The sequence below is a fragment of the Streptacidiphilus sp. MAP5-3 genome, from assembly GCF_041262505.1.
In the GTDB taxonomy this organism is placed as follows: Bacteria; Actinomycetota; Actinomycetes; order Streptomycetales; family Streptomycetaceae; genus Streptacidiphilus.
Window position 1 is genome coordinate 1 of sequence record NZ_JBGCCL010000018.1, and the last position, 115,343, is coordinate 115,343.

97 protein-coding genes and 5 pseudogenes (1 of these 102 running past the window's edge) are annotated in these 115,343 nt (G+C 70.3%); 63 read left to right on the top strand and 39 right to left on the bottom strand.

The features are described 5' to 3' along the window. Positions 1-1,222 precede the first annotated feature (1,222 nt). Positions 1,223-3,685: a Helicase associated domain protein gene (locus ABH928_RS24165; protein ID WP_370069920.1), complete on the top strand. Its 2,463-nt coding sequence runs from the start codon at positions 1,223-1,225 to the stop codon at positions 3,683-3,685. Between the two features lie 31 nt (positions 3,686-3,716). Here the strand turns inward: ABH928_RS24165 and ABH928_RS24170 are convergent, their stop codons facing one another. From ABH928_RS24170 to ABH928_RS24180, 3 genes are read right to left on the bottom strand one after another with little or no spacing between them, the layout of a single operon-like run. Continuing rightward, a complete protein-coding gene (locus ABH928_RS24170; RefSeq protein ID WP_370069922.1) occupies positions 3,717-4,313 on the bottom strand; it encodes a DUF6262 family protein in 597 nt (198 codons plus the stop codon). Then, positions 4,310-6,904, bottom strand: coding sequence for a tyrosine-type recombinase/integrase (locus ABH928_RS24175; RefSeq protein ID WP_370069924.1), 2,595 nt, complete (start codon positions 6,902-6,904; stop codon positions 4,310-4,312). The genes ABH928_RS24170 and ABH928_RS24175 overlap by 4 nt, the downstream gene beginning before the upstream one ends. Further along, on the bottom strand, positions 6,901-8,079 hold the full coding sequence (locus tag ABH928_RS24180) for a tyrosine-type recombinase/integrase (protein ID WP_370069926.1): 1,179 nt from the start codon (positions 8,077-8,079) through the stop codon (positions 6,901-6,903). The genes ABH928_RS24175 and ABH928_RS24180 overlap by 4 nt, the downstream gene beginning before the upstream one ends. Positions 8,080-8,365: 286 nt before the next feature. On the opposite strand from ABH928_RS24180, the gene ABH928_RS24185 reads away from it, so the two are divergent. The 3 genes from ABH928_RS24185 (at position 8,366) to ABH928_RS24195 (ending at position 14,034) form a co-directional block, all read left to right on the top strand. After that, the gene (locus ABH928_RS24185; RefSeq protein ID WP_370069928.1) at positions 8,366-10,498 is read left to right on the top strand and encodes a hypothetical protein; all 2,133 of its coding nucleotides are present in this window, start codon (positions 8,366-8,368) and stop codon (positions 10,496-10,498) included. A 271-nt stretch (positions 10,499-10,769) separates the two neighbouring features. Further along, on the top strand, positions 10,770-11,708 hold the full coding sequence (locus ABH928_RS24190; protein WP_370069930.1) for a hypothetical protein: 939 nt from the start codon (positions 10,770-10,772) through the stop codon (positions 11,706-11,708). A 409-nt stretch (positions 11,709-12,117) separates the two neighbouring features. Continuing rightward, the gene (locus ABH928_RS24195; protein WP_370069932.1) at positions 12,118-14,034 is read left to right on the top strand and encodes a Helicase associated domain protein; all 1,917 of its coding nucleotides are present in this window, start codon (positions 12,118-12,120) and stop codon (positions 14,032-14,034) included. 693 nt (positions 14,035-14,727) lie between these two features. Here ABH928_RS24195 and ABH928_RS24200 read toward each other — a convergent pair. Then, positions 14,728-15,393: a DUF4097 family beta strand repeat-containing protein gene (locus ABH928_RS24200; protein WP_370069934.1), complete on the bottom strand. Its 666-nt coding sequence runs from the start codon at positions 15,391-15,393 to the stop codon at positions 14,728-14,730. Between the two features lie 1,293 nt (positions 15,394-16,686). On the opposite strand from ABH928_RS24200, the gene ABH928_RS24205 reads away from it, so the two are divergent. From ABH928_RS24205 to ABH928_RS24220, 4 genes are all read left to right on the top strand, one after another. Then, positions 16,687-17,127 carry a hypothetical protein gene (locus tag ABH928_RS24205; protein ID WP_370069936.1) on the top strand — a complete coding sequence of 147 codons (441 nt, stop codon included), beginning with the start codon at positions 16,687-16,689 and terminating at the stop codon, positions 17,125-17,127. A gap of 1,805 nt (positions 17,128-18,932) precedes the next feature. Further along, complete coding sequence (locus ABH928_RS24210) at positions 18,933-19,322, top strand: hypothetical protein (protein WP_370069938.1); 390 nt, start codon at positions 18,933-18,935, stop codon at positions 19,320-19,322. A gap of 1,416 nt (positions 19,323-20,738) precedes the next feature. Then, positions 20,739-21,368, top strand: a complete 630-nt coding sequence (locus ABH928_RS24215; RefSeq protein ID WP_370069940.1) for a DUF4232 domain-containing protein — start codon at positions 20,739-20,741, stop codon at positions 21,366-21,368. A 389-nt stretch (positions 21,369-21,757) separates the two neighbouring features. Next, a complete protein-coding gene (locus ABH928_RS24220) occupies positions 21,758-22,306 on the top strand; it encodes a GNAT family N-acetyltransferase (protein WP_370069942.1) in 549 nt (182 codons plus the stop codon). 1,206 nt (positions 22,307-23,512) lie between these two features. On the opposite strand, the gene ABH928_RS24225 is transcribed toward ABH928_RS24220, so the two are convergent. Together ABH928_RS24225 and ABH928_RS24230 are read right to left on the bottom strand one after the other, a co-directional pair. Beyond that, a complete protein-coding gene (locus tag ABH928_RS24225) occupies positions 23,513-24,034 on the bottom strand; it encodes a hypothetical protein (RefSeq protein ID WP_370069944.1) in 522 nt (173 codons plus the stop codon). 98 nt (positions 24,035-24,132) lie between these two features. Then, positions 24,133-24,333 carry a hypothetical protein gene (locus ABH928_RS24230; protein ID WP_370069946.1) on the bottom strand — a complete coding sequence of 67 codons (201 nt, stop codon included), beginning with the start codon at positions 24,331-24,333 and terminating at the stop codon, positions 24,133-24,135. Between the two features lie 256 nt (positions 24,334-24,589). On the opposite strand from ABH928_RS24230, the pseudogene ABH928_RS24235 reads away from it, so the two are divergent. The 4 genes and pseudogenes from ABH928_RS24235 to ABH928_RS24250 form a co-directional block, all read left to right on the top strand. Further along, positions 24,590-24,814: pseudogene (locus ABH928_RS24235) on the top strand (transposase); the annotation flags it as partial. Positions 24,815-25,487: 673 nt separating this feature from the next. Further along, positions 25,488-26,474, top strand: a complete 987-nt coding sequence (locus ABH928_RS24240) for an ABC transporter ATP-binding protein (protein WP_370069948.1) — start codon at positions 25,488-25,490, stop codon at positions 26,472-26,474. Continuing rightward, positions 26,471-27,238: an ABC transporter permease gene (locus tag ABH928_RS24245; RefSeq protein ID WP_370069950.1), complete on the top strand. Its 768-nt coding sequence runs from the start codon at positions 26,471-26,473 to the stop codon at positions 27,236-27,238. The genes ABH928_RS24240 and ABH928_RS24245 overlap by 4 nt, the downstream gene beginning before the upstream one ends. 422 nt (positions 27,239-27,660) lie before the next feature. Further along, a pseudogene (locus ABH928_RS24250) lies at positions 27,661-28,746 on the top strand (IS701 family transposase); the annotation flags it as partial. An 813-nt stretch (positions 28,747-29,559) separates the two neighbouring features. Here the strand turns inward: ABH928_RS24250 and ABH928_RS24255 are convergent. The 4 genes from ABH928_RS24255 to ABH928_RS24270 form a co-directional block, all read right to left on the bottom strand. Next, entirely contained in the window at positions 29,560-30,129 is a 570-nt protein-coding gene (locus tag ABH928_RS24255) for a hypothetical protein (protein WP_370069952.1), read from the bottom strand. 375 nt (positions 30,130-30,504) lie between these two features. Further along, complete coding sequence (locus ABH928_RS24260; protein ID WP_370069954.1) at positions 30,505-31,905, bottom strand: helix-turn-helix domain-containing protein; 1,401 nt, start codon at positions 31,903-31,905, stop codon at positions 30,505-30,507. Between the two features lie 24 nt (positions 31,906-31,929). Then, complete coding sequence (locus tag ABH928_RS24265) at positions 31,930-32,466, bottom strand: DUF6879 family protein (protein ID WP_370069956.1); 537 nt, start codon at positions 32,464-32,466, stop codon at positions 31,930-31,932. Positions 32,467-32,472: 6 nt separating this feature from the next. Continuing rightward, on the bottom strand, positions 32,473-32,673 hold the full coding sequence (locus ABH928_RS24270) for a hypothetical protein (protein ID WP_370070137.1): 201 nt from the start codon (positions 32,671-32,673) through the stop codon (positions 32,473-32,475). Positions 32,674-32,813: 140 nt separating this feature from the next. Between ABH928_RS24270 and ABH928_RS24275 the strand changes: the two genes are divergently transcribed. Next, positions 32,814-33,062 (top strand): hypothetical protein, encoded by a 249-nt coding sequence (locus ABH928_RS24275; RefSeq protein WP_370069958.1) that lies wholly within the window; start codon positions 32,814-32,816, stop codon positions 33,060-33,062. Between the two features lie 81 nt (positions 33,063-33,143). Here ABH928_RS24275 and ABH928_RS24280 read toward each other — a convergent pair whose 3' ends face one another. Then, a complete protein-coding gene (locus ABH928_RS24280) occupies positions 33,144-33,800 on the bottom strand; it encodes a hypothetical protein (protein ID WP_370070139.1) in 657 nt (218 codons plus the stop codon). Between the two features lie 335 nt (positions 33,801-34,135). Between ABH928_RS24280 and ABH928_RS24285 the strand changes: the two genes are divergently transcribed. The 3 genes from ABH928_RS24285 (at position 34,136) to ABH928_RS24295 (ending at position 36,311) form a co-directional block, all read left to right on the top strand. Continuing rightward, a complete protein-coding gene (locus ABH928_RS24285) occupies positions 34,136-35,377 on the top strand; it encodes an IS256 family transposase (RefSeq protein ID WP_370069960.1) in 1,242 nt (413 codons plus the stop codon). Between the two features lie 84 nt (positions 35,378-35,461). Further along, the gene (locus ABH928_RS24290) at positions 35,462-35,737 is read left to right on the top strand and encodes an ATP-binding protein (RefSeq protein WP_370069962.1); all 276 of its coding nucleotides are present in this window, start codon (positions 35,462-35,464) and stop codon (positions 35,735-35,737) included. Between the two features lie 61 nt (positions 35,738-35,798). Next, a complete protein-coding gene (locus ABH928_RS24295) occupies positions 35,799-36,311 on the top strand; it encodes a hypothetical protein (protein WP_370069964.1) in 513 nt (170 codons plus the stop codon). 287 nt (positions 36,312-36,598) lie between these two features. Here ABH928_RS24295 and ABH928_RS24300 read toward each other — a convergent pair whose 3' ends face one another. Further along, complete coding sequence (locus ABH928_RS24300) at positions 36,599-37,024, bottom strand: NUDIX hydrolase (protein WP_370069966.1); 426 nt, start codon at positions 37,022-37,024, stop codon at positions 36,599-36,601. A gap of 220 nt (positions 37,025-37,244) precedes the next feature. Between ABH928_RS24300 and ABH928_RS24305 the strand changes: the two genes are divergently transcribed. The 4 genes from ABH928_RS24305 to ABH928_RS24320 all read left to right on the top strand — a co-directional run bounded on the left by ABH928_RS24305 (position 37,245) and on the right by ABH928_RS24320 (position 39,255). Next, on the top strand, positions 37,245-37,919 hold the full coding sequence (locus ABH928_RS24305) for a hypothetical protein (protein ID WP_370069968.1): 675 nt from the start codon (positions 37,245-37,247) through the stop codon (positions 37,917-37,919). Between the two features lie 15 nt (positions 37,920-37,934). After that, on the top strand, positions 37,935-38,396 hold the full coding sequence (locus ABH928_RS24310) for a hypothetical protein (RefSeq protein ID WP_370069970.1): 462 nt from the start codon (positions 37,935-37,937) through the stop codon (positions 38,394-38,396). A gap of 12 nt (positions 38,397-38,408) precedes the next feature. Next, positions 38,409-38,630, top strand: coding sequence for a hypothetical protein (locus ABH928_RS24315; RefSeq protein WP_370069972.1), 222 nt, complete (start codon positions 38,409-38,411; stop codon positions 38,628-38,630). 229 nt (positions 38,631-38,859) lie between these two features. Then, positions 38,860-39,255, top strand: a complete 396-nt coding sequence (locus ABH928_RS24320; RefSeq protein WP_370069974.1) for a VOC family protein — start codon at positions 38,860-38,862, stop codon at positions 39,253-39,255. A gap of 136 nt (positions 39,256-39,391) precedes the next feature. Here ABH928_RS24320 and ABH928_RS24325 read toward each other — a convergent pair. From ABH928_RS24325 to ABH928_RS24335, 3 genes and pseudogenes are all read right to left on the bottom strand, one after another. Then, positions 39,392-39,916, bottom strand: a pseudogene (locus ABH928_RS24325) (NUDIX-like domain-containing protein); the annotation flags it as partial. Then, entirely contained in the window at positions 39,861-40,844 is a 984-nt protein-coding gene (locus tag ABH928_RS24330) for a GNAT family N-acetyltransferase (protein ID WP_370069976.1), read from the bottom strand. The gene ABH928_RS24330 and the pseudogene ABH928_RS24325, both read right to left, overlap by 56 nt. Positions 40,845-40,886: 42 nt before the next feature. Further along, positions 40,887-42,140: an IS256 family transposase gene (locus tag ABH928_RS24335; RefSeq protein ID WP_370069978.1), complete on the bottom strand. Its 1,254-nt coding sequence runs from the start codon at positions 42,138-42,140 to the stop codon at positions 40,887-40,889. 309 nt (positions 42,141-42,449) lie between these two features. Here ABH928_RS24335 and ABH928_RS24340 point away from each other — a divergent pair. After that, positions 42,450-42,864 (top strand): annotated as a pseudogene (locus ABH928_RS24340) (5-methyltetrahydropteroyltriglutamate--homocysteine methyltransferase); the annotation flags it as partial. A gap of 44 nt (positions 42,865-42,908) precedes the next feature. Here ABH928_RS24340 and ABH928_RS24345 read toward each other — a convergent pair. From ABH928_RS24345 to ABH928_RS24355, 3 genes and pseudogenes are all read right to left on the bottom strand, one after another. After that, positions 42,909-43,220 carry a hypothetical protein gene (locus ABH928_RS24345; protein WP_370070149.1) on the bottom strand — a complete coding sequence of 104 codons (312 nt, stop codon included), beginning with the start codon at positions 43,218-43,220 and terminating at the stop codon, positions 42,909-42,911. Then, complete coding sequence (locus ABH928_RS24350) at positions 43,217-43,456, bottom strand: hypothetical protein (RefSeq protein ID WP_370070151.1); 240 nt, start codon at positions 43,454-43,456, stop codon at positions 43,217-43,219. Before ABH928_RS24350 ends, ABH928_RS24345 begins: the two co-directional genes overlap by 4 nt. Before the next feature lie 109 nt (positions 43,457-43,565). Then, positions 43,566-44,486, bottom strand: a pseudogene (locus tag ABH928_RS24355) (hypothetical protein); the annotation flags it as partial. Between the two features lie 905 nt (positions 44,487-45,391). Here ABH928_RS24355 and ABH928_RS24360 point away from each other — a divergent pair. Then, positions 45,392-46,003: a chloramphenicol phosphotransferase gene (locus ABH928_RS24360; protein WP_370069980.1), complete on the top strand. Its 612-nt coding sequence runs from the start codon at positions 45,392-45,394 to the stop codon at positions 46,001-46,003. A 42-nt stretch (positions 46,004-46,045) separates the two neighbouring features. On the opposite strand, the gene ABH928_RS24365 is transcribed toward ABH928_RS24360, so the two are convergent. Beyond that, positions 46,046-46,510: a DciA family protein gene (locus ABH928_RS24365; RefSeq protein WP_370069982.1), complete on the bottom strand. Its 465-nt coding sequence runs from the start codon at positions 46,508-46,510 to the stop codon at positions 46,046-46,048. Positions 46,511-46,661: 151 nt separating this feature from the next. Here ABH928_RS24365 and ABH928_RS24370 point away from each other — a divergent pair, with 151 nt between their 5' ends. Next, a complete protein-coding gene (locus ABH928_RS24370; RefSeq protein ID WP_370069984.1) occupies positions 46,662-47,315 on the top strand; it encodes a hypothetical protein in 654 nt (217 codons plus the stop codon). 105 nt (positions 47,316-47,420) lie between these two features. Here ABH928_RS24370 and ABH928_RS24375 read toward each other — a convergent pair whose 3' ends face one another. Then, the gene (locus ABH928_RS24375) at positions 47,421-47,630 is read right to left on the bottom strand and encodes a hypothetical protein (protein WP_370069986.1); all 210 of its coding nucleotides are present in this window, start codon (positions 47,628-47,630) and stop codon (positions 47,421-47,423) included. A gap of 1,389 nt (positions 47,631-49,019) precedes the next feature. On the opposite strand from ABH928_RS24375, the gene ABH928_RS24380 reads away from it, so the two are divergent. From ABH928_RS24380 to ABH928_RS24395, 4 genes are all read left to right on the top strand, one after another. Further along, positions 49,020-49,541, top strand: coding sequence for a hypothetical protein (locus tag ABH928_RS24380; protein ID WP_370069988.1), 522 nt, complete (start codon positions 49,020-49,022; stop codon positions 49,539-49,541). 275 nt (positions 49,542-49,816) lie between these two features. Further along, positions 49,817-50,788: a hypothetical protein gene (locus ABH928_RS24385; RefSeq protein ID WP_370069990.1), complete on the top strand. Its 972-nt coding sequence runs from the start codon at positions 49,817-49,819 to the stop codon at positions 50,786-50,788. Between the two features lie 820 nt (positions 50,789-51,608). After that, positions 51,609-52,802, top strand: a complete 1,194-nt coding sequence (locus ABH928_RS24390; protein WP_370069992.1) for a hypothetical protein — start codon at positions 51,609-51,611, stop codon at positions 52,800-52,802. Positions 52,803-53,073: 271 nt separating this feature from the next. Beyond that, positions 53,074-54,180, top strand: coding sequence for a DUF6528 family protein (locus tag ABH928_RS24395; protein ID WP_370069994.1), 1,107 nt, complete (start codon positions 53,074-53,076; stop codon positions 54,178-54,180). Between the two features lie 403 nt (positions 54,181-54,583). Here ABH928_RS24395 and ABH928_RS24400 read toward each other — a convergent pair whose 3' ends face one another. The 4 genes from ABH928_RS24400 to ABH928_RS24415 all read right to left on the bottom strand — a co-directional run bounded on the left by ABH928_RS24400 (position 54,584) and on the right by ABH928_RS24415 (position 60,220). Further along, complete coding sequence (locus ABH928_RS24400) at positions 54,584-56,785, bottom strand: exo-alpha-sialidase (protein WP_370069996.1); 2,202 nt, start codon at positions 56,783-56,785, stop codon at positions 54,584-54,586. A 219-nt stretch (positions 56,786-57,004) separates the two neighbouring features. After that, positions 57,005-57,634: a hypothetical protein gene (locus tag ABH928_RS24405; RefSeq protein WP_370069998.1), complete on the bottom strand. Its 630-nt coding sequence runs from the start codon at positions 57,632-57,634 to the stop codon at positions 57,005-57,007. Further along, entirely contained in the window at positions 57,634-59,886 is a 2,253-nt protein-coding gene (locus ABH928_RS24410; RefSeq protein ID WP_370070000.1) for a helix-turn-helix domain-containing protein, read from the bottom strand. Before ABH928_RS24410 ends, ABH928_RS24405 begins: the two co-directional genes overlap by 1 nt. Beyond that, entirely contained in the window at positions 59,879-60,220 is a 342-nt protein-coding gene (locus ABH928_RS24415) for a GntR family transcriptional regulator (protein WP_370070002.1), read from the bottom strand. Before ABH928_RS24415 ends, ABH928_RS24410 begins: the two co-directional genes overlap by 8 nt. A 223-nt stretch (positions 60,221-60,443) precedes the next feature. Here ABH928_RS24415 and ABH928_RS24420 point away from each other — a divergent pair, with 223 nt between their 5' ends. Next, positions 60,444-61,004 (top strand): hypothetical protein, encoded by a 561-nt coding sequence (locus ABH928_RS24420; RefSeq protein WP_370070004.1) that lies wholly within the window; start codon positions 60,444-60,446, stop codon positions 61,002-61,004. Positions 61,005-61,199: 195 nt separating this feature from the next. Here the strand turns inward: ABH928_RS24420 and ABH928_RS24425 are convergent, their stop codons facing one another. Next, entirely contained in the window at positions 61,200-62,537 is a 1,338-nt protein-coding gene (locus ABH928_RS24425) for a PLP-dependent aminotransferase family protein (RefSeq protein ID WP_370070006.1), read from the bottom strand. 89 nt (positions 62,538-62,626) lie between these two features. Here ABH928_RS24425 and ABH928_RS24430 point away from each other — a divergent pair, with 89 nt between their 5' ends. From ABH928_RS24430 to ABH928_RS24445, 4 genes are all read left to right on the top strand, one after another. Beyond that, on the top strand, positions 62,627-63,250 hold the full coding sequence (locus tag ABH928_RS24430) for a DJ-1/PfpI family protein (protein WP_370070008.1): 624 nt from the start codon (positions 62,627-62,629) through the stop codon (positions 63,248-63,250). A gap of 395 nt (positions 63,251-63,645) precedes the next feature. After that, on the top strand, positions 63,646-63,882 hold the full coding sequence (locus tag ABH928_RS24435; RefSeq protein ID WP_370070010.1) for a DUF4287 domain-containing protein: 237 nt from the start codon (positions 63,646-63,648) through the stop codon (positions 63,880-63,882). Between the two features lie 52 nt (positions 63,883-63,934). Further along, positions 63,935-64,270 carry a YciI family protein gene (locus ABH928_RS24440; RefSeq protein WP_370070012.1) on the top strand — a complete coding sequence of 112 codons (336 nt, stop codon included), beginning with the start codon at positions 63,935-63,937 and terminating at the stop codon, positions 64,268-64,270. Between the two features lie 71 nt (positions 64,271-64,341). Continuing rightward, positions 64,342-65,616 (top strand): RNA polymerase sigma factor, encoded by a 1,275-nt coding sequence (locus tag ABH928_RS24445; RefSeq protein WP_370070014.1) that lies wholly within the window; start codon positions 64,342-64,344, stop codon positions 65,614-65,616. A 77-nt stretch (positions 65,617-65,693) separates the two neighbouring features. Here the strand turns inward: ABH928_RS24445 and ABH928_RS24450 are convergent, their stop codons facing one another. Further along, positions 65,694-66,326 carry a maleylpyruvate isomerase N-terminal domain-containing protein gene (locus ABH928_RS24450; RefSeq protein WP_370070016.1) on the bottom strand — a complete coding sequence of 211 codons (633 nt, stop codon included), beginning with the start codon at positions 66,324-66,326 and terminating at the stop codon, positions 65,694-65,696. 1,336 nt (positions 66,327-67,662) lie between these two features. Between ABH928_RS24450 and ABH928_RS24455 the strand changes: the two genes are divergently transcribed. The 8 genes from ABH928_RS24455 (at position 67,663) to ABH928_RS24490 (ending at position 74,380) form a co-directional block, all read left to right on the top strand. Then, entirely contained in the window at positions 67,663-67,839 is a 177-nt protein-coding gene (locus tag ABH928_RS24455) for a LuxR C-terminal-related transcriptional regulator (protein ID WP_370070018.1), read from the top strand. 540 nt (positions 67,840-68,379) lie between these two features. Further along, complete coding sequence (locus tag ABH928_RS24460; protein ID WP_370070020.1) at positions 68,380-69,543, top strand: protein-L-isoaspartate O-methyltransferase; 1,164 nt, start codon at positions 68,380-68,382, stop codon at positions 69,541-69,543. 228 nt (positions 69,544-69,771) lie between these two features. Further along, positions 69,772-70,074 (top strand): urease subunit gamma, encoded by a 303-nt coding sequence (locus ABH928_RS24465; RefSeq protein WP_370070022.1) that lies wholly within the window; start codon positions 69,772-69,774, stop codon positions 70,072-70,074. A gap of 14 nt (positions 70,075-70,088) precedes the next feature. Next, positions 70,089-70,400, top strand: a complete 312-nt coding sequence (locus tag ABH928_RS24470; RefSeq protein WP_370070024.1) for an urease subunit beta — start codon at positions 70,089-70,091, stop codon at positions 70,398-70,400. Beyond that, positions 70,397-72,175 (top strand): urease subunit alpha, encoded by a 1,779-nt coding sequence (locus ABH928_RS24475; protein ID WP_370070026.1) that lies wholly within the window; start codon positions 70,397-70,399, stop codon positions 72,173-72,175. Before ABH928_RS24470 ends, ABH928_RS24475 begins: the two co-directional genes overlap by 4 nt. 13 nt (positions 72,176-72,188) lie before the next feature. Beyond that, positions 72,189-72,866, top strand: coding sequence for an urease accessory protein UreF (locus tag ABH928_RS24480; RefSeq protein WP_370070028.1), 678 nt, complete (start codon positions 72,189-72,191; stop codon positions 72,864-72,866). Positions 72,867-72,944: 78 nt separating this feature from the next. Then, complete coding sequence (gene ureG, locus ABH928_RS24485; protein WP_370070141.1) at positions 72,945-73,631, top strand: urease accessory protein UreG; 687 nt, start codon at positions 72,945-72,947, stop codon at positions 73,629-73,631. Then, a complete protein-coding gene (locus ABH928_RS24490) occupies positions 73,628-74,380 on the top strand; it encodes an urease accessory protein UreD (RefSeq protein WP_370070030.1) in 753 nt (250 codons plus the stop codon). The genes ureG and ABH928_RS24490 overlap by 4 nt, the downstream gene beginning before the upstream one ends. Positions 74,381-74,469: 89 nt before the next feature. Here the strand turns inward: ABH928_RS24490 and ABH928_RS24495 are convergent, their stop codons facing one another. Both ABH928_RS24495 and ABH928_RS24500 read right to left on the bottom strand, forming a co-directional pair. Then, positions 74,470-75,702, bottom strand: a complete 1,233-nt coding sequence (locus ABH928_RS24495) for a MalY/PatB family protein (protein WP_370070032.1) — start codon at positions 75,700-75,702, stop codon at positions 74,470-74,472. 51 nt (positions 75,703-75,753) lie between these two features. Continuing rightward, complete coding sequence (locus tag ABH928_RS24500) at positions 75,754-76,440, bottom strand: alpha/beta fold hydrolase (protein WP_370070034.1); 687 nt, start codon at positions 76,438-76,440, stop codon at positions 75,754-75,756. Positions 76,441-76,663: 223 nt separating this feature from the next. Here ABH928_RS24500 and ABH928_RS24505 point away from each other — a divergent pair, with 223 nt between their 5' ends. From ABH928_RS24505 to ABH928_RS24520, 4 genes are all read left to right on the top strand, one after another. Next, positions 76,664-76,990 carry a PadR family transcriptional regulator gene (locus ABH928_RS24505; protein WP_370070036.1) on the top strand — a complete coding sequence of 109 codons (327 nt, stop codon included), beginning with the start codon at positions 76,664-76,666 and terminating at the stop codon, positions 76,988-76,990. Beyond that, positions 76,987-77,343 (top strand): DUF1048 domain-containing protein, encoded by a 357-nt coding sequence (locus ABH928_RS24510; protein WP_370070038.1) that lies wholly within the window; start codon positions 76,987-76,989, stop codon positions 77,341-77,343. The genes ABH928_RS24505 and ABH928_RS24510 overlap by 4 nt, the downstream gene beginning before the upstream one ends. Before the next feature lies 1 nt (position 77,344). Continuing rightward, on the top strand, positions 77,345-77,671 hold the full coding sequence (locus ABH928_RS24515) for a DUF1048 domain-containing protein (RefSeq protein WP_370070040.1): 327 nt from the start codon (positions 77,345-77,347) through the stop codon (positions 77,669-77,671). A 461-nt stretch (positions 77,672-78,132) separates the two neighbouring features. Next, positions 78,133-79,728: a peptidoglycan-binding protein gene (locus ABH928_RS24520; protein ID WP_370070042.1), complete on the top strand. Its 1,596-nt coding sequence runs from the start codon at positions 78,133-78,135 to the stop codon at positions 79,726-79,728. A 173-nt stretch (positions 79,729-79,901) separates the two neighbouring features. Here the strand turns inward: ABH928_RS24520 and ABH928_RS24525 are convergent, their stop codons facing one another. After that, entirely contained in the window at positions 79,902-80,765 is an 864-nt protein-coding gene (locus tag ABH928_RS24525; protein WP_370070044.1) for a class I SAM-dependent methyltransferase, read from the bottom strand. A 58-nt stretch (positions 80,766-80,823) separates the two neighbouring features. Next, entirely contained in the window at positions 80,824-81,087 is a 264-nt protein-coding gene (locus ABH928_RS24530) for a hypothetical protein (RefSeq protein WP_370070046.1), read from the bottom strand. Between the two features lie 299 nt (positions 81,088-81,386). On the opposite strand from ABH928_RS24530, the gene ABH928_RS24535 reads away from it, so the two are divergent. The 3 genes from ABH928_RS24535 (at position 81,387) to ABH928_RS24545 (ending at position 83,720) form a co-directional block, all read left to right on the top strand. After that, positions 81,387-81,683, top strand: a complete 297-nt coding sequence (locus ABH928_RS24535; protein WP_370070048.1) for a hypothetical protein — start codon at positions 81,387-81,389, stop codon at positions 81,681-81,683. Positions 81,684-82,050: 367 nt separating this feature from the next. Beyond that, entirely contained in the window at positions 82,051-82,881 is an 831-nt protein-coding gene (locus ABH928_RS24540) for a PIG-L family deacetylase (protein ID WP_370070050.1), read from the top strand. Between the two features lie 137 nt (positions 82,882-83,018). Then, positions 83,019-83,720 carry a restriction endonuclease gene (locus ABH928_RS24545; protein ID WP_370070052.1) on the top strand — a complete coding sequence of 234 codons (702 nt, stop codon included), beginning with the start codon at positions 83,019-83,021 and terminating at the stop codon, positions 83,718-83,720. A 32-nt stretch (positions 83,721-83,752) separates the two neighbouring features. Here ABH928_RS24545 and ABH928_RS24550 read toward each other — a convergent pair whose 3' ends face one another. Both ABH928_RS24550 and ABH928_RS24555 read right to left on the bottom strand, forming a co-directional pair. Next, positions 83,753-84,331, bottom strand: coding sequence for a hypothetical protein (locus ABH928_RS24550; protein WP_370070054.1), 579 nt, complete (start codon positions 84,329-84,331; stop codon positions 83,753-83,755). A gap of 23 nt (positions 84,332-84,354) precedes the next feature. Then, positions 84,355-85,107, bottom strand: a complete 753-nt coding sequence (locus ABH928_RS24555) for a hypothetical protein (RefSeq protein WP_370070056.1) — start codon at positions 85,105-85,107, stop codon at positions 84,355-84,357. A gap of 411 nt (positions 85,108-85,518) precedes the next feature. On the opposite strand from ABH928_RS24555, the gene ABH928_RS24560 reads away from it, so the two are divergent. Then, positions 85,519-87,717 carry an MMPL family transporter gene (locus ABH928_RS24560; RefSeq protein WP_370070058.1) on the top strand — a complete coding sequence of 733 codons (2,199 nt, stop codon included), beginning with the start codon at positions 85,519-85,521 and terminating at the stop codon, positions 87,715-87,717. A gap of 89 nt (positions 87,718-87,806) precedes the next feature. Here the strand turns inward: ABH928_RS24560 and ABH928_RS24565 are convergent, their stop codons facing one another. Then, positions 87,807-89,051, bottom strand: a complete 1,245-nt coding sequence (locus ABH928_RS24565) for an NADH:flavin oxidoreductase/NADH oxidase family protein (RefSeq protein WP_370070060.1) — start codon at positions 89,049-89,051, stop codon at positions 87,807-87,809. 98 nt (positions 89,052-89,149) lie between these two features. On the opposite strand from ABH928_RS24565, the gene ABH928_RS24570 reads away from it, so the two are divergent. After that, positions 89,150-89,794, top strand: coding sequence for a TetR/AcrR family transcriptional regulator (locus ABH928_RS24570; RefSeq protein ID WP_370070062.1), 645 nt, complete (start codon positions 89,150-89,152; stop codon positions 89,792-89,794). Positions 89,795-89,821: 27 nt separating this feature from the next. Here the strand turns inward: ABH928_RS24570 and ABH928_RS24575 are convergent, their stop codons facing one another. Further along, the gene (locus ABH928_RS24575) at positions 89,822-90,328 is read right to left on the bottom strand and encodes an SRPBCC family protein (protein ID WP_370070064.1); all 507 of its coding nucleotides are present in this window, start codon (positions 90,326-90,328) and stop codon (positions 89,822-89,824) included. Positions 90,329-90,661: 333 nt separating this feature from the next. On the opposite strand from ABH928_RS24575, the gene ABH928_RS24580 reads away from it, so the two are divergent. The 3 genes from ABH928_RS24580 to ABH928_RS24590 all read left to right on the top strand — a co-directional run bounded on the left by ABH928_RS24580 (position 90,662) and on the right by ABH928_RS24590 (position 94,162). Next, positions 90,662-91,954, top strand: a complete 1,293-nt coding sequence (locus ABH928_RS24580; RefSeq protein ID WP_370070066.1) for a CopD family protein — start codon at positions 90,662-90,664, stop codon at positions 91,952-91,954. A 217-nt stretch (positions 91,955-92,171) separates the two neighbouring features. Further along, the gene (locus tag ABH928_RS24585) at positions 92,172-93,692 is read left to right on the top strand and encodes a serine/threonine-protein kinase (protein ID WP_370070068.1); all 1,521 of its coding nucleotides are present in this window, start codon (positions 92,172-92,174) and stop codon (positions 93,690-93,692) included. Continuing rightward, positions 93,692-94,162 (top strand): PPOX class F420-dependent oxidoreductase, encoded by a 471-nt coding sequence (locus tag ABH928_RS24590; protein WP_370070070.1) that lies wholly within the window; start codon positions 93,692-93,694, stop codon positions 94,160-94,162. The genes ABH928_RS24585 and ABH928_RS24590 overlap by 1 nt, the downstream gene beginning before the upstream one ends. A 42-nt stretch (positions 94,163-94,204) precedes the next feature. Here ABH928_RS24590 and ABH928_RS24595 read toward each other — a convergent pair whose 3' ends face one another. Together ABH928_RS24595 and ABH928_RS24600 are read right to left on the bottom strand one after the other, a co-directional pair. After that, positions 94,205-96,121 (bottom strand): protein kinase, encoded by a 1,917-nt coding sequence (locus tag ABH928_RS24595; protein ID WP_370070072.1) that lies wholly within the window; start codon positions 96,119-96,121, stop codon positions 94,205-94,207. 163 nt (positions 96,122-96,284) lie between these two features. Further along, entirely contained in the window at positions 96,285-97,214 is a 930-nt protein-coding gene (locus tag ABH928_RS24600; protein WP_370070074.1) for an SGNH/GDSL hydrolase family protein, read from the bottom strand. Positions 97,215-97,504: 290 nt separating this feature from the next. Here ABH928_RS24600 and asnB point away from each other — a divergent pair, with 290 nt between their 5' ends. From asnB to ABH928_RS24625, 5 genes are read left to right on the top strand one after another with little or no spacing between them, the layout of a single operon-like run. Beyond that, a complete protein-coding gene (gene asnB, locus ABH928_RS24605; protein ID WP_370070076.1) occupies positions 97,505-99,334 on the top strand; it encodes an asparagine synthase (glutamine-hydrolyzing) in 1,830 nt (609 codons plus the stop codon). Next, positions 99,334-100,407 carry a PrpF domain-containing protein gene (locus ABH928_RS24610; RefSeq protein ID WP_370070078.1) on the top strand — a complete coding sequence of 358 codons (1,074 nt, stop codon included), beginning with the start codon at positions 99,334-99,336 and terminating at the stop codon, positions 100,405-100,407. The genes asnB and ABH928_RS24610 overlap by 1 nt, the downstream gene beginning before the upstream one ends. After that, positions 100,400-101,836, top strand: a complete 1,437-nt coding sequence (locus tag ABH928_RS24615) for a dihydroorotase family protein (RefSeq protein ID WP_370070080.1) — start codon at positions 100,400-100,402, stop codon at positions 101,834-101,836. Before ABH928_RS24610 ends, ABH928_RS24615 begins: the two co-directional genes overlap by 8 nt. Then, positions 101,833-103,131 carry an MFS transporter gene (locus ABH928_RS24620; RefSeq protein ID WP_370070082.1) on the top strand — a complete coding sequence of 433 codons (1,299 nt, stop codon included), beginning with the start codon at positions 101,833-101,835 and terminating at the stop codon, positions 103,129-103,131. Before ABH928_RS24615 ends, ABH928_RS24620 begins: the two co-directional genes overlap by 4 nt. Further along, on the top strand, positions 103,128-104,948 hold the full coding sequence (locus tag ABH928_RS24625; protein WP_370070084.1) for a multicopper oxidase family protein: 1,821 nt from the start codon (positions 103,128-103,130) through the stop codon (positions 104,946-104,948). Before ABH928_RS24620 ends, ABH928_RS24625 begins: the two co-directional genes overlap by 4 nt. A 67-nt stretch (positions 104,949-105,015) precedes the next feature. Here ABH928_RS24625 and ABH928_RS24630 read toward each other — a convergent pair whose 3' ends face one another. The 3 genes from ABH928_RS24630 to ABH928_RS24640 form a co-directional block, all read right to left on the bottom strand. After that, positions 105,016-105,183: a hypothetical protein gene (locus ABH928_RS24630; protein ID WP_370070086.1), complete on the bottom strand. Its 168-nt coding sequence runs from the start codon at positions 105,181-105,183 to the stop codon at positions 105,016-105,018. Positions 105,184-105,372: 189 nt separating this feature from the next. Next, positions 105,373-107,592 carry a sensor histidine kinase gene (locus tag ABH928_RS24635; protein WP_370070088.1) on the bottom strand — a complete coding sequence of 740 codons (2,220 nt, stop codon included), beginning with the start codon at positions 107,590-107,592 and terminating at the stop codon, positions 105,373-105,375. A gap of 103 nt (positions 107,593-107,695) precedes the next feature. Further along, the gene (locus ABH928_RS24640; RefSeq protein WP_370070143.1) at positions 107,696-108,412 is read right to left on the bottom strand and encodes a response regulator; all 717 of its coding nucleotides are present in this window, start codon (positions 108,410-108,412) and stop codon (positions 107,696-107,698) included. Between the two features lie 249 nt (positions 108,413-108,661). Between ABH928_RS24640 and ABH928_RS24645 the strand changes: the two genes are divergently transcribed. The 6 genes from ABH928_RS24645 to ABH928_RS24670 all read left to right on the top strand — a co-directional run. Next, on the top strand, positions 108,662-109,918 hold the full coding sequence (locus ABH928_RS24645) for a beta-ketoacyl synthase (protein WP_370070145.1): 1,257 nt from the start codon (positions 108,662-108,664) through the stop codon (positions 109,916-109,918). Positions 109,919-109,962: 44 nt separating this feature from the next. Further along, the gene (locus ABH928_RS24650) at positions 109,963-110,847 is read left to right on the top strand and encodes an alpha/beta fold hydrolase (protein WP_370070090.1); all 885 of its coding nucleotides are present in this window, start codon (positions 109,963-109,965) and stop codon (positions 110,845-110,847) included. A 31-nt stretch (positions 110,848-110,878) separates the two neighbouring features. Then, complete coding sequence (locus ABH928_RS24655; RefSeq protein ID WP_370070092.1) at positions 110,879-111,118, top strand: acyl carrier protein; 240 nt, start codon at positions 110,879-110,881, stop codon at positions 111,116-111,118. Then, a complete protein-coding gene (locus ABH928_RS24660; RefSeq protein ID WP_370070094.1) occupies positions 111,115-112,386 on the top strand; it encodes a beta-ketoacyl synthase in 1,272 nt (423 codons plus the stop codon). Before ABH928_RS24655 ends, ABH928_RS24660 begins: the two co-directional genes overlap by 4 nt. A 210-nt stretch (positions 112,387-112,596) precedes the next feature. Further along, positions 112,597-113,382: an ABC transporter ATP-binding protein gene (locus ABH928_RS24665; RefSeq protein WP_370070096.1), complete on the top strand. Its 786-nt coding sequence runs from the start codon at positions 112,597-112,599 to the stop codon at positions 113,380-113,382. 73 nt (positions 113,383-113,455) lie between these two features. Further along, positions 113,456-115,343: the 5' portion of an ABC transporter permease gene (locus ABH928_RS24670; RefSeq protein WP_370070098.1), read on the top strand. The gene runs 758 nt beyond the window's last position; only the first 1,888 of its 2,646 coding nucleotides appear in the window; the start codon lies at positions 113,456-113,458; the stop codon falls past the right edge of the window.

Genomic DNA, 115,343 nt, shown 5'->3' on the forward strand with positions numbered 1-115,343 from the left:
CCCGGCTGCGCCGGGTAACCACGGGCCTTCGGCCCGGGTTGCTTGCGCCTTCGGCGCTGCGCGGCGGCTTCGCCGCCGGTACTGCCCCGGCCTTCGGCCGGGGGCCTCGGGCTTCGCCCGTGGCTGGCCCGCACTTCGTGCGGGTAGCCGGCTTCGCCGGCGGATCGGGCTTGGCCCGATGGGTGGGGCGGGGCGCTGCGCGCCCCTGGTGGTGAGTCAGCTCCTGCGCTTCGCTTCGGAGCTGAGGTGGTGTGAAGTGTGGGGGCCTGCGGCCCCTGGTGACGCCCGAGCTGTGCGTGGGCAGGGACTGGCCCGTGCTGCGCTCGGGCAGCGGGCCGGCTGCGCCGGCCGGATTGGGCTGCGCCCGATCGGCGGGGGTGACGGGCGCTGCACGGGTGTGGGTGGTGGTGGGTCAACTCCGCGCTTCGCTGCGGAGTTGAGTGAGTGTCAGGGTGGGGCCTTCGGCCCTTGGTGAGGTGGGGGTGGATGCCGGGCTTCGCCCGGGCTGACTGGGGCGGTGAGTCGGGGCGCTTCGCGCCCTGGGGGGGTTGGGTGATGGGTCGTCATGGGGTGGGGTCACTCGATGGGGTGGTGTGCGGCCCGGCTTCGTCGTTCCACTGCATCAAAGATAGAATCCCGCTAGACTCTGGGATTGTTGGCGGGGTGCCGAAGGATTCTGGAAGCCTCATGGTCGAGCGGTTCCGGTGTCTCGAACCATTCTCTCGGATGGGACTGGAATGGGCGTCATCGAATTTGCACGGGCTCTGATCCAGCGGCGCGCGCGGGGGAAGTCCCCGCAGCAGATCGGGGCGGCCCTGTCCGAGGCGCTCGACTGGGAACGGCAGGCCGGCCGAACCCAGGAGTCGGGCCCGCACGCCGTCCAACAAGCTGCCAAGTGGCAACGGATCGCCGACCTCGTCCGCACCCTGAACTGGCCGGCCTGCGACGTCGCCTGCGATGAACGTGCGCAGGCGGGGATCGCCGAGCGTGAGGCCCGCCTGACGGAGCAGCGGGAACAAGGTGGAGCGGGTTGTGGCGGTCCCCCCGGCGGAGCACGTCCGGGTCAACGGCGAGGGCCTGGTGCACGTGCCTGCGGTGGCTGTTTCTGCCGCGCGGGAGGCGTCATGATGCGAGGCCGTGAAATGTCGGGCTTGAACCCGTAAGGACTTGAAGTGCTTTTCTATCGGGTCGCGTGAATTCCGAGAAATGGGAATGGTCAATCGTGGCGAAGAAATTGCGTCCGCACCAGGAAGAGGCGTGCGACGCGGCAGTACGACTTCTGACGCCTCCGGCGTCGGGTCTGGTGCCGCCGGAGGGGCTGCGGTGCCAGATCCGGGCCGCGACGGGCTCGGGCAAGTCTCTGACGGCCGTTCACGTCGCCGGGCGGCTCCACTCGGAGCGGACGCTGGTGATCGTGCCCTCGCTTCCGCTGCTGGAGCAGACGGCCGGGGTCTGGCAGCGCGAGGGGCACGGCGGGCTGATGGTCGGGCTCTGCTCGCTGGTGGGCAACGAGCAGCCGGCGGGCTTGCGGTGCACCACCGATCCGGCGGAGCTGGTGAAGTGGACGGCCGGGCCGGGGCGGGTGACGGTGTTCGCCACCTACGCCAGCCTGGGCCTGGGCCACCTGGAGAAGGCGCACCAGGAGGGCTTGGAGCCGTTCTCGCTCGCGATCGTGGACGAGGCACACCGGGTCTCTGGTGCGGCTGGGCGGCCGTGGGCGGCGATCCTGGACAACACCAAGGTGCCCTGTGACCGGCGGCTGTTCATGACGGCCACCCCGAGGTTGTGGGCGGTCAAGGAGTCGGATCGGGAGCGGGCGGCGGCGGCCGGGATCGAGTCGGCCGAGCTGATCGCCTCGATGGACGACGAGGCGCTGTTCGGCCCGGTTGCCCACGACTACCCGCTCGGAACCGCGATCTCCGATGGCGTGATCGCCCCGTACCGAATCCTGTGCGTGGACGTGTCAGACCCGGTCCTCCAGGGCCTGGAGCAGCGCGGTGCGAGTGATGTGTCGGTGGAGTACCGGGGAGCCCGGCTGGCGGCCTTGCAGACGGCCCTGCTGACCGCCTGCGCGGAGTGGGACCTGTCGCGAGTGCTGTCCTTCCATCACATGGTGGCCGAGGCGCGGGCGCTGAGTGCCGGCCTGCCGGAGGTGGCGCGGGTGCTGTGGGAGCAGGACTCCGCGCTGCACCCGGACCCCGCGCTGGTCGGCACGAGCTGGCTGGAGGCCGAGCACACCCCGGCCGAACGCCGGGCCGTGCTCGGCACGTTCGCCTCGCTGGTCAGGGAGGACGGGTGGCGGCTGCTGCGGTACATCCTCGCCTCGGTGAAGGTGCTGTCGGAGGGTGTGGACACCTTCGACTGCGACGCCGTCTTCTTCGCCGACGTGCGCGGCTCCATGGTCGACCTGGTCCAGGCCGTCGGGCGGGCCCTGCGCATGCACCCCGGCAGCGGGAAGGTCGCCACGATCGTGGTGCCGGTCCTGCTGGGCGCCGGGGAGAACGGCGACCAGCTGCTGACCTCCCGGGCCTACGACGGCCTGTCCAAGCTCCTGATGGCGCTGCGGGCCCACGACTCGGCCGCCGTGGAGCGCCTAGCCATGCCGCAGTCCGAGACCCGCCCGCCGAGGGAGCCGAAGCACGCCGGAGAGCCCGAGGAGCGCCGCTCCGCCGGCGGCCAGGCGCAGCTGCTCCAGTTCTCCACCCAGCGCGACCCGGCGGTGATCGCCGCGTTCATCCGCACCCGGGTACTGGAGCCCGAGCGGGCGGAGTTCCGGCGCGGCCTGGAGGAGCTGCTCGCCTACCGCGAGGCGTTCGGGGACGTGAAGGTGCCCTACGCCTACCAGGCGCCGTCCGGGCACCGCCTCGGGGTGTGGGTGGCCGACCAGCGCCGCTACAAGGCCGCCGACGTCCTGGACGCCGAGCGCGTCAAGGAGCTGGACGAGCTCGGGATGATCTGGTCGGCGTTCGACACGGCCTTCACCGACAACCTCACCGCGGTCGCCGGGTACGCCGCCGAGCACGGCCACGCCTGCCCGCCCAACGAAGCGGTCTGGGGAGGTCGGCCGGTCGGGACCATCATGAAGAACCTGCGTACGGCGCAGCGGCGCACTGAGGCCCTGGAGCGCCGGGCCGAGGCCGGCGAGACCGGTTTGGACTGGACCGGGGCGCTGCCCGCCGATCGCAAGGCCGCCCTGGATGCGATCGACCCGGCGTGGTGTCCGGCGTGGTCGGTGGAGTGGCAGCGGTGCTTCGCCCTGGCCTGGCGGCACACCCGGGACGGCGGGACGCTCGCCGGCGCCGAGCCGGGCAGCATCATCATCCAGGGCGAGGACCTGGCCGGGTGGGGGCGCGCCCAGCAGGTCGGCTGGGACAAGCTCTCACCGGCGCAGCAGTGGGCGCTGGAGCACGTCCTTGGCATCGAGCCGCTGCCCGCCGAGGAGAAGCCGGCGGGGAAGGTGTCGCACGCGGAGAAGGAGGCTCGGAACCTCGCCGCCGCCGCCCAGTACCGGGCCCGCGAAGGGCACCTGAACGTCCCCCGCACACACAAGGAAGCCCTGGCGCTGGGCGACGGCACCACTCTGCTGATCAGCCTGGGCCTGTTCATCGCGAACAGCCGCAGCAGGCGCGCAGACATCCCCGCCCACCGCGCCACACGCCTCACCCAACTCGGCATCCGCTGGTGAGGGATGAGTGATGGTGGCGGTTGAGTGCTTCTCACAGGCTTGGTCGATGCTGGTTGATTAGGTAGGAGGCAAGTTGTGCCTCCAGGTCGGCAACGCGTCGGTCGAGGAATCGGTTGCTCTCCCGCGCGCTGGCCAGGCGCTCGTGCGCACGTTGCTGGTCCTGTACGAGTTGGTGGACCTGGAGCTTGAGGCTGCCGTTCTCGGCAACGATTCGTTGCAGGGAGCCTTCGGGGAGGTCGTGCTCGAGATCGCGGATCTTGCCCAGGAGTTCGGCGATGCGGGTGCGCTGGATTCGGATCTCGGCCTGAGCTGCGGTCAGGCCGTCTTCCGCGTTCAGGGCGCGCTCTTTCCAGGCGCTCTGGGTGGCGTCGGAGGTGGTGCTGCTCCTGGTTCGTTGCTGGTTACCGGCGGCAGCTGCTGCTTGCTCGATGAGTGCTTTGGCCTGGTGGTTTTGGTAGAGGAAGGTGCGTGAGACCTGCGCGGTACGGGCCAGCGCGGCGACAGTGATCGGGGTGCGGTCGCGTCGCATCGATGCGAGGGCGGTTCTGACTCGTTCCACCAGATCTTCGCTCGCTCGGCGGCGCGCGGCGATGGCCGCGCCGGTCTGGGCGGTGTCGGGCGGCGTCACTCGTGCTCTCCCGCGGTAGACGGTTGCAGTGCGGCGAGGTCGCTGGCGCGGAAGGCGGTGCTCCAGGTGCGGTGGAAGTAGTCCTGCGGGCGGCGCAGGTCCATGTTGAGGGCTTCGTCCAGCAGACCGAGGCCGGCCAGGGCGCTTTCGAGGCCGTCGATGGCGCGGGCGGTGGGTTCGAAGACGGTGTGCAGGTAGTCGGCGGTCGCGTCGTCGGGAGCGTTCTCGGCGATCATGCGCCATTGCTCCGCCTTGCGGCGCCAGTAGAGGAGGTCGGCGCCGGACATCACGAACTTGTCGCAGTTCTCGCAGTCCAGCTTCCACGGGCACGCCCCGCCGTTGACGACGGGCTGGTAGGTGCAGAAGCCGCCGTCGGCGGGGGTACTGCGGCGTGAGAGATCGAGGGCCATCACCATGGCCTCCTCACGGCTGATCGCCTTGTTGCCGCGGGACAGGAGCTCTCCTGGACTGGCGGCCCCGGGGCCGGCGACCCAGACGGTGTTCAGGACGTCTTCGAGGTCGCTGTTGGTGATCTTCACGTAGTGCTCGGCCATCCGCTCGGAGAGGTGGCCGAGGTAGCGGCGGATGTGGGTCAAGGTCGCGCCGGCCCTCAGGAGGTTGGTCGCCAGGGTGTGGCGGGCTTGGTGGGCGACGTAGGCGCCGCCCAGGTCCAGGCCGTTGATCCAGGTCTTGAAGCGCTGGTTGAAGTGGCCGTAGGAGATCGACTGCTGCCCGTTGGGATTGCGGATCCGCGAGGGGAACAGCGCCAGCATGGCGCGCTCCCCGGCCTCGGGGGTGCGGCCGAACCGGCGCTCGAAGAGCGCGAGTGTCTTGGTGCGGCGCGCGTCCAAGCGCTCGTAGACCGTCTCGGGGATGCGGATGCCCTCGTTGTAGTTCCCGACCTTGGTCTGGTCGTGCCACAGCATCGCCAGCCCCTGGTAGCGGCCGATGCAGTCCAGGCGCAGCTCCACCACCTCGCTGCAGCGCCGCCCCGTGTGGGCGATCGTCTCCCAGATGTCGCGCAGCCCGACGCCGCTGAGGTCGACTTCCTCCAGGCGCTGGAGGTTCGCTTCGTCGGACAGTGCCTTGGCGACGTCGTCGGTGAAGGGGTTGCGGGAGCGCTGCTTGAGTCCGGCCCCGCCGAACGGAATGGCCGTCAGGAACCCGGTGTCCAGGCCCAAGCGCTCGCTTTGGCCGCCGGTGATAGCGCTGTAGAGCAGCTTGCGGGCGCCGTTGAAGACGAACTGGCAGCTGAGGTCCGTCACCGTCGGGGACCGGCCGTCGACCAGGACCATCCCCAGCGAGGGTAGGCCGTGCCGGGCGCGGTGGCGTTGGTCGGCGACGAATCGGTCCGCGTGCTCTCGCCGCAGCACCGTCGGGTCGTGGCCTCCGGAGGAGGCGTCCGTCTCCAGGAAGACGCCCAGTTCGACCGCGGCGCGACGTGCCTGTTCGAAGGGGCCTCTGGTGCGCGGGCACTGCGGGGAGCGCAGCCACGCGGTGAGGTGGTCCCACACCAGGTCCCTCAGCCAGCGCTGGGGCACCGCGGTGAGGTCGAAGTGGCTCTGGGCGTTCTTGAAGCGGCGGCCGAAATGATCGGTCTCAAGGAAGCCGGCGTCCTTGGTGTCCGCGGGGCTGTTGTAGACGCAGCGCAGGCCGTTGACGCTCTCCCAGACGATCCGGCGGACTTGGGAGTCGAACTGCTTGCGGGTCAGCCCCGCGTAGCCGCCGGCCTCCAGGTCCATCAGCGAGGAGAACGCCCCGTTCCAGCAGTGGTTGACCAGGTTCCTGATGCCGTTGACGTTCCAGTCCGAGTGCTGCCGTTGCTGGGCGTGGGCGTTCAGGGCCCACTGGATCTCCGCGCGCAGTGGCGCGGGCAGTCCGTGCAGGTTCACCAGCCCCGGTTGGGAGACCGGCAACGCCTTGGCGCACCAGGTGTCGAAAACCTCCTGGTCGTCGTAGACCACCGGGAGCGCCCGGCCGTCCTGGGTGCGGCCGCGCGTCGAGGTCAATGACCGTGCCCTGCCGGGACGCCCTTGCGTCTGATACCGCGACTCGTGCTGGATGCACAGGCCTATCGAGGAGCAGGCCAGGAAGGGGCAGCGGGCCTTGCAGGGGCCGAATCCCGGCAGCGGGCGCTGTGCTGCGATCCACCGCTCTATCTCTTCGATGCCCAAGGCGGCAGCCGAGCCGTGCTGCCAGCGGTTGTGGTGCTGGTTGCACAGTCGCAGGGACGGCGTACCGGCCGGCCGCTCGGGGCAGATCCGGCAGCGGCCGTAGTCGGTCCCCCGCGCCGATTTCAGCGGCTGCGCGCCCTCCATGAACCCCGCTCTGGACACGCCGGCCGCCTCGGCCTGCTCCCACAGCAGGTAGTGGGTTCCGCACAGAGTCTGGCTCATTTGCCGGATCCGCTCGCACCCCTGGACGGTGCACTGCCAGGCGTAGACCGGGTGCTGAGGTGGGAAGGCGATCAGCTCGCTGCGGTACAGCGGGTCGAACCCCGGTGCGTTGATCAGCGCGGTGAGCAGTTCCAGGCGGTCGCGCCCCACCCGGCGGTTGCCGTCGTGGCCCGGGAGCAGTGCCAGTGGGATCATGGCTGCGGCCCCCAGACGCGGTCCAGGGCCGCGGCGAAGAGCGGGTCGTGGACGTCCGCGTGGCCGTAGACCTCCTCCACCGTCGCGGCCGACGCCCAGCCGCCCGCGTCGCGGGCGATGACCGCGTTACCGCCCGCCGCGTCCAGGACCCCGGTGGCGAAGGTGTGCCGGAAAGCGTGCGGGGCCACCCGCCCCAGCTCCAGGCGGTGCCCGGCCCGGCGCAGCATCCCCCGCACGCCGTCGGTGGTCCACGGTTGGCCCCGGGTGGGGCCGTGGAGGCTGACCAGGAGCATCCCGTGGCCGGCCTGCCGCGGGTACTCGGTGGCGATGTAGTCGAAGTAGGTGTGGATCATCGCCGGGCTCGCCCGGCGGACAGCGCCCCCGGAGACCACGCCGTCCTGTCGCTGCCAGGGCGTCTTGGTCTTGACCCGGGCCCGGTTCGCGTTGCCCTCGCGATGGCAGATGTGCACGTGCGCGGAGCGGCACTGCCCGCACGCCGCGCCCTCACGTAGGTGCAGGTCCACCAGGTGCAGACCGCACAACTCCCCGACCCGGAAGCCCCCGTCAGCCAGCCACGTCACCACCATCCGGTCCCGCGCACACGCCAGTTGGTCCACCAATTGCTCCCGCGCGCCCTCAGGGAGCATCTTCGGGTGCCTGCGCACCCACCGGTCCGGCGCGAGCGGGTTCGCCGGCATCTCGGTCAGGACATGACCGAGCATCGAACGGCGCCGGTCCGCCCGGGTCGGCAACCGCGACCCGCGCAGCTCCTGCGCCACGGCGCGGTTCACCCCGCAGGTGGCCTGGTGAAGATAGAAGCCCTTCAGGCACGCCGCCGCGGTCTTCAACGCACTGTTCCCGTACGGGCGCCGGCCCACCCGCCACGGCAACCCGAACGGGCCCGTGAACTCCGCGCCCACCGCCGCCATGTAATGCGTCAGGTCCCGCAGCACCACCGACTCGACGCTCAACCCGGCGAACCGCAGCCACCGCAGATGATCCACCAGCAGGTAGGCGTACGTGCGGGCCGTCCCCGCCCGACACGACCGCAGGAACGCGTCCGCTGCCCCCACCACCGCGCAGGACTCGTCCACGACCGTGTAGGTCACCCGCCCGTCGACGCGCACGATCTCCTGCACCCGCAGATCCCCCACCACCAACCGACCATCCACCATCCGCGCCACCACCCAATCCGGTCCCAGCACCCCTGGTAGCGGGGCCGCACTCCACCACCCCACACCCCCACAGCACACCCACGGACCAAACCCGACGAACGTCGCATACGCCCCAGCAACAGTTGGTAAAGTCCGTCACTCCCACACGCCACAACGGGCCAGGGAGACCCTGGTTGACGCCCGGTCAGCGGGGACAGTCGTGACCAGCAGCGTGTAGCCCCGGACCGGTACTTGGGCGCCTCGTCGATCCGGCCGGCCCGCTGTGCCGGCGGGTACGGTGATCGTTGTGAGCGAAGCGTCCCAGGCCATGCCGGATCCCGAGGGTTCCTCGACCATCTCTTCGCAGCTGGTCGACCTGCTGGTCAGCCAGGGCGAGTACGGCGAGAGGGCAGCGCGACTGCTCCAGGCGGCGCAGCGGGTGCTCGCGGACGAGGAGATGCCGGCCGCTGAGGAGGTCGCCCAGTCCTGCTGCCGCGGCGCTCTGGACGCGCTGCTCAAGATGGCCGGCGAGGACTTCCCCGGTGTACTGGGTGCCCAGAAGGATGTCATCGCTTCGGCGAAGCAGGTCGTGGCCGCACGGCAGGGCGATGAAGCGGGGGGCCTGGACGAGTGTCTGGAGCGGCTCGAGCAGACGGTCGCCGCGCTAGAGGAGCAAGAGAGCGACAAGGGCGGCTTTAGGATCCGCCAGGTCGGGCAGCTTGTACACGACCAGACCGGCTGGGAAATGGGGCCGGGCGAGCGTCTGGCCGTCGACCAGTCCTGGAATCGTTTCTACCGTGAGACCTCCGGCGTCCTGCACGGCTCCCGGAAGGGCCAGGGGGCGCGCCGGACGTTGGAGGGTGTCACTGCCGCGATCGGGCGGCTGTTCCACGACCTGATGGAGGACGCTGCAAAGCTGCGCTCCTACGCCCAGCTTGAGGATCCGTCCCCGGCAGACGCCGAAGAGGTCAAGCTGTGGAGCGATCCGCGGGCAGGGGCGTACTTCTTCGCTGAGGCGGTGAGTGCGGCCTGGTTGGACTTGCTGCCCTTGCAGCGTTTCCTTCCCCAGCCGGGCCGGTGGCCGGCGCAGCCCTACTTGAAGCGGCTGCTGGCAGGCGACCCGGAGCTGGTGTGCGCGTGGTTCGAGGGCCGCATGGACGCGCTGGCCGAGGCCGACGCAGAGGCCGTCGTGTCGGCGGTCATGCTCTTGTGGCAGGCGGGCATCGACGCGTTGAGGGTGATGCGGAAGGCCCTCGGCGTCGCTAGCGGGAACCGGCACGTTCTCGTGGGTGTCGCGGAGTGGGCTCAGCAGGTTCCGGTCAGTCAGCGAAACCGGACATGGGTGCAAGTGGTCGAGGAAGTCCTGGCCGCGAACGGGTTCGCCAGGTCGGATACGTGGCAGTGCGGACAGCTCCTGGTCGCACTGCTGGAGACGGCCTACCCGGGCGGGTCGCCCCGTGGCGATGGCGGCAAGCTGGCTACCGGTGTCCGCCACGCTCTCGCTACCACCTTGGCGGCGCACCTGGGCGCGCCTGATCAGTACTGGACGACCGATCTGGTCAACGACCTGCGCCAGGTCGCTGTCGATGACCCGACGCACCATGTGTTCCTGGTCCCGCTGACGCGGGCGGTGCTCGACCTCGCCGCGGCCGATGCCGCGCACGGAGTCGACCTGGGCGTGCGCACCAAGCCGCTGATGCAGAGTGTGCCGACGGATCCAGGGCACCGACTGCGGGCGGTCCATCTGCTGGAGACCGGTCCCACCGGCACGGATTGGTGGACCGCCGCCGTCGAGGCGACCGGGCAGGTGGTCGCGCTGCGGTCACCACGGGCCGACGTCTTCGACTTCCTTGTGCGGGTCATGGCCGATTGCCCGCAGGGCCTGCGGGCGGACCTGGAGGAGGGCGTGCTCACCGCGCTCGGCCCCGTGCCGAGCCAAGCAGACATCGACGCCTGGGTGACGGCCCATCAGGATCCGGCTGGCGGGCAGCCGCTCAACGACCGGTGGTACTGCGCGTGGAGTCTGGCTTCGGTACTGCCTTCCCCGGTCAGCGCCGCCTGGCAGCCGGTGGTCAGCGCATTGCAGAACATCGCCGGCGCCCCAACGCGGCCCGAACCGCTGCTGCGAGTCGACTCCTACGTCGACGCGGGCCATGGCATGGCCACCGAGACGTTCCTAGCGCAGGCACACGAGCACGGCCCTGCTGCCGCGGCGGCCGCACTGACGATCGCCGACGTCCCAGGCGACGATGCCGACGCCGAATCGGCGCGGGCACAACTGCTGGCCGAGTTGGTCAGCGCCGATCCCGAGAGGTGGGCCGAGGACCCGGAAGGGGTCCTGGCCGCGCTGGTCACCCACCGCCTGCGCCATGTGTACCTGTATGAGCTGATCTCCGCACGCGAATCGCGCAAGCTCGACGGGACGGGATCGCTCACGTGAGCGACACAAGCCGCCATCAGCGCGCGCCCCGCGGCCAGGGACACCTCCACATACGCCTCGGAGCTGAACCGGACCATCTGCCGACTGGTGTACCTCGCCTTCGAAACCGGCGTCACTTTGGCGGACTCGGAGCCGAAGGCCGTGGCGTGGCTGGCCGGCCTGGCCACCGAATGGCACAACGGGAGCGCCGAACGAGCGGACATGGGTGACGACCTCATCGGCGCGCTGAACAGTACGGGCGGCCAGGCCCTGGCCGGACTGTTCGCTTGGGGTGTCCGCCACGGCGTGGACGGACAACTCCCCGGCCCCGTTGTCGAACTGGCCGATCAGATCCTGGGCGGGCTCACCCGATCCGCAGGCACTCGCCGTCGTCGGCTACCGGCTGTCTCAGCTGACCGAGCGATGCCCGGCCTGGGTGGAGCGCCACAAGGCGACGCTGTTCGATCTGCGGCAGCCGCACTCCCCCGCCCGGACCTGGCTGACGTACGGCCAGCCAGGGGGCGCGTTCGCGCTCGTGGACCGGGCCGAGCTCGCCGAGCTCCTGGTCGCGCCACCGACGGTGGACACGCCGGCCGCCGGCACCGGCGACGAGCGGTCCCGCGACAGGGATGCTCTCGCGGCGGTCCGTCGGGCGCAGCAGCGCGTGGACGCGACGTTGGACCGCGTCGCGTGGGCGCTCCTGGACGCGGGCGCCCCCTTGGGGCCGGTCCGGGACTTCTTCCGGCAGGTCGCCGGGCGTCCGCGCGGTGCGGAGGCGGTCTCTCAGCTGCTGTCCTGTGTCGCCTGGCGCACTGCCAAGGGGCCGAGCGACGCGAGCGAGCGCGCCGTGGCGGTGTGGGAGGCGGCGCTGGACGCGGGCCTGCCCTCTGCCGCGTTGGCTGGGGCGGGCGAGTTCGCGTACTCCACCGGCCTGGACGACGAGACGTGGCTGACCCTGACACGGCGTACCGCCGAGCAGGAGCTGGGACTGAACCCTGCTCACGCGGTCGCCCAGCGTGCAGCCGGCCACCCTGACTCCCCAGATGCCCTGATCATCGCCGCGCGTCTGCTCGGTGCACCACTGGAGCCGTTCCACAAGATGGAGGTCAGGCGGCAAGCCGACGCTCTGCTGCGCGCCGCCAAGGACTCGCCCCAGTGGCGAGCGCTCCAGAGTGCCCTGGTCGACGCTGGCGAGGTGCAGGCGGCGTTCGTTCAGCCCGCCAATACCTGAGACGCCCTGGGCGCCTGATCCTTGGGCTGTCGCGAAACCACTTCACTGACGACGAGCGAGCGATGGTGCACCGCAACATCGTCGGCGTCCGGGCGCGGCCGAGTGGCTGAAGCCCGCAGTGGAGACCGGGGAGATCGCCCTGGTCGAAGGCTTGGCCAGGCTCCTGTCCAGCAATGGCGAGTGACGGCGGCCGCAAGCGGGGACGCGGCGGCCTGCCCGACTCGAAGACCGCAGTGGCCGTCCTGGACGTCGCACACATGGATGCCACGCAAAGACACAGGTCAGCGAGGCATAACACGCACATGCAAGCGGTAAAACGGACGAGGCACACCGGGTCTCCGGCTCTGCTGGGCGGCCGTGGGCGGCGATCCTGGACAACAGCAAGGTGCCGTGCGACCGGCGCCTGTTCATGACCGCCACCCCACGACTGTGGTCCGTCCTGGACAGCGGCAGGGAGCGCCCCCAGGCGGCCGGGATGGAAACGGCCGAGCTGATCGCGTCCATGGACGACGAAACCCTGTTCGGTCCCGTCGCCCACGACTACCCGCTTGGGCAGGCGATCTCCGACGGGGTGATCGCCCCGTACCGGATCCTGTGCGTCGACGTCCGTGATCCGCTCCTGCAGGAGCTAGAGCAGCGCGGGGCCGATGAGCGGTCCGTCCAGTACCGCGGGGCCCGGCTGGCCGCGCTCCAGACCGCCGCGCTGACGGCCTGTGCGGAGTACGACCTGCGTCGGGTTCTGTCCTTCCACCACCTGGTGGCCGAAGCCCGCGCATTGAGCACCGGCCTGCGCCCCGTCGCCCGGGCGCTGTGGGAGAAGGAGCCCTCGCTGCACCCGCGACCCGAGGCGGTCGGCACGGCGTGGCTGGAGGCCGAACACAGCAGCGGTGAACGGCTCCGGGTACTAGGGACGTTCGCGTCCCTGACCGAGGCGGACGGGCGGGTCCTGGAGCGCTACATCCTGTCCTCCGTCAAGGTGCTCTCAGAGGGCCTGGACACCTTCTTCTGCGACGGCGTCTTTTTCGCGGACGTGCGCGGGTCCATGGTCGACCTCGTCCAGGCCGTCGGCCGGGCCCTGCGGATGAAGCCCGGCAGCGGGAAGGTCGCCACGATCGTCGTACCCGTCCTGCTCGAACCCGGCGAAACCAGCGAGGCCCAACTACTGACCTCCCGGGCCTTTGACGGACTTTCGAAGATCCTCCTCGCTTTGCGCTCGCACGACGCCGCCGCCGTTGAAAGGCTGGCGATGCCCCAATCCGAACACCGGCCCGAACGCGAACCCCGCAGCGGCACGGAGCCGTCAGCGGCCGGGGAGCGCGAGCTGCTGACGTTCTCCAGCCGGCGCGACCCCTCCGCCATCGCCGCGTTCATCGCAACAAGAGTGCTGGAGCCCGAACGAGCCGAGTTCCGGCGCGGCCTCGCCGAACTGCTCGTCTACAAGGCCGAGTTCGGGGACGCGAAGGTGCCCTACGCCTATCGGGCGCCGTCCGGACACCGCCTCGGGGCGTGGGTGGCCGACCAACGCCGCTACAAAGCCGCTGGCGTCCTCGATGAGCAGCGGATCGGCCTGCTGAACGAGCAGGGCTTTATCTGGAGCCACTTCGACACGGCCTTCACCGACAACCTCACCGCGGTCACGGGCTACGCCCACGTGCACGGCCACGCCTGCCCACCCGCCGACGCCGTCTGGGACGGTCGTCCAGTCGGGGTTATCCTCAAGAACTGGCGCACCGCTCAGCGGCGCACCGAAGCCCTGGAACGCCAGGCCGAGGCCGGTGAGCAGGACCTGGACTGGACCGGGGCGCTGCCCGCCGACCGCAAGGCCGCACTCGACGCCATCGACCCCGCCTGGTGCCCGACCGGATGGTCTCTGGAATGGCAGCGCCGCTTCACCCTGGCACGCCGTCACGTCCAAGCCGGCGGGAAACTGCTGGGCACCGAGCCCGGCAGCGTCGCCGCTCAGGGCGAAGACCTCGCCACATGGGCAAGGACGCAGCAACTCGCCTGGGAGAACCTCGGACCGGCGCAGCGGTGGATGTGCCAACACGTCCTCGGCTTGGAGCCCCTGGCACCCGAACAGCGCCCCAAAGGGCCTGTAAGCCACGCGGAGAAGGAGCGGCGCAACCTCGCCGCCGCCGCCCAGTACCGGCAGCGGGAAGGCCACCTGAACGCCCCCCGCAGCCACAAAGAGCAGCTCCGGCTGAACGACGGCAGCACCGAGGTGGTCAGCCTCGGCCTCTTCCTCGCCAACAGCCGCGCCAGGAAAGCCACCATCCCCACCGAACGCGCCGCCCGACTCACCGCGTTGAGCATGCGATGGCAATAGCGGTGGACGCGAAGGCGCTACCGCTCGGGGCCCCCTTGGGGTGGCCTGGTGTGGGAGGGAGGTTGCGGGCAACCTCCCATTTCCTCCGTCGCGGCCCATCGGAAGTGGTGGTGGGCCGTGCACAGTGGCCACAGGGTCTCCGCGGGCACCTGCTTGCAGCGGCCGGCCCCCCGCCGGGAACGGCCACGAGGCGGCTGGGGCGGGCGCAGTTTGCAGGCCTCGGCGAAGCGTTCCAGGGTGGGCAAGCCGGTGCCCTGCGGCGGGCCCTTGTCGAGCAGGGGCAGGTCGGTTCCGGTCAGGCGCTGCAGGTAGGCGGTGGCCAGAAGCAACGGGCGGGCCCAGGGCGGGAGGCAGTCACGATGCCGGAGCAGTCGAATTGAACGGCCTGCCGCCCACCCAACGCGAACGCCTCTCCGCCCTCGCTGTGGGGGTCTACCGGGCCCCGGCAGAGGCGGCCAAGCCCGCGAAGACAGCCTCCGCAGGCCGCGCTGGGGCGTTCGAGTGAGGCCTTACGGCACTGGCCCGGTGCAAGCAGCGGGACGGCACCGTCGAGCGCATCCCTCGCAGCCACGTCGAGACCATCACCGACCGACGAGAGGGGACCGAGGTGACCAAGAGCCGGCGGGCCAAGCTCGGCGAGGAGCGGCTGGCCACGTCGGCGTCACTGGGGCGGGACCTCTTCCGTGCACAGGTTCACAGGCTGCGGGCGGTGATGTCGCCTTGGCCGGTGGTGGCGCGGATGTCGAGGACGGCGGCACCGTCGTTCTTCAGGGCGTTGCTGACCCGGCCGTGACCGGTGCCGGCGTCCAGACAGGCCGAGGCGCCGGGTGCGGCGCCGACGGTGATGTCGCCCATGTGGGTGTGCAGCACCACCGCGCCGCGCGTGGCCTCACCGATGCGGATGGCGCCGCGTGCGGTGCTGATCTGCGCGGGGCCACGGAGGCGGCCGACCTCGACGTCGCCGTCGACCGCGGTCAGGCGCAGGCTGGTGGCTTCATCGAGCTTGATCTGCCGGTAGGCGCCCTCGAAGACGACGTCGCCCAGGCGGCCGACGCCGCGGAACTCGGTGCTGGCGGTGGTGGCTTCGAGGTGGGAGCCGGTCGGCACCTGGACGGTGACCTCCACCGAACCGGTCGGGCCGAAGTACTGGTTCTTCGGCTCGGCGGCGCGGATCTTCAAGACCCCGTCGGTGAACTCGACCGCGACCTGCCCGGCCGCCTTCACGTCCCGGCTCTTGCCGGGGTTGCTCGGCCGGACCTCGACGGTGGCGTCGCTGCGGTCGGCGGCGATGACCTGGATCCGGCCGGCGGGGACGTCCACGAGGGCGGAGACCGGGGCGGCGGTGGCGAACTTCTGCATCGTTCTCTCCTTGCGTGCGCTTCGTTTCTGACATCGAGAACGCTACGTTGCGTTCGCATCTCAAGCAACCATTCCCCTGCAGCAAATCGACATTCATGCAGGTAGATTGCGCAATATCGTTGCACTGACCGAGAATCTAACGCAATGACAGACACCTGCATCGTTGCGTTGAAGTAAAGCGAACGCTACCGGCGCCGGACACCACACCAACCCGGGGTCCTCGACCTCAGCGTGTGGGGACCTGGACCATCCCCGCGCCCGGGTGGCCTTGGTGAGGCAGTCGTCTTTGCCGCAGGCGGAGCGGATGTACTGCCCGGTCTCCAGGTTGCGGAGGTTGGCGTACTGGACGCGGACCTTGATGGTCTTGCGGCCGGAGGCGACCAGGTGAGGTCGTCCGCCTCGCCCGGTACACCAGCTTCGAGGAAATGCCCGACACCGAGGGCCCGGCCAACGTCAACCCCGACGCCCCCGGAACGAGCAACCCACCAACACCCGCCTCATCCACGGCCCCGAGAAGGATCGCTCGGCATCCTCGCCATCGAGATCGAGCGCGTCACCCCCGAAACGAGCTGACCCAGGACCACCCTCACGCAGGCCTGCGCGAACCGCGCAGGCCTGCTCCCGTTCACGGCCAACCGCCGGGCGGGACAGTCGCCGAGCAGGGCTCACCTCGAAGAGGCCCTGATGCGCCGTCTGCCGTCGTGCGCCGTCACCGCCCCCGTGCTCGGGTCGACCACCGCCTGCAGCGGCCCCGTTCCGCCCCCCACTGGTCGGACCCGAGGCGCTGCTGCGCGGTGTACCAGTCGGTGGCGACGGCCTGCTGGGCCGCGGCGAGGGTGACCCGACAGGCCACCCAAGGCGGTGCTGTCGCGGGTCAAGACCGGCGGTGCCCCGCGCCGCCGAGTACTGCCCCGGCATCGGCCACGGCCACCTCGCCTTCGTCCGCCGTCCCCTCGACAACCAGCACGGACGGACCCGAAAACACCACGCATACAAGCTCGTTGACATCCCGCATGAAACGTCAACGACAACCATCACACATCGTTGCCGCCGATTACGGGACACGGCCTTCTGCCGGACGGTCCCCCAGGCAGCCACGCACGATGGGCGCCCGGCGGCGCGGGCTGTTGTTCCGTCCCTGATCGCGGCTCAGGGCCTGATCAGGGGTCATTCAGGGGCATCCCCCACATCCACCGCACCTGCCCCTCGGAAGGATGGGACACAGCGGGTTGTGCCAATGCCGAGCCGCATCAAAGACGACAGCGGCACAGTCGGCGGACAGGGAGACACACGGTGAGCGGCTCTGCGCGGATACCGGGGCCGGGCACCGTCAGACGGCAGGCGTACCGGTGGTGGGTCCATCTGGGACTGATAGTGACCACCGTCGTCTCGCTCGTATTCGAGCCGGTCCTGACAATCCACATCCTGGTGGGACTGGTCTTCGTCGGACTGGTCGTGGCGCACCTGGTCCAGCGCCGTCGCGCATCGGCCAGGCTTGGGTCACGTCTGGTCCGGGTCCAGACCCTGTACGGCCGCGGCAGCAGGCTGGCCCTCGCCGACGCACTGCTGGCGGTGATGACGGTGGCCATGCTGGCATCCGGTCTGTGGGACTGGCTCGACTGGCATCCGACTCGGATCCGTTGGCACGCAATCACCGGCGTAGTTCTGACCGCGCTGCTCCTGGTGCACACCATGCGGTGCCGGGCTCGCATTCGGCACTCGCGGGTGCGCTGACAACGTGCCTTTCCGACAGGCTTCCCGCCGGCCACTGCGACATACGGATCACGAACCACCGCCGACCCGCTGGGAAGTTACCGGGACGACTCCCGATTCGCGATCCGCAGCCGTCACGGGGAGACGACCATCCCGAGAGGTCGTGCGCGTCATTCCCCGACTGACGGCCACCACGTTCGCACCCCGACCGTGAGGCCGTGACATCAACTCCCGGACCCCGGCGCCGACTTCGGCACTACCGTCAATGCCGTGCACCTGGTCGTGCCCGGGCTCGCCGACGGCCCCGGTACCGCGGACCTCGTGGTTGGGTCGGCTACCAGCGATCCGCAAAACCGCACATGCCAATCTGAACGTAATGCCGAGGCGTTCTCGCAGGTCAATGGTGCAACGCGCACCGCGTTTCCTTGTGTCTCCCCGAGGACCGGCTCGGGAGAGCGGCCTCCGTATCCGCCGCGGTGCCGCTCGAACGCTGCTTCAAGGTAGGCGAGGTCACCGTCGGCCGACGGCACCAGCGCGGTGTGAATTCCCTCGCGGGAACCGCACGGGACCCGGCACCGCCACGCCGGCGGCGGCCACGGTCCCGATGAACCTCCTGCGCTTCAACGTGCTGCCCTCCGAACCGTGCGCGCCGGCACCGCCGCGACGCTGCGCAGGCCCGGCTCACCCGCTCCACAGTCAGACCGCAGGCCCGCGACCGGCTGGAACCAGGGTCTCCTGCGGAATCCGCCGTACTGTCTCCCAACGCTTGACATCGGCGACGTCGAAGGGCTCGCCGAGATGCTCCTCGACCATGCGCGCCTGTTCCTCCCCCGTGAGGCCAGGTACTTCACGAATCGTCCGCAGCAGCACGCCGATACCGTCCGGACACACGCCCACGACCGCACCGCCCCGTGGACGACCGACTGACGCCGTCTCAATTGCGGTACCCCGAACCGGCACCCCGTCACCGAAATACCCCCCCCATGACCGGCACTCCTCCGCCTCGCGCCCGGTGCTTCACTCGGTGTAGCCGCTCGGCAACACAGGCCCCCGTGGTCAACGACCGCCGGGCGGCCCCGGGAAGGAGCACCCAGGTGACGATCGACCCGGCCGACTTCATACCCGCCGACCTGCGGGACTTGGCGCGTACCCTCCCGGCACCGGTCTGCACCGACGTGCAGGCCGCCCCCATCGAGGACCGCCGGCCGCCGTATGCGTGCCCCCAGTGCAAGACCCGGACACAGCCCGCCCCGCGAGCGCGGCACCGACAACGACCGGCCGCGCGAGCCTGCTTCCCCCGTGGCAGCTCCCGCCGCCGTGGACGGACCCCCGCGCAGGAGACGCTGGACCGCAGCGCTTGCGGTCACAGAAGAAGCGCCGGACCCGCAGGCGTATCGCAGGCTTGCGGCCGATCGCGGGCCGCTCGCTCAGGACCCGTCAGTAGGACGAGTGGACGCGCCGACCGGCAGTCGCGCAGCCCGGGGCACCGCGGTGGCTCCCCGCGTCCCGCCGCCTCGATCACCAGCAACCCCGGGCTGACGATCAGCCGCTCCAACTCAACATCGACGCCGGGAAACAGCACACCCCCGATCGCGCGCAGACCCCTACCAGGAAGATCCCGCGAGGAAACCATTCACCATGCCGCCCGCTGACCTGGCCTTTCACGGACTTCCAGTCAGAACCGATTTCAGGAAGCCTCATCAGGGCCGGCATCAAGAGCACGTATGGAAATCCTGCCGTCCTGGCCCCCTTGTGGATCTCGGGTCCACGGTCATCGATCGCCGCACCCGGACTGACGGGGACGCAGGGACGGAGGGGGAACGACGGTGGCCTGGAAGAACACGAAGCAGCCGAGCCCGACCGCAGCAGTGCCGAAGCTCAACGACGACCGGCTCTGCTGGCTCGCCATACGCGACCACATCGACAAGCACAGCCGCAAACTCGGCTTCTGGGGCTGGCTCTCGACGCTCGCCGGCGCCAGCGGAGGCGGCCGCGGTGTGGGCGGCGGTGCCGGCGGGGCCGTCCGTATGGGCGGGGACATGCGTCGCGAGTCCATGTCCGACAAGAAGCTCGACTACGCCGTGGCCGTGGACGCCGCCTCCGAACAGCTGACCCACCAGGAACGCCCCCACCTCCGCGCCACAGGCCAGATCCCGGACTGGTTCGTCGACGATGTCGAGCAGCGCATCGCCGCCCTCCGCAAGCAGCACCGCTGAGCCGAAGGCGCAGCCACCGCTACGCGTTCCCACGCTTCAGGTGCACGGCCAACGCCAGCAGCAGGAAGCAGTCGACCGACCAGCTGACAGGCCACGCCCACGGCCGTCCCGGGCCTCACCGTGCACGTCATCCCCACAACGAACCCGACGACGGCGAATGCCAGCCTGCTCGGCTGACTGATCCTCAGCTTCGGTCCACGCTCGACTCCCGCCCAGCCACGCGCGCGGACAGCGCCATGATCCGGTACGAGCCGCACCAGTTCAAGGTCACAGCCGGACCTGCTCCCAGAGTGCTGAACGACACGTTGGACAGCGATGCGGGGGTGGCTCCGCGACATCCACGGTGCACATGAGTCGAGCCGTGCAGGGGCAGCCTCCCTGCGGTTCGCGGGCGACGACACGGTGCCCGCAGCAGCCGGCACGCAGGACCGCCGGCCGCCGGTCGCGGACGAGGATCAGATCCGGATTGACGACCACGACATCGTCGTCCGCTGACCTACTTCCCCATGCGATGGAGCATGGCGGTGGAGGCATCTGCCTACGCAGCGGGAGTCGCTTCGTCGATGCCCCCCTCCAAGCCCCGCAGGAACAGCGAGGCGAACCGCGCCACCTGGTCGGCGTGGGAACTGCACCAGCTCGCGCGGCGTCGCTTCCTCGCCCGGCTCCCCCTCGTCCTCGCAGGCGTCTCCCCCATCGTCGTCCAGGACGTCCTGCGGGACGTCGGCCGAGTCACAAGGCGCCTGACGGGGTTCCAACGCGCGCGCGGCCTTCGCTGCGGCTTCCCGTTGTTCCCACTCCCGGGCGCGACCGTCGCGGTACGCCTTGGACTGGCAGCCCCTGCCACACCACTTCCTGGGCCGCCCCCGCTTCCCACCGGACTCCCTGCCCGAGATCGGCTTCCCGCACCCCTGGCAAACCGGCGTCCCGGCCGCAGCGCCAGCCTCCACCTCATCCATGAACCGAGAGTATCCGCGCGCGTCCCAACTTCCAGCCGCGCGCGCCGAAATGACGAGCTGTCACCGCAGCGCCGTCGCCCGGTTCACGCCCACAGGCGCGCAGACGGCGTCATGGCCGGGGATGCTCTTCGCTCCCACTCCATTGAGCGATCAACGAAGGACCAGGGGCCGCCATGGGCCCGGCGACGTGCGCCGTCGCCGGACCGGTCGCGGCGCGGTGCGAACCGACTCGTCGGGCAGTCCAGACAGGCGGGGCTGTCGGCTTGCGGTGATGCTCCTGTGTCGATTGTCGCGGGGCCTTTGACGTTGTGTTGTGGAGCTGTAACGGCGCTGGCCTGGGCGATTGTGTGTGTCAAAGTCGTTGCTGCCACCAGTGATCGCGTTTGTCCAGGGGCCGGACCGGACAGGTCGCCGCCGGATGCGGGGCGACAACATCGAAAGTGAGAAAGGCATGGACTCCATGCGTACGAAGATCGCCCGCCAGGGTCTGTCGGCTGCCGCGCTCGTCGCCGTCGGGCTGGCGCTGACCGCGTGCAGTGCCAGTGGTTCGGCCAGTAGCCCGGCTTCCTCCTCCGCCGGCTCGAATGGCGTGCAGTCCTCGACGGGGAGCACCGCCTCGGCTTCGGACGAGCCGACTGCCCAGAGCAGCTCCGGCTCCACGGGAAGCAGCTCAGGTACGGGGGGCGACTCCGTGGCTGGGGCGGCCTGCCACACCTCGAGCCTGTCGTTCAGCAGCTCCTGGGGCATGGCGCAGGGCGAGGTCCTGATCAACTTGAAGAACATCGGGTCAACGACGTGCTCGATGCACGGCTTCCCGGGCGTGGACCTCAAGGGCCAGGACGGTACGGTCAGCGCTGCGCGCAGCACGATGGCCGTGCCCACGGTCCGCCTCTCGCCCGGGCAGACCACCAACTTCACCCTGCACTTCCCGCCCAACAACACCGGCGGCAGCGGGGTGACGTTCACCAGCGTCGTGGTCACCCCGCCGAACGAGACGCACTCCCACACCATGTCACTGGGTATCAACGTTCCCGCCGACAGCAACTCCGCCCCCGTCATCACGGTGGACCCCGTAGGCGCCGGCAAGTGAATCCTCGCGGAGGTCACCCCCCTGAGGTCACCCCCCTGAGGTCACCTCCCTGAGGTACACGGTCCCTGCGCCATCGTCACGGCGGATCCGGTGGGAAGCACGCGTCGCCGCGCTGCGGCACCCAGGGACCGCGCGGTAGGCCTGCGCGGCCTGGTCACCCTGCGTGACGACTTCGGCGATGCTCGCCACGTGGCCGCCCGATCTCCACGCGGTTGATCGGCTGTCAGTCCCGAAGGAAGAAAGCTCTCGAAGTCCCTCGCCCGGCGCCGACCGCTCGCTGCGGCGGTCCTGGCGAACGCGGTCAACACAAACACCTCGCCCACGCCGAGGGAGGCAGAAATGCTGAAACTCCTGGGGCCGTTGGTGTACAGGAGGTCTACCGTGGGCCCATGGTCAACATAGCGTCGCGTGTCGAACTGAGTGCGCTCACCCTCGACGACGAGGAGGAGTTCTGCGCCCTGGTTCGGGCGAGCGTCGAACTGCACCACCCGTGGATGCAGTTGCCCGCGAGCCCGGAGGAGTTCCGGGCCTGGATGCGGCGTTTCGAGGACGGCAGCAATCTGGGGTTCCTGATCCGAGTGAGGGAGACCGGCAACGCGGCCGGGGCGGTGAACATCAACTCGGTGATCCGGGGCCGCTACCAGGGCGCGTCCATCGGTTACGCGGCCTTCGCCCCCTCTGCAGCGAAGGGGTACATCACCGAGGGGATCGCCGCCGTCATGGAGTACGCATTCACCCAGCTGCGGCTGCACCGGTTGGAGGCGTGCATCCAGCCCGGCAACAAGGCGTCCCTGGCCGTGGTGCAGCGGCTCGGCTTCCGCTTCGAGGGCGTCTCCCCCAACTACCTCTACATCAACGGGGACTGGAGGGATCACGAGCGGTGGGCCGCCACCGCGCCGAAGCCATGGACGCCCGATCCCTCACTGCCGGCTGTCTGACCCTCCCGACAGGCGCTGCCCTCCAGTTCCCCCTCGTAGACCTGTGCGATGAGCTTCGCTGTTGAACGACACGTTGGACGACCACGTGTGGCGCGTCGGCGACAATCGCGCTGCACGTGATCCCTGGGTCACAGGCCAGTCTCCTTCCGGTTCATGGGCGACGACACGGTACCCACGACGGCCGGCAAGAGGGATCACCGGGTACCGGTCGTCGACGTCGATCCGGGCCGAGTAGAACTCCTGCTGCCGCGGGCACGGTTGATGTGTTCGGGCCGCCGCGGGCCCTTGGCAGGATCGGGACACCCGCGGCCGCGTGCGGTCCGGGACCGGCTCGGTGAGGCACTCCGGCTCCGACCTCGCCCGGCACGCTGCTCCGCCTGCTCAGCGACTCACGTCCCGCTGTCCGAAGCGGAGCAAAACGCCACCGCGCTGCACACGGCAGACTCCCGGGCCGTACCAGGCCTCAACAGGCACGGTCACGCTGCTGCCGCGCTGCACGAAACGCCATACTGCTGCCTCGGCTGCTTCCCGGACCACCGCGCCCGCCGGAGGGCCCCCACAGGGATGCGCTGGCAATAGCCCCCCAAGACCGCAGCGGCGGGGTGCCCCGCGCAACGAGCCCCCACACGCTCTGCGAGCTTCCGCGCAGGTCCCAGCTGTCCCGCGCCTCACCGCAGGACAACTGCAACACCAACACGGGACACCCGCGGGACAGCACCACGGGACACCCGTGAGAGACCGGATCGCATCCGGTGTCAGATGCAGGACCCCATAGCCACCCTGAAAACAGATCAGCGACGGGCAGTCCACAGCCACAGCATCCGCTCACGGCTCGCATGCTGCGCAACGCTGAAGATGTGCAAGAAGGCAACGTGGCCGCTGTCGATGAGGCACCGTGCAAAGACCCCGGCAGCCGTAGCCGCCGAGCTGGTTGGGGCTGCTGGCTTCGAGGAGGGGGTCGGCTTGAAAGAAGCGGCCGGTGGTGGGGTTGTAGGTGCGGGCCTGTGACGCTTCCAGAAGCCAGCGGGCCGCTGGAGGTCGGTCACCGCGCCTCTAGACGCGTTCGTCGGCTGGGCGGACGCGTCGTACCGCGTCTGATCGGGCCCGTCGGTAGCACGACGGTGTGGGAGAGCGGCTGGACCGCCCCCTCCCAGATCGGCCTGACCAGGCGCGGGTGGAAACCGGACCTGGCCGTCGACGGCCACGTCACCGCAGGCGGCGTGGCCATCCACAGGAGGCCGAGAACGATCCGTACGGCCTCCTGCGCTGCTGCCACCCGGCGCGAGCGGCCCGAGTGCCGGCGGAGGCGAGCCGCAGCGACTCCAGTGAGCAGGGCCAGCCCAGCGGCACACAGGGCCAACAGGTACTCCTTGCCAATGCCGCGCCCAGGCCCGTCACCGGGACTGGGATGGTGGAGTCAGGCGGCTGCTGGGCAAGACCGGTACGTGGCCACCGGCCGTCCGCCGTGCGTACCACGAGTCCGTCGTTCTGATCCGCCACGATCACCACATGCCCCGCTGCGACGAGGAGCACCACCAGCGAGGTCGAGTCCAGATGGAGCCTCGCACCGGTGGTGTCCTCGGCGTATCCGCCGCTGCGCCGCAGGAACAGCTCGCGCCCGGCCGACAACTGCCAGGCCGTGAACCAGTGACGTCCCGCGTCCCGCGTCTCCTGGACCAGGGCGTGCCCGGGCACCACCCGGTAGCAGTGCTCAGGTGCTCCCGGCACGCAGTCCTCAGTGCGGAGTGACAGCCTGGGCATCCTGGAGGGGTCCGTCGGCGTCGGGAAGGTCTGCGAGACCTGCCAGTGGAGGCCGTCGTCCGACGTCACCAGGGTCTGGCCGGTGCCCCCGCCCCGGCACCGCCGAACTCCAGTACCACGACGCTGCCCTGCTCAGTGCCCACCACCGCGTCGCTGAAAGGCCGCCAGTACCCGCACCCGGCCACCATGACCAGCGCCAGCAGCGAACCAAGCATCCCGACCAACCGCCTCCGCAGCTTCCGCCCGGTGACCCACCCCTGCGCCATGCTCCCCAACTATCAGTGACCGGAATCACGGCCAGGGCACAGGGCGGCTTCAATCGACCGGCCACTTAGCTTGACTCTGTCGGTGATCTTGGTGGCCCTGGGCTGAGTGGCGTGGTCAGTGGGCAGGTTCGTGACGGTGGTGCAGGCCGACCCAGTCGCGAGGTGCACGTTGTCTGTCCGTCCCCGTTCCGGCGAGCAGGTTCCCGCTCTGACTGTGCAGGTTGCGCGGGCAAGCAATCCGAACGGGACGACGGCGATGTGGGTGCGGGACCGGTTGGACGGACTGTGGCATGACGACGATTTCGCCGGCTGGTACCCGCGCGATGGACGCCCGGGTCTGTCACCTGCCCAACTGGCCACGGTAAGCGTGCTGCAGTTCCTGCTGGGACTGTCCGACCGCGACGCCGCGGAGGCCGTGCGGTGCCGCGTCGACTTCAAGTACGCGCTCTGCCTTGAGCTGGACGATCCGGGCTTCCACCACAGCGTGCTGTCCGACTTCCGGGAGCGGCTGGTGCAGGACGGGCGCGCGGACCGCCTCCTGGACCTTGCTCTGGCCCGCTTGAAGGAGGCCGGTCTGGTCCGCGAGCGCACCACCCAGCGCACCGACTCCACCCACGTGCTGGCCGCGGTGCGCGACTTGACCCGGCTGGAACTGGTCACCGAGGCGGCCCGTGCCGCGCTGGAGGAGGCGGCCCGCACGGCCGGGCACCTGCTGACCGGCCTGGTTGATGAGGACTGGTGCCGCCGCTATGGCCGCCAGGTCCGGCTGGGAAAGAACCCGACCCGGCCCAAGACCCGGATCCTGGCCGCCAGCAACGACGCCTGCAGGCTGCTTGAACGCCTCCACCAGCACGGGCTGGGTTACCGGCCCGGCCCGCAGGCCGAGGCCCTGCGGCGGGTCGTCGTGCAGAACTACTACCGTGACGCGGCAGGCCACCTGCGCTGGCGCACCGCCGAGGACGGCGGACTGCCACCTTCAGCAGCAGCGATCGTCTCTCCCTACGACACCACGGCCCGCTACGTCCGCCACGGGCACATCATCCGCTGGAAGGGGTTCGCCGCCACCTCACCGAGACATGCGCCCCGGGCAGCGGCGCTGCGGCCCGGTGACGCGGCCTGGATCAGACAGCATGACGAGGTACGAAGGAGGCATCGTGGACAAGAAGATCACTCGCACCGCAGCCAGAGCCGGGACAGACGGCGACGCACTGCATGCCCGCGGACTGCTGAAGCGGTACGGCGGCGTGCCCGTGGTGAACGGGATCGATCTGCACGTCTCCCGCGGCGAGGTTTTCGCACTGCTCGGCCCGAACGGGGCGGGCAAGACCACCACGGTGGAGATCCTGGAGGGCTACCGGCGGCGCGACGGGGGCGAGATCGAGGTGCTGGGCCTGGACCCGGGGCGGGAGCGGCAGCGACTGAAGCCGCGGATCGGGATCGTGCTGCAATCCACTGGGGTCGACCGGTATCTGACGGTCAAGGAGACCGTGGCGATGTACGCGAGTTACTACCCGCGTCCACGTCCCGTGGGCGAGGTCATCGACCTGGTGGGTTTGACCTCCAAGAGCGACAGCAGGGTGATCCGCCTCTCCGGAGGCCAGCAGCGGCGCCTGGACATGGCGGTCGCCCTGGCCGGGGACCCCGAGCTGCTCTTCCTTGACGAGCCCACCACCGGCTTCGACCCGTCCGCCCGACACGAGGCCTGGCACGTCGTCAAGGACCTGGCTCAGCTGGGCAAGACGGTGCTGCTGACCACCCACTACATGGACGAGGCCCAATACCTGGCCGACCGTGTGGCGGTCATGGCCGCAGGCAGGATCGTCGCCGAGGGGGCCCCGGACAACCTTGCCGGCCGGAACAGCGCCAGGACACGGGTGCGCTACGCCCTACCGCCGGGGGCGGTGCCACCGGACGGCCTGGGCCAGGCAACGAACGTCGCGGACGGCTACGTCGAGTTCGTCCCCGACGACCTCGCGGCCGCCCTGCACCGGCTGACCGGCTGGGCCTTGGAGCAGGCCGTCGATCTCGACGACCTGCAGATCATTCGGCCCTCCCTTGAGGACGTCTACCTGAGTCTTGTCGCCTCCGTCACCGACGCCACGACGCCGGCCGGGGAGCCTGACGAGGAGGCGCAGTCATGAACCCGCTCACCGCAGCGCTGCGGCAACTGCGCTACATCAACAAGATGTTCTGGCGCAGCCCGGCGTCGGCATTCTTCACCTTCGCCTTCCCGCTGATGTTCCTGGTGATCTTCACCGCCCTCCTCGGGCACGGTGTGGTGGTCATCGGCGGCCGGCCGGTGCATCAGTCCACCTACTACGTGGCCAGCATGGGCTCCTTCGCCGTGATCAGCTCCTGCTTCAACAACATCGCCATCAGCATGACTTTCAGCCGGGACGCCGGTGTCCTCAAGCGCACCAGCGGCACCCCCCTCCCGGCCACCGCCTACCTGGGCGCGCGTGTCATTCACGCGCTCCTGGTCGCAGTCCTGCTGGTCGCTATCACCGTTGCCTTCGGCCGGTTCGCCTACCAAGCCGACGTGCCGACCGGGAGCAGCCTGGTCCGCTTCGCCGTGATGCTTGTGGTCGGCGCGGCAAGCTTCTGCTCGCTGGGGTTCGCGATCACCGCAGCGATCCCGGACTTCGACGCGGCCGCACCCATCGTCAACGCCTCGATCCTGCCCCTGCTCTTCCTGTCGGGCATCTTCATCCCGCTCGGCGACAATGCACCTGCCTGGATCCAGTGGACCGCGCGGATCTTCCCCGTCAAACACTTCGCCGACGGCATGCAGGCAGCCTTCCTCGGCACCGTGTTCCGCTGGACGGACGTACTCGTCGTCGCCGCATGGGGCCTGGCCGGGCTGATCGTCGCCGCCCGCTACTTCACCTGGGAGCCACGGGTCTGACGGGACGAGCACAGGCCCCCATGGTCCTGGCGCGGATCCGTCCGGCGACCGATCATATGGCAGCCCCCATCACGCCCTGGTCAGGGAAGGCTCGCGAGTGGCGGCGCTCTGACATCGGACACCGGTCCTTCACGGACACCGCGGAGATCACAGTGGAGGCGTGGTCACAGGCGGTGGAGGGGTGCATCGGACATTCCATGCGCGCGCTGCTGGCGGGCTGGGCCGACACGTCCGGGGGCGACGGCCTGCACGGACCCCGACTAGTACTCCAGTGAGAGTTCTCCGTTTTCCCTGGTCAGCGGCCTGGTGGTCGGGAGTGTAGCCGGGCTGCGGCAGGGTCTGAGCGGTGTTCGGCAGGATGTCGCGCGAACGGGTGGCCGCGCCGCATGTAGTGGCAACGCCGTGGACAGCCCCTCGGTGTGATCGACGATCTGACGGATGTGTGGGACCGGGAACTGAACGAACTCCTCCTGCGGATCGGGGCCCGGTTTACCCGGGTCGAGCCGCGGCGCCGGATGCGGGACTACGTGTGCGGGCTGCTCGGCCCGGTGGGCCGCAAGAACAGCTGGCAGTTGGCCGAGTTCGCCGGCCACCCGGCCCCGCACCGCCTCCAGCACCTGCTCGCCCGCGCCTGCTGGAACGCAGACGAAGTCCGCGACGACCTGCAAACCTACCTCGCCGAACAACTCGGCACCCCCGAGGGTGTCCTGATCATCGATGACACCAGCTTCGTCAAGAAGGGCACCGTGTCCGCCAGCGTCCAACGCCAATACTCCGGCACCGCCGGACGCACCGAGAACTGCCAGATCGGCGTCTTCGCCGCCTACGCATCCACCAAGGGCCACGCCCTGGTCGACCGCGAGCTCTACCTGCCCAAGTCCTGGACCGAAGACCGGGAACGCTGCCGAACGGCACGCGTCCCCGACGATCGGGGCTTCGCCACCAAGCTCGAACTGGCACGGACCATGATCAAGCGAGCCCTGGCCTCGCGACTGCCCATCGGCTGGGTCACCGCGGACTCCGCCTACGGCCAGGACTCCCAATTCCGCCGCTACCTCGAAGACGCAGGCCTGTCCTACGTCGTCGCCGTGCCCAAATCCCAGCAGGTCCACGGTCCGCGCATCGACCACCTCTTCACCCAGGCGCCGGCTGAGGCCTGGCAGCGGCTGTCCGCTGGACAAGGTGCCAAGGGCGAGCGCGTCTACGACTGGGCCGCCGCGCGGCTCCCGTCCGTGTGGGAGTTCGACGGTGACCAGCCCACCCACCAGCGCTGGATGCTCGCTCGCCGCAGCACCGCCCGGCCCAACGAGATCGCCTACTACCTGGCCAGTGCGCCCCTGGACACCACCGTCGCGGACCTGGCTCGCATCGCGGGCTGTCGTTGGCGGATCGAGGAATGCTTCCAGAGCGCGAAGAACGAGTGCGGCCTGGACCAGTACGAGGTCCGCCGCTTCGTGGGCTGGTACCGGCACATCACCCTCGCCATGCTCGCCCACGCGTTCCTCGCGGTCATGGCCGCCCAGGAGCGCGAAAAGGGGGTGGCGCCCGGGACGCGCCCGACCTCGTGGACCTCACACCGGCAGAGATTCGCCGTCTGCTGGCAACTCGATCCCGCCACCATCCTGCGTCCCACGACCACACCCTGACCTGGTCGATATGGCGCCGCCAACACCAAGCACACGCACGGCGTTGCCACTACATGCGGCGCGGCCACCCGTTCGCGCGACATCCTGCCGAACACCGCTCAGACCCTGCCGCAGCCCGGCTACACTCCCGACCACCAGGCCGCTGACCAGGGAAAACGGAGAACTCTCACTGGAGTACTAGCTGCGGGCATCTAGCGGACGCCGGACAGGAGTTCTTGAGCGAGCTGCGCCTGACGCACGACGCTGTTGAGGGCGCTGGACTTCCCCTGCTGCGGAGGTTTTCCCGCGGTCCTCGAGCGTAAGGTGTGTACATGACCGACCGTGATGATGATGGCGCGGGTCGCGGGGGCCGTGGCCGCGTGGCGCGTGACGCCTCTGCCCAGGATGGTTTCGAACCGGAGGTTGCGGCGATCCTTGCTCGTCACGCACCTGCCCCGGCACGTGAAGTCCTGACCACAGCCGTGCAGGCAATCGGGCTGGATCCACGCGTTGACGACGCACCCAATGGGGCAGGCGTCGTCCTGCACCTTTCAGAGGACGACGCCCGTCAGCTCGCGAACTACCTCAGTGGTCCGCCGGTTGATCCACCGTCAGGCACGCCCCTTCTGCGGGCAACCGTAACGAATCGTGCTGCACAGCCAGGCGGCGCATAGGCACCACCAGAGATCCCATCGGCTAGTGGCAGTTGAGGTAGGCCACTGCGCTTTGACCGACATTGGTTCCGTACACTCCGAGGTATTCGGCCTCGAGCGACACGATCGTGTAGAACGGCTGCTTCACGACGGAGAATACGCAGCTGGTGGGCGCATTCACGTAGCCGCTGCATGAACGCCAACCCGAGTCACCGTGGCCAACGTTGGCTCCACCTGTGAGCGGGCTCCCTCGCTCAAGGTCGACGACGAGGCGGCATGCCTGCGGAGCTGGCGTTGAGCAGCCGGCGTACTTGGACTGCCCGTAGACCGTCCCGCCTGATGTGACCTGGAAGGGTTCAGCCGCGGTGACGTTGCACCAGGCCTCTATGCCGGCACCTGGGCGTTGGCTGCTCGCCGGCGCCGCCACCGGGTTGATGTTCGGGTTCAGTGCGGGGTCGATGGTGACGTGCCCGGACTTGGTGATGACCGTGCCAACCTGAGCGTGGACAATTGGCACTGGGGCCGTGGCCGCCGAGGCCGTGGTGGCACTGGCAGCGAATGTTGCTGCCAGCAGCGCGGCGAAGAGTGTGGTTATGAGATTCCGGATGCGCAAGTTGCACTCCTGAGGCGCCGGGTCTAGGGGTGCTCTGTACACCCTCTGTGTCGGCTGAGATGCCACTCTAAGGAGCCGTGTGTGGACTAACCACGTCCCAATTGACACCTGTCTGATTTCTACCCTGCGCAGTCCGGAATTGACCTGTCCATGTCGCTATTAAATGGTTCTGTCCGAGGGGAGCAAGCCTCCCTTGACCCGGGGCCGGAACATCAAAGGGCCGTGGCGCCCGGTGACCAGCGGCCCCCGGTCGGCTCAGCCATGCCGTGAGTTCACCGAGGTCGTGCGTCAGCCACAGCTCCCCCTGCGTAGATTCAGCGCCCTACGTCAGCCGGGTCGAGCACAACCCACGCCGGGGCACCGCCGCCGCCATCCTTACGTCGTGGGTTCAACGGTGTCGCCGGGCCTCGGTGAGGGCGTAGGCCGTCCATCGCGACTGCCCGACGGCCGGAAGCGCTGCGCGTGGCCGGGCCGCCACCGCCGCTGACCATGCATCAGCCGGAACGCGGCCTCCCAGAGGGCGAAGCGCAGGCCGCCGAGCAGGCGAGAAGACCCCCAGTACCTGGGTCGGGTCGCGGCTGACGCAGCATGTGATCGTGTTTGATCGATTACTTTCGGCGATGATTTTTTGACGGGAGTTGCACAAGCGGGGGCCCGAACAGGTTTGCTGGCTGGTGGGAGCGCCCGGCTCCCCGGTGTGAACGCGGCTGCGGCACCGCCATGTTGATTGGGGGAAACCCCGATGCACAACCTGTACCAGCTCGTCAGCGCCCTGGTCGCGCTCCGCGTCTTCGCGGGCGACGGGCGGCGCATGGTGCGCAGGCTGCTCGGCGCAGGCGTCCGTTCCGGGTTCGAGCAGCTCGCCCGCGAGCGGCAGGAGGCCGTCCGAACGGTCGACGGCCGGTGTGAGAGGGGGTGGTAGTGGTGACCGAGCTCGATGACACGACCGCCGGGCGGGCCGGCGGTTTCATCCCCGGGCGGCCGGTGCCGCCGAGTTGGCCGCTGCTGCCCGAGGCGGCAACGGACCTGCAGGTGTCGCTGCCGGTGGAGTTCCGGGCCTGGGTCGATGTCCGCCGCATCGTCGAGCCACATCTCCGCACTGACGGTTTCCGCGATCACAAGCCGCTCATCGAAGATCCAGAACCCCTGCTTCGGGGTGACCTTCAACGCTGCCCCAAACGGCACTATCCCCAGCCGGACCGTGTCCAAGCCGATCAGGCTCGACAGCCGATCCAACTGGCCATTCATCACCTCTGCTGCCCCGTACCGCACGTACAAGGCTGGCTCCCACACCAGGATCAGGAACTGACGCCCCGGCTCGTACAGCAGCGCCTGACGCTTCATCCGCGCGCGGACGCCGTCGTCGATGTCATTCGCCGTGCCGTGCAGATCGGACACGTTGGTGAGGATACTGCGGGCGTAGTCCGGGGTCTGCAGCATGCTGGGGATGACGGATGGCTCGAAGGCGCGGATCACCGTGGACTTGCTCTCCTCGGAGACGGACACCTCTTGCCGCACACGATGTCCGCCGGCGAGTTGGCGGCGCCACGACCGGTAGCGCGGCTCCAGGCCACGCAGACGGCCTTTCAGCTCGGCAGCGGCGTCTGGCTGCTCCACGGCCACGGCCCAAGCGTCGAGGTCAGCCGGGGTTGGCGTCTGCTTGCCGCTCTCCAGCTTCGACACCTTCGACTGCGTGCAGCTGAGCCGCTCGGCGAGCTCGCGGCCGGTGAGCCCGGCCTCGGCGCGCATCTCTCGAAGGCGCGCACCGAGGTACACCCGGGCTTGCTGGAAGTTCGGTGCTCACACGGTGGACGCTACCGTCGCGGCGAACCCCTCGTAACGCATCGCGTAATGCCAGGCAGCATCGCGGGCCTGACAGGCCGCCAGGACAACCTGGGGGTCGTCGGTGACGTCCAAGTGCGTGGCCCACCCGGACTCGTCCCACGCGAACGTGGCCACGAACCGGGAGTCGAACAGCCACAGGTCATCGTCCGGAAGGCCGAGCCTGACGGAATCCTCTCGCCGCAGGTAGCGGATGTCCTCGCCGGCGTCGAGGTTCACGGGCACGCTGGCGAGGCTGTAGCGCTGGTTCTCCGTGGACGGCTGATCGATGACGCGCACCCGCTCCACGCGCCGTCCCTGGCCTGTGATGCGCCGCATGACGGCGTACCAGGAGCCGCTGGGGTCGATGTCCAGGGGCTTGCCGTCAAGCCATCTGCGGTAAGTCTGGCTGCGCTCGTCGGCCGCGTACGCTCCGCGGGTCTCCAACCGCCAAGCGGTGTGCTCGAAGCCGCTTTCGAAGAACTCGGTGATCTTGTCGCCGGGGATCGGCAGCACGCGGGCCTACTCCTTCGGCGAGAAGCGGGTCAGCAACTCGCGGGGGACCACGACGAACGTCTCGCCGGGGAGCACGTCGCGGAGCTGGGTCAGGGCCTCCTCGTCGGTGAGGACGTCGCCCTGAACGACGACCCGGCCGTCGTCCGTCTCGTACAGGGTGGGGCACTGACCGTTGTCGCTGGTTGAGCCGATGAACTTGAGCTTCACGGTGGTCACCTTTCGCTCGTTCCCATTCTGTCCGTGCTGGTTGGCACCGTAGCGAGAATCACCGACAGCGCGAATGACGCCCAGATTCCATACCAGGGCGCCGGGACGCGGCTCGCAAGGCCGTCGCTGATCCTGGGGTCATGAGCGACGGAGAAACTATTCGGCGCTTCAACGTGAGCAAACCCCGTGGTGAGGGTGTCCTGGTGCTCGTCTGGGAGTCCGACGACAGAGGCATCGGCGGACGCAGGGACGTCGACGAGCGCATTGCCGGCACGTGGGCGGATCTCGCTGCGCTCGGCGCTGAATACGAAGTCCCCCGCGGGCACTGGACCATCGACGACGACGCGCAGGAGGCTCTCCGCCGCGAGCCAGGCACGGCAACGAGTTGACGCTGGATTCCGACACCTGGTGACGGATCATGCCCGGGACGCCCTCACCTCGACTCGTGGGCGTGGCCTGTTCGTGCGGGTTCAGGCGCCTGAACCCATGGGCGGTTGACCGACAAGGTAAATCCGGTTGCGAAGTTCGGTCTCTGCCCAGTCCAGGCCTGTCCAGAGGTCCAGCCAGACCTGGTCCTTCCTGTCTGCAGGTGTGTCCAGTCGGACCGCGACCCAGCTGAAAGTGCCGGTGAGGATGTCCCGCTTCTTTGCCGTCACAGACAGCGCGAAGGAGACGGCGAGTCCGGCCCTGGTGACGATGATCTGGTCGTCATGGTCGGGGCGACGTCGGCCGCCTGTGAGGTAGCGGGGTGCCTCGAGGATCTTGACCCAGTCCAGCACCGCCGCCGGCGCCTGGCCGGTCAGGCACTGCGCGATGGAGTCCCGAACTGCCTGGGCAGGGTCGTCGCCAAGCCAGCCGAGCCAGTGGTCGGGCTCGGTGAGCTTGGCGAAGTCGTCCCTGGGAGGACTGTAGTTCGGGTTCTCCTTGAACTCGCCCGTCAGCTTTCCGTCCGGGCCGACCATCCAGGCGCCCTGAACCGCCTCGCCGGGGATGTAGCCGTTTGGGTCGCCGATGTAGTCGGAGTCAATCACCGCGACCGATCCGCCGGGATGCGCTGCGGCTTCGGCCACCAGTTCGGGCGGAGGCGACTGCAGGATGCGCCGACGCTCCGCTGAGATGTCCTCCATGCGTTCCAACCCCTCGCCGTGTGGTCGACAGCCTCCTGGCGGGCCTCAGATGGCCGCTCCCGATCCGGCATGTTCGCATGCGCAGCGAGGGATCTTCGCGTCAGGGTAGCCACGGTCACTATGCCCTGGAATGACACAAGGGGTGCGGACGCAGGGTCGTTCACCCTGTTCCACACCCCGGCCAGCAGGATGGCGTCCCTTGTGATGGTGTAGCCGATCACGGCTAGGGAGTGCGCCGGGGGCGCGTGCCCATGTGGTGTCTGCTCCCTGCCCACTGGACGGGCCACCGTGCAACTCTCCGTAGTGAACGGGCAGTTCAACGCGGGAGGTGCAGGGTGGCCCTGAATCAGCATGACTTACTGCGGCTGTTGGAGTCACTACGTTCGGCGGACGGGCTCGAACTCGTCCGCGGTGTGGCCGAGCGGATGCTCCAGGAACTGATCGAGGCCGAGGCCACCGCGAAGATCGGCGCGGAGTGGAACGAGCACACCGAGACCCGGACCGCGCTTCGCAACGGACACCGGGAGAAGACGCTGACCACGCAGGCCGGCGACCTGGACCTGTCGATCCCCAAGCTGCGGTCCGGGAGCTTCTTCCCTGTGCTTCTCGAGCGCCGTCGCCGCATTGACCAGGCCCTCTACGCGGTGATCATGGAGGCCTACGTCCACGGAGTGTCCACCCGGTCGGTCGACGACCTGGTCAAGGCCCTCGGCGCGGACAGCGGGATCTCCAAGAGTGAGGTCTCGCGGATCTGTCAGGACCTGGACGGACAACTGACCGCGTTCCGCACCCGGCCGCTGGGCCACGTCCGGTTTCCCTACATCTACCTGGACGCGACCTACTGCAAGGCCAGGGTCGAGCACCAGATCGTGTCCCGGGCCGTGGTCATCGCCACGGGGATCACCGAGGACGGTGGCCGCGAGGTGCTGGGAGTGATGGTCGGCGACAGCGAGACCGAACTGTTCTGGACCCAGTTCCTGCGTCATCTGCGCGAACGCGGCCTGGCCGGGGTCCGGCTCGTCATCGGCGACCACCACCTCGGGCTGGTCAAGGCCATCCGGAAGGTCATGCTCGGGGCCGCCTACCAGCGGTGCCGGGTTCACTTCCTGCGCGATACGTTCAGCGTGATCAGCAAGGATGCCGGGGAGATGGTCGCCGCGACGATCCGCACGATCTTCGCCCAGTCCTCCGCGGAGGCGGTTCGAGCTCAACTCGACACGGTCGCCGACATGCTCGGCAAACAGTTCCCAAAGGTCAGCGACATGCTGCTGGAGGCGAAGGACGACCTGACCGCGTTCGCAGCCTTCCCGGAGCGACATTGGAAGAAGATCCAGTCAACCAACCCACTCGAGCGGGTCAACCGCGAGATCAAGCGCCGCACCGACGTCGTCCAGGTGTTCCCGAACGACGACGCACTCCTGCGGCTGGTCACCGCCGTTCTCTTCGAACTGCACGACGAGTGGATTGCCTTCCCCCGCCGCTACCTGCCCGAGGGCAGCATGGATCAGCTCTACCCCAACGAGCTCCCCAAAAGCGCCCCCGCGCTACCCAACACCACCAACACGACCACCGATTGATCGGCTACACCACGACAAGGGACACGACCAAGCGGAGACTGCTCCTACCGGGAACAGACCTGGTGGGCGGGGACCCAGGTGCGGGTGAAGAAGCCCTCGTGGCGCTTGCCTTGCCGGTCACGGTGGGCCGGGTGCCAGGTCCGCACCCACTGGCCCTTCACCACGTGGGACCGCGAGGAACGTCGGGCGATGGCCGTCGCCTCCAACGCGCCGTTCTCGGAGTGGAAGCAGACCTTCACCGACCCCCGGCTGTGTTCCGCGATCGTGGACCGGGTCACCTTCAACGCGCACATCATCGAGACCGGCGAGGAGTCCTACCGGCTCCAGAAGACCCAGGAAGCACGCCGGAACACCAAGTAGGCCCGCCACCACGGCTGTCACTGCCGGCGCATACTCTCTGCCCATCGATCAAGGAGGGGCAATGGGCTTCACAGGTGACTTCGTCCTGGCACGCAGTGATCAACCACTTCATGAACTGGCCTGGTTCGCCGCCGGATGCGAGGAGGGGCACTCCGACTGCCTGTCCTCCTGCTCGCCTCGCGCGGGCGGCTGGCAGACCGTTCAGATCCACCACGGGGTTCGGGACTACGCACTCCCCGCCTTCCAGAACCTCGTCGCAGCCACCGGCGCCCCGATCCTGATCGCGAAGGTGATGGACAGCGACGTCTGTGAGGTCCGCGGTCTGGCTCCTTCTGGGGCCCGATGGTCGACGTTCCTCGACCCGGTCATGGCCGCCGAATACGACATCCCGGAGCCGCCACCAGGTGCCGCCGACCTCATCGAAAAGTGGGCCCAGGAGGCTGGCTTCACCCCCGATCCGACCCGACTCAGAGAAGTCCTGGTCAAGCGCGCGGACCCGTTCGTCGAGGACCTGATCTTCGAGTTGATCGACTCGTGCGGTTTCCCGCCGAGCATCCCCACCGAACCCAAGTAAGCCCGACCGAGGCCGGCGACTCCCAGGGGGACTCGCCGGCCTCCGCCATGCTCGCCCGGACGGGGCACCAGTGCCACCCGAGACCCGAGTCGAGTCGGGGCAGTCGGCACGTGGACCTGTCGGGGGCACGCGCATCAGCCGACCACTGCCCACAACGCTACGGATCCCCGCACCCCCGCCGCCATCGAAACCACTCGGACAACGTGGGGCCAAAAGAACCTGCTCAAGCGGCGCGAAGCGGTTAACCGCACGCCCCCTGACGTCTCCCTGGTCCCAGAAGTTCTTGTTCAACTGGGGCCAAAAGTTCCGCGCAAAATCACTTTCGCGAGTTCGGCGTCAAGGTACCCCTGCACAGGGGCGAACAACCCGTACGGCACCAGCTCGGGCAGCTCAGCGAGTTGGGCCCAGCGGACTTCGGCGAGTTCCTCGTCGGCCGCGACCGCCGCCGTGCCGCGCTCGACCGTGCATGCCACGTACGACATGTGCCGACCGGTCTTCGGATGCACCCGCTCCCCGAGCACCTTCACCGCCGAGACAGTCAACCCGGTCTCCTCGAGCGTCTCCCTGACAGCCGCCTGCTGCGCCGACTCGCCAGCCTCGATCTTCCCGGCCGGGAACTGCCACACCAACTCGCCCTCGGGCACGGCACGGCGGACCATCAGCACCCCGCCGCCCCACACCACCACCGCAGCTGCCACCGGCCTACCGTTCATCGTCCCGCTCCGCAACCCTGGCCCATCGCGCGAACGACCAAGTCCTGCCCGTCGACCAGGTCCTCCCCCAGCTGGCAACTATCCGACACTGGATATCCCGGGCCATCGTCCGAACACCGGCAAACCGCAGTGAACCGATCTCCAAAAGCCCCGCCCCGCGACCGATCGGGCCGATAGCGTCGTGCGCATCAACGCGCAGCTCACCGAAGGGTCTTCGAGGGTGACCGACTTCCCCAGCTTCCACGAACTGCCCGGACTCACCTCAGACGAGCACCAGGCGCTGCGGTCGATGAGTCGGGCCTGCCAGATCGCTGACGGGGAGCGTCAGGCGGCCTACGCGACCGCCTCCCGGTTGAGCCGGCTCTCCGACGCCGTCGAGGACCTCGAACCCGGCACCGACGGCGGCCCGACCAGCTTCCGCGAACTGACGCACGAGCTCGCCGGTCAAGCGTGGGACTGGGATACCGCTGTCGAGCAGATCACCTGCTGGTACGTCACCGCGTACACGGTGCTCGGCATCACTGTGCTGGACCGGATCGTCCACGGCAAGCCGCCGCTGACGGCCGAGCAGCTGCACCGCTTGACGCGCGAGCCCAGCCTCGGCGAGCTGCGCGCCGCGCTGCTGATCCCGGTCCGAGACCTGCTGGTCCGCCGCAGCGAGGTCGAGATCACCCGTCAGGAGCACCGGCGAGCGGAGCTGGTGGACCGACTCGGCAGCGTCAAGGCTGCCATCCAGACGTGGCTGGAGGATACGCCGGACCACGTCGTCGACCAGGCGCGGATCAGCGTGTCCGGGGCCAAGGACACCGATGAGGTGTGGACCGGCCTGCTCGACCCGCTGATCGCGGTCGCCGAGCAGACCCCGTACGAGATCAGCAACCACCTGCGCGGATAACAGGAGAGGGTCAGCGTGCCGAACTTCCCCGCCCCCGAAGCCCTGGCCGGCCTCACCACCGCCGAGCGTCAGGCGCTGCGGTCCACCACGCGGGCATGCCGCCTGCTCATCCCCGCCTCCTTCGAGTCCCGGGCGCTGCTGGAGCGTCTGGCCTCCCAAGGCGACGACATCGAGGAAGACGAAGCCGAGCTCCCCGACACTCTCCAGGCCGGCACCGCCGCGATGGACGACCTCACCGCGGTGGCCAGGGCCTGGCACGAGAACGCCCGCCGCCTCGCCGTCCAGCACGCGGCCGCACTCACCGTCCTCGGCACCGCAATCCTGCAGCGCCTGGCGTACGACGAGCCCCCATCGGACGTCGACCGGCTGTCAGCCCTGCAAGAAGAGCCGACGATCGGCGACCTGCACCGCGTACTGCTCGTCCCAGCCGCAGACCTCCTGCCCGGGGACGCCAACATCGAGTTCGCACAGCAGTGACGCGACGACGCATTGCGTGCTCTCGACGGGCTGCGCGAGGCACTGCGCAGCCCACAGATGCTCGGCGAAGTCAGCACCCGGCTCCTCGACGGCCTACTGATCACAGAGATCAACAAGATCAACCACGACCCCGTCTGGGAGCACCTGCTCGAACCGCTCCATCTGCTCGGCGGCAACACACCCTTCGACATCGCCCGCCGCCTACGGACCACACCCGCCGCCTCCCCGAGCTGACCGCGCCCGGGCCGAAGAGCAACGGGACCACCCCGCCGACCAAGCCAGCACACCCGCCACCCCCGCAGCTGCCTGACCCGCCCCGGCGCGAACCCTGACGGGTGGCCGCCTGTGTGGGGGCTTGGCCCGCCACGCGGCCAACCAGCGCCGACCCGCTGTTCCAGCTCAACTGCCGGACTTTGGCTTGGAATGCGACGACAATGTGCAGTGAGCAAAGGAGGAGAACACGATGGGGCTTGAGTTCTCGGGTGTGAGGCTCGGAACCAGTGGTGATGGAGCGGTGTTCGCCTTCTGGGGAGAGGCCTTCGGTGTTCCGCCGGGGCTGAGCGTGGTGGGCCCGGACGTCGGCGGGATGGGACAAAGGCAGGTCCGTGGCCCGTTTGTGGCTCTCATTCCGACAAGTGAAAGCACAGTGGCGGCTGAATGCGCCCGCCTTGTGGCGTGCGGTGCCACAATTCTTGGGAAGTACCACAACGGATGGGGGTGCGGGTGGGTCGAACTCGCCGATCCTGACGGAAACCTCTTCATTGTCGAATCACGTGAACCTGAGGATTTTGAGGCGCTGCTCGCCACACCTAGGGAGACGGCGGACCCGTTTTGGAGTGACGCAGTCGACCGACGGTAGGGCGGGCAGCGCCTACCGAGGCGTCAGCAGTACTGGTACTGGTACAGGCTCTGGTTCGTGGTGAATGCGGTCCCGGCGCTGGACCGCTCCTCCAACTCGGTCCAGGTCCGCCACATCCGGTGGTCCGCGCGTACGCCAGCAGACCCGCTTCGTCCGGCGTGATGGTGGGAACCATCGCCCGCACGTCCAGCATCCTGTCCGCGCCGGCCAGCTCGACGGCGCTCTCCCGTTCGAGCCCGGACACATCAGCCGCGAACACCGCCCTCTCGCCTTCGAGGCCGAGCAGCACCCGGTCGCCGGCCGCGACGAGGACGTCCCTCGCCTGGGCCAAGGGCAGCCGCAACGGCGTTTCGTTTCGCACCAGGCACTGGTCCTGCCACAGGGGAATGACCTGGGTACTGGCCCTGGTCAGCAGTGCCTCGATCCAGTCCGAGTCTCCCCGCCGATCAACGACACGGTCGAGCCCCAACCCGCTGTAGTACACCGCTCCTCCTGGATCACAGTGTCCGCCTGTCCTCGACACTAGCGGATACGTCCGCCGACACCCTCCGCAGGAGGAATTGTCAAATCCTGTGGACTGACCCGACAGCCCAATAGCCGGTCGATCAAGCAAGCGGCTTGCGGTAGCGGACGTACTCGTTCCGCCGCCGGAACCCCACACTCTCGTAGAGGTCGTAGGACCGGTGCGGATTTGCAGTGCCCGTGAACAGCCGAGCGGTCGTTGCACCCTGCTCGCGAAGGCTCCGCAGCCCGTCCAGCAGCAGGACCCGGCCGATTCCGAGGCGTCGCTGGTCCGCCCGGACACTCAGCTCTTCCACCTCGCCCACGGTGTGGTCGTGACGGCGGATGGAGCAGAGAGCGACACCGACCATGTCCTGCCCGTTCCAGGCAGCCCTCCAGCATGCCGGGTCGGCGGTGTCGACGAAGTCCTGGAAAGGCCATCTCTGTGTGAAACTGCGGTCCGCGTACGAATCGACGACCGTCCTCCAGGCCGCACGGTAGTGGCTTGTCCCGATCGGCCCTGTCCGTATCCCGCCCGGCAGTTCGCCGCCCGGCTCGGGCACCTGCTGCAGATCGCCCAGCTCCAGCTCGACCAGGCTGAAGACACGTCGGTAGCCGGCTGCGCGCAGAAGTGCCGTGGCGTCCTGCTCGGAGGTCATGGCGTTCGCGCCGATCACTGCCGTCCGCGCCGTTCCATGCTGTTTGACGAGCTGGCGGATCCGCTCTTCGGCCCAGCTCAGCATGGCTGAGCCGATGCCCTGGCCGCGATGCTCGGGCAAGAGGTGGCCGCGGTGCAGGTACAGCCACGTATCGTCCCGCTCTTGCCACCACCGGATCGTCGAGTAGCCGACGACGCTCCCGTCGAGCACCACCAGGATCTGGTTCTTGGACGGCTCCTCCAACTTGGCTGAAGCTTCGGCGATCTCGGCCGCTGTCGGGAGCCCTTCCACTACCGAGTGGACATCGACCCGGTCCCGCTCAACACACCCCAGCCGCACCGCGGCCATGGCGCCGTGGTCTTCGTTGCCGCGATACGGCCGGAACCCGAAGCCGACCGGAAGGTCCTGTCCTGCCGTGCCATCCAACATGTCCGGATGTTCTCGAACTTCGAGCCAGGTCCGCCACCCTATTCACGCCGCGGTCGTCTGCGGCCGTTCAACGAGCTGGCCGCGTTCAAAGCGGGCCCCAGCGCGGACGAGGGCAACGAGGTGGGGTGCATTTACGGCTCGCCAGCGGGCCTGGGCGGACTCGACGAGCTTGAAGACCATCGCCAGGGCGGCGGCCCGGGATCCGGCGCCCTTGGTGACCCTGGTCCGCAGACGGACGGTCGCGAAGGTCGACTCGATGGGGTTGGTTGTCCGCAAGTGGATCCAGTGCTCGGCGGGGAAGTCGTAGAACGCCAGCAGCTCATCCTCGTCATCGACGATCTTCTCGACGACCTTGGGGAACTTCGCGCCGTACTGCTTGGCGAACGCCTTCACCGCGGCGGCCGCGTGCTCCTTGTCCTCGGCGTTGTAGATGTCCTGGATGGCCTTCTTTGCCGCGGGCTGAGCGGACTTCGGGAGGCTGTCGAGGCAGTTGGCCGTCTTGTGAACCCAGCACCTTTGGTGGCGGGTTTCGGGGAAGACCTCGTTCAACGCGTTCCAGAAGCCCAGGGCTCCGTCGCCGACGGCGAGGACGGGAGCGCGCATGCCTCGCCGCTGGCAGTCCCGCAGCAGGCTCGCCCAGGACTGCGAGGACTCGCGGTAGCCGTCGGTCATCGCGATCAGCTCCTTGGTTCCGTCCGCGCGCACGCCCATGACGACCAGGACCGCGGCCTTCGCCTCCTCCAGCCGTATGCGTAGGTGGATACCGTCGGCCCAGACGTAGACGTAGTCCGTGGCGGACAGGTCGCGCTCGCTGAACGCCTTGTGGTCGGCCTGCCACTGGGCGGTCAGCCGGGTGACGGTGGCCGGGGACAGGCCGACCGAGGAGCCGAGGAACTGCTCGAGCGCGGGCACGAAGTCCCCGCTGGACAGGCCGTGGAGGTAAAGGAGCGGCAGCACCTCGCTGATCTTCGGGGACTTGCGGCACCACGGCGGCAGGATCGCCGAGGAGAACCGCTTGCGCTCGCCGGTTGCCTCGTTGATGCGCTTGTCGTTGATGCGTGGGGCCTTCACCTCGATCACCCCGGCCGCGGTGGTGACCTTCCTGGGCTGGTGATAGCCGTTGCGGACCACCAGGCGGCGCCCACTCTCGTCTCGCTGGTCGGCCAACTCGGCTACGTAGGAGTTGACTTCAGCCTCCAGAGCGGCGGCCAGCATCCGACTCGCGCCCTCGCGGACGATGTCGTCGATCAGAGAGCCGGTCTCGGTCGTTCCATCGGCATTCACTACGCTCAGCACGAACGTGCCTTCCCAACCGACGGTGCAACGTCGGTCTACTCGATGACCAGAAGTCGATCACTCGGGAAGGTACGCCCTTCGCGTCCAACCCGAGGCCGATCCACAGGTCATGAGCATTGCTCCGGCGGGGCTGACCCCGGCCTCTCACGGAACCCGCGCCAGAGCATTCTGATTCCCCACTCACGGCCACCTGATGGGGAATCATCTGGCCGCCAATGTCACGGTGAGTGTTCGGCGGTCCTGGCCGTGAACGTGCTCGGAGGCGACGCCTGGCGGCGTCACTCCCCGCACCAGCGGGGTCAACGCGACCCGTTCGCCAACGGGCACACGAAGCAGTTGCCCAGCTTGGCCTCCGGCCCCGTTCCGCTACAAGACCCACGCCGACGAGTACCCGAGGGCCGCACGACGGCACGCGAAGATTCCGGTGAAGCAGGCCGCCGCCGCCCCCTCGGCGCTGAGCCTGCTCCATCCGTCGGAGGGGATCACCGGCTACTCGCCTGAGCAGTTCCTCGTCGACCCGGCGAACGAGGCGGAGACGGACATCCCCGGCGGCCTGGACGCGGACGCGCACGTTGTCCAGCTGGACTTCGAGGAGGCCCGTCCGTCCCTCAAGCTGGACCCGAGCGCAGGGCCGCTGGATGACTTCATCGCCCTGAACAACCGGGTGCTGTCCCGCTTCACCGGGGACGAGCGCGCCCGGATCGGGGTCTACACCGGCACCGGCGCCGCCAGGTGGGCTGGGGGCCTGATACGGGTGAGCTCTCCTATTCAACTGTCGTCAGTTCGTCGTGGTGTCCAGCCGGATGGTGACCGTAGGTGATCCCCGGCGGCGTACCGGCTCCAGGTCCCTCCGCCCTGTGCAGTGAGCTTGGCGGTGGTGACCGGGTGGTAGCCGAGGGCGTCGGTGACGACGGGGGCCGGCATCTCCAGAACGCGCTGGCGGATAGCCGCCGCCCGGCTGGCGGTCGTGGCTATGCCGAGGTCGTTGATCAGGTCGGCGAGCGCGTAGGGGTTCATCGGCTGTGCGGCCCGTCGGCCGAGGAAGAGCCAGCGGGAGTCGCGGTTCGTGGCGGTGTTCATGTTGTCGCGGTTGTCGATCCACTCCAGCAGCAGGTCGGTGGGCGGAGCAGACCCAATTCGCGTTCCATTGCCGCCGCGACGGTGAGCAGGAGGTCGTCGCGGTGGTGCGGCCCGACAAGCTGGACCGCGCAGGGCAGCCCCTGGGGAGAGAGCCCGACCGGGATGCTGACAGCCGGGTTGCCGGTGTCGTTGAAGGCCGCGGTGAAGGCGACGGGCAGGGCCCGGTCGCGGAACATGGCGAGGGTGTCGGGACCCTCGGCCGGCCATGCGGTGGTGGGTGCGGTCGGGGGTGAGCAGCAGGTCGCAGTGGTCGAATAGTCCCGCCGCCCAGGCGTCCAGGCGTCCTCGGTGGTGCCAGTAGCTGGTGAGTTCCTCGGTTGTGACGGCACGTCCGCGCTCCACTGCGGCGGCGAACCAGGGCTCGAACGCGTCGGCGTGGTCGCTGAACGCGTCGGCGAGGGTCTGGTAGCGGCGGTGGGTGAGGACCTGCTGGCGCAGCAGGAGCGTGTCCGCGAACTCGGCTGCGCCGGGATACGGGGTGTGGACCTCGGTGATCTGGTGGCCGAGCCGGGCCAGCAGATCGGCTGCGGTCTGCAGTGCCTGGCGGATCGCCGGCTGTGGGTCGGCCACGCCGAGGGTCGGGTTGACGGCGATCCGCAACCGGCGAAGGGGGGTCGCCAGGCCGCCGCCGTCTTCGACGGCATGCTCGCGGGACTGGCCGGCGACCCCCACCCGAGCGACCACGCACCCGACCCGGACGAGGACGGACGCCCATAGCGGACGGCTGAAAGCGCATTGGCATCGTCTGCGACCTGGGCCCCCTGGCCCGTGCGCACTTCTACGTCCAGATCCCAGACCAGCCAACCGGGGCGCAATGGCACCACCTATAGCTGCTACACAGGCACGTTCCCAACTGACCGTCCACGGGGAAAAGTCAGTGGCCGCTGTCACGTCGGATAGGTGCCGTCCGTCGCGCAAGCGCCCAGGGTCACGACAGGGTCTTCGACAGCAGCTCCACCTGCAGCGCTCGGCCGTTCTTCCCGGAGCCCCCCCACGCAAGCGGATGCCCCGGTGGCAGTCGCTATCGCCCTGCACATGGCAGACCGTGGCTGTCCATGCGCATCTGCGGTTGCCGACACGCAACACGCGCAGTCTCGTCTTCACGCCGTCCACCCTGCCAAGGAATAGCCAAGGACACACGATGCATCCATCCACAAGGGCGGCGCCAGCGAATACCCCCAAGGCACCGGCGACCGCCCGTTCCATTGAGACCAGCCGCTACATGCCACTAGGGTCTCGGAGAACCCTTCACTATCCGGTCCCCTGGAAGTCCCCATGCCTCGCCGATCACCGGGCGAGATCAGGTCACGGCTACCGCGACGCACCGCACGCGGCCGACCTGCAGCTATCTACCGACGGCCTCCGGTCATACGGCGGCTCTCGGCTGCTACGAATCGTCAGATCGCTGACTTCGAACGCTCCCACAGCCTGCACCCCGGGTCCGTCGCCCACGCCTTCCGGCGATGGGCCTACACCGGCCGGCGTCCGCATCGAGACCCGGCACCCCACTACGGACCTGACGACTCGAACCTGCGCAGCGGCTATCACCACGTCAGGACGCTGCTGGAGCGGGCCGCCTGTTCTCTCCGGCCCCGGGCCCGGCGAGAGCTGCGGAGGGAACTCGGACCGCTCGACGATCGCGTTATCGCCCGGACAGTCAACGACCCGTTCGCCCCGCACGACCTCCCATGGTGGAAACGACGGATCGAGACCTAACGCCCGAGTGATCGTCGAGAGCCCGTGTGTGCCGGAGCCGGAAGCTGCGGCCGAGGTGCCGTCCGTCGGCACGCACCAGCGACGGCACGCCGCGCGGGCGGGGTCGATCGTGCCTGTGTGACTGCCCGCGCTGACCGCGGATGTGCTTGCGGTGACTACCGGCAGCTCCTTTCCGCCCTGGTGGAACGCCGCACGGAGGAGGACAGGGTGATGACGTGCCAGGAGGATGGCCGTCGTACTCGGGCTGGAGCTGCGCCCGGCCAGCGTGGAAGGGGTACGGTCGAAGACGAAGCGCCTCGTGGACCGCGGCTGGGCAGCCGAGCCGGCCCCCGGCCGGTTCGCCCTCGCCGACGGGCCATCCTGCGGCGCATGAGCATCGAGACAAGGGTTCTTGTATGGATGGCAAGCCCCCACTGTGTGTGGTGATCACCGGGCCTTCCGCCGCCGGAAAGTCGACGTTGGCGGCCGCTATCCAGGAGCACGCCCGTGAGCCCCTGCTGCGCTTCGGAGTGGACGAGCTTTACCGAATGGTGCCCGGGCAGTGGGCCGGTGGCGTTGCAAATGCCCGATTCGCAGAACGCGGTTTCACCTACCAGGATGTCCCGTCCATGCCTGGGGCGCGACGGATCAACAACGGCGTCGACGCCATCGCCATGCTCCGCGCGATGAACGCGGGGATCGTGGGAATTCTCGGCGCTGGCGTCGGTGTGATCGTCGACGGTCAGGCGTTCGAGCCCGTCGTCAACACGGACCTCGAAGGCCGACTCCTCGACTTGCGTGCACGGGGGCTGGCCCGGGTCGCCTTCATCGAGCTCTCGGTCACCGACGAGCCGCTGGCTGACCGGCAGCGCCGCCACGCTCATCCGGTCGGCCTTTCACTGCATCAGAACAATCTGCCCAAGCAGGCCACCAAACCCGACCTCGTCGTCGAGACGAGCGGTATGTCGGCCGGCAAGGTGGCCGCGTTCGCGTGCCGTTGGCTCGACCAGGAGTATCCGGAGGCGTGACCGCGGGCTTACCGGTCACGCCTTGTCTCCGATCAGTGCAGATCACCACCTGATCAGGCATGATCTGCTCTGTGAACGCGACAACGTATCGGCTCCGGGCCGGTTCACGCTCGCCGACGGGCCATCCTGCGGCGCACGAAGATTCAGTGCGTTGAGCAGCACCCTTGTCAGGAGCCGTAGTTGAGTCAGCCAGGCAGTGCTGGAGACGGTCATGGTCACCAGGCCAGAGCATTCGCGGAAGGACACGACCTGCGAGTGATCGGTAGTGGCCGGTCCTGCAGCGTCTTCCAGGGGATGGCCGCAGCGCCCATGCCAGTGTTCCAGGCATGGTCCGCGAGCATCGCGGAGAGTACGCGCCCAGCGGCAGGGGCGAGCCCGGCCGCCGACGTCCTCGCCTGCGGCTCCTCGAGTTCGAATCCGTCCCGAGCGTAGTGACTCCAGCGGGCGTAGTAGGTCAGACCGGGACAGGGCCGCTGGGGCCTCCGTCGTTGAACTGGCTGTTCTCAAGGGAGAGTTGCATGGTCGCTCGCCTCATGCGCAGGGAGCGAAAGCCTCCAATAGGTGTACGGGCCGGGCCCCTCCTGACGCTCTCGTGCGAGACGCCCGGTTTGCCGAAGGCAGCGTTGGAGGTGTGAGGGAAGTCGTTAAAGTTCCGGGCATGGACTTCCCTGAGATAGCTGCACGGCTCGCTCATGACATTCCTGAGGCACGCCGACTGGTCGCACGGCTCGAAGGTAATAGCAACACCACGACGAAGCCGGTCTACGCCGATGTGGGGCGTTCGCTCACGTCCGCGTTGTGCCACCTCAGCGCGATCGGCATGACGCATGTCTCCAACAAGGCAGGGATGTTCACAAAACGGGCGAGGACACGGCCGTTGTCCCCGGCGGAAGCCGAGCAGGTGCACAAGCTGGTCGCCGAGGTCATCGTGGTGCTCGCGCAGTTGGACAAGGCACCGGGCCGAAGCCCGGAGGTCCCGGGGTACCTTGCCGAGCTACAGCGGCTGCTCGCGCAGATCGACGCCACGTGGGGCCGCTACCAGGGCAAGGCGCAGCTGTACATCCCCTTCGCCTTGGGGAAGACCGTGCTGGCGGGCGGGGTTGAGCGGATCAGCGCAACGGCGAAGTTCCGCGGCATCACCTTCACGGGCCTGGCCGGCCAGAACTCTGATCCCGATACCCCCAAGGTGGCGCAGAAGAACCTCATGGCCAGTCTCGGCAGGGAAATCGACCGGAACGGTATCGCGTGGGAGGCGCTGCCGATCCGGCCGGCGCAGGGCCCCGCAGCCGAATTCACCGCCACCGCACGCTGACAGCTGGCGAATTGGTACGCCGCGCGGGCGCGCGGCGACGGCCCAGGCGCCTGGCAGTCCACCCCCGATGCAACCTCGGCCAGGATCGAACCGCGCCCGGCGCCGTCACTCCCGCCATGACCCCCACCATGCCTCCCCTCCGTGCTCGTCATCCCCCGCGTGACGGCTGTCGACCTCGCTCCCGCCCGCCGGGCCGCCACGGAGTCTGCGGTGACGGCGCACCATGTCACGGCTCAACACGGTGATCATCAGGAGCACCAGCACCGTCATCGGCACGACCACCACGAACAGCACGACCAGCTTGAACACCTGCACGCGCACCCCTCGGGTCAACCAGCCGTGCCGAGCAAGGCCGGGTGAACAGCATCTTCCACCGCCACCAGCGGTTCACACCCCCCGATCTCCGGTGCGCCAGCTGCGGCGCAAGAACATGCGGGTGCTGCGCTCAGGCCCCGCCAGCCGCCAGCCCTTTGGCCGGGACCCGCCGCTCAGCCCGCCCCCAGTCCACCGGATAACAGCGATGACGCTCCGCGCAGAGCCCGCCCATCTCGCACCAGGCATGAGCTGCAGCATCAGCCCCTGTCGGCCGCTCCTTCGATGACCACCAGATCGTCGCCACAGCGGACCTGGAGCCGGTCAACCCCGTCTTTACGCTCAGCGGCCACGGCCAGCGACGGCTCCCGCACACCAGCACCCGCGGCTCACTCAAGGCCACCACCAAGGTGAGCGGTCGTCAGGATGGAGCGGGGGCCAGTGCCGTACGAGGACTGACCGTGCCGATTTTCGTGCGGGGACCGCTGCGGTGCGTCGTCATGAAGCTGTTCTTGTTCCAGCACGCCCAGGACGTGTGGCCCGAGGGCGAGAGCGTGCTCCATGTGTACGTCACCCCTCAGATCGAGATCGTGAGCAGCACATGACGCTCGACCACATCAGCGATGGCCACGCGGTACTGATCACGAAGGGCGCGCGGGAGGATCTGATCGCCGCCCTCACCGAGGCACTCGCGGACTTCGCTCCCTTAGAGGTCATGGTCGGATCGTTGCTGTCGCACCACCCTGGTCGAGGATGTCCAACTGGTCGCGCAGGCTGGCGAGGACTCCGGGGCAGGGGCGCAGCGTCGCCGCGTCCTGGGTGCAGGGCAGGACGCGGCGGATGATGCGGGTGGGCAGGCCGGCGCCGACTCAAGGACGTCCGCGGCCGTGGACACCCCAGGCGATGGGCGTGCGAGCGCCGCCAGGTCTGCGGCGTGCAGTGGCCGGCGGGGCACACCGGGCCGGGCCGCGGGCTGTCCAGTGCCCGATCCAACGCACGGTAAATCCAGTAGGGTTGCCCTGATTCGAGTGGACTGGCTCGGTCCGTCTACGTTACCCACGATTCGAACCCGTGAGGACGCGACAACGATCCCCCGGCTGCAGCCACCTCCATCCGAGGTCGCGGTTCGGCCCACCTGGGTAGCCCGCAACGCCTCACATGATCGTCCCACAGAATCGTCACATGCCCCCGCATTTGCCCAGCTCAGATCGTGCCCCGTCCCACAGAACCGTCAATTCCAGGGCCGGTCTGGACACCCCTGGCAGGCGAGCCGAAAGATCCTCGGCGTCGGTGTGGATCACCGTCACCCGCCCCGGACAGGGTCGGGATCGCAGCGCCGGAATGGCCCATGGCATCGCCACCCATCCGGTCAGCAGAAGGGTTGATGTGCAGATGAGCACTTCCTCACGACGTGGGGCGCGCCTGGCCAAGGCCGCGGTGGTGGGCGCGGTTCTCGCGGCCACGACGCTCGGGGTCGCCGGGACGGCCTCGGCCAACGGCTTGGTGACCTGGACGAACAAGGCCACCGGCGACTCCCTCGCCTACGGCACGAACTGCGGCTGCGTCTACACCGGCGCCGGCGAGGACAACACCCCGTACGGCGAGTGGTACGACTACCAGCAGCCGAACGGCACCTGGATCGAGGCGAACGACGGCGAGGGCGGCAACTGGTGCCTTGACAGCAACACCCAGTGGGACAACGGCCAGCAGGGCAACGTCTACCTGACCTCCTGCAACCCTCCCACTCCCACCAACACCTACCAGCACTGGTACGAGATCTCCACCAGCAACGGCTGGGCCCTGCGTTCCCAGCAGACCGGCCTGTACCTCGACGGCGGCAGCGGCCCAGCCAACACGGGCGTCTACACCAACGGTGCCTACGGCCTGGGCAACAACTACCAGCACTGGAGCTGACGCTCTAGCACCCCTGGCCGCCGAAGGGTCCGCTCCCGGCGGCCAGGGGCAGGCATGGCATTCCACGACGCTCCTGGGCTGGGACTGCACCCGCCCGGTCCAGGAGCGCGAATCGGGTACAGCCCGGCGCTCCTACCGGCCCAGCATCCGACGCTTCCTGGTTTCGGCCGGCCTGAGCGACCGTCATCCAGCCGCGCTGGGCTGAATGCTGTTCCCGTCCTTCGGACGGGGCAGGGCACGTTCCCCTCCACCACACGACCAGGAGCCCCTTCGCGATGCAGACCGACTCCACCCGCCCTCCCCGCAAGGAGGGAGCCGTCCGACAGCCGCTGCGCCGCAAGGCGGCCCTGATCGGTCTCGCCGTCATCGCGGCCGGGGCCGTCGCCCTGGCCCGCCTGAACCAGGCACCCGTCCCACCGGCGGCGCAGCTGAGCGCGTTCACGGTCACCCCACCGAGCGGGGTGACCGTGACCTACCGGACGAGCGGCGCTGACCTCCTGTCGGACGGCTCGATGATCCTTCCGCTGGACGCCTACGACGCCTACGCCACCGCAGGCGACGAGAATCTCGTCTTCAAGGCCGCCACCCAGATCGAGCAGTCCTGCATGCACGCCCAGGGACTCACCCTGCCGACCGGGTGGGGCGGCAACTACCTGCCCACCCCCACACCCCCGCTGGTGTACTACGGCGTCTCCACCATGGCCGACGCCGAACAGTTCGGCTACCGCATGCCCGACGCCGGCTCCGGCTCCGGCACTCAGCCTGCCGTCCCGCAGGCCGTCGTCAACGCCTTCCACGGATGCGCGGGCAAGGCCTACACCGCACTCGACATCACCGCGGCCAACGACGCCGGCAACGCGCTGGAGAACCTCCGCTCCAACACCCTGGACCAGGTCTTCGCCGACCCCCGCCTGCGCGCCGCCAACACCGCCTGGAGCGCCTGCATGAAGCAGGCCGGCTACACCTACCCCAACCCCCTCGCCCCCCAACACGACCGAAGCCTCCTCGGACGCGGCCTCCCCGTCCCCAAGGGCGCCACGCTCCCCCCGCCCTCCCCCTACGAGAAGCACGCAGCAGAAACCGACGTCACCTGCAAAACCCGGACCCAGTACCTGCAGACCTTTACGACGCTCTGGGCCACCTACCAGCACCAGACCATCAACAACAACAACACCGCCCAGCTCCAGCACATCCTCAGTGAATGGACCACCGTCCTCCAACTTGCCCGCGCCCACCAAACCCCCTGACGAAGCCTCCCGGCAGTGCAGTGCCCACTTACGGTCTGCCGCACGGGCGAGCGGCCGCGACACGTGGGCACCGGGCACCACCCCGGAGCCGGCTCGGGTCGCGAGTCTGCAACCATCGGCGCACGGCCGGGCGAATGGTGGGGCGCTGGCGCGGCCAGTTCCGTTGACAGCCCGTGCAGTTCGTCATTGGCGACTACCGCGAACAGCGAGTAGTCGGTGTGCATCAGGGTGGCCACCCGCACGAGCGCGCCCAGCTGCTCGGACGCCGCATCGCTCGTGACGGCCGATGCCTCCGTCAACCTGTCGTGGAGCTCCTGGCGGCCGATGCGCGCCAGTTCGGCCGGCAGGTGGCTCTGGGAGGGGGGGTCGTGCGAGTACAGGGTCGCGGAGTTGATACCGATGACGGAGGCGACGGCGCGGATCGAACCGGCGGCGAAACGCTCCCTGGGAGGAGCCGCCGGCAGCGGTCGCCTTCGGCGGGGAGAAGAGCTGCATCCACACACCGGCCGAAAACCACCCATGTGTTGACGTGCTGGACTGTCTTGATCGCGATTCTGTTAACGCTTTATCTTCCGGCCGTTAACGGAGCTGTGGGTTTCGCATAAGGCATTGACCGGGCTCGAGCAGGTCTGCTTCGCTACACCCCGGCCAGTGGTGCACCGCTCGCCCGATCTACCGGCACTTCCTCAAGCACGTTTCCTTATCAGCCAGTTGGCACATCCCTGTCCGCGAACCCGCGGGTCAGGGGTGCGTCGGCGCACGGGAGCCGTCCCGTCCCACCCCCTCGGACGGCCCGAAACGCAGAGAGGTACTACCTTCCATGGGTCTCCCCCACCCCCACAGCGCGAGCCGCAAGCTCCTGACCGGACTCGCCTCGCTGACCCTGATCACCGGCGGCCTGCTCATCGCGGCGCAGGCCCCTGCCGCCATGGCGGCGAACGCACCGCACGCCGCAGCGCAGGCGAACCCGTACGACCCGCAGTACCAGCACCCCTACCGGCACGGAGCGATCCCCACCCTCCAGGGGAACGCGAAGGCGCAGGGCTGGACGAAGGCCCACACCGCGGCGGCAGCGACCACCGGCCCCGAGACGCTGGCCTACGGCGGCGGCATCGACGGCATCGGCGTGAACAGCGGCCATGCCAAGGTCTACCTGGTCTTCTACGGCACCCAGTGGGGCACCGAGGGCACCGACTCCAACGGCAACGCGACCTTCACCGGCGACGCGGACCACGCCGCCTCGGCCGCACAGCAGATGTTCAAGGGCATAGGCACCAACGGCGAGACCTGGTCCGCCGACCTGACCCAGTGGTGCGACGGCCCGAACGTCGCCGCCGGCGCGACCAGCTGCCCGACCAACGCCAACTTCATCCCTTACCAGACCGGTGGCGTGCTGTCCGGCGTCTGGTACGACAACTCCGCGAAGTCCCCGTCCGCCGCCACCGGCCACCAGCTCGGCGTCGAGGCGGTCAACGCGGCTGCCCACTTCGGCAACACCACCGCCGCTGCCAACCGCAACGCCTACTACGTCATCCTCTCCCCCCACGGCGTCGACCCGGACGGCTACGAGAACCCGTCCACGGGCTACTGCGCCTGGCACGACTGGAACGGTGACACCACCCTCAGCGGCGGAGCCGTCACCTCGCCGTACGGTGACATCGCGTTCAGCAACCAGCCCTACAACATGGACTTCAAGATCAGCGGCCAGAGCGCCTGCGGCATCGACTTCGTCAACTCCGGCACTAAGGGCACGCTCGACGGCTACACCATGACCATGGGCCACGAGTGGCACGAGATGATGTCGGACATGAACCCGGCCGGCGGCTGGACCAACCAGCAGACGTCCAGCTCCTACTACCAGGAGGAGAACTCCGACGAGTGCGCCTGGCTCTCCCCCGGCACGGCGGGCGGCGCGGCGAACATCTCGTTCGGATCCTTCGGCACCTTCGCTGAGCAGTCCAGCTGGTCCAACGACACCAACAGCTGCGCCATCTCCCACGCGATCCTGCACTGACACGCATAGCGGCATTCGCGTGAAGCACACGTAGAACCGCTGGGGCAAGACTTTGAACCAGCCCTGCCCCTGCCGTGGCGGGGGTGAAGGGGGCACGCGCAGTGACCACAACCCTTCACCCCCGAACACGGCCACCAGCGGGTTTCGACCTACCGCGCCGGCAGCCGGACCGGGCGAAGCCTCAGAGCTCCCCCGGCTGCGTCCTGCGCCGCGTGTTCCCGGGCGCGTGTCACTGGCCCTCTGACACGCCTTGACGTAGTGCCATGGAGGGATGAGCCCGTCCTCCACTGGAATCCTCGTGCCCCCGCGCCAGCTTGCGGCGCCGTCACGGCGGGCCGTGATCAAGGCCGCGGCCGGTGTGATCGGCGTGAGCGGCTCGGCCGCCTTCGCGAAGGACCGGCCCTGCCGGGAGCCCGCTCGGTCGGCCCCGCGCCGTGCCAGCCGCAGCCTGATCCTTGCGGCGGACCAGGCCAGCGAGCGGGTGCTCCTGCTCGACGGCAGCAATCCGTCATGGCAGCACGTCACGCCCCGGGTGCACGACCTGGGAGCTGTCCGGGCCGCCTCCTGGTCCTGGACCCCTGTGGGCCGCACGGAGCTGAGCGTCCTGGACCCGAAACGCACCTGGAGCAATGTCAACGAGGCCAAGTACCGGCTGTGGGACGGTGAGCACTGGGTGCTGACCTGCGCATCGGGGGGCTTGGCCGCGATGGTGGCCTACCCCGGCGGGTGGGTGCGGTGGGCCGGGCTCACCGGCGCCAACGCGCACACCCTGGAGGTACTCCCTGACGGCAACATCGCGATCGCCGCCAGCGTCCAGGACTTCGTGCGGATCTACACCGCCTCCCAGTCAACGCTGTCGGCCCGCTACACGCAGTTTGACCTCGCAGGCGCACACGGTCTGCAGTGGGACCAGGCCCGGCAACTGCTCTGGGCCGCGGGCACCAACCGGCTCGTGGCCCTCGCCGTCACCGGCAGCCCGAGCCGGCCGCACATCACATTGAAGAAGTCCGTGGTCCTGCCCAACCAGGGCGCCCACGACCTGAACGCCGTCGCCTCCGCCCCGAACCTGATGTGGGTCACCACCAACAGTCACGTCTACCAGTACTCCACCCCAGGGAACGCGTTCGTTCCCTTCACCGGAGAAAAGGGCATCGACGCGCCGGGCGTGACGAGCATCAGCGACGATCCCGCAACCGGCCAGGTCCTCACCGTCGCAGCCGACGGTGCGAACCCGTGCGAGTGGTGCACCTCCACCCTCACCTTCCATCTCCCCGACGGCACGCTGCGCATCGCGAAGACCAGCCTGTACAAGGCGCGCTGGATGCCCCCGATCCCGGCCGGAAGACCGTCTCCCCTCCGTCCGCCGAAACACGCCTGACAGCAAGGCAGTAGGTGGAACAGGTGTGCCCGTCCGGGGCCGAACGCGTCGGCGCCGGTCCGCACTGTCACGTCACAGACTTACTGACCGTTTCAGCATGTGCTGCGCCACCGACGGCGTACCGTCGGTCCGCTGGGAGACCTGGGGCCCCGCATCACACGTCGCCGCGCGTCTCGGCCCGGCGCCACTACCACCCGGCTCGGGAGTCCGGACGTAGAGCCGTTTAACCGTGATCATCGGTTTTCCGTGCTCGCTCCCACGCCACGCTGGGGCGAGTCGATGGATATCGATGGGCATCGTGTTGATCGCCGCGGGGTGCACGTCGGGGCACCCCGCGGCCCGCCGCGGTCGGGGGGTGGGTCGCCCCCGGTTCAGGACCTGTGTGTCACGGTCCGGTGGTGGTTCACGAGGCGTTCAGGGCCGTGTCGTCGATGACGAACGAGGTCTGCGCGCCGGTCTTCTCGACGCCGGTGAACTTCAGGGTCACCGTCTGGCCGGCGAACGAGTTGAGGCTGAACGAGTACTGGGTGTACCCGTTGCCCGCGTTCAGGTTGGAGTAGGTGGCCAGGGTCGTGGTCGTGGAGCCGCTGGTGACCGTGGTCTTGAGGGTGTCGACAGCGGTGGTGTTGGTCTTGCCGGTGTCGACGTGCAGCCAGAAGGAGAGACCGGCGCTGCAGCCGGCCGGGATCGCGATCGACTGCGACAGGGTGTCGGTATGGCTGCTGCCGTAGCCGTCGAGCCAGGCGTCCCAACTGCCCGAGTGGGCAGGCTCGCTGGTGGTGTCGTTGTTGAGCACGCCCGCGGTCGTGCTCCACGGGGAGGCGGTGCCGGTCTCGAAGCCGGGGTTGCCGATCTTCTGGCCGGGGCTGGTGCAACCACTGGAGCTGTTGACCGTCCAGGTGAAGGACGCCTGGCCGGAGGCCGTGCCTGAGGTGGCGGTGACAGTCACGCTGGACGTGCCGGCCGCGGTCGGGGTGCCGGAGATCAGGCCGGAGGAGGAGATCGACAGACCCGCCGGGAGACCGGTCGCCGAGTAGGTCAAGGCCGCGCCGCCCGAGTCCGTGCCGGAGATCTGCAGCGAGACCGCGGAGCCGACGGTTGAGGTCTGGCTGCCCGGGTTGGTGACGGTGACGGTGTTGCCTGTCGCGGTGCCGACGGGCAGTCCGCCGACGGGCGCGTACATCGCCATGTTGAACGTGCTGCCGCTGGGGGCCTGGGCGACGGGGATGACGGTGACGGCGTTGCCGCCGGCGAGGACGGAGGTGGAGATGTAGTCGCCGAACATCCGACCCTGGCTGGTGTTCGGCAGCCAGCCCAGTGTCATCGGGCCGGCCAGCTGTACGGGTGCGGTCCAGGTGGTGCCGCCGTCGGTGGAGGAGACGTAACCCGCGTCGAGCTGGCAGGTGCTGTCCGTGCAGTTGGCGTTCGGGTAGTAGTAGTACGTCAGGCCGATCCGGGCGGTGCTGCCCGAGCTGGAGGGGTCCACGCCGATGCCCGGGGTGAAGTGGTCCGCGGTGCTGGTGGCCGCGTCGATCGGCACCCGCACCGGCGTGCTCCACGAGGTGCCGTTGGTGGAGGTCGACATGATGATGTCGTTGCTCGTGCAGCCGCTGCGGAAGCGGCAGTCGGACCACACCGTGTAGACCTTGCCGGAGGCGTCGATCTCGGCCGACGGCAGCGGGCTCTCCCGAAGGGTGTCGCGCGGGGAGGCCTGCTTGGCGATGTCGGCGGCGTCGTCGTCCAGCCCGGACACCGTGTGGTGCGAGACGGTGGCGATCTGCACGCTGGAGCCCCAACTCGCGCCGCCGTCGGTGGAAGTGAAGGCGCGCTCGGCGTTCGAGCTGGCCGAGGAGAAGGGCACGACGACGGTGCCGCTCGGCTGCACGACCGGCTGGCCGCCCAGCCCGCTAGGGCTGTCCGCCGGGCCCGACTCGGCGCCCCAGGTCTGGCCGCCGTCGGTCGAGGTGCGCATGTGCTCGATGTCGCCGGCGCCCGCGTCGTCGTACTCGGTGTAGCAGTGGCCGTAGTAGGGACTGGACGCGTGGTCGTCGCAGACCGTCCAGTTCTTGTCGTAGGACGCGCCGGTGGAGACGGCGACGGGGTTGCCCCAGGTCTGGCCGCCGTCGGTGGAGCGGCTGAGCTCCACGTCGACGTTGTTGCCGGAGGTGATGCCCAGCCAGGAGACCATCCAGACGCCGTCCTTGGCGTCGTAGGCCACCGACGCGTCGCTCACCTGGCCGTAGGCGCCGCCGGTGTTCGCCGTGGTGTCGGGCATGTACCCGTGGGTCCAGGTCTGACCGCCATCGGTCGAGGTGGCCCAACCGATATTGGACGCGCCGCCGCCGGTGACCCGGCCGACCTGGAAGGCCGAGACGATCGTGCTGCCGGAGCTGAACGTGTCCGGCTCGACCTCGGTGGCGTGCTGAGCCTGCGCGTCGGAATACGGATCGCTGCTGACCTGGGCGAGCGCGGGGGTGGTGGCGTGCGTCGCGTGGCCGTGTGAGGCCGCCGGGGCGGTGGTCGCGAGCGCGGGAGCGGCGATGGCCAACACCGCGACGAGGGCGCCGGCGAGGGGTAAGGATCCTGTTCGAGCCAGTCCGGACATGTCTCTCCTGACATGCAGAGCGGTACCGGTGGGTGTCGACGGCCGCCGACACGGGACAGGCGAATGCTGATGCCACCCCTTCCGGTGGGGGAAGAGCATCACCGTGGCGGGAACATGACATCACGTGTCGTGTCGTATTCGCGCCAGCCAGTCGCGTCCACACCGACGGGGCATCGGGGCTCACTCGCCGGCCGAACCGCTCAGTCACAAGCGGGTCGCTCAGCGCAGGTCGAAGTCGCTTTCGTCCCATTCGAAGTCGTCCGGTCCGAAGCCACCGTAGGCGCCGCCGTTGAAGTAGTCCGCCAGCGCTTGGCCGATGACGGCGCGCACCGCATCCTCGGTCTCGGCCAAAGCGAGCGCGGCGGCCTGATCGCCGGTCAGGGTGACGTGGACGTCGCGGGAGCGGACGGCGTCCGAGCCGCGGATGTTGAAGGTGGTGGCGCGCCCGACGCGGGCGGTGTGGCCGGAGAAGACGCCGAGCTGCTGCAGCTGCTTGGCCTTGCGCTCGCGGCCCCGCTCGGTGGTCTGCGCGCGGACCGCGTCGTTGGCCAGCCGGTCGGCCGAGGTGGTCGGGCGCGGCAGCGGCGGGCGGCCCTGCCCGGCACGGACCGCGTTCTCCTTCTCCCACCGCCGCTCGGCGGCGCGGGAGAGCTCCGGGGGTGTGCGGGTGCCCTTGATCCAGCGCTCGACGCTGCGCTGGCTCACACCGTAAGCCTGGGCCATGGCCCTGGTGGAGCCGCCGAACATCTTGTCCCGCACGTGCTCGGCCTGGGTGGTGATCTGCACCGGGGCCTTCCGCGAGGGGAACAGCGCCTCGCGGACCCTGCCGAACATGCCCCGGCCCGCCATCAGAACTCACCGTCTTCCCGGGCGTTGGCATCGGCCTGGACGACGGGCGTGCCGTCGGTGGAGTACTGGTGGACCAGCCGGGACGGGTGCTCACGGCGCTCCATCGCCGCGACCGCCTCGGCCAGCGGGATCGAGGACTCGTGCTTGTGGGAGCCGGGCGCGATGCCCAGGCGCAGCGCGCCGGGGACCGGGGAGCCGTCCTCCTTGACCGGCAGCAGCTCGATCGGTGACGGCGCGTCAGTGGCGTACAGGTAGGAGTCGACGTTGACCGCGAACGGCGCCCGGCCGGTCAGCTGGAGCGTCTTGCGCAGGCGGCGGTGGGCGGCGATGCGGGCCGCGGCGATGATGTGGAACCGGATCTCCGGCCGGTAAGCCCAGGACGCGGCCACCTTCTCCAACCACGTCTGGTCGTCCAGGTGGCGTGCGGAGTCGGACCACTTCCCGATCCCGCCCTTGTAGACGTTCTTGTAGAGCCCGGCCAGCGTCATCGCGTCGGCCAGCTCCGGGTCCTGGCCGATGTCCTTGTGCTCGGCGTAGATGGCCAGGAACGCCTCCGCGTTGAGCCCGTCGACCAGGCCGAGTACGGCGTAGGCGCGCTTGTAGCCTGCGCGCACCCTGGCGGTCCACTCCTTCAACATGGGCGCCGTGTGCGCCGACAGGTAGGCCTCGGTGATTGTGCCCGGGTCGAAGCCGTACGCCTGGGTCATGTAGGCGACGGTCGGGGTGGCGTACCAACCCGGTCCGGTCGGCACCTGCCCGTGGAACGTCGCCGGGTGCGGCAGCAACTCGTCCACGGGCGTGGTGGTGAAGTCGCACCACCACAGCCCGGCGGACTTCTCGTCCCACACCGGGCTGGTCACCAACTGAAGCGGGCCGACCGGCAGGCGCAGGGACTCGGTGACGGACAGGTAGGAGGCGCAGACATCGACCGCGACCGCGAACGGCCGCTTCACCTCATCGTCGGTGAGGGGGCGGGCCCACCACTTGTAGTCCTCCTCCTCACACACCACCCCGCCCTCGACGAGGAGCTGACGGGTCAACGGGTGCCGGGCCCCGGCCGCAGGAGCCACGCACAGGTCCCCCGCCGGGAGTGCGCCCTCACGCAGGTGGGAGGTCCACTCCCCCGTCGACTCGTCTCGCACCCACTCGATCCTCGGGCGGACCGCGTCCAGGAGCAGCATCGCGGTCGACGCCGTCGACGCGCCGGGGGCGACACCGAGGTCGGCGGTGAAGGCGCGGATCCGGCGGGCCAGAGTGAGCCCGTCCGCGCTGCCGTCCACGCCCGTTGCGAGGGGCGCGGCCAGCGCGCTGGTGGCCTGCTGGCGGGCGTCGCCCTGCCCCAGCCACGGCGCAACCAGCACCCGCAGCGAAGTGCGGGGACCGCCCGCGGACCCCTTACGACGGAAGGCGCGGAACGCCGGACCGACCTGGTCGGAGACCTCCATCCCGACAGCGGCAGCGGCCTTCGCCAGCTTCGCCTGCAGCGCCGTCAGAGCCTTCTCCGTCGACGGCAGCACGGCCGGCAGGCCGAGCGCGGTGAGCGCGCCGGCAGTCAGCACCACCGTCCCATCGCCCCCACGACCCGCCGCGTGGACCCGCTCGATCCGCAAAGGCAGGCCAGTGCCCAGCCACGCGAACAAGTCCGTCAGCCTCGCGCCCGCCGGGGCCGGGACCTGCGGCACATCCAGCACCCAGCCGTCCGGCACGACGTCCAGCGCGACCGCGGGCCACCATCGAGCAGCAGACTCGGGTGCGCTCGGTCCCGGGGTACGCGGGGCAGCGGCTCGCCCACTGGCACGGGTCGGAGCAGTACGCCGGGACGGCGCAGCAGCCTGCGTGCTCGGGCGGGACGGCTGCGCCGGAGCCGCGACCGGCGCCGGGGGCGCGGTCGGCGCGACCGGCACGGGCTGCACCGGGTCGGCCGGGCGCTCCGGAGCCGACGTCGCTGTCGGCGGGGCGGCCGGGGCGGTCGACTCCACGGGATCCGGGGCGGCGGGGTAGCGCTCCGCCAGGCCCTCCAACAGCCGCCGGTAGGCGGCCAACCGGTCACCGGTCGGCTCGCTGCGCCCGGCCTCCCACGACTCCAGCGTCGCGGGACGCGTACCCAACGCCTGCGCCACGGCCGCCACGGTCAGCCCGGCGGTCTCGCGCAGGCGCACCCGCTCCGCCGGGACCGGCAGCACGGTGCCCGCGTTCACGGCAGCGAGCAGCGCGTCGACGCCAGCGAACCTGCTGTCGTCACTGTCAGACATCAGGCTCCCCCTCCGCCGCGGCGACCGCGATCGTCCGGCCCGCGGCCTCCAGCGCCGCGATGGCGTCGCCGATCGCCACCTGGGCGCCACGCAACCGCTCCAGCAGCTCCTCGTTCGTGGACTGCGGCAGCGCGGCCAGGAACGTCCCCTCACCCTGCGAGATCCGCAACACGCCCTCGTCGCGCAGGGCGTTGGTCGCCCTGCGGACGGTATTCAAGGACGCGTCATAGTGCCCCACAAGGGCTCCCAGATCGGGGAGTTGGTCCCCGACCCCCCACTCCCCAGCGGTAATCCGCCGACGCAGGTCGATATAGATGTCCCGATACAACGCCATAAACCAAGACTAGCAGTCTATCAAGGTCTATTCCGAGCCATGAATGCTCTGGCGAACGGTGGAATTCCCGGCCGCGACAGGCATCCTGCGCTCCCGGCACCCGGCCGCGGGCCGTGTTGACGCCAGATCAGCCGGCCTTCATCCCGTCAAGGTGACCAGGAAGCACGCCAGAACAAGACCCCCCGGGGGTTGACGCATGCGGAAACCCCCGTAGGGTTGACGCATGCGGAAACCTGTCCCGAGGGACGTCATGGGCCCCACTCCGCCGAGCAATCCCGGCGGACGCCCCGAAGTCGGCCCCAAGATCGATGTTCGCCTGCCAGTTGACACTCTCCGGCGTCTCGACGCGCGGGCTGAAGCCGCCGGCGAGTCCCGTGCCGTCACCATCCGCACCCTCATCGACGACGGCCTCGAACACCCCCGCACCCTCGCGGAGCTCGCCGCCGAACGCCCCCTCGAACTCGTCGACCAGGTCGTCGACGGCGACCGCCCCCACGGCGTCTCCGTCCACAGCAGCGGCCGCACGTTCTGGCTCTCCAGCTGCCCGGACGGATGGATCCTCGCGCACAGCAGGGACGCATACCGCATCGCCGCCTTCCAAGGCGCGGCGCTACTCGCCTACCAGCGCCTCCCCGTCAGCGAAGTGACTCCCCATCTCCGCTCCGACGAGCCCGCCTTCCCCGCCCTGATCGCCGCCGGACGGGCCATCCTCGACGACATCGGCGCACAGGAACGCCTCCTGATGCGGCACCTCGACACCATGCACTGGCCGCCCATGCTCTGACTGACGCGGGCACGCTCGGCGTCGCATGGAACAACGACAGCCGCCTCCAGAGCTGACGCTTCAACAAGTCAAACCATCCGAGGGGGGCTGACGCACCGACTGGTGCAGGAGCCCCTCTCACGGGAACACGCGGCCGTCACGGGAGGGTCTGGCCGAAGGAATCAGAATCGGCCAAATCGGCTGGCCGACGGGAGTTCAGGTGTAGGCGTCCTCGACGGCGACTCGTCGCACTGTACGCAGCGTCGACCGGAGACTTTCCAGATCGGTCGAGCCCAGGGCGAGGCGGAGCGCCTGCGGTGTGTGCGTCGAGGTGGTGAACGGCTCCGCCGTGGTGACCGAGATGTGCCGGCGCGCGAGGGTGGCCGTCAGGCGGTCGGCGCGTGCGTCGTCGGGCAGCGGCAGCCATGCGAAGTAGGACGAGGGGTGGCTGACGAGTGGCAGGCCTGCCAGCTCTTGTCCGGCGAGTTCCTGACGGGCCCTGGCGTCGTCCCGTTTCTGCGCTTCCAGGTGGTCCACCGTTCCGTCATCGAGCCAGCGGCAGGCGATCGCTGTGGTCAGGGCGGGCGTGTTCCAGGTGGTCGCGCGGATCGCGCGTTCGAGCGAGGGCACCGTGGACGGAGGGGCGACGACGAAGCCGACCCGCAGGCCGGTGGCGATGCTCTTGGACAGTCCCGAGACGTAGACGGTGATGTCCGGCGCGGTCGCGGCCAGGGGCGGTGGAGGGTCCTCGACGAGGTAGGCGTAGGAGGCGTCTTCGATGACGAGCGGACCGTGCTGCCGAGCGATCTTGATCAGACGGGTGCGGTCGGCCGCGGACATGACCCAGCCCAGAGGGTTGTGCAGGGTGGGCATGGTGTAGATCGCGCGCACCGGGCGGGTCGCGCACAGTTTCTCCAGGGCATCGAGATCCGGCCCGTCGGAGGTGACGGGGATGGGCTCCAGGTCGAGATGGAAGGCGTGCGCGAGCACCTTGAAACCCGGGTAGGTGAGTGCGTCGACCGCGACGACGTCGCCGGCGCTCAGCGTGGCCATGACGGTGACGGCCAGGCCGTGCTGCGCACCGTTGACGATGAGGACCCGATCCGCCTGTGTGGTGATCCCCCGGCGTCTGAGGTGTCGTGCGATGGAGGCTCTGTCCTGGGGACGCCCGCGGTGTGGTTGATAGCGCAGCAGCGAGTCGAGATCACCGCTGGTGGCCACCTCTCGCAAGGCCTGCCGCAGAAGATCGGCCTGGCCGGGCAGCGACGGGTAGTTGAAGCTGAGGTCGACCGCGTCCGTGGCAACGACCTGCTGGTCGATGCCGTGACCGGCGGGAACCGCGACGTCACGCACGAACGTGCCGCGGCCCTGTTCCCGGCTCACCAAGCCCATCGCTTCCAGCTCGGCGTACACCCGGGTGGCGGTCACCACGGCGATGCCCTCGCGGGCGGCGAGCCCCCGATGAGTCGGCAGCCGCACACCTGCGGTGAGCCGCCCGGTCCGGATCTCGGATGCGAGCGCGTCGACCAGCGTCTTGTATCGCGAGGCTGCCATGCACCGGATTGTATCCATGACAATTCTTTGACTGTCCTGCTCGCGGGTTCCTACCGTCTGGACCCAACTCACCCGGAAGGACAGCCACGGTGCACATCGCCATCCTCACCTTCGAGGGATACAACGAGCTCGACTCCCTGATCGCGCTCGGTGTGCTCAACCGCGTCAAGACCGACGACTGGCGCGTCACCATCGCCACCCCCAGCCCCAAGGTCACGTCGATGAACGGGGTGGTGATCGAGCAGATGTCCACTCTTGAGGAGGCGTGCGCCGCCGACGCCGTCATCGTCGGCAGTGGCAGCGCCACCCGCGAGGTCGTCGAAGACCCGGCGATCATGAACATCCTGCGCGGCCTGGACCCCTCGCGCCAACTCATCGCGGCGCAGTGCTCCGGCGCGCTCGTGCTGGCCAAGCTCGGCCTGCTAGACAACATGCCCGCCTGCACCGACCTGATCACCAAGCCATGGGTCGTTGCCGCCGGCGTCGATGTCCTCAACCAGCCCTTCTACGCCAAGGACAACACCGCCACCGCCGGCGGCTGCCTGGCCTCGCACTACCTCGCCGCCTGGATCATCGCCCGCCTTCAGTGCCACGACGCCGCCGAAGGCGCGCTGCACTACGTCGCCCCGGTCGGCGAGAAGAACGCATACATCGAGCGTGCCTGGCGCAACATCTCCCCCTACCTGCCCGCTCCCGCTCCGGCACTCAGCTGACCAACCAGTCGTAAGCGGTCAGAGCCGTTCTCGACCGTCCTCATCGCCGTCGCGGTCCCCGCTGCCAGCGCCACGCAGACGCACCGCGCAGACCACCGCCGGCACCAATGCCAGCACGGGCCCCCACCCCCGACCCCGCCCCACACAAACCCGGAATAGGCCACGCCCGGAAACGGCAACCACACACCCCGAAACTGCCGCAGGCACGCCGAGCCCGAGGCCCTGCCCACTGATCGCCATGCCCGAGCCGCGGCCATCCGCCGGGTTCCGCCTCGCCGGCCGAAAAATATTTCCGGACGGTGTCGATCTGTGCCCGCGCCGTTCGAAGCATGCATGAGACCGGGTGACCAGCCCGCCGAACCACACACGCGAAGAGGTCCCTTGAGGAGAACGCCATGACCCAGCCCGTCACCGGACCCGCCTTCTACTTCCCCTCCATCGAGAAGAAGTACGGGCGACCGATCAACGAATGGATCGACCTCATCCGCTCCAGCAACCTCACCAAGCACAAACAACTCGTCGACTGGCTCAAGGCCGAGTACGGCGTCGGCCACGGACACGCCACCGCGCTCGTGGGCTACACCCTGGCCGGCCACACCTCCTGGCAGCCGACCGACCCGGATCCGTCCTGATCCCGGCAAACCACCACGCGTCAACGACCGACCCGTTCAGAAAGGAACGATCATGCGATACCTGATGACGACCTACGCCGGCGGCAGCGCCCCGGACGAGAAGATGTACGCCGAGATGGGTGCCTTCGTCGCGGAGTTGTCCAAGTCCGGCGCGCTGCTGGCCACCGGCGGCCTCGAACCGCAGGGGACGCACGCCTCCTCGACCGGCGGGCGGGTCACCTTCACCGACGGCCCGTACGTCGAGGCCAAGGAGCTGATCGTCAGCTTCGCCCTGCTCGACGTCCACTCCAAGGAGGAAGCCCTGGAACTGGCCCGGCGCTTCTGGACGATCGCCGGCGACGGCGAGGGCGACATCCGCCAGGTGTTCGGGCCCGAGGACGCGTCCTAAGGCCTGACCCCCAGCGCACGCCCGCGCGCCGCGCTTGCCATGGGGCCGACCCCGATGCTGGGATCGGCCCCATGGCGCAGTCCGAGGTGAGCCGCGCGGTCGAAGCGGTCTGGCGGCTCGAGTCCGCACGGATCATCGGCGGCCTGGCCCGCATCCTGCGCGACGTCGACCTGGCCGAGGAGATGGCACAAGAAGCCCTGCTGGCCGCACTCGAGCAGTGGCCCCGCGACGGAGTTCCCCCGAATCCGGGCGCATGGCTCACCGTCATCGCCAAACGCCGCGCCGTCGACCGGCTGCGTCGCCTCGAACGGCTCGAACGCAAACAGCAGGAGCTCGTAGCGGACCTGCACGACATGCAGCGAGCCCTCGACGACGACGCGGCCCTCGACGAACGCGAGATCAACGACGACGTGCTGCGCCTGATGTTCGTCTGCTGCCACCTGGCGCTCTCCGTCGACGCCCGCGTCTCCCTGACGCTCCGGCTCCTCGGCGGCCTGACCACCCGGGAGATCGCCCGGGCCTACCTCCTGCCCGAAGCGACGGTCGCGCAGCGCATCGTGCGGGCCAAACGCACCCTCGCCGCCCGCCGTGTCGCCTTCGAACTGCCTCCGACCGGCGAGCGTGCCGAACGCCTGGCCTCGGTCCTCGAATGCCTCTACCTGGTCTTCAACGAAGGCTACGCCGCGACGAGCGGCGAGGACTGGACGCGCCCGGACCTGTGCTTCGAAGCCCTGCGGCTCGGCCGGATCCTCGCCGAACTCGCTCCCCAGGATGCCGAGGTCCACGGACTGGTCGCGCTGATGGAACTTCAGGCCTCGCGCCTGCGGGCTCGGGTGGGCACCGACGGCGAGCCGATCGGGATTCTCGAACAGGACCGAAGCCGCTGGGACCGGCTGCTGATCGCCCGAGGATTCGCCGCGCTGCTGCGCGCCGGACAGTGCCCGCCGGGGCCGCCTGGACCCTACGTCCTGCAAGCCGCGATCGCCGCCTGCCACGCACGCGCCCGCCTGCCCGAAGACACCGACTGGTCCCAGATCGTCGACCTGTACACGGCACTGACCGCCGTCACTGCCTCGCCCGTCGTGCGCCTGAACCGGGCCGTCGCGGTGGCGATGGCCTCCGGGCCGGCCGAAGGCCTCGCCCTGGTCGACGAACTGCTCAGCGAGAACTCCCTGAGCTCCTACCACGCGCTGCCGAGCGTGCGCGCAGACCTCCTTGCCAAACTCGGCCGCCACGCCGAGGCCCGCGCCGAGTTCGAACGAGCCGCCGCCCTGACAGGCAACGCCAAGGAACGCGCCATCCTGCTCGACCGCGCCGCCCAACAAGATGACGCGCACGGCGCGTAGGATATCCCCAAGCCCCGATCCGCCAACCCCTCGCCCGACACCCCACGGCGCACACGCAGGCGAGCGCGTCACCCCCGTCAGAACGCGGCGATCGTGGCCGGCGCGCGTTCCACCCGGGTCAGCGCGCGCAGTACGGGCACGGAGCCGTGCCTCCTGGCCGCCAGCGTGGCCAGGAGGCCGACGACCGCGTCGGTCGCCGGGGCGGGCAACTCGGGCGTCGGGACGCCCACGCTGACCGCCAAGTCGTCGACGTGCACGACCAGTTCCATCATGCGGTTGGTCAGCAGGTCGTCCAGGCGCAGTGACGGCGGTCCCCACGGGAACTGCACCACCCGGTGCGGGGCCTGGCGCGGTAGGTCCCGGCGCAGCCGGTCGAGCACCTCGGCGGTCCGGGTCGCCAGCGCTTGCGGGCCGACCGCGGCGTACTGGTCGCCGCTGCCTCTGACCCCGCGGTGGACCTCGCCGTCCTGGTCGGCGTCGATCCAGCTGGCCTGAAGGAAATAGTCCAGCAGCGCCACGGGCTCGGTGTCCGGTTCCGGGCCGTCGAGCGCCTTGGCCACCACGTTGACCTGCCCGGCCAGATGACCCGCGAGCCCGCTGACTGCGTAGCGCGCCAGGGCGCTGGGCTTGTCCCACGCATCGGCCACGGACTGGTGCGCCAACAGTGACACCGCTGCTTCGGCGGCGGCGAGATAGCTCTCCCCCATCATGTTCGTGTTATACCACGCACCTGGTGCCGACGGGCCGCCCGGCCGGATCAGGGGACGAGCCAGCCGTCGTCAACAGCCCGGGAGTTCAGCCCAAGCCCACAGCCAGTGACACGACCGAAAAACAGCGCCGGAACCGGGAACAACCACCCCCGCCGACCAACCCGACCCGACACCCGGCACAGCGAAATACCCGAACAACAGGACAAGAGGAAAACGGGACACCAAGCGCACCGAAACACACCCGACAGCCGGACACCAGGCGCAATGGTGCGACATCGTCGTGTCACACAACGCCCCTGGCGGCTTTGTCAAGGGCCCCTATCAGGACTGAAACCATAACAACCTTGAACCCGGCTCGAACTGCACTTACTCTCGTGATCATGACAAGTATTCGTGCACTCGGCCCGGAAGAATCGTTTCTTGTCAAACTGAATTCCATCGTCCGGAAAAGCCCGGACACCGGCCCCCGCCCCGCACTCGCCCCACGAGCTGGGCGCGACACGGCACACACCCTGTACGACCTCGCCGTCAAAAACCCCGCCTGGCGCCCCGACGACGCCACCACCAGCTATGGCTGGACAACACGCGAGCTCGACCACGCCACCGAGAAACTCCACCGCCTCGGCCTGTTCGCACCCAGCGACCACACCCCCAGCGGCTGGATCGCCCTCGCCCCCCAACACGCACTCGGCTGCCTCGTCGAGGACTTCGAGGACCAACTCGCCCAATTCGGCGCGACGATGGCCAACACCTGGGAAAACGCCTACGAAGTCCTCACCGGATACCGCACCACCTACATGACCCACCACGAAGACAACCGCATCCAGGTCATCGACGGCCCCGACGACATATCAGCCGCCCTCGAAAGGGAACTGAGCAGCACCAGTTCCGAATTGCTCCTCCAAGGCACCGGGGACGAATTCACCCGCACCCTCACCCCCGCCGCCCACACCCTGCTGGCCCGCGACGTCCACATCCGCTTCGTCATCCGCGCCGCCACCACCCGAACCCCCCACACCGCCCGGCACCTACACGAACTACTCCAGGGCGGCGCCGAAGGGCGCAGTCACCCCGTGCTCCCGCTCAGCTTCGCCCTCATCGACCACACCACCTCCCTCCTCCACGTCCCCCACACTCCCCACAGCCCCATCGTCAACCACGTCTTCCGCGGCGTCTTCCACCACTACTGGGCCCACTCCACGCCCCTGATCCCCCAAGGAACCAAAAGCCTCAAAGAACACACGCCACCCGCCCCCACCAAGAACCCACCCCACCCACCGACCCCCCACACGACCTCACCCCACCCCACGACACCCACACCACCGCCCTCCTCCACATGCTGGCCGCCGGACTCACCGACCAAGCCATCTCCCGCCACCTCGGCATCCACGAACGCACCGTCCGCCGAAAAATCGCCGAGCTCACCACCAAACTCCACGCCAACAGCCGCTTCCAGGCAGGCGTCAACGCCACCAAAGCCGGCTGGCTCAACAACACGACCCCAACCACCTGAAAAGCCGGCTCGGCATGTGCGTGTGCTCCTGCTCCGGACACCGCTGACCCACGACCCGATTTCGGCCCCGCCAACAACACGACGGCGGGGCCGCTGTGTTGAGCACATGCTGCGCTGACAGCCGGTTCCGACTCCGACTCCGACGCGGACTACGCCCGGACGGGCCTGCGGGCACTGGCGGCGGCAAAGACCGTCGTTGCCGACTACCGCACCGCGCCGGGCCTGCCGTGACGTTCCACCCTGCGGACTCCGGCCGCTCCGGCCGCCGGGAAGTGATGACGCCCTGGACGCCCTCGCCGGGTTGGCGTCGTGCTCGACTCCAGGAGGTTGCTTCCACGCGCCCTCGGTGCGCCGTGGTGCCGGGCTTCCGCCCGGCGGTGACGCCGGGTCAGGATGGGTGGGTCGGTCGGGCACACGAGTGGGAGATGCCGTGGGCGAGCACGAGAAGCCGGCGCCGGACCCGGGCCAGGGCGCGCCGCCGCCGGGAAACGCGGACGGGCAGGTGCCGCCCCCGCCGCCCTCGGACGGGAAGCACAAGAGGTGACCGGTCCAGATCTGGCCACCCTGCGCGGGCAGTTGGACGCGGCCATGGCCGAGCGCGGGGCGTGGCCCGAGCGGTCGCCGTGGCTACGCGAGGCCTGCGCGGCGCTGCCGCAGGACGGGTTCGCTCCCGGGCGGCTGTGGCGGTGGGACGGGCGCACCTACGCGCCCGTCGACCGGGGCACGGACCCGGAGGGGTGGGCGCGGACCCTGTTCGCCGGTCCGGACACCGCGGCGGTCACCCAGGTCACCGGTGGGCTGCCGTCCTCGAGCCTGTCCGCGCCCGCTGTCGTCGTCGACATGCTGGACAGCCTGCTGCTCGAGCCCGGACACGCGGTGTGGGACATCGGCACCGGGCAGGGCTGGAGCTGCGCGCTGGCCGCCTGGCGCGCGGGCGAGGGCAGGGTGGTGTCCACCGAGACCGACACCTCTCTGGCCGCGACCGCGCGTGCCCGCCTGCGGGCCTGCGGCATCCGGGCCGAGGTCCGTGTCGGCGACACCACCCGGCAGGCGCCCGGTGACGGGCTGTTCGACCGGATCCACGCCAGCTACGCGGTCGAGAGCGTCCCGCTGCTGTGGCTGGCACACACCCGGCCAGGTGGGCGGATCGTGTTCCCCTGGGGCCGACTCGGACACGTCGCCCTCACCGTCGAGCCCACAGCGGACGCCGCCACCGGCTGGGTCCAGGGCCTGGGCCAGTTCATGGCCGACCGCCACCACGCCCACCCACGCACCACCGGACACGCCGGATTCCGGACTGTGCGCGGCAGCAGCGCCCCGGACAACAAGCGGACCCTCGACCGCGAGCTGGCGCCGCTGCACGAGAACTGGAACCTCAAGTTCGCGCTGCGCGTCGCGGTGCCGGACGTCGAGGTCATCACGGCCGTCGACGACGACGGCGTGAACGCGTGGCTGCACGACGGCGCCCGGTCCTGGGCAGCCCTGTCGACCACCGGGGACGGCGCGGTGACGCTCTACCAGGGCGGTGCCCGGCGCATCGGCGACGACGTCGTCGCCGCATGGGACCAATGGGAGGAGCACGGGCAACCGGTCCCGTACGACTACGGCATGACCGTCACTCCGACCGCCCAGTGGGCCTGGCTCGGCAACCCCACGACCGGTCCGCGCTGGCCCGTCGGCCCTCGCGCGACAGTCCGTCCCTGACGGCGCGCCGGCCGACCGGCCTTCAGAGGGGCCCAGCTTCGTCCCCGGAGCGGCATGGGGCGTAAGGGCCACCCCGGCATGTTCCGGCGTGCGTGGCGGGGTGTGGGTCGGTCAGGTTACTTCTGCGTGACACCCCTGGTTCTCCGGTTCTGATCCGGTAGCTTGGCCGAAACCGCGGCACGACGGGGTGCTCGCGTCCTTTCCTCCCACCCGAGGAGTTCGGCGCCGATGAGACTGACCCCGCACGAGCAGGAACGGCTGATGATCCACGTCGCCGCCGACGTCGCGTTCTCGCGACGGGCGCGCGGGCTGAGGCTGAATCATCCGGAGGCTCTCGCGATCCTCACCGTGCACGTGCTGGAGGGCGCGCGGGACGGACGCAGCGTCACTGAACTGATGGCGTCCGGACGGTCGGTGCTCGGGCGCGAGGACGTGATGGACGGCGTGCCGGAGATGATCCGCGACGTGCAGGTGGAGGCGACGTTCCCGGACGGGACGAAGCTGGTGACCCTGCACGAGCCGATCCACTGAGCGGGGGGCGTGACGTGATTCCGGGCGAACTGCTGCTGGGTGAGGACGACGTACCGCTCAACAGGGGACGGGCGGTGACGGGGCTGCAGGTGGTGAACACCGGCGACCGGCCGGTCCAGGTCGGCTCGCACTACCACTTCGCGGAGGCCAACCCCGGGCTCCGCTTCGACCGCGCCGCCGCGCGCGGCCGGCGGCTCAACGTGCCTGCCGGGACGGCCGTGCGGTTCGAGCCGGGGATACCGATGACCGTGGAACTGGTGCCGCTCGGCGGTGCCCGTGAGGTGTGGGGGCTGCGCGGCGAGACAGCGGGGCGGGTGGACGGATGAGCGCCGACGAGACGGGTGCCGGCAGGACGAGCGCCGGTGACCCGCGGGCCGCCGCGCTGACCGTGACCCGGCGCCGGTACGCCGACCTCTACGGCCCCACGGCCGGGGACCGGATCCGGCTGGCCGACACCGACCTGCTGGTCGAGGTCGAGCAGGACCTGTGCGGCGGCGGGGACGAGGCGGTCTTCGGCGGCGGCAAGGTGATCCGGGAGTCGATGGGCCAAAGCCGCGTCTCCCGCGCCCAGGGCGCCCCCGACACCGTGATCACCGGAGCGGTGGTGCTGGACCACTGGGGCGTCGTCAAGGCGGACGTGGGCATCCGCGACGGACGGATCACCGCACTCGGCAAGGCCGGGAACCCGGAGACGATGGACGGCGTGCACCCGCAGCTGGTGATCGGCCCGGAAACGGAGGTGATCGCCGGCAACGGACGGATCCTCACCGCCGGGGCCGTGGACTCCCATGTGCACTTCATCTGCCCGCAGTTGTTCGACGAAGCGCTGGCGAGCGGGGTGACCACGCTGCTCGGCGGCGGCACCGGCCCGGCGGAGGGTTCGAAGGCGACGACGATCACGCCGGGCTCCTGGCATCTGGCGCGGATGTTCGCCGCCGCCGAGCAGTACCCCGTGAACCTCGGGCTGCTGGGCAAGGGCAACACGGTCTCGACCGAGGCGCTCCGTGCCCAACTGCGCGGCGGAGCAGCCGGGTTCAAGATCCACGAGGACTGGGGTGCCACCCCGGCCGTCATCGACGCCTGCCTGCGCGTCTGCGACGAGAGCGGGGCGCAGCTCGCGCTCCACACCGACACCCTCAACGAGGCCGGGTTCGTCCAGGACACCCTCGCCGCCATCGCCGGTCGCGGCATCCACGCCTACCACGCCGAGGGCGCGGGCGGCGGGCACGCGCCCGACATCATCACGGTGGTCTCCGAGCCCAACATCCTGCCCAGCTCCACGAATCCGACCCGCCCGCACACCCGGAACACCGTCGCCGAGCACCTGGACATGCTGATGGTCTGCCACCACCTCAGCGCCGACGTCCCGGAGGACCTCGCCTTCGCCGAGTCGCGGATCCGACCGTCCACCATCGCGGCCGAGGACGTGCTGCACGACCTCGGCGCGATCTCGATGATCAGCTCGGACTCGCAGGCGATGGGCCGGATCGGCGAGGTCGTCCTGCGCACCTGGCAGACCGCGCACGTGATGAAGCGGCGCCGCGGCTCGCTGCCCGGCGACGGGCGCGCGGACAACCTGCGGGCACGTCGCTACGTCGCCAAGTACACGATCAACCCGGCGATCGCGCAGGGTATGGACGGCGAGATCGGCTCCGTCGAGCCGGGCAAGCTCGCCGATCTGGTGCTGTGGACGCCGGCCTTCTTCGGCGTCAAGCCGGACCTGGTGGTCAAGGGCGGCCAGATCGCCTGGGCGCAGATGGGCGACGCGAACGCCTCCATCCCCACGCCACAACCGGTGCTGCCGCGCCCGATGTTCGGCGGGGTCGGGCGGTCGCCGTCGGCGAACTCGCTCAACTTCGTGACGCCGTGGGCGCTGGAGGACGGACTGCCGCAGCGGCTGGGCGAGGAGCTCGGCGTCGCCAAGGCGTTCGTGCCCATCCGCGACACGCGCGAGGTGCGGAAGGAGCATCTGCGCGAGAACGCCGCGCTCCCCCACGTCACCGTGGAGCCGGACACCTTCACGGTGCGGATCGACGGCGAGGTGGTCGAACCGCACCCGGTGGCGGAACTGCCCATGGCCCAGCGGTACTTCCTCTTCTGAGGCGCGCTCCGTGATGAGGGAGTCCTCGGTCCACCCCGCCCTGCTCGTCCTCGCCGACGGGCGCTTCCCGGCAGGCGGCCACGCCCACTCCGGCGGCGTCGAGGCGGCGGTCCGGGCGGGACGGGTGGGTGACGCCGCGAGCCTTGCGGCGTTCTGCGCCGGACGGCTGCACACGGTCGGACTCACCAACGCCGCCCTGGCGGCGAGCGCGGCGGCGGGCACGGACCCGCTCGCGCTCGACGAGGCGGCGGAAGCGCGCACGCCCTCCCCCGCGCTGCGGGCCGCGTCGCGCCGCCTCGGCCGCCAACTGCTCCGCGCGGCACGGGCGGCCTGGCCCGACCCGGCGCTGGAGCGGCTGGCCGCGGCGTGCCCGGGCGGGGCACACCAGCCGGTCGTGCTCGGCGTGACCGCCTCCGTGGCGGGCCTCGGCCCGGCGGACGCGGCGACAGCGGTGGCCTACGAGACGGTGTCCGGCCCGGTCACGGCGTGCGTGCGACTGCTGGGCCTGGACCCGTTCCAGGCCACGGCTGTGCTCGCCCGGCTGGCGCCCGCCGTCGGCGAGGTCGCGGACCAGGCGGTCACCGCGGCGGAACCCGGCGACGTCGACCTGCTGCCGGTCCTCGGCGCGCCGCTGCTGGAGATCTCGGCGGAACAGCACGCGGCCTGGCCGGTCCGGCTGTTCGCCTCATGAATCACCCTTGGCGCCCGGTGCCCGAAGGCCCGCGTCGCTGCGGGCCGTCCCAACCGTCCCCCCATGAACGGAGCCGTCATGCACCTGGACCCCGACCTTCCCGCACCCGACCACCACCCGGCCCCGGCCGCGCCCCGAACCGGCTCCGGGGCCCGGCGTGCCCTGCGGATCGGCCTCGGTGGGCCGGTCGGCTCCGGCAAGACGGCAACGGTCGCGGCCCTGTGCGCCGTGCTGCGCGACGAACTCTCCCTCGCCGTCGTCACCAACGACATCTACACGACCGAGGACGCCGAGTTCCTGCTGCGCAATGCCGTGCTGCCGCCGGAGCGCATCACCGCGGTGGAGACCGGCTGCTGCCCGCACACCGCGATCCGCGACGACATCAGCGCCAACCTGGAAGCGGTGGAGGAGCTGGAAGCCGCGGTCGGCCCGCTCGACCTGGTCCTCGTCGAGAGCGGCGGCGACAACCTGACGGCGACGTTCAGTCGCGGGCTGGTGGACCACCAGATCTTCGTGATCGACGTCTCCGGCGGTGACAAGATCCCCCGCAAGGGCGGCCCCGGCGTCACCAACTCCGACCTGCTGGTCGTCAACAAGACCGATCTGGCCCCGCTGGTCGGCGCGGACCTGTCGGTGATGGCCCGGGACGCGGCCGCGCAGCGCGGCGAACTGCCGGTCGTCTTCTGCTCGCTGGTGGGCCCGGACGGAGTGGCGCCGATAGCGGCGTGGGTATGCGAGCGCCTCGCGGACTGGCGCCGGGCATGAGCGGTGTCAGCGCCGTCGCCCGGATCCGGGCGACGGCGGACGCGCGCGGAGGCACGGCCCTGCGCGAGCTGACCGGCGACGGCCCGCTCGCCTTGCGCCGCTCCCGCCACCCGCAGGACGCGGGCGCCGCACACGTGGTCCTGGTGGGCGCGATGGCCGCGCCCCTCGGCGGGGACCGGCTGCGCGTCGAGGTGGTCGTCGAACCCGGCGCCCGACTACTGGTCACCAGCGCAGCCGCCACCCTCAGCCTCCCGGGCCGCGAACCGGCACCAGCCCACTACGACCTGGACCTGACCGTCGCCGGGGACGCCGAGCTGATCTGGCGTCCGGAACCGGTGATCGCCGCCGCGGGCAGCGAGCTGCGGCTGTGGACCCGCGTCCACCTGGATCCGCACGCCCGGCTGCTGCTCCGCGAGGAGCAGGTGCTCGGACGCCACGACGAACGACCGGGGCGCCTCACCTCCCGCCTGACCGTCCGCCAGGGCGGCCGGCTCGTCCTCGACCAGTCCACCGACATCGGTACCGGCGCCCCGCCCGGCTGGGACGGCCCGGCGGTCCTGGCAGGCCATCGGACGCTGGGTCAGATGCTGACGACCCGCGCGGGCACGGTGGGGGCGTCGGCCGAGGCCGCCGCCTTCCCGCTCGGCGAGAACCTGACCCTGCTGACCGCCGTCGCCCCGGACATCCCCGCACTCCGCGCCGCGCTGGAGGCACCCGACCCGACACCAAGACCCGTGCCGGTGCCGTAAGCCCTGCCCGCAACGGGACCGGGCGCGGTTCAACGCCTGGATCGATCTCGCATGTCGGCGACCACCGCGACCACGGCGACACCGTGCGGTCACAGCTCGGCGACCGCACGTCCCATGCGTTCCACCGCCTCGCGCAGGATGGCCGGGGAGGTCGCGAAGTTGAGGCGCACACAGCCCGCGCCGCCGGTGCCGAAGACGTGCCCGGAGCTGAGGGCGACCCGGGCCCGGTCGTAGAACATCCGCGCCGGGCCGGCGAGTTCGCTGACCACGCCGGGGCCGTCGGACCCGTCCGCGTGCAGGCCGAGCGCGGTGCAGTCCAACCAGGCCAGGTAGGTGCCCTCGGGCTGACGGTACGTCACCCCGGGCAGGTGCCGTGCGACCAGGTCGCCCAGGAGACGCCGGTTGGCGTCGAGTCCGGCCCGGAGCTCGTCGAGCCACTCCCGACCGGACCGCAGGGCCGCCGTGTGGGCGATGACGCCCAGATGGCTCGGTCCGTGGCTGACCTCTTCGGGCATGCGTCGCAGATCGGCCGCGGCCTCGGGACCGGCGATGGCCAGGGCCGCCTTGATGCCCGGGAGGTTCCAGGCCTTCGAGGCAGAGGTGACCGCAAGACCGCTTTCCGCGCCGGGGACGCTGAGAAACGGGGTGAAGGTGGCCCCGGCGAGCGCGAGCGGACCGTGGATCTCGTCCGAGACGACCCTCACCTGGTGCGTCCGAGCGAGCTCCGCGACGACCCGCAGCTCGTCACGGGTGTGGACCACGCCGGTGGGGTTGTGCGGGTTGCACATCAGGAACGCCACGCGCCGACGGCCGTCGCACCGCGCGCGCACGAACGCCTCCTCGAGGCTCCCGAAGTCGATGCGCAGGTCGGCGCCGAGCGGGGCCTCGACGACCTCCCTCGCGTCATGACCGACGAACGCGTAGAAGGGCGGGTAGACCGGTGAGCAGACCACCACGGCATCGCCGGGGTCGGTGACCAGCCGCAGCAGTTCGACCACGCCCATCATCACGTCGGGCACGATCGCCGTGTGGTCGACGCGCAGGCCGTCCCAGTGCCAGCGCTCGTGGGCGAAGTCCGCCAGCGCCTCGGCGTAGGCGGTGCCGTAGGGGTAACCGGTGTCACCGAGGTCGATCGCTTCACGCAGCGCCGCCGCGACGGCGGGCGCGAGCGGGACGTCCATCTCCGCGACCCAGAGCGGGAGTACGTCCTCCGGGAAAGCGCGCCACTTCATGCTGGTGCGCCTCCGCAGCCGGTCGAGATCCAGCTGCACCAGCGGGTCGGTCCGCGCGGCGTTCGCAGCTTCGGGACCTTCGCTGCTCATACCGTCCATCACACTCCGGCCCGACCGTCGTCGTGGGGTCCTGCCGTTTGCCTAAGCCTCCAGGGTCTTCGCGGCGTCGCGGATCGCGTCAAGGACGACGTCGGGATGCGAGAGCATGGGCACGTGGCTGCTGTCGACTGCGTAGGTCTTCGCGCCCATGCGCTCGGCTGCGGCCCGCTCCAGGTCCGGGTTCACGGTGCGGTCGTTGTTCGCGACGATGTACCAGCTCGGCTTCGTGCGCCAGGCCGTGCCGGGGACCTGCTGCGTGAACAGATCCGGGACCGGCACGGCGCCTGTCGCGAGGACGAGCTTCTGCTCGGCTGCCGGCAGATCACCGCAGAAGTCGGCAACGCCCGCCTCAAGGAGCCAGATGCGGCCGTCAGCGACGTCGATGTGCTGGAAGACGGGCGTGGGGGCGAACTTGTTCTGCTGGTCCTGTGAGGTCTCGTCCTCGTCGGGGGCGAGCGCGGCGATGTAGACCAAGGCGCCGACGCGGTCGTGGGTGCCGGCTTTGGTGATCAGGGTGCCGCCGTAGGAGTGGCCGACGAGCACGACCGGGCCGGGCACGTGGTTGATGGCGCGGGTGACGCACGCGACGTCGCCTTCGAGTGAGTCGAGGCCGTGCTGCGAGCTGTAGACCTCGTGGCCTTCCGACTGAAGCGCGGGAATGAGCTTCCCGAAGCACGACCCGTCGGCCCACAGCCCATGGGCGAAAACGATGCTGGCCTTGCTGACCATGACGTCCTCCTCTGCAGATACCAAGTCGCACTAGTAGTTACAAAGAGTATCCAACTCGACACAATGAGTGGTCGCGCCACGTCTGACATTGCATCTGACATGGTCGTGCATCCCGCTTCGCCGCGATGGGCGCGCAGCCTGCTGACATCCCCCACTACTCGGTGATACTGTGTAGTGGTACTCGGTAGCACGCAGTACCGAGAGAAGCTGAGGAGGGCTAGCGATGGACGACCTGACGGAGATGCTGAAGGGCACGCTCGAAGGGTGCGTGCTCGAAATCATCGACAACGAGGAAACCTACGGGTACGCCATCACCCGTCAACTGAACGAGCTCGGCTTCGCCGATGTCGTCGAGGGGACGGTGTACACCATCCTGCTGCGACTGGAGCGGAACGGACTCGTCCAGGTGACCAGACGCCCCTCCGAGGCCGGTCCGCCGCGCAAGTTCTTCACGCTCAACGACGCCGGACGCGAGGAACTCGCGAAGTTCTGGGCGAAGTGGCAGTACGTCTCATCACGCATCAACAAGCTCAAGGAGGGCGGGAGATGAACTTCTGGGAGACCATCACAGGCAACGATCTCACCAGGGATTGGAAGGCCTTCGAAGTCCGGGCCGAGGCCCTGCCCGACGACTACCGGGCGGCGTGGGAACAGATCAAGGGCCACCTCTTTCCCCATGGGGGCCTCACCGGCCGCAACCTGATGCCGATCTTCGACGCCGCGCTGGCGCTGCTGGAGGAGACGGCGGCGGACGGGCTGAGCGTCAGCGAGGTGCTCGGCGACGACATCCGTGGCTTCTGCACGGCGCTGGCCGGTGGAGAAGGCGCTCGAACCTATCGCGACCGATGGCGTGAGCAGTTGAACAGGAACGTCGCAAGGAAACTGAGCCGGCTGGAGGGCTGACGTGAGCGTCCACGACATCATCGAGGGCAAGAAGCAGTGGCGGGCGCACATGGCTCGGGTCAAGGCTCTCCCGCCGGACTACCAGATCGTCTACAAGGAGATGCAGAGGTACTTGTTCAAGGTCGGACCGACCGAACTCGCCGACGGGCCCCTGCTCCCCGGGATCGTCGACTTCTTCGAGGAGGGCGTCGCCGCGGGCAAGGGGGTCCTGGAGCTCATCGGCAACGACGTCGCCGCGTTCTGCGACGACCTGGTCAAGGACTCAAGCACCTACGCGGACCGCTATCAGGAGTCCATCAGCGGGAATCCGGGCCCGGCCGAGAAGTAAGACCCGTCGCCTCATGCCTCCAGGGTCAACCGCCCGACCCAACACCGAGCGTGACGTCGCGTCAGCAAGCGGAACCAGCGCACCGCTCAACTTTGAAGACCCCGGAAGGCTCTGGGCGGCTTCCTGCTGCTTCCACAGCGGGAAGCCGCCCCGCGGCAGAGACCTGGGTCGGCACCCACGCAGCCGCCCTGTTCGGCGGCCCGCGCCGACGCTGTCCCGCCCAACCGTCACGCCGCTGCGGATCCCTGCAGGTCAGGGGCGGTGCCGTCCCGCAATCCCAGCAGATCCCGACTCGCTGTGGACACAGGCCGGACCGGGGCCCAAAGATCACCTGCAGCGCTGCTTCCGACTGACACCGCCCAAGCGCTGGACAGTTGGGTCCGGCAGGGACTCGAATGCCGCGTCGCCCAGCGGCTCCCGCGTTGCTTCCCGCAACCAGAGGTCAAGAATTGGAACGTGTCATGGACCTGTTTGACCACGGCCATCGATTGTCTCGACGCAGGCTGCTGACCCTCGCCGGCGGCGCCGCGGTGGCCACCGTGGCCGGCGTCGGATTCGCCCGGTCGGCGTCCGCGGCTACCGCGGCGTCCTCGGCGACCGGCTACGGGATCGACTACTCCGACGCGTCGCTGACCGCCAGTTCGGTCGCCGCGGCGGGCTACGGCTTCGTGTGCCGTTACCTCAGCTGGCTGCCGAACCCGAAGGTCCTCACCCTGTCCGAGGCTCAGGCCCTGACCGCCGCAGGTCTGGGCATCGTCTCCAACTGGGAGTCCGACGGGCTGCAGTCCTGGCAGAGCGGCGTGCCCTCCGACCCCTACTCCCAGGGGGCCGGGCATGCCACCGAGGCGCAGCGGCAAGCGCTGGCCAACGGGATGCCGTCGTCGCGGCCGATCTACTTCAGCATCGACTTCGACCTTCAGCCCTCGATGTACTCCGCGCTCAACTCCTACTTCGACGGCGTCGCCTCGGTGATCGGCCAGTCTCGGACCGGTGCGTACGCCGGCTACCACGTGATCCAGGAGCTCTTCAACAACGGGAAGATCGCCTGGGGTTGGCAGACCTACGCGTGGTCCGGCGGGAACTGGGACAGCCGCGCGCAGTTGCGGCAGGTCCAGAACGACATCACGGTCGCCGGGCATGACGCGGACCTCGACCAGGCGATGGCCGCCGACATCGGGCAGTGGGGCGGCAAGGGCGGCGGCGGGGGTGGCGGTGTCATCCTGCCGTCCTGGCCGAACATCACCGACGGCATGACGGGGCCCAGCGTGCAGGCGGCGCAGTACCTGCTGCGCTACCACGGTGCCTCGATCACCGCCGACGGCCAGTTCGGGCCGGCCACCCTCTCCGCGACCGAGAGCTTCCAGTCCGCGCACGGCCTCGGCGTGGACGGCCAGATCGGCCCGCAGACCTGGTCGGCGCTGATCGTCCAGGTCCAGGAAGGCGCCAGCGGCGACGACGTCCGCGCCGCCCAGGTCGAGCTGAACCGGTTCGGCTACGGCCTCACGGTCGACGGCAGCTTCGGCTCCGGCACCGACACCGCCGCCCGGGCCTTCCAGTCCGCGCACGGCCTGGGCGTGGACGGCCAGGTGGGACCGCAGACCTGGCAGATGCTCGTGGGTACCGGGAACGGCGCCTCCGGCGGTGGCACCGTCGCGCCGCCCTGGCCGAATGTCATCGACGGCGACACCGGGAACAACGTGCTGGCGGCGCAGTACCTGCTGCGCTACCACGGTGCCTCGATCACCGCCGACAGCCAGTTCGGGCCGGCCACCCTCTCCGCGACCGAGAGCTTCCAGTCCGCACACGGCCTCGGCGTGGACGGCCAGATCGGCCCGCAGACCTGGTCGGCGCTGATCGTCCAGGTCCAGCAGGGCTCCAGCGGCGACGACGTCCGCGCCGCCCAGGTCGAGCTGAACAAGTTCGGCTACGGCCTCGCGGTCGACGGCAGCTTCGGCTCCGGCACCGACACCGCCGCCCGGGCCTTCCAGTCCGCGCACGGCCTCGGCGTGGACGGCCAGGTGGGACCGGAGACCTGGCAGATGCTCGTCGGCAGCTGACCGCCGAGCCCCTCCGGTGGCGAGTGTGCGGGGCGGATGAGCGCGACGGTTCGTTCGTCCCGCACTCGCTCGCCGCGGCGGAGACAGGCCCCCGGAATCATCGATCCCGAAGGCCGGGCCCGTGCCGGCGAGGCACCGACATCACTCCCACATCACTCAATCAACGTCAGTAGCTAGCCGTTCGGTGGGCGTACGGCCGAGACCAGGCTGCCGGGGCCTTCCTTGCTCTGGGGCGGGGTGCTGATAGGGCGCCCGTAGGCGGCGCCCCGCTCGCGCAGGGTGTAGACCTCGGCGTCCCATCCGTGCCCGGCCAGCCAGCCGACCGGGTCCTCAGGCATCTCCGAGACCCACATGGACGCGGCCGATCCCGGTCCGGCGTCCGCCCCGAACCGGTCGATCACCCCGCGCGAGCCCAGGGTGAGCCCCATCCGGCTGCCGGGTGCGGAGGCGGCGCCGATCCGGGTCAGCAGCAGTTCCACCGCGTCCTCGGGCAGGTAGATCAGCAGCCCCTCAGCGATCCACACCGTCGGCAGCGCGGGATCGTGCCCGGCGGCGGCCAACGCGCCGGGCCAGTCCTCGCGCAGATCCACCGGGACGGTGATCCGGGTGCAGCGCGGGACAGCCCGCTCCTGGCACAGCACCGAGGCCTTGAAGTCCAGCGGCTCGGCGGTGTCGACCTCGAACAACCGGGTGCCCTCGGGCCAGTCCATCCGGAAGGCCCGGCTGTCCATGCCCGCGCCGAGCAGCACGACCTGCCGGACACCGGCCGCGGCGGCCTGCTCCAGCAGGTCGTCGAGGAACTTCGTCCTGACGACGATGGAGAACGCCACGCCCATCCAGCGCCGCCGGGAGGCTTCGTCCCCGCGCGGCGGCGGGGCCGAGTCCGGCCCGCGCCCGCCGGCGGTGGCGAAGGCCAGTGCGAGCGGGTCACGGAACAACGGGTTCTCCCGCGCGGTCTCCAGGGCCCGCACCCGAGCCACCCCGACCGCCGTGGCCCACACTCCGGACGGCTGCACCGGCCCTCGCTCCTCAGTCATCCCAGCAGCCTAGCGCGGTACGACCGGGCAGTTCGGACGGGCCTGTTGAGCACCGCCGCTAGGCTTCGACGTACATCACCAGCGAGTCGGGATGCACACCGTCGTGCTTCATCGCGGCAGCGGCCTCCGGGCCCTGTAGTGCGGCCAGGAGAGCGTCAAGGTCGGCCACCTCCATCGTCAGCGCGACCTTGGTCGGATCCTGCGGGTTGGTGAACGTCCGGATGTTCGTGACTCCGAGCGGCCGGAAGAATTCCTCGCGCTTGGTCGAGGTGAGCCAGTGCTTAGTGTCATCGACACTGTGGTGGACAACGATGGTCGGCACGATGCCTCCTGGGCGGACGTGATTGGCGCAGCCGTGGCAACGGTGGCCCTGCGGCCACGCTACGACCGGACAGTTCGGGGCGCGTGTCGATCACCAGCGCATGCCTGGGCCTGCTCGTCGACCGGCTCCGGTTCGTCGGCGATCTCCGTGAGCAGGATCCGTGCCGCCGCAGTTCGCAGGCCCGTCCCGGTTGGTCCCGCGCACCAATGGACCTCCCGGGAGGCGTCCGAGACATGTCCCGAACAGGCTTGCATCGATGGCACGCAGGTGCCGCCACACAGACTGAGAGTGGGTACGCCATGCGAGTTCTGCTCACCGCCGAGATGGACACGGAGAAGGCCAACAAGGCGATCAAGGACAACCGGCTGCCGGACATCATGAAGAGGGCGATCGGGTCGCTTCAGCCGGAGGCCACGTACTTCGGGGCCAAGGACGGCCGCCGTACGGCCTTCATCGTCTTCGACCTCAAGGAGCCGTCCGACATCCCCTCGGTCGCGGAACCGCTGTTCGCTGAACTCGACGCCAAGGTGGAACTCATCCCGGTGATGAACTTCGACGACGTCCAGGCCGGCCTGAGCAAGGCCAGCCACAACTGACGGTGACGTCGAAGGCCCCCGGCCCCGAGTCGGCGGATTCGAAGGATGGTCGCGACACGTGGTCGGTTGTCCAGGCCGCGAGCAGGATGTACAGGCGCTCGGCTGGGGTTGCCCAGCCGAGCGTTCTGCGTGGACGAGATTCCGGGCGACGGCGTCGACGCGGCGGGAACAGCCGGTCCGGCCGCCGTTGTTGCACTGCCCGAGCAACCGGCACGGCGCGGGTGGGGAGCGCAGGTCGACGGGTCACCCGCGCGACTGGATACTGAGCCCTCGGGCCTGCCCGAACGCCGGTCGCCGCGGCACCACGGGCGACCGCCTGCCGGCGAGGCCTGAGACCCAGAACGAGCTTGCACCGGAGGACTCTCTGATGAACGACCGGCCCCTGACCCTGATGGCCGTGCACGCCCACCCCGACGACGAAGCCACCGGGACCGGAGGCATCCTCGCCCGCTACGCGCACGAGGGCATCCGGACGGTCCTCGTCACCTGTACGGACGGAGCCTGCGGCGACGGGCCCGGGGGCGTCAAGCCGGGCGAACCCGGACACGAGCCGCAGGCCGTGGCCGCGATGCGGCTCCAGGAACTCAAAGCCAGCTGCGAAGTCCTGAACGTCCATCATCTGGAGACACTCGGTTACGCCGACTCCGGGATGATGGGCTGGCCGGCCAACGACGCCCCCGGGTCCTTCTGGCAGACCCCCGTGGAGGAGGGTGCGGCCCGTCTCGCCGAACTCCTGCGCCTCTACCAGCCCGACGTGGTCGTCACCTACGACGAGAACGGCTTCTACGGCCACCCCGACCACATCCAGGCCAACCGCATCACCACGGCCGCGCTGGCCATGACCGAAATGACGCCCAAGGTCTACTGGACGACGGCGCCCCGCTCGATGATGCAGAAATTCGGGGAGGTCATGCGCGAGTTCGGCGCGGACTGGGAGCCGGAACCGGACGAGGCCGCCACGATGCCCGAGATCGGACTCCCGGACGAGGAGATCACCACCTGGGTCGACACCACCGAGTTCGGCGGCCAGAAGTTCGACGCCCTCGCCGCGCACGCCAGCCAAGGCGAGAACATCTTCTTCCTGAAGATGGGCAAGGAGAAGTTCACCGGGCTGATGGGTGTGGAGACCTTCGTCCGCGTCCAGGACACCACAAGCGCGCCCCTCCCCGAGAACGACCTCTTCGCCGGACTGCGCTGACGATCGCCGTCGGACGGCCGGCGGGTCACACCGCGCGGGGCAGCAGCAGCGGCCGGCGCGCCGCGTCCGCACAAGAGTGTTCGCTGTCGCGCCGCCCTGGGGAGGGATGACGGCAGGTCACTTCACAGGGGGTCGGCATGGCGCGCAGGAGAGGGACCGCTGCCGCCCGGCGGCGCACCACCAGGCTCAAGGCACTCGCGGCGCTCGGCGCACTCGTCAGCGGGATACTCCTGGCCGCCCACTGGGGCACGGTGTGGCCGTACGTCACTGTCCTGGTCGGCGCCGCGGCGGTCGGTGCGGCCGGTCAGGCGCTGTGGCGCCGCGACCGGGCCGCACGCCGCCAGGACCGGCTGTGGCGCGAGCAGGACGCGATCGCGGCCGGGCACCGCACCCTCGCCGAGGTCGACCAGATGACGGGCACCCAGTTCGAGGACCTCGTGGCCGCCCTGTGCCGCCGCGACGGCTGTACCGAGGTCGTCCGCGTCGGAGGTGCCGGCGACAACGGGGCCGACGTCCGCGGGCTCCTCCCCGACGGGCGCACCATGGTCGTGCAGTGCAAGCGCTACGCGCCCCGTAACGCGATCCCCGCCCGGGAGATCCGTGACCTCATGGGCGCACTGCAGCACCACCGGGCCCAGGTCGGGATCTTCGTCACCACCACACGCTTCACCCGCCCTGCCCAGGACCTGTGCCGCCAGCACGGAATCTGGGCACTGCACCGCGACCTGCTCGGCCTGTGGAACAGCGGCACACCCCTGACGTCCTTCCCCCAGGTCAACGGGGCCGGGCAAGGCGACAGGCAGCACCGCGCCCGCTGGAAGAACACCTACGAGAAGTAAGCGCCGCAGGGCCGGACACCGGGCCTGGGCTGTCACACCTGCGTGAGCCGGAGGTACGTGTCGGTGGTGCGGACACTCGTGAGGGGCGAACTCGCGCTGCACCCACCCGTGACGCTGATCACCGCGTCTGCCGAAAGGCCGGTCACCGACATGGTTGCCCCCTTGAACACCCCGGAAGAGACAGTTCCGGCGAGCACGGTGCTCCCAAGGTCCACCTGACTCGCACTCCAATTGACCCGGGAAGATCCGACGGCTGCTCCGTTGGCCTTCTTCCAGGTGATCGCCATGGTGCCGTTCAGCTTGACAGCACGCAGTGCCGGGTCGGTGAAGCAGCTGGCCTGGCCCATTCCTGTGAAGGTGGCGTCCAAGCTGGTGATGCCGTCGGCAGCAGGAGCGCAGGCGGGCCCCGCGGTCTGCCCCAGTCCGTGCAGAACCCCGCCGACGCTCTGTGGAGCGGACACCATCTGGACTCCGGGGCTGAAGCTCTCCTCGGCGCTGATGGTGCAGGAGAGGAGCTGCGTCCCTGCAGCGTGCGCCGGAGCGGCGATGCCGAGGGCGGACGGGGACGCGACTGTCAGCGCGGAGGCGAGGGCAGCAAGGCCGCGGTGCATGCTCTTCTCCTTCGGACGGGGAGTCACAGTGGTTTCACGAGTGGACGGTAGACCTGCACGCTGGAGATCTCGGTGGTGATGGGCGTCAAGGTCGTCGGCTCCCGACCCGGCTGCCCGGAGATGCTGAGGTTCACGATCAGATATGCCTTCCAGTCGGCCGGCACGCCCTTGTGGTCGTTGAAGACGGCTTTCAGGTCCCGCACTGAGTCGCCGAGATACCAGGTGACGGAGTCGGTGCCGAGCCGGGCACCGACGTATATCCACTTTCCGAAGCCGAGGAGACTGTTCCGGACCAGCGCGCCGTTGTCACCGTCCACATGGTTGACGAACTCCGCGAAACCGGGCAACTCGCTGTGCCACTCCAGGATGTCGACCTCGTTGTCACCGTCGTTCCACGTCCACACTCCGGGCCAGGCCGCGTGACCCCCGCCCTCGGTGCGGTTCGGCAAGCGTAGATGGACCACCACGTAGTCGTCGGGGCGCACCATGAACCCGTCGCCTCCGCAGGGGCCGCCGTCCCAGGGCTCGGTCGTGAGCAGACCCGTGGCCCACTGACCGACCGGCGAGTGCGTGAGCGGGCGGGCACGGAAGAGCACACCCCCGCCTTTGACGACGGACATCGCCCCGGTCGTGATGTTGTCCAGCTTCAAGTTGCCCGGGTTGGTCCGCCCGTCGGGATAGGCCGACGTGTAGGGGCACCACACGGCACCGGGCCTGCCCCAGTCCGCCTTCCGGAACAGATCGCTGAAGACCAGAGGCGTCTGCGGAGGAATCACCGGAGAAGCCGCAGCCGGAATCACCTCAGCGGCCGCAGCCGGTTGGGGCGTCACCAGTGAGATCGCAATCAGCGAGAGCAGCCCGCAGAGCCATACTCCGGGACGCGGACATATCTGGGGCCAGGACACAGGCCGATTCCCCTCTGGGACAACGCGCGACAGCCCCTGCTCATGACGGGCACTCACCCAACAAACGCCATCCCCACGCGACTCGCACTCCCCGCTGAGCCGTTCGGGATGTTCTGGAGCGGATCCCCACCTGCGGGGGCGCCGACCAGGGCGGGCCGGGAGCCCCGGCTGGACGCGCCCGAATCGCGCGAGCCCACCGGCCTGCACAGAATTGCGTGGACAGCGCGGCCGTCCCGGAGCAGATGTCCGGCGTGCCGACCGGCATCCTGCGGAGGCGCCAGCGTGTCCACGTACCTGTTCCAGCTCGCCCGCTGGGCGTTTCGGCGCCGGCGGATCGTGCTCTGCTTCTGGCTGGTCGTGGCCGTGGTCGCGATCGTGCTGGCGACAGCGAGCGGCGGCAAGACCAACGACACGTTCACCATTCCGGGCACGGAGTCGCAGCGGACGACGGACCTGCTCAAGCACACGCTGCCGGCGCTGGCCGGGGGTCAGACGCAGGTGGTGTTCGCCGCGCCCGCCGGGCAGGCGGTCACCAACCCGGGCCCGCGGGCCGGTGTGGAGGCGTCCCTGGCCAGGATCAGGGGCGTGCCGCAGGTGGCGACGGTCTCCGACCCCTACGCGGCTCACGGGGTGTCGCCCGATCAGAAGGCCGCGCTGGTCAGCGTGCAGTGGAACGGGCAGCCCGGCGACGTGAAGGACGCGTCCCTGAACGACCTCAAAGCCGCGGTGGCCCCCGCACAGCAGGCGGGCGTGCAGGTGGAGTACTCCGGCAGCGTCTATCCGGGCTGGCGACTGGTGCCCTCGGAACTTCCCGAGCTCATCGGCCTGATCATCGCCTTCTTCATCCTGCTGGTCACCTTCGGCGCACTCGTCGCCGCCGGAATGCCGATCCTGACCGCGGTCCTCGGGGTCGTCGTCTCGCTGATGGGTATCACCGCACTGGCCTCGGTCATCAACATCGCCTCCGCATCGACCACGGTCGCGATCATGCTCGGGCTGTCCTGCGGCGTCGACTACGGCCTGTTCATCCTGTTCCGGCACCGCAACCAGGTGCTCCAGGGCATGGATACGGAGCAGTCCGTCGGCCTGGCCGTGGGCACCGCAGGCGGGTCGGTCGTCTTCGCCGCGCTGACGGTGATCATCGCGCTGTGCGGCATGTCCGTGGTCGGCATCCCGTTCCTGACGGTCATGGGGCTCGCCGCCGCCGCCGCGGTGGCCGTCGCACTGCTGATCGCACTGACGCTGCTGCCCGCCCTGCTCGGGTTCGCCGGCACGAGGATCACCTCGTTCGTCAGCGGCCGGCTGCGCCCCGGGCACCACGAGCGGGTGGCCAAGACCTCGGCGGAGGAGTCGCCTCGCGCGTTCGGGGCCCGGTGGTCCCGGTTCGTCGTGCGGTACCGGCCGCTGGTCGCGGTGGCCGGCGTCGGCTTTCTGCTGCTCCTGGCCGTCCCGGCGCTGGACATCCAGCTCGGGCTGCCGAGCGGGGCCTCGAAACCGACCTCCGACACCTCACGCCGCGCCTACGACCTGATCAGCGATCACTTCGGCCCCGGTTACAACGGTCCGCTGCTGGTGGTGACCGAGCACGGCGTGCCGCCGGCGAACGCCCAGCGGCTGGCGGCGGAACTCGCGACCCAGCAGAACGTCGCCGCAGCGGCGCCGCTGGCGGTGACCCCGCAGGTGGCGATCGTCCGGGTGATCCCCAAGACCGGCCCCAACGACACCGCGACGGCGGATCTGGTGCACGGCCTGCGCGACCACCGCGCCGCGATCGAGGCGGTCGTCGGCGCACCGATTCTGGTCGGCGGGACGACCGCGTCCAACATCGACGTCTCCCAGAAACTCGCCGACGCCCTTCCCGTCTTCCTCGCCGTGGTCATCGGGCTGGCGTTCGTGCTGCTGACCCTGGCCTTCCGGACGATCCTGGTGCCGATCAAGTCGATCATCGGCTTCCTGCTGTCGGTCGCGGCGGCGTTCGGCGCGCAGGTGGCGATGTTCCAGTGGGGCTGGGGACGGCACATCTTCGGCATCACGCCGACGGAGACCATCAGCTTCCTGCCGCTGATCATGCTGGCCATCATCTTCGGCCTCTCCAGCGACTACGAGGTCTTCGTCGTGTCCCGGATCAAGGAGGACTTCATCGCCACCGACGACGCGCGCGGCGCCGTCGAACGCGGTACGTCGCGGGCCGCGCGGGTGGTCACCGCGGCCGCCCTGATCATGTTCTCGATCTTCGTGGCCTTCATGTTCACCAACGACCCGACCATCAAGGCCATCGGCTTCAGCTTCGCCATCGGCGTCCTCCTCGACGCCTTCGTGGTCCGCCTGACCGTGGTCCCGGCGGTGATGGCGATCGTCGGCGCCCGGATCTGGTACCACCCACGCTGGTTCACACGCTATGTACCCGACCCGGATATCGAGGGCAGCCGCCTGGAGCACCTCCAGACCGTCGACCGGCCCGCAGCCAAGGAATCCGGCTGAGCCTGGAGAGGCACTCTGGTTCGCACCCTCTGCCGCCATGACGGAGAACCAGAACGCCGGTCTGTGGGGTGGTCATCGCACCCGGACCGTCACCGGGTGGCCTGCGACGTGGGCAGCCAGGCGCGGTAGCCGCGCAGTGCCTTGCGCTGGTGACGCTGCTCGGCCAGCAGCGCGACGGCCGGGCGGGTGCCCGGCTTCGGGGCGCTGCCGCGGGCGATGCGACGGAGCTGGTGGCGGACCATGGCCATGCTGGCGGCCGAGGCGAGGGCCTTGTCGGACCAGGTCACCGGCCGGATCTGCCGGTCGGCCTCGCGGCCCTCGACCCAGCGGTTGGGCAGGTCGGGGGTGACGGAGAGGGCGGTGCCCATGCCGATGACGTGCACGCCGCTGTCCAGGACCGCCTCGGCGGTGTCGCGGCGGGTGATGCCGCCGGTGAGCATCAGCGGGAGGGGGCTGGTGGTGAGCAACTCCTTGGCCAACTCCAGGAAGTAGGCCTCCCGGGCCGCGGTGCGGGCGTCGGCGGGGCGGCCGGTCATCGCCGGGCTCTCGTAGCTGCCGCCGGACAGCTCGACCAGGTCGACGCCGAGCGGCGCCAGCCACTCGATCACCTGACGCGCGTCGTCGGCGTCGAAGCCACCGCGCTGGAAGTCGGCGGAGTTGAGCTTCACGGCGACCGCGAAGGAGGGCGAGACGACGCCGCGGACGGCGCGGACGACGTCCAGCAGCATCCGGGCCCGGTTCTCCAGCGACCCGCCCCACCGGTCGGTGCGCTTGTTGACCAGGGGCGAGAGGAACTGCGACAGCAGGTAGCCGTGTGCGGAGTGGATCTCCACGCCGTCGAAGCCCGCCTCCTCGGCGCGGCGGGCGGTGACCGCGAACCGGTTCACGGTGGCTTCGATCTGCTCCGCGGTCATGGCGACCGGCTTGCCGAAGCGGCTGCTGAGCTTCCCCAGATCGACACCGACGGCGGACGGTCCCCACACGACGCCGGGCATGTCGGACGAGACCTGGCGGCCGGGGTGGTTGATCTGCATCCAGATCGACCCACCGGCGGGCTTGCCGGCCTTGGCCCACTCGACGAACGGCGCAAGCGGCGCGGCCTCGTCGAGCACCACGCCGCCCGGACCGGTCAGCGCCTCGGCGTGGACCATGACGTTGCCGGTGATCAGCAGGCCGGTGCCGCCGGCGGCCCAGCGCCGGTAGAGGTCGATCAGCAGGCGGTCGGGCAGCTGACCCGCGCCGGCCAGGTTCTCCTCCATGGCCGCCTTGGCGATCCGGTTGGGCAGCACCGCCCCGGAGCGCAGCTTCAGTGGCGAGAACAGCGTGCTGGCCATCGGGAATCTCCTGTCCATCGATTTCCTCGACTACGATGTGTACAACGCTCACATTAGGCCAGGAATGTATGCGGCGTAAACATCAGAGAGGGTGACCCGTGCCACAGCCGACCAGCTCCTATCACCACGGCGATCTGCGGGCCGCGTGCCTGCGCGCGGCACGGGAGTTGCTGGAGGAGGACGGCAGCGCCGGTCTGTCCCTGCGGGCCGTCGCGCGCCGGGCCGGGGTGTCGGCGACGGCCCCCTACCGCCACTACGCGGACCGCGACGCACTGGTGTCGGCAGTCGCCGCGGAGGGCTACCGCGAGCTGGCCGACGCCCTGGCTGCCGCGCACCCCTCACCCGCGACTCCCGACGAGCTGGCCACGGTCGCGGTCGCGTACGTGCGCTTCGGGCTCGAGCGCCCGGCACTGTTCCGGGTGATGTTCGCGGAGCCCTGCGATCCGAGCAACGAGGAGCGGGTCGCTGCGACAGCCGCCATCTCGCAGTACGTCCGCGACATCGTCCACGGCGTCTTCCCTGGCAGCGATCCGGAGGCGCTGTCGACCGCGGTGTGGGCCCTGGTCCACGGCCTGGCGTTCCTGCACCTGGACGGAAAGCTCGACTCCGCCACCCCCGAGGTGGTCGCAGACCAGGTCCGCGGAGCGGTCCAGGCGATACTCGCCGCCTCCATGGCAGCTCCGCGGACGGAGGGTGGGCCGCTGGAGGAGGTCGGGACCCAGGCCGACCTTCAGCGGTCCTGACGTTCAGCGATCCTGACGTCCTGACGTTCAGGGATGCTGTTCGTCTGCCGTCGAGTCGGCCTCCAGCGAGCGCTTCAGCGCGGCGAGCGTCACCGTCATGTTCCTGCGGTTCCATTCCGCGCGGCCGCCGGTGCGCAGCACGGTCTCCGTCGTCCAGGCGCTGACCCGGTCGCGGCGGTCCTGCCAGAACTGCTCCACCACCGTCACGCCGCCGTCCGCGCCGCCCGGTGTGAGGCGGAATCCCCAGCGGGCGACCGGTATCGGCCCGAAGCTGACGTCCCAGGCGAAGCTGCGCCCCGGCTCGGCTTCGACGACGCGGCAGACGGTGCTCCAGCGGATCCCGCCCTTGCGGTTGCGCCCCTGAAACCGCGCACCGAGCACCGGTCCGCCCGGACTGCCCCGCCAGGCCGCACCGGTGCACTCGGGGCTCCACTCGCCCATGCGCGTCACATCGGCGACCGCGGCCCAGACGGCGTCCGGCGCGGCGGCGATCTCCGTCCGGACGGACACGTATTCACGGCCGGCACTGGTCATGCGTACCTCCTCCTGAGGATGATTCAGGCATCGCACCCCGCCCGGGCTCGCCGCGTCAACGTGCGCCGGGTCACCGCGTCAGCGGGACGCCGTCGCGGTCATGAACGAGTGTCAGCGGAGCCGGGCAGGTGGCGGCGGTCTCCGAGTTCTGACTGGTTGTCTAAAGCGCTTCATCAGCACCGCGACAGGTCCGGCGGCCGGACGGTCCGTCAGCCGACCCCCGACCACCCGGCATGAAGCCGGTTTGCGAATCACTCGCCCCTTGAGGTTAGGTAAGCCTTACCTAAGCCAGCCTTTGCGCTGCCCGCCCTCACCCGCTAAGGATGGTTCGCCATGCCCTTTTCCGACCCGCTGCCGCAGTCGCTTCCGACTGCGGCGCCGTCGCCGTCCACCCCGCTGGGGCCGTTCCTGGACAGCGCACTGGCATGGGCGAGTTGGAGCACGGTGATGGCCTTCGTCGGGCTGATCGTGCTCGCCCTGCTGGTGGCGGCCCCCTCCGGGCGGGTCGGAGCCGATACCCAGGCCCGGGTCCGCACCCGGCTGACCGCAGCCGCCGTCGCCGCCGGAGCGCTCGCGGGCCCGGCCGCCCTGGTCGGCCTGGCGCACGACGCCGCCGGCGGACCGGGCGGAGGCTACGACTACCCCGCCGCCTGGGCCGGGCTCTTCGACGGCAGCGGTGGCGGGTTCCTCTCCGGCCTGCAGGTGGGTCTGCCGATGCTCGGGGCCCTGCTGCTCATCCCAGTGGCGCTACGCCGCGCCCCGGCCAGACGCTTCCACGGCGCACTGCTGTGGTCGGGGCTGACGGCCGGTCTGACAGCCCTGGGCAGTGCCAGGTTCCCGACGCAGGTCCGCAACGGTCTGGGGCGCACCGTCTTCGAGACGGTCGTCTGGCTGGCGCACCTCTTCGGCGCCGCGGTGTGGTTGGGCGGACTGGTCGGCCTACTGCTTCTCGCCCTGCCCGGCGCGGTGGCACCGGCCGACCGCGGCACCTTCTGGGCGCCGACCATCCGGCGCTTCTCCCTGGCGGCCACCGCCTGCGTCGCGGCGATCACCCTGTCCGGACTGTTCCTCTACTGGGAGCACGTCGACGGCCCGGGGCAACTGCTCAGCACCATGTACGGGCGCGTGCTCGGCGTGAAGATCCTGATATTCGGCTCGGTGCTCGTGCTGGGCGCCTTCAACCAGTTCTGGCTCCACCCCCGGGTCCAGGCACTGCGCACCGAGGGCGACGCCGGACGCGCCGCCGGTGTCGCCCTGCGCCGCTTCCCCATCGTCGTGGCGGCGGAGGTCGCACTGGTACTGCTGGTGCTGTTCGTCGCACCGTTTCTGCACGGCTCGGCCCGCAGCCAGGCCTACCAGGCGCAGCAAGCACAGCAGGCACAACAGGTAGGCAAGGCGCGGCAGACGACCCTCGCCGACGCCCCGCCGCCGAAGCTGCCTGCCAAGCAGGCAAGCGCGTCCACCTGGGCCTACGGCAGCGCCGAGACGGCGGTGGTGATCGCCGTCATGGTCATCGGCTACCGCTGCTCGGGCCGCCTCGCGCGACGTCGTGCCATGGCCGTGGCAGCGACCACCCCGACCTCGCACCCCTTGCCTACGAGCACGGCCCGGAACGTGCCAAGCTGATGACCCGCCACCAACAGACGCCATTTCAGGGTCGTTCACAGGCCAGGGGCGGCCCGCAGGGCGCACAGCGCCGCCGGGTGTCGCAGGGACCGGTGACGGCCGACGAGGTGCCTGCCGCGCTGGAGACGGTCCCCGACCCGGATGCTGCTCTGCCGCGTGTCGGGATCTGGAACACTGCGGTGGCGGACTGTACTTGGGACGGGGACGGGGGCAGAAGGTGTCGCAGGAAGGCAACGACGTCGGTGTCGTCGGGGACGCCGGCGCCGGCCGACCGGGGCAACTGGTCGGTGGGCGGTACCGGCTCCAGAAGCGGCTCGGCACTGGCGGGTTCGGCAGCGTGTGGCAGGCCCACGATGAGGTGCTCGGTGTGGACGTGGCCGTGAAGGAGGTCCAACTTCCCCCCACGGCCTCGCCGGAGGAACACACCGAGCGAGTGCTGCGCGCCCAGCGGGAGGCCCGCCACGCGGCCCGGTTGCGGGACCATCCGAACGTTGCCGGAGTCCACGACGTCGCCGTGGACTCCGGCGTGCCGTGGATCGTCATGCAGTTGATCGTCGGTCGTTCACTGGGCGACCGGATCGCCGAGGAAGGCCCCCTCACGCCCGTCCATGCGGCGCGGGTGGCACAGGCCGTTCTTGCCGCGCTCGCCGCGGCTCACGCGGCCGGGATCGTCCACCGTGACGTCAAACCGGCGAACATCCTGTTGGCCGACGACGGCCAGGTGCTGTTGGCCGACTTCGGGATCGCGGTGCAGCAGGACCAGACGGCACTCACTGCGTCCGGCGTGTTCATCGGATCCGTGGACTACCTCGCGCCCGAGCGGGCCCACGGTTCCCCGGCGGGCCCCGCCGGAGACCTGTTCTCGCTGGGGGCCACGCTCTACCAGGCCGTGGAAGGGCGGCTGCCGTTCCGGCGTGACACCCCCGTGGCCACCCTCGCGGCGGTCCTGTTCGAGGACGCTCCGCCGACGGCCCTGGCCGGTCCGCTGGCCTCGCTGATCAACGGACTGTTGGTGAAGGACCCGAAGGCGCGCCTCACCGGCCCGCAGGCCGAGTCGCTGCTCGCCCGGAGCCTGTCCTACACGCCGACGGCACCCGCCACCCGGCCGGTCGCCGGCGGGCCCGGCATCCACGCCGCTTACCCGCCGCCGAGGCAGCCACCGGCCTCGCCTCAGACCGCCCCCGGACCACAACCGCGGTACAGGGCCGCGGCATCCGTACTCGGGCCGGTCGGCGTGCTGGCGCTGTGCGGCATCGCCATGCCGCTGAAGGCGGTCGGCCTCCGGCTCTCTCCAACACTGGGCCTCCCCCAGGGCATGGCCGACCGGAGCAACCTGGCGCTCCACAGCGCGCTCGGACTCGACCAGTTCCCTTCCCTCTCGTCGAGCGGGACGCTGCTGCCCTGGCCGTGGCTCCTGCCCGCCCTGGCCGCGCTCGTCTGCGCAGCTGTCCTGCCCTACCGGCCGCATCCCGGCCTTCGGATCCTCGGATACGCCTGCGCCCTGGTCCTCCCGATCTGTCTGGTCATCACGGACCTACAGCTACGGCCCGATCACTTCGCGGTGGTTCACGCACTGCCGGCGGCCGTCCAGGCGGGGTTGTCGGTCACGTTCGGCCCGGGATGGTGGCTGCTCCACGCCGGTACCGCGTTGATCATCGCCACGTTGGTCTGGACACACATCCGCAGTGCCAACGGCTCGAATAGGGTGGCCGAAGGCCTCCGAGGGGAGAAGAACTGATGGCACGAAACATCGCGGCGAACACGAAGGTCGAGCGTGACGGCCTGCTGGAGTTCATCCGCCCGCGGCACCGGATGATCCTGATCACCCGGCGCGCCGACGGGGCGCCGCAGGCGTCCCCCGTGACCGGCGGTGTCGACGACTCCGGCCGGATCGTCATCTCCAGCTACCCCGAGCGCGCCAAGGCTCGCAACGCCCGGCTCCGCCCCGAGGTCAGCGTCATGGTGCTGTCCGACGAGTGGGACAGCGCGTGGGTGCAGGTGGACGGTCACGCCGAGGTACTCGAAGCGGCCGAGGGGCCGGCCGCCCTCGATGCCTTCGTGGAGTACTTCCGCAACATCTCCGGCGAGCACCCGGACTGGGCGGAGTACCGCGACGCGATGGTCGAGCAGGGCAAAGCGCTCGTGCGCATCACCCCCGACCGCTGGGGCCCGATCGCCACGGGCGGGTTCCCCGCCCGCCTCGGCTGACGGCTTTGACAGCCCGCACAGCCCGCACACCCTGACAGTCCGTCAGTCGTTGGACCAGATCTCGTCGGCGGAGGAGCTGCAGGCGGTGAGGACCGCGTAGCCGCCCACGGTGGCGTCGTTCTGGAGGCACTGCCCGGCTGAGGGGTTCTCCAGCGTCGCGCCGGAAGAGGTCGGCTGGCCGAAGCTCCACACGTCGGCGTCGGTGCTGCCGCAGGAGACCATGTAGGTGTAGTTGTCCCCGCTGCCTGCCAGGCAGTTGCCGGAGTCGGGGTTCAGCAGTTCGAAGGTGCCGCCGGAGACCGACGCGTAGGTCCACTCGAACGGGCTGCCCGAGGCGCAGGCCGCGATGTAGCCGGAGGTGCTGTGGGACGCACTCTGGGCCAGGCACTGGCCGTCCAGGGCGGACCTGAGCCGGTGGGTTCCGCTCGGGGTGACGCTGCCTCCGGAGCCGCCCGTGCCACCGCGCGTTCCCGTGCCGCCCGACGTCCCCGAGGTGGTCGAACCGGTGGCGCCGCCTGGCCCCGTGGAGCCGTTGGCCCCGGTGGAGTTGTTGGATCCGCCCGACGTCCCGGCACCACCGCTGCCGGTGCTGGTGCCGCCGGAGCCGCCCGTACTGCCGCCGTTCGCCCCGCCGGTGCCCCCACCGCTGGCGCGGGGCGACGTGGAATCGCTCGCCTTGGGCGAGGACGGCGACGACGGCGAGGCCGACGCGGACTTGCTCGCGGAGGCGGAGGCGGACGCGGACGGCGTGCCGAGCGTGGCGACCGCGCTCGTCGTGCCGCTGCCGGAGGCGGAGGGCGTGCCGCCCGCATGCTGGTCCATGAGGTACGGCACGAGCGCCACCGCGCCTGCACCGACGGCTACCAGCAGGGGAATCACGAACCCTCGGAATCCGCGCCGCCTGGGCCTCTCCGGCTCGCCGGCCGGCGCCACGATCTGGGCGACGGGCGTAGCGGGCCCGGCCGGTCCGGCGGGGCCGTCCGGCACGGGCGCCATCACCATGGTCGCCACATCAGGGACGCGCTGCACGGCATCGGCGCGCAGTGCCAGGCGCTCGCGGACCCCGGACGGCCACGGTGTCACGTCCAGGCCCACGTGCCGCGTGGCCCGCGCCACCAACTCGGCGCTGGTGGGCCGATCCTGCGGAGCGCGCGCGAGGCACTGGGCGACCACGGCGGCGAGTTCCTCGTCGACCGCACGCAACGGCTCGAGATCGGGCTGCTCGTGGACGATGCGGTAGAGCATCTGCACGCCGCTGCCGTCACCGTACGGCGGCTTCCCCGTCGCCGCGTACCCCAGCAGGCAGCCGAGCGCGAACACGTCTGTTGCCTCAGTCACCGCGCGGTCGCTGGACGCCTGCTCGGGCGACATGTACGACGGGGTGCCGATCACCATGCCCGACTGGGTCAGCCGGCTCTGCTCCAGGGCCCGCGCCACGCCGAAGTCGATGAGGGTGACGCCGTCCTGACGGAGCATCACATTTGACGGCTTCAGGTCCCGGTGCACGATGCCGATCTCGTGCACGGCTGCCAGCCCTGCGGCGGCCTCCCGCAGCAACAGCCAGATGTCCGGCACGGGCAGCGGTCCGCGGTTCAGCTCCAGCGCCTCGTCCAGGGTGATACCGGGGACGTACGCGGCGGCCAGCCACGGCGGTTGGGCCTCACGGTCGCTGTCCAGCAGGGCGGCGCTGACCCCGGCGGGCAGGCGGGCCAGGTTGTCCAGCTCGTGGCCGAAGCGCTGGACGAACTCCTTGTCCTCGGTCAGGTGCGGGTGGACCTGCTTCACCGCGGCGAATCGCCCGTCGGCGACCCCCAGGAAGACCCGGCCCATCCCGCCGGAGCCGAGCCGACCCGTCAGCGTGAACGGACCGATCCGCCGCGGGTCGCCGCCGGCCAACGGCACGGCCCCGAGGCCATGCAGGTCCGAGCCGTCCGCACTGTCTCCCCCGAGCGCCGTCATGCCGAGCAGGCTAGCCAATTCCTGCACGCGTCGTCATGTCAGAGTCACTAACTCCCCAGCCCACCACGGTTTCCGCACAACGCGGAAGGCGTCGGAACAGGCCGGTGCCGGTCGCAGGTGGCCGAGACCCTGCGCCCGGCGGAGGCCCAGCGGTGACGCTCGATCAGCCCTGGGCCAGGTGCTCGACGATGATCCGGGCGAAGTTCTGCTCACCGAGCAAAGTGGGGTGCATCGGGATGGTGCCCCCGGTGTGACCGGGGACGATCAGGTTGACCCAGTTACTGGTGGGCCGGCAGCCGTCGTGTCCCGCCCCGGGGCCGATGAAGTCGACGTACTGGGCGTGGTGCTGTGCGGCGACGGCCTCGGTCACCCGGCCGAGCTGGTCCACCAGCCCTTGCAGATACGCGGCGTCCTGCGGCCAGAACGGCTGGCGCGGGAAGCAGCCGGCCGCTCCGAAGTAGTCGGCGTAACTGGTGATCAGAATCCGGGCCTGCGGGGCCCGCTGGTGCACCGCGTCGAGGACGGCGGCCAAGCGGGGGGCCTCCGCAGCGACCAGTGCCGCGCCCTTGTCGACGCCGCCTGCGGTCTCGGTCGCCTTGCACGAGGTCCCGAGCGGGGGCGGCATCAGGTTGACGCAGCCCGCGGCGAACTGGGCCAGGTCGATGTCGTTGGCGCCGATCGTGAGGGTGACCAGCGCCGTGGACGGCGACACCGCGCCGATCTGCAGCGGGACTCCCGATCCGCCCGGCAGGTCCGCCGTCTGCGGAGTGGTCAGGACGTTCGCGCTGGTCGCACCGCTGCAGGTGACGTCGCGGAACGCGGTGATGCCCAGGTCCCTCGCGAGCAGATGAGGGTAGTCGACGTCCGACTGCAGGCAGGGGTCGGGGTGGTAGCCGTCCTGCGGCATGAGGGTCGGACCGGCCGCGAACGAGTCGCCCAGGGCGATGTACTCGACGCCCGCCGCAGGCGCGGCGACTGCCGCGGCCTGGGTGGCTGGAGTGGCTGGGGTCGCTGACACAGCAAGCAGCGCGCCGAGCAGCGCCGTCCCCGAACGCCGAAAACCCCTGCTCACCGCACGGTCAGTGGCGCTCATCGCGTCTCCTTCGATGAAGGCGTACGCGATGCAGGTTACGCTCCGTCAGCATCGGCCCGTGGGCGACGCCACGCGGATTCGCCGACGACGAGCGCAGAGTCCACCCGAACGGGGCGCGGATGCGGCGCGCCGCTGGCGGAGCCCGTCGGGCAGGAGGCTCACCCGGGCGAGGACCGGGCCCGGACCGGGCGAGGTCGGGACAACGGGCTCAGGCGGGCGGGACAGCGGGCCGGGGAGGTTGGGGGCATCGGGAATACCCCGAGAACCCCCAGTGGAAGGCACGGGCCATCATGTGCAGGATCCACGGCCACTTCGACGCCGACCTCTCCCCGCACGACATGCGCGCGGCCGGCGCGCTGCAGCGGCACGGCGGGCCGGACGAGGCGCGGCTGGCGTACGGCGCCGGTTGGGCGCTGGGCTGCAACCGGCTGGCGATCACCGATCCGGCGGGCGGGCGGCAGCCGTACGACGGCGCGGGCGGCCGGATCAAGGCCGTCTTCAACGGCGAGATCTACAACCACGACGAGCTGCGCGCCCGCCTTACGGCACGCGGCCACCGCTTCACCGACCGTTGCGACGGCGCGGTGCTGCCCGGGCTCTACCAGGAGCACGGGACGGTCTTCGCCGAGCACCTCGACGGCATGTTCGCCCTCGCGCTGGTCGACCTACGCGCCGAGCCGACGCTCGTGCTGGCCACCGACGACGCCGGGATGAAGCCGATCTACTACCGGTGGGACGGCCACCGGCTCCACTTCGCCTCCGAGCTGCCCGCGCTGCTCGCCATGGGACGGGAGCGGCCCGGCCTGTGGGAGCCCGGGCTGGAAAGCTACCTGGCGACCAAGACGCCGTTCGGCGAGCACACCCTCGTCGACGGGGTGCAGGTGCTGCCGCCCGGGACCACCGCCGTCTGCACGCGCTCGCGCGGGCTGCGGCTCCACCGCCGCCCCGCCCCCGAGCGTCCGCCCGTCGGTGAAGGCGCGCCGGGCGAGCAGGTGCGCGAGGCGCTGGCCCACGAGGTGCGCCGACTGTCGGTCGCGGACGCGAACGTGTGCGCGATCACCAGCGGCGGGCTGGACTCCAGCCTGGTCACCGCGATGATGGCCGCCGGCCGGCCCAGAGCCGCCGTGCACTCGTTCAACATCGCCTACCGGGGTGAATGGCCGCACGACGAGCGGCACTTCGCCCGTGAGGTCGCGGGCCGGGCCGGGACCGCGCACCACCAGGTCGAGCTGGACGCGGCCCGCTTCCCCGAGCTGCTGCCCGCCGTGGCCTGGCACCTGGGCCAGCCGAACGCCGATCCGATCACGCTCAGCACCTACGGCCTCTTCGAGGCCGTGCACCGGGCCGGGTTCAAGGTCGCGCTGACCGGCGACGCCGCCGACGAGATCTTCGCCGGGTACGGCCGCGTCCACACCGCCGTCACCACGCACGGCACCTGGCTCCCCGGCTACGTCGACGCCCTCGCGGCGATCCCGGCCGAGTACCGGCCGCGCCTGTACAGCGCCGAGTACGCCGCCTTCGTCCGCCAGTACGGCAGCGCCTCGGAGGCGATCACCGACCGGCTGAGGGAGGAGGCCGTGCACCGGCCACGGCTGGACGTGCTGAGCGACTTCGAGACCCAGGTCCGGCTTCCCGCCTACCACCTGCGACGGGTCGACCACCTCAGCATGGCGCATGCGGTCGAGGTCCGACTGCCGTTCTGCCAGCGGTCGGTGCGTGAGCTCGCCCGCGCCCTGCCGCCGGACCAGCGGCTCGCACCCGGGAGCGGCCGAGGCAAGGTGGCCCTCTACGCCGCCGCGCGCGGACTGCTGCCGCAGAGCGTGCTGGACCGGCCCAAGCAGCCGTTCACGCTGCCGATCACGGCCATGCTCGCGCCCGGGACGCCGCTGTGGGCGTACACGCGCGAGGTGCTCTCCCCCGCCCGGCTGCGCACCGGCGGACTGCTGGACCCTGCCGCCGTCGACCGGCTGCTGCGGGCGCAGCAGGCCCGCCCGGCCGACTGCCTGGCCCTGGCGACCTGGTCGCTGCTGATGTTCGAGCTGTGGCGCGAGGAGTTCGCGGTGCGCCGCACCGCCGCCCTCCACCCGGCCCAGGAACGAGAACTGACGGAGGTGGCGTGATGACCGCCACGATGACGACGCCCACGATCACGACGGCCCGGCCACCGACCGCTGCGCCACTGACCACGCCGACGACCCACCTGGGCTTCGCCGCCCTCGCCCGGGCCATCGGCGCGCCCGGCCCGACCCTGGTCCTGGACGCCGACGCGCTCCCCGATCCGCTCCCGGGCGACGGTGCCGAGCTCCTGTCCGCACTGACCGGGATCCGCCGCCACCTGCCGCGGCGGGCCGGTGAGCCGGAGGTGCTCAAGTGGGCGCTGATCCGGCCGTCCGCACACCCGCTCTTCGACGTGGACTACCGCTTCGTCCAGGCGATGCCGGACGCGGCCGACCACTTCGACCTGAACGGCAACTGCGGCCACTCACTGCTGGCCGCGGTGACCGCAGCCGCGCAGGCCGGGCGGTTGCCCGCGCTCCACGCCGGGGACCGCGTCCGGGCGCGGGTGCTGAACAACGGTGACCAGGTGGTCTGCCAGGTGGACCATGCCGCAGGCCGGCGCGCCGTGTTCACCGCGCACTTCATCGCCCCGCCCGGCACCCGGCTCGGCACGCTGCTGCGCGACGGCGGCCGGGTGGTCGCCATGGGCAACCCCTACCTCTTCGTCGACGCGGCCCATCTGGGCGTGCGGGACCGCGAGGCGCTGTTCCGGGGCGAACAGCCCGACCTCTACGCGACGTTGGAACGCCTGCGTCGCCAACAGGCGGCCCGGTTGGGCTGGCCGCAGGACGGGGCGTTCCCCAAGGTCGCCGCCGTCGTGCCGGTCGCCCCCGGTCACCTCGCCGTACGAGCGCTGACGGTCGGGGGGTGGCATCCGGAACTGGCGCTGACCGGCGCGGTCTGCCTCGCCGCAGCCTCCGCGCTGCGCGGCACGGTCCCGGGCCGGCTGCTGACGGCGGCCGGTGACAGCGCATGCGCCCCCGGACAGCTGGTCATCGACACGCCGGCCCGCCAGGTCGTCGCGTCCTACGCGGCCACCGGCGACGGTCCGGACGACGAGCTGGAGTGGGTCAGCGTCGGCGGCAAGGAGACCCGCGCGCTGGGCACGGTCGCGGTGGGTGTCGGCGATGAGTGAGCTGAGTGGGCCGAGTGACCTGACGACGCACCACCAGGAGCAGCCGTACGACCTGGTGGTCACCGGGGCCCGCCTCGTGAACGGGGACGAGGTGGTGACGGGCGGGCTGGCCGTGTCGGGCGGCCGGATCGCCTGCCTGCTGGGGCCGAACGAGCGTCCGCCCGCGCGGCGGACGCTCGACGGCGGCGGACGCCACCTGCTGCCCGGCCTGATCGACTCCCATGTGCACTTCCGCACACCGGGGTTGACGCACAAGGAGGACTGGGCGCACGCGAGCCGCGCCGCCGTCGCGGGCGGCGTCACCACGGTGATCGACATGCCCAACACCGTCCCGCCGCTGCGCACCGGCGAGCAGGCCCACCGCAAGGCCGAACTCGTCGACGGCAGTTCGCTGGTGGACTTCCGCTTCCACCTCGGCGTCGCGGGCGACGATCCCGCACCGCTGCGCACGGTCGGCCCGCGCGAGGCGACCAGCGTCAAGGTCTTCCTCGCCGGGCACCACACCGCCCCGGACGTGGTGCGGGACCCGGTGCAGCTGGAGAAGATCTTCCGCACCGCCGCCGAGTCCGGCCTGCGGCTGCTGCTGCACGCCGAGGACGACGGGGTGTTCGGGCTGCTGGACGAGTGGCGCGGCGAGCCGTCCGGCTACGCCGAGTACGAGCGGCACCGGCCGCGCAGCGGCGCGATCGTCGCGGTCGCGCGGGTCCTGGAGCTCGTCCGCCGCCACGGCACCACCGTGCACATCCTGCACGCGTCCACCGCGGAGGAGGCGGACCTGCTCACGGCCGCCGCGCACGCGGGCCTTCCGGTCACCTTCGAGGTGACGCCGCATCACCTCTCCTTCACCGCCGCCGAGACCTGCCGGGTCGGCGCGCGGGCCCGGCTCAGCCCCGCGCTCCGGCAGCAGCCGGACCAGGAGCGGCTGTGGCGTGCCATCCGGAGCGGTCAGGCCGCCTCCCTGGGCAGCGACCACGCCCCGCACACCCGCGAGGAGAAGCTCCGCTCCCCCGCCCAGGCCCCGCCCGGACTGCCCGGCGTCCAGGAGATGCTGACGGCCGTCCACACCGGCCTGCGGCGCCGCGCGCCCTTCGAACCGCCGGACGCCCACCTGTCCCTGCTGGTCCGGCTGCTCGCCGAGCGCCCGGCGGAGCTGTTCGGACTCGACGAGCGCAAGGGCCGGCTGCGGCCGGGCCTGGACGCCGACTTCGTCCTCTTCGACGCGGACGAACGCTGGATGCTCGGGCCCGGCACGATCCACTCCAAGTGCGGCTGGTCCGCGTACGAGGGCTGGACGATGACCGGCCGGGTCCTGCACACCGTCCGCCGCGGCGAGACCGTCTACCTGCGCGAGGGCGACGACGCGGAGTTCGGCGCGCCCGACGGCCGCTGGCTGGACGCCCGCCGCCCTGCGGACGTGGAACCGCGATGACCGAGTCCACCGCGACGACCGCGACACCCCGGACGACGGCGACGCTGCGGCGCGGCGAGCTGGCGGTGTCGACGTTCGCCTGCGGCGTCGGCGTGGCCGGGATCTACTACGCCCAACCGCTGCTCCCGGCGCTCGCGTCGGCCTTCCACGCCCACTGGGCGAGCGCGGCGGCGGTGGTGACGGCGGGTCAGCTCGGCTATGCGGCAGGCCTGCTGCTGATCGTCCCGCTGGGCGACCGCCTCGCCCGGGACCGGCTGGCGACGGCCCTGCTGTGGGCAGCCGTCCCGGCGGCGGTTCTCGCGGCGACAGCCCCGGCGCTGCCCGTGCTGTGCGTCGCGGCGGCGGGGCTGGGCCTCTTCGGCAGCGCGGCACAAGTGCTGGTCGCGCGGACGGCGTCATTGGCGGGCGCGGAGCGGCGGGGACGCGCGGTCGGCACCGTCATGGGCGGGTTGACGGCGGGGATCCTGCTCGCCCGGGTGGTGTCGGGACAGGTCGCTGCGCTGTGGGGGTGGCGTGCGGTGTACGCGGCGGCAGCAGTCCTGTTTGTGACGGCGGCAGTTGCACTACCCCAGGGGCGCGGGGAACCGCGCGACAAGCCACCCACTCCGGTAGCGCCCACCATGCGCAGGGCTACCCGCACAGGGGGCTTCGCTGCGGATCCGCATATCGGCAGAGCCTCGCGCCCCCGGATAGGGCATCTCCTCGCCGGGGAACGCTTGCTCCTCGCCCGGTGCTTCTCCGGCTTCGCCATCTTCGCCGCGTTCTCCGCCTTCTGGACGCCCACGGCATTCCTCCTCTCCGGTCCGCCGTTCCACTTCGGGGAGAGCGCCATCGGGTTGTTCGGGCTGACCGGCATCGCCGGCGTCCTGCTCGCACAGCCCGCAGGCAGGGTGTGCGACCACGGTCACGTGCGCCCCGCACGCTTCGGTTTCAGCGCGTTGATGGTCGTGGCGTTCGTGCCGCTCGCGCTCGGCCGCGGGAACCTGGTGCTGCTGGGTGTCGGAGCCGTCCTGCTGGACCTGGGGCTGCGCGGGGTGCAGACCGCCAACCAGCAGCAGATCTACGCCCTGCTGCCCGCCCACACGCACAGCCGGGTGACCACCGCCTACATGACCTGCTACTTCGTCGGCGGCGCGGGCGGCTCCGCGCTCTCCGCCGCGGTCTGGGCCGCCGCCGGATGGTCCGGCGTGTGCCTGCTCGGCGCGGCGTTCGCCGCGCTGCCCCTGATCCCCCAGGTCGTCGCCGCGCTGCGGCCACGACCCACCACCGTCACCGGTTCCGAGGAGGCGTCGTGACATCCACCGCCACAGCCACCAGCTCCAAAGCCAGCAGCACCGTCCTCACCAAGTTCCTCGATCCGCTGCGGATCCCGCGACGACTGCGCGTGGACCGCACGGAGCGCGAAGCCCGGTTCACCCTCCGCACCGTCGGCGTCGACCTGCGGTTGCACACGCAACTGCCGCCGACGCCGCTGTGGACGTACGACGGCGAGTTCCCCGGCCCGGTGTTCGACGTGCACCGGGGGCAGCGGCTCCACGTGACCTGGGAGAACGGCACCACGACGCCCTACCCCGCCGTGGACGCCTTCCTCGCCGACGCGCCGGGCAACCCGTCGCTGGCGATGAACGACCCGGGCATCGGCCAGGCCCAGCCCGTCAAGGGCGTGGCCTCGCTGCCCGCCTGGCAGGTCACCCACCTGCACGGCGCCGTGACCGGCGGCAACAACGACGGCTGGATGGAGAACGCCGTCCTGCACGGCGACATGCAGCTGTCCGAATACCCTGACGACCAGCCCGCGATGACGCTCTGGTACCACGACCACGCCATGAACATCACCCGCCTGAACGTCTTCGCCGGGCTGGTCGGGATGTACCTGCTGCGCGACGACGAGGAGGACGCGCGGGGGCTGCCAGGCGGCGACCGCGAGATCCCGCTGATCGTCTGCGACCGCAACCTGGAGACGGACGCGGCAGGGCGGTTCACCGGCCGACTGCTGCACAAGACCACCGGCACGCTGCCCTTCGTCGGGCCGTACACGCTGGTCAACGGCACCATCTGGCCGTTCCTTGAGGTACGCCCGGGCTGGTACCGGTTCCGGGTGCTCAACGCGTCCAACTCGCGCACCTACCGGCTGCACCTGCTGGACGAGGCGGGCACGGTGGTCACCGGCTCCGCCTGGCAGATCGGGACGGACAGCGGTCTGCTGGGCGCTCCGCTGCCGATCACCGACGCGGGGCTGACCCTGGCCCCGGCCGAACGGGCGGACGTGCTGGTGGACTTCGGCGCGTTCCGCGACCAGTCACTGCGGCTGGTCAACTCCGCGCAGGCGCCCTTCCGCGGCGACCCGCTGCCGGCCGGTGTCAAGCCCGGCGACCCGCTCCCCGCCGACCGGCTGCCGGAGCCGGACGTGATGCAGTTCCGCGTCGCCGACGCGCCGCTGACCGACACCTTCCGGCTGCCGACGACGCTCTCCCCGTCGTACTACCGCCTGACCCACGACCGGCTCCCGCCGGACCACATGCACCGGATGCTCGGACTCGCCGCCGACCCCGACGGCACGCTCGGGCTGTGGGAGCTGGGCGAGGTCCCCTCCTCGGAGGGGCCCACGACGGCGGTGAAGGACGGCATCATCCAGGTCACCGACCAGAACGGGGTGACCACCACCTACCAGCGACTGGCCCGCCACTTCGACGACCAGCTCAACTGGCGTGCAAGGCAGGACAGCTGGGAGGTGTGGCGGATCCTCAACCTGAGCGGGATCCTGCATCCGATCCACATCCACCTGACCCGCTTCCAGCCGCTGTCGATCGACGGCTACGACACGGCCGCTTTCCTGCCCGCGAAGGGCGGCACGGCCCCCGGCGCACCGGTCGCACATCTGGACTCGCTGCCGATCGACCCGTCGCTGACCGGGTGGAAGGACGTGATGCGGGTGCCTCCGGGCACGATGGTCACCGTGGCGGGCCAGTTCCGCGGCGCGTCCGGGCGGTACATGTACCACTGCCACATCCTCGAACACGAGGACGCCGGGATGATGCGGGAGTTCTCGGTCATGCCCGGCGCCGTCATGGACGTCGGCGGGATGGGCGGCATGGGCGGGATGAGCTCATAGGCCGGCACGCCGCAGCGTCTCGCCGACGGACCCCGGGGTCCGTCGGCGAGACGCTGTGAGGCGGTGCTCAGTCCGCCGTGTCCGGCGGTTCCGACTCCGGCGCGCACGGCTCGTGGTGGCAGCCGTCGGGCGCGGGCGACGGTTCCGGGGTCGGCACCGGCGGGCACGGCGGGTGCTCGCACCCCGGCTGGTCGGCGACGGCCTCGTCGCTCTCGATCGCTGGGTTGACGGTCATCGGTAGCTCCTGACTTTCTGCCCCTGTTGCGAGGAGCGTCCCCCTGGGTGTCGGAGGCTGGTGCGGCCTCCGAGGTCGAATGTCCGCCACCGGTTGTCCCGGGCGCATGGGTCCAGCGTCCCAAACCGGTCCCGAACGGGCATCCGGACGGGCCTTCGGACGCCGGTCCGTCGCGCGTTCAACAACAGCTCAGGCGCCGGACCGGACCGGGATCTCCGCATGGACCACCACCCCTGTCCGTCCGGCATCCGACGCCGACGAGTCCACCCGCAGTGAGCCGCCGAGCTCCTCGGCCCGCTCCGCCATCGACCGCAGGCCCACCCCGCCGCCGCTGCGTGCGCTCGCGTGACCGGCATGGACGCCGTCCATGCAGGTCGCGCGGTCCATGCGGTCCACCCCGTCCATCCCGGTGCCGTCGTCGCCGATCTCCAGCCGGGCCGCGCCGTCGGCCACGCACAGGCGCAGCCAGGCCCGCGCGGCGTCGGCGTGGCGGACCACGTTGTGCAGGGCCTCGGCCGCGATCCGGTACACCGCCACCTCGACGGCGGCCGGCAGTTCCGGCAGCGGATCCGGAAGCAGCTCCACCTCGATCAGCAGCTGTCGCCCGGCCAGCCCGGTCGCGAGCTGCCGCAGACCGACGCCCAGACCCTCCCGGTCCAGCGCCACCGGCGTCAGCCCGGCGGTGATCCGGCGCAGTTCGACGATGGCATCGGCGATTCCCTCCGACACGCCGCCGAGCCGACGGCCCGCCGCGTCGTCCTCGGGCAGGCCCGCGCGTGCGGTGTCGACCTGGAGCCGCAGCCCGGACAGCGTCGGGGCGAGGCCGTCGTGCAGGTCCCGGCGCAGCCGCCGCCGCGCCTCCTCGCGCGCCAGCACGATCCGCTCCCGGCTGGCTTGGAGCTCCTCGTAGAGGCCGAGTGAGGCGATGGCGGGCGCGGACTGGTCCGCGAGCAGGCGCAGCACGTCGTGGTCCTGCTGGTCCAGGTCCGGCTCGGACTCGCGTGCGGCGACCTCGAGTTCGCCGACGGCGTCGCCCTCGAAGACCAGCTCGAAGCGGTGCCAGACGGGCCCGACCGCCTCGCCGAGCGTGGCGGTCTCCCGGTTGCCGCCGCTGGTGCGGACCAGCACCCGCGCCGCCGGGAACCGCAGCGTCGTCACCACGCTCGTGCAGAGCAGCAGCGGCGCCTCACCCGGCGTCACCGTCCGGCTCAGCCGCCCCACGAGCTCCCGGACGACGTGGTAGGGCCGCGCCCGGTCGCCGTAGTAGGAGCGGTCGACGCCCCGGACCGCCCAACCGCCGGTGGCCCGCAGCAGCAGGCCGATCGCCAGCGATCCGACGGCCAGCACCAGCGCGCCGGGCGTCCGGGTGCCCGGTAGCACGTCGGAGAGCCCGATCGCGAGCGCGAAGTAGCCGACCACCAGCACCGCAAGGACCACGAGCGCGGCGAGCACCCGGCGCGTGGCCCGGTCCAGGTGCGCGGACCGGTCGCGGGCGAAGAGCACGATCAGGCCCAACGGCCACAGCGCGAGCGGGCCGTAGAAGAGCACGAGGGCCGCGTCTCCCTGGACGGGGAAGAAGTAGTCCGCGTAGCTGCCCGCGGTCAGCAGCAGGAACGGGATCGTCATCACCAGCAGCACGCTGCCCGGCACGGCCTGACGCCCCGTTCTCCGTCGCGTCAGCAGCCAGGCGCGGACGGCGAGGACGACGAATCCCAGCGCGGAGAGCGCGACCGGCACGTAGCTGATCGGCGCGCTCAGGACCGGTTGGAGCGCATGCGTGATCGAGGTCCACGGACGGTCGGTGGCAAGGGGGTTGCTCATGCCGTACCACTCGTCCCTGGTCGCGGTGTCGAGCCAGACCTCGCCGAGCGTCCACACGCCGATCGCGCCCACCAGCGCCCGCCCCCAGCGCCGTCCGGGCAGCGTTCCGTCGGGCAGCCAGAACGGCAGCCCGTAGAGCGTGAAGACATACAGGACGTCACCAGTCAGCCCCGCCAGGACGACGACGGTGCGCATGGCATGGTCGGCGCCCAGCGCCGCGCCCGCGATGGAGGCGGCGTGCCCGACCAGCTCCCCCGTCGCCGCCACCAGCAACAGCCGTCCGACCGCGCCACCGGAGGGATGGACGAACGTGAACGTGCCCGCCAGCGCGCAGACCAGCATGAACAGCATGCGCGAGCCGAACGGGCCGAAGTCCAGGCCGGTGAGGCGCGATCCGCCCAGATCGGTGAAGGCGAGGGAGAGCCACACGAAGCAGGCCCCGAGCGAGACCGCGCAGGCGACGACGGCGCGTCCCAGCCGGCGTCCACCCGGTCCGGGCGCCCTTCCGGCACTCCGGGCGCCTCCGCCGGTCCGGGCCTCTCCACCGGTCCGTGCGTCTCCGGCGCTGCTCGCGGTCAGTTCGGCCATCGCACTCCCCGGCCCTTCCTGCTCCCTCCCCCGTCCGCCGTGGCGAATCTCCAGCCTCCCTCGGGGGTTGTCCCGGGCGCATGGGGCAGCAGTCCCGCATCCGTCACCCCGCCGGTCCGGCCGGTCCGGCCGGTCGTTGCGGCTCGCCCAGCCCCGCGTCGCGGGCCCGGGCGGCGGCCTCGGTGCGGGAGGCGACGTTCAACTTGTCGAAGATGTGCGAGAGGTGATTGCGGACCGTCTTCTCGGCAAGGAAGAGCTCGCGGGCGATCCGCCGGTTGTCCAGGCCCCTGGCGACCAGGTCCAGCACCTCGACCTCACGCGACGTCAGCGAGGGGAAAGCCTGCTCGGCCCCCCGCCGCGCGCCGCCGGCCAGCAGCGCGGAGATGCGCGCCGCGATGTCCCTGCTGAAGACCGCGCCGCCGTGCGCGACGGTACGGACCGCGTGCAGCACCTCGTCCCGGCCCGCGCCCTTGACCAGGTAGCCGCGCGCACCCGCCTGCAGCGCGCCGAGCAGGCTGCCGTCGTCGTCGGAGGTGGTCAACACCAGCACCGGCAGCCCGGGATGCAGCTGCGCCAACCGCTTGGTCGCCTCGATCCCGGAGGCATCCGGGAGCGACAGGTCCATCACCACCACGTCGGGCCGCTGTGCGGCCACCACCTCCAGGGCGGCGGCCGTCGTCTCGGCCTCGGCGACCACCCGCACGTCCGGCGTGCTCTCCAACGCCGCCCGCAGCCCCTCGCGGAACAGGGGATGGTCGTCCACGACCACCACCCGCACTCCGCCCGCGGCCCCGCGCCGGTCCGCGTCTGCACCGTCGATCTCCACGCGGCACATGCTACTCATAGTTGGTACACGATCACCCTCGGCCACGACGTGGGCCTTCAGGCCGGGCGGCGACGCCGTGTCCTTTGGGGCCGACGGTCGTTGGTTGAATGTGGCCTTTCACGGAACAGCCCGGGCTCCGGGCGTCACCCCCACGCTCCAGGGGGTCAGACGCCGGTGCGTCACGTCCTCGTCGGCCCCGTAGCCGCCACGGCTCTTCCCCCACAGCACCAGGAGCACGCCGCGTTGCCCGAGCACCACACCTCCCACCAGGGCGCGCCCCCCTATGCCGTGGCCGTGACGGGTCTCGGCCTGATCAGCGCGGCCGGAGTCGGCGTGGCGGACTGCTGGTCGGCGGTCACGCAGCGGACCAGGCCCACGGGCGTGCGCCAACCTGAGCTGCTCACCGGGCTGCCGACCGACTTCATGTATCTGGTGGACGACGACCTCTCCGGCGCGCTGGACGTCACCGAACGCCGACTGATGGAGCGTTTCGCGCAGTTGGCGGTGCTGACCGCCCGCGAGGCCGTGGGCGACGCGGGCCTGGATCCGGCGCAGTGGGAGGGGCAGCGGGTGGCCGTCGTCATCGGCAACGCCAACGGTGCGCTCCCGCTCTACGACGCCCAGCACGCCACGCTGCTGGAGCGCGGCCACCTCCGCGTCTCCCCGATGCTCCCCGCGCTCTTCAACAGCAACTGCGCTGCGGCAAGCGTCTGTCGGGACCTGGGTGCGCGCGGGCCGAGCATGGCGGTGACGTCCACCTGCGCGTCCGGCGCGGACGCGATCGGCCTGGCCCGGCAGCTGCTGCGCGCCGCCATGTGCGACATCGCGATCGCGGGAGGCGCCGAGTCGGCGTGCTCGCGGATGCTGATGGCGGGGCTGTGCAAGACGCGGGCGCTGTCGACGCACCGTCAGGACCCCGCCGCCGCCTGCCGCCCGTTCGACGCGGCGCGGGACGGGTTCGTGGTCGGCGAGGGTGCCGGACTGCTGGTCCTGGAGCGCCCGGAGCACGCGGCGGCCCGCGGCGCCCGGATCCGGGCCCGGCTCGTCGGCTACGGCTCCAGCAACGACGCGTTCGCGCCGGTGGCCGCCCATCCCGACGGCCTGGGCGCGGAGCAGGCCTTGCGCAGCGCGCTGGCCGAGGCGGGCGTGGCGGCCTCCGAGGTCGGCCACGTCAACGCCCACGGCACCGCCACCGTGATGAACGACCAGGTCGAAGCCGCCATGCTGCGACGGGTGTTGGGCGAGCAGCCGCTGGTCACCTCGACCAAGGCGATGACCGGCCACACGCTCGGCGCGGCGGGCGGCATCGAGTCGGTCTTCACCGTGCTGGCGCTGGAGCACCAACTGGTGCCCCCGACCGCCAACCTCGGCTCGCTCGACCCGAACATCCCCGTCGACGTGGTGGCGAAGGAAGCACGTCCCGCACGGTTCGACCACGCGGTGAAGACCTCTCTCGGATTCGGCGGCCACAACGCTGCCCTGGTATTCGCACGCGCATGAGCAGTGAGCAGGCAGACGAGCACGCGCGTGAGCGAAGGAGAACCATGAACAGCGAAACGGTCAGGACGATCACCGTGGCGGGCCTGACCTGCCACTACCGACGCATCGTCAACTCCCGGCGGGAAAGCCCGGCCACCGAGCCGGTCCTGCTGCTCGGCGGCGCGCTCCAGCACAAGGACGGCTGGGGCGCCTTCGACGAGGGCGTCGGGGCGGTCGCGGACCTGATCACCGTCGACATGCCAGGTGCGGGAGCGTCCGACCAGCTCCGTCCGGGCCAGGGCATGGACGTGATGTGCCGGGTGGTCGAGGCGGTGCTCGACGACGCCGGGGTCAGCCGCGTCAACCTCTTCGGGTACTCCTTCGGCTCGGTGATCGCCTTCACCTTCGCCCGGCGCCACCCCCACCGCGTCTCGCGGCTGATGCTCGGCGGGACGCCCGCCAACCTGACCGAGGCGGAGTGCGCGGAGTGGCGGACGGCTGCGGAGCGCGGCGCGGCCGGCCACGAGCAGGAGTTCGTCGACTTCACCATGGGCTTCTGGCTCTGCCAGGACGAGAGCCGCGTCATCCGCAACCGCCGTCTGGCGCACCGCTACGTCAGGCGGATCGTGACGCACGCGGTCACCCTGCTCCCGTACGGCCTGGCCGTGCTGAACCGCTCCGCCGACGAGTGGCTGGACACCTCGGGCGGCCTGGTCGGCGTGCCGACCCTGGTCTTCTGCGGCGAACACGACACCGTGTCCGACGCGCGCCGCCAGCAGGACTTCGCGGCCACCATCCAGGACAGCGCCTTCGTCACCATCGCCGAGGCCGACCACTGGGCGACGCTGGAGCGTCCCGCCGAGGTCGTCGACCTCGTCGTCCGGTTCTTCACCGACCAGACCCTGCACGGCGTCGACTACCTCGGCGCCTCCGCACCCGCACTGGCCTGAGCAGCCCGCATCCCTCGGAAGGAACACAGACATGGACGTCACCGAGCACATCGTCACCGCGCTGACCGGCAAGTTCGGGGTCGCCCCCGCCGCCATCGGCGACGAGGTCCCGCTGCGGCAACTCGGCCTGGACTCCCTGGCGTTGGAGGAGCTCCGGCTGATCATCGAGGACGGCCTGGACATCGATCTGGACGACGTGCAGCTCACCTCGCGGGACACCTTCGGCCAACTGGTACAGGCGGTGCACAGCAAGACCGGGGCGAACGCGTGAGGCCGAGCGGCGGGAGTGGCGCGATCAGCGGCCCGCACGCCGGCGGCTACGCGGCCGCCGTCACCGGCCTGGGCCTGATCACCGCGGCCGGCACCGGTGCCGACGCGACCTGGCGCGAGGTCACCACCGCCGAAGCCCCGCGCGGCGTCCGCTTCCGCGAGGAGCTGCGCGACCTGTCCTGCGACTTCTTCTACACGGTCGACGGCCTCGACCCGCAGGCCGAAATCGGCGTCGCCGGGGCGCGTCTGATGGACCGATTCGCCCAGCTGGCCGTGCTCGCGGCCCGCGAGGCCGTCGCCGACGCCGGGCTGGACCCGCAGACCTGGGACAGCGACCGGGTCGCCGTCGTCATCGGCTCCGCCCACGGCGGCCTGCCCTCCTACGACGCGCAGGCCGACGTCCTCGCTGCGAGGGGCGCCCGGCGGGTGTCGCCGACGCTGGCCCCGCTGGCGGCGGTGAACGGCGCCGCCGGGAGCGTCTGCCGCGACCTGCCCGCACGTGGTCCCAGCCTCGCGGTGACCACGGCGTGTGCGTCGGGCACGGACGCGATCGGCACCGCGCGGGCGCTGCTGCGTGCGGGCCTGTGCGACGTGGCCATCGCCGGGGGCGCCGAATCCGTCTGCTCACGGCTGCTGGTCGCCAGCGCCTGCCGGCTCCGGGCGGTCTCCACCCGCCGCGACGACCCGGCCGCCGCCTGCCGTCCCTTCGACGCCGACCGGGACGGCTTCGTCATCGGGGAGGGCGCCGGTCTACTGGTGCTGGAGCGCCCCGAACACGCGCGTGCCCGTGGCGCACGGATCCGGGGCCACCTCGTCGGCTACGGCGCGAGCAACGACGCGTTCGCCCCGGTCGCGCCGGACCCGGACGGCGCGGGCATCGAACGCGCGCTGCGCAGCGCGCTCGCCGACGCCGGTCTCAGCCCGGCCGACGTGGGTCACGTCAACGCCCACGGCACCTCGACCGTGCTCAACGACCTGATCGAGAGCACCGTGCTCCGCCGGGTCCTGGGCGAGCACCCGCTGGTCACCTCCACCAAGGCCATGACCGGCCACACCCTGGGCGCGGCCGGGGGCATCGAGGCGGCCCTCACCGTCCTCGCGCTGGAGCACGGCCTGGTCCCGCCGACGGTGAACCTTTCGTCCCTGGACCCGCAGGTGCCGGTCGAGGTCGTGGCGAAGCAGGCGCGCCCCGCCCGGATCGACTGCGCCGTCAAGACCTCGCTCGGCTTCGGCGGGCACAACGCCGCCCTCGTATTCACCCGCGCCTGACGGCACGCCCCGCGCCGCCGGACCGACCGACCTGACCGCGGATTATCGATGCTCGCGGGCGGCCCCGTGTCATACCTGAGGAGGAGGTGATCACCTCACCGATACATCCGTGGTCACCCCCTGAATGGGTCCCGGGGGCCACGGTTCGCCACCGACCAGCGTCGAGGATGGTGAACCGTCGCAGTGACCCGATTTGCACAGGAGTGCCCAGTGACGACGACCCAGGCCCCGGCCACCGATGGAGCGACCAGGGCTGGTGCGGTCGCAGCCCGCGCGTCCGGCCTGACCAAGATCTACGGCGAGGGCGAGACCCGCGTCGTCGCGCTGGACGGCGTCTCGGTCGAGTTCCGCCGCAGTGAGTACACCGCGATCATGGGCCCGTCGGGCTCCGGCAAGTCGACGCTGATGCACTGCATGGCCGGTCTCGACACCATATCCGGGGGCTCCGCCACCATCGGGGACGTGGAGCTCAGCAAGCTCAAGGACAAGAAGCTCACCCAGCTGCGCCGCGACAAGATCGGCTTCATCTTCCAGGCGTTCAACCTGGTGCCGACGCTCACCGCGCTGGAGAACATCACGCTGACCCTGGACATCGCCGGGCGCAAGCCCGACAAGGCCTGGCTGGACCAGATCATCGGCACCGTCGGCCTGTCCGATCGGCTCTCGCACCGCCCCGGGCAGCTCTCCGGCGGCCAGCAGCAGCGCGTGGCCTGCGCCCGCGCCCTGGCCTCGCGCCCGGAGATCATCTTCGCGGACGAGCCGACGGGCAACCTCGACTCCCGCTCCGGCGCCGAGATCCTGGGCTTCCTGCGCCGCTGCGCCCGCGAGTTCGAGCAGACCGTGGTGATGGTCACCCACGACGCCACCGCCGCCTCCTACGCGGACCGCGTGCTCTTCCTCGCCGACGGCAAGATCGTGGACGAGCTCGCGAACCCCACCGCGGACAGCGTGCTGGAGCGGATGAAGCGCTTCGACGGCAAGGGCCGGACCAGCTGACGCCGGTCACCGACCCGCGCGGCCAGTCCCGCCGTCCGTCCCGAACGTTCCATCCGCAGAAGGAATCCCCACAATGTTCCGCACAGCCTTGCGCAACGTACTGGCGCACAAGCTGCGCCTCCTGATGACCATGCTGGCGGTGCTGCTCGGCGTCGCCTTCGTGGCCGGCACCCTGGTCTTCACCGCGACGCTCAACCAGGGCATGAAGGACCTGCTCACCAAGAACTACTCCGACCTCGCCGTCGCCGTGCACGCCGACGGCACCAACGCGCACGGCGGTGCGGGCGGTGGCGGCGGCCCGGGCGGCGGCGGTGGCGGTGGCGGCGGGAAGGGCGGTGGCGCGCTCGGGCACGGCGGCCACGGCTCGTCCGCGTCCGCCAAGCCCGTCGGCATCGACGACGCCACCCTCACGAAGCTGTCCGGCCTGGCCGGCGTCTCCGCCGCCCAGCCGATCGTCTCCGGCTTCACCGGTGTCGCCGACGCGCAGCACAACCTGATCGGCAAGGGCTTCTCGACCCTCGGCGGCAACTTCGCGCCGGGCGCGAACGGCCAGGACTCCCGCTACGCCTTCACCTCCGGCACCGGTCCGACGACCGGCGGCGAGATCGCCCTGGACTCCGGGACCGCGGCCAAGGGCGGCTTCCACGTCGGTGACACCGTCGACATCTCGATCGACGGTCCGGTGCTCAAGGAGAAGCTCACCGGCATCTTCACCAGCACCGACCAGGCCGTCGAGGCGGGCGGCACGCTGACGCTGTTCGACAACGCGACCGCGCAGCAGCTGCTCTACAACCCCGGCCTCTACCAGGAGGTCGACCTCAGCGCGACGCCCGGTACCAGCCAGGCGCAGCTGATGACCGAGGTCCAGCAGACGATCCAGGGCCAGACCGGCCTGACCGCCGAGACCGGCCAGACCCTGATCGACGATCAGACCACGGCCGTCGCCTCGGACACCTCGACGCTGAACACGATCTTCCTCTCCTTCGCCGCCGTGGCCCTGTTCGTCGGCGTCTTCCTGATCGCCAACACCTTCACCATGCTGGTCGCCCAGCGCACCCGTGAGCTGGCACTGCTGCGCGCGGTCGGTGCGAGCCGCCGTCAGGTGACGCGGTCGGTGCTGATCGAGGCGGTGCTGGTCGGCGTGCTGTCGTCGGTCGCCGGCTACCTGGTCGGCCTCGGCCTGGCGATCGGGATGCGCGGTCTGATCGCCAAGTCCGGTGGCGGGCTGCCGACCAACTCGCTGGTGATCACCCCGTCCTCGGTGCTGGTGTCGCTTCTGATCGGTGTACTGATCACGGTGGTGGCGGCCTGGCTGCCCGCCCGTCGCGCGGCCAAGATCCCGCCGGTCGCCGCGATGAGCAGTGTCGACGCCCCGCCGAAGCAGCGCAGTCTGATCGTCCGCAACGTCCTGGGCCTGCTCTTCGCGGCGGGTGGCGGTGCGCTGATCTACCTGGGGATCCAGGCGACCGGCAGCAGCACGGGCAACCGGTCCGGCGTCATGGGCGGCGGCGCAGCTGTGCTGTTGATCGGCATCATCGTGCTGACCCCACTGCTGTCCCGCCCGGTCATCGCGCTGTTCACCCCGCTGCTCGCCCTCTTCGGCGTCACCGGCCGTCTGGCCCGCCGCAACTCGCTGCGCAACCCGCGCCGCACGGCGGCGACCGCCACGGCGCTGATGATCGGGCTCACCCTGATGAGCGCGATGGGCGTGCTGACCCACTCGCTCCAGAGCGGTCTCGCCTCCGTCGCCACCAAGGGCGTCAGCGCGGACTACATACTGGCCAACGCCAACGGCCGCGCGCTCGACCCCTCGGTCGTCGCGTCCGTGAAGACCGTGCCGGGCGTTGCCGCGGTCAGCGGCCAGCAGGCCCTGTCCCTCACGGTGAACGGAGTCACCGAGGACACCGACGCGGTGGACACCACGGCCGTCTCGCAGGTCCGCAACTTCACCATGGTCAGCG

Excerpts from the sequence above, each read along its gene's own strand:
- ABH928_RS24320 (WP_370069974.1), top strand. The coding sequence starts at position 38,860 with ATGGGGCTTGAGTTCTCGGGTGTGAGGCTCGGAACCAGTGGTGATGGA.
- ABH928_RS24215 (WP_370069940.1), top strand. The coding sequence starts at position 20,739 with ATGCGTACGAAGATCGCCCGCCAGGGTCTGTCGGCTGCCGCGCTCGTC.
- ABH928_RS24550 (WP_370070054.1), bottom strand. The coding sequence starts at position 84,331 with ATGCACCGCGGCCTTGCTGCCCTCGCCTCCGCGCTGACAGTCGCGTCC.
- ABH928_RS24420 (WP_370070004.1), top strand. The coding sequence starts at position 60,444 with ATGCGGAAACCTGTCCCGAGGGACGTCATGGGCCCCACTCCGCCGAGC.
- ABH928_RS24535 (WP_370070048.1), top strand. The coding sequence starts at position 81,387 with ATGCGAGTTCTGCTCACCGCCGAGATGGACACGGAGAAGGCCAACAAG.
- ABH928_RS24245 (WP_370069950.1), top strand. The coding sequence starts at position 26,471 with ATGAACCCGCTCACCGCAGCGCTGCGGCAACTGCGCTACATCAACAAG.
- ABH928_RS24425 (WP_370070006.1), bottom strand. The coding sequence starts at position 62,537 with ATGGCAGCCTCGCGATACAAGACGCTGGTCGACGCGCTCGCATCCGAG.
- ABH928_RS24600 (WP_370070074.1), bottom strand. The coding sequence starts at position 97,214 with ATGAGCGCCACTGACCGTGCGGTGAGCAGGGGTTTTCGGCGTTCGGGG.
- ABH928_RS24620 (WP_370070082.1), top strand. The coding sequence starts at position 101,833 with ATGACCGAGTCCACCGCGACGACCGCGACACCCCGGACGACGGCGACG.
- ABH928_RS24435 (WP_370070010.1), top strand. The coding sequence starts at position 63,646 with ATGACCCAGCCCGTCACCGGACCCGCCTTCTACTTCCCCTCCATCGAG.
- ABH928_RS24590 (WP_370070070.1), top strand. The coding sequence starts at position 93,692 with ATGGCACGAAACATCGCGGCGAACACGAAGGTCGAGCGTGACGGCCTG.
- ABH928_RS24275 (WP_370069958.1), top strand. The coding sequence starts at position 32,814 with ATGAGCGACGGAGAAACTATTCGGCGCTTCAACGTGAGCAAACCCCGT.
- ABH928_RS24380 (WP_370069988.1), top strand. The coding sequence starts at position 49,020 with ATGAGCACTTCCTCACGACGTGGGGCGCGCCTGGCCAAGGCCGCGGTG.
- ABH928_RS24500 (WP_370070034.1), bottom strand. The coding sequence starts at position 76,440 with ATGGTCAGCAAGGCCAGCATCGTTTTCGCCCATGGGCTGTGGGCCGAC.
- ABH928_RS24400 (WP_370069996.1), bottom strand. The coding sequence starts at position 56,785 with ATGTCCGGACTGGCTCGAACAGGATCCTTACCCCTCGCCGGCGCCCTC.
- ABH928_RS24330 (WP_370069976.1), bottom strand. The coding sequence starts at position 40,844 with ATGTTGGATGGCACGGCAGGACAGGACCTTCCGGTCGGCTTCGGGTTC.
- ABH928_RS24445 (WP_370070014.1), top strand. The coding sequence starts at position 64,342 with ATGGCGCAGTCCGAGGTGAGCCGCGCGGTCGAAGCGGTCTGGCGGCTC.
- ABH928_RS24405 (WP_370069998.1), bottom strand. The coding sequence starts at position 57,634 with ATGGCGGGCCGGGGCATGTTCGGCAGGGTCCGCGAGGCGCTGTTCCCC.
- ABH928_RS24395 (WP_370069994.1), top strand. The coding sequence starts at position 53,074 with ATGAGCCCGTCCTCCACTGGAATCCTCGTGCCCCCGCGCCAGCTTGCG.
- ABH928_RS24385 (WP_370069990.1), top strand. The coding sequence starts at position 49,817 with ATGCAGACCGACTCCACCCGCCCTCCCCGCAAGGAGGGAGCCGTCCGA.
- ABH928_RS24480 (WP_370070028.1), top strand. The coding sequence starts at position 72,189 with ATGAGGGAGTCCTCGGTCCACCCCGCCCTGCTCGTCCTCGCCGACGGG.
- ABH928_RS24295 (WP_370069964.1), top strand. The coding sequence starts at position 35,799 with ATGGGCTTCACAGGTGACTTCGTCCTGGCACGCAGTGATCAACCACTT.
- ABH928_RS24510 (WP_370070038.1), top strand. The coding sequence starts at position 76,987 with ATGAACTTCTGGGAGACCATCACAGGCAACGATCTCACCAGGGATTGG.
- ABH928_RS24490 (WP_370070030.1), top strand. The coding sequence starts at position 73,628 with ATGAGCGGTGTCAGCGCCGTCGCCCGGATCCGGGCGACGGCGGACGCG.
- ABH928_RS24540 (WP_370070050.1), top strand. The coding sequence starts at position 82,051 with ATGAACGACCGGCCCCTGACCCTGATGGCCGTGCACGCCCACCCCGAC.
- ABH928_RS24565 (WP_370070060.1), bottom strand. The coding sequence starts at position 89,051 with ATGGCCAGCACGCTGTTCTCGCCACTGAAGCTGCGCTCCGGGGCGGTG.
- ABH928_RS24350 (WP_370070151.1), bottom strand. The coding sequence starts at position 43,456 with ATGTTCCGCGACCGGGCCCTGCCCGTCGCCTTCACCGCGGCCTTCAAC.
- ABH928_RS24370 (WP_370069984.1), top strand. The coding sequence starts at position 46,662 with ATGGACTTCCCTGAGATAGCTGCACGGCTCGCTCATGACATTCCTGAG.
- ABH928_RS24635 (WP_370070088.1), bottom strand. The coding sequence starts at position 107,592 with ATGGCCGAACTGACCGCGAGCAGCGCCGGAGACGCACGGACCGGTGGA.
- ABH928_RS24575 (WP_370070064.1), bottom strand. The coding sequence starts at position 90,328 with ATGACCAGTGCCGGCCGTGAATACGTGTCCGTCCGGACGGAGATCGCC.
- ABH928_RS24610 (WP_370070078.1), top strand. The coding sequence starts at position 99,334 with ATGACCGCCACGATGACGACGCCCACGATCACGACGGCCCGGCCACCG.
- ABH928_RS24650 (WP_370070090.1), top strand. The coding sequence starts at position 109,963 with ATGAACAGCGAAACGGTCAGGACGATCACCGTGGCGGGCCTGACCTGC.
- ABH928_RS24410 (WP_370070000.1), bottom strand. The coding sequence starts at position 59,886 with ATGTCTGACAGTGACGACAGCAGGTTCGCTGGCGTCGACGCGCTGCTC.
- ABH928_RS24505 (WP_370070036.1), top strand. The coding sequence starts at position 76,664 with ATGGACGACCTGACGGAGATGCTGAAGGGCACGCTCGAAGGGTGCGTG.
- ABH928_RS24220 (WP_370069942.1), top strand. The coding sequence starts at position 21,758 with ATGGTCAACATAGCGTCGCGTGTCGAACTGAGTGCGCTCACCCTCGAC.
- ABH928_RS24465 (WP_370070022.1), top strand. The coding sequence starts at position 69,772 with ATGAGACTGACCCCGCACGAGCAGGAACGGCTGATGATCCACGTCGCC.
- ABH928_RS24595 (WP_370070072.1), bottom strand. The coding sequence starts at position 96,121 with ATGACGGCGCTCGGGGGAGACAGTGCGGACGGCTCGGACCTGCATGGC.
- ABH928_RS24180 (WP_370069926.1), bottom strand. The coding sequence starts at position 8,079 with ATGGTGGATGGTCGGTTGGTGGTGGGGGATCTGCGGGTGCAGGAGATC.
- ABH928_RS24655 (WP_370070092.1), top strand. The coding sequence starts at position 110,879 with ATGGACGTCACCGAGCACATCGTCACCGCGCTGACCGGCAAGTTCGGG.
- ABH928_RS24520 (WP_370070042.1), top strand. The coding sequence starts at position 78,133 with ATGGACCTGTTTGACCACGGCCATCGATTGTCTCGACGCAGGCTGCTG.
- ABH928_RS24455 (WP_370070018.1), top strand. The coding sequence starts at position 67,663 with ATGCTGGCCGCCGGACTCACCGACCAAGCCATCTCCCGCCACCTCGGC.
- ABH928_RS24415 (WP_370070002.1), bottom strand. The coding sequence starts at position 60,220 with ATGGCGTTGTATCGGGACATCTATATCGACCTGCGTCGGCGGATTACC.
- ureG (WP_370070141.1), top strand. The coding sequence starts at position 72,945 with ATGCACCTGGACCCCGACCTTCCCGCACCCGACCACCACCCGGCCCCG.
- ABH928_RS24360 (WP_370069980.1), top strand. The coding sequence starts at position 45,392 with ATGGATGGCAAGCCCCCACTGTGTGTGGTGATCACCGGGCCTTCCGCC.
- ABH928_RS24280 (WP_370070139.1), bottom strand. The coding sequence starts at position 33,800 with ATGGAGGACATCTCAGCGGAGCGTCGGCGCATCCTGCAGTCGCCTCCG.
- ABH928_RS24440 (WP_370070012.1), top strand. The coding sequence starts at position 63,935 with ATGCGATACCTGATGACGACCTACGCCGGCGGCAGCGCCCCGGACGAG.
- ABH928_RS24630 (WP_370070086.1), bottom strand. The coding sequence starts at position 105,183 with ATGACCGTCAACCCAGCGATCGAGAGCGACGAGGCCGTCGCCGACCAG.
- ABH928_RS24230 (WP_370069946.1), bottom strand. The coding sequence starts at position 24,333 with ATGGCGCAGGGGTGGGTCACCGGGCGGAAGCTGCGGAGGCGGTTGGTC.
- ABH928_RS24615 (WP_370070080.1), top strand. The coding sequence starts at position 100,400 with ATGAGTGAGCTGAGTGGGCCGAGTGACCTGACGACGCACCACCAGGAG.
- ABH928_RS24300 (WP_370069966.1), bottom strand. The coding sequence starts at position 37,024 with ATGAACGGTAGGCCGGTGGCAGCTGCGGTGGTGGTGTGGGGCGGCGGG.
- ABH928_RS24390 (WP_370069992.1), top strand. The coding sequence starts at position 51,609 with ATGGGTCTCCCCCACCCCCACAGCGCGAGCCGCAAGCTCCTGACCGGA.
- ABH928_RS24345 (WP_370070149.1), bottom strand. The coding sequence starts at position 43,220 with ATGAACACCGCCACGAACCGCGACTCCCGCTGGCTCTTCCTCGGCCGA.
- ABH928_RS24450 (WP_370070016.1), bottom strand. The coding sequence starts at position 66,326 with ATGATGGGGGAGAGCTATCTCGCCGCCGCCGAAGCAGCGGTGTCACTG.
- ABH928_RS24175 (WP_370069924.1), bottom strand. The coding sequence starts at position 6,904 with ATGATCCCACTGGCACTGCTCCCGGGCCACGACGGCAACCGCCGGGTG.
- ABH928_RS24195 (WP_370069932.1), top strand. The coding sequence starts at position 12,118 with ATGACCGCCACCCCACGACTGTGGTCCGTCCTGGACAGCGGCAGGGAG.
- ABH928_RS24200 (WP_370069934.1), bottom strand. The coding sequence starts at position 15,393 with ATGCAGAAGTTCGCCACCGCCGCCCCGGTCTCCGCCCTCGTGGACGTC.
- asnB (WP_370070076.1), top strand. The coding sequence starts at position 97,505 with ATGTGCAGGATCCACGGCCACTTCGACGCCGACCTCTCCCCGCACGAC.
- ABH928_RS24545 (WP_370070052.1), top strand. The coding sequence starts at position 83,019 with ATGGCGCGCAGGAGAGGGACCGCTGCCGCCCGGCGGCGCACCACCAGG.
- ABH928_RS24580 (WP_370070066.1), top strand. The coding sequence starts at position 90,662 with ATGCCCTTTTCCGACCCGCTGCCGCAGTCGCTTCCGACTGCGGCGCCG.
- ABH928_RS24475 (WP_370070026.1), top strand. The coding sequence starts at position 70,397 with ATGAGCGCCGACGAGACGGGTGCCGGCAGGACGAGCGCCGGTGACCCG.
- ABH928_RS24495 (WP_370070032.1), bottom strand. The coding sequence starts at position 75,702 with ATGAGCAGCGAAGGTCCCGAAGCTGCGAACGCCGCGCGGACCGACCCG.
- ABH928_RS24525 (WP_370070044.1), bottom strand. The coding sequence starts at position 80,765 with ATGACTGAGGAGCGAGGGCCGGTGCAGCCGTCCGGAGTGTGGGCCACG.